Annotated in this window: 104 protein-coding genes and 1 pseudogene (1 of these 105 running past the window's edge); 79 read left to right on the plus strand and 26 right to left on the minus strand. The window is 59.2% G+C overall.

Annotated features, from left to right (window positions below):
- Positions 1-168: 168 nt before the first annotated feature.
- Both hglS and AO065_RS05250 read right to left on the minus strand, forming a co-directional pair.
- Positions 169-1551 carry a 2-oxoadipate dioxygenase/decarboxylase HglS gene (gene hglS, locus AO065_RS05245; RefSeq protein WP_004880633.1) on the minus strand — a complete coding sequence of 461 codons (1383 nt, stop codon included), beginning with the start codon at positions 1549-1551 and terminating at the stop codon, positions 169-171.
- A 45-nt stretch (positions 1552-1596) separates the two neighbouring features.
- Positions 1597-2844: a 2-aminoadipate transaminase gene (locus tag AO065_RS05250; RefSeq protein WP_004880635.1), complete on the minus strand. Its 1248-nt coding sequence runs from the start codon at positions 2842-2844 to the stop codon at positions 1597-1599.
- Between the two features lie 247 nt (positions 2845-3091).
- On the opposite strand from AO065_RS05250, the gene amaB reads away from it, so the two are divergent.
- Together amaB and amaA are read left to right on the plus strand one after the other, a co-directional pair.
- Positions 3092-4582 (plus strand): L-piperidine-6-carboxylate dehydrogenase, encoded by a 1491-nt coding sequence (amaB, locus tag AO065_RS05255; RefSeq protein WP_004880637.1) that lies wholly within the window; start codon positions 3092-3094, stop codon positions 4580-4582.
- 24 nt (positions 4583-4606) lie between these two features.
- Entirely contained in the window at positions 4607-5893 is a 1287-nt protein-coding gene (amaA, locus tag AO065_RS05260) for an L-pipecolate oxidase (protein WP_004880639.1), read from the plus strand.
- 9 nt (positions 5894-5902) lie between these two features.
- On the opposite strand, the gene AO065_RS05265 is transcribed toward amaA, so the two are convergent.
- The gene (locus AO065_RS05265; RefSeq protein ID WP_004880640.1) at positions 5903-7276 is read right to left on the minus strand and encodes a sensor histidine kinase; all 1374 of its coding nucleotides are present in this window, start codon (positions 7274-7276) and stop codon (positions 5903-5905) included.
- Positions 7273-7935, minus strand: a complete 663-nt coding sequence (locus AO065_RS05270; RefSeq protein WP_004880643.1) for a response regulator — start codon at positions 7933-7935, stop codon at positions 7273-7275. The genes AO065_RS05265 and AO065_RS05270 overlap by 4 nt, the downstream gene beginning before the upstream one ends.
- Before the next feature lie 170 nt (positions 7936-8105).
- Here AO065_RS05270 and AO065_RS05275 point away from each other — a divergent pair, with 170 nt between their 5' ends.
- From AO065_RS05275 to AO065_RS05315, 9 genes are all read left to right on the plus strand, one after another.
- Positions 8106-8372: a PepSY domain-containing protein gene (locus tag AO065_RS05275; RefSeq protein ID WP_004880644.1), complete on the plus strand. Its 267-nt coding sequence runs from the start codon at positions 8106-8108 to the stop codon at positions 8370-8372.
- Complete coding sequence (locus AO065_RS05280; RefSeq protein ID WP_004880645.1) at positions 8372-8917, plus strand: cytochrome b/b6 domain-containing protein; 546 nt, start codon at positions 8372-8374, stop codon at positions 8915-8917. The genes AO065_RS05275 and AO065_RS05280 overlap by 1 nt, the downstream gene beginning before the upstream one ends.
- 65 nt (positions 8918-8982) lie before the next feature.
- Positions 8983-10281: a sialidase family protein gene (locus AO065_RS05285; protein ID WP_004880647.1), complete on the plus strand. Its 1299-nt coding sequence runs from the start codon at positions 8983-8985 to the stop codon at positions 10279-10281.
- Positions 10278-10898, plus strand: coding sequence for a hypothetical protein (locus AO065_RS05290; protein WP_004880650.1), 621 nt, complete (start codon positions 10278-10280; stop codon positions 10896-10898). Before AO065_RS05285 ends, AO065_RS05290 begins: the two co-directional genes overlap by 4 nt.
- A gap of 10 nt (positions 10899-10908) precedes the next feature.
- The gene (locus AO065_RS05295) at positions 10909-12942 is read left to right on the plus strand and encodes an LTA synthase family protein (protein ID WP_004880652.1); all 2034 of its coding nucleotides are present in this window, start codon (positions 10909-10911) and stop codon (positions 12940-12942) included.
- A gap of 107 nt (positions 12943-13049) precedes the next feature.
- Positions 13050-13316 carry a metal/formaldehyde-sensitive transcriptional repressor gene (locus AO065_RS05300; protein ID WP_004880654.1) on the plus strand — a complete coding sequence of 89 codons (267 nt, stop codon included), beginning with the start codon at positions 13050-13052 and terminating at the stop codon, positions 13314-13316.
- A gap of 25 nt (positions 13317-13341) precedes the next feature.
- A complete protein-coding gene (dmeF, locus tag AO065_RS05305; protein ID WP_004880655.1) occupies positions 13342-14295 on the plus strand; it encodes a CDF family Co(II)/Ni(II) efflux transporter DmeF in 954 nt (317 codons plus the stop codon).
- A gap of 195 nt (positions 14296-14490) precedes the next feature.
- Positions 14491-15105: a biliverdin-producing heme oxygenase gene (locus AO065_RS05310; RefSeq protein WP_032650600.1), complete on the plus strand. Its 615-nt coding sequence runs from the start codon at positions 14491-14493 to the stop codon at positions 15103-15105.
- Positions 15102-17339, plus strand: coding sequence for an ATP-binding protein (locus tag AO065_RS05315; RefSeq protein ID WP_004880659.1), 2238 nt, complete (start codon positions 15102-15104; stop codon positions 17337-17339). Before AO065_RS05310 ends, AO065_RS05315 begins: the two co-directional genes overlap by 4 nt.
- A gap of 53 nt (positions 17340-17392) precedes the next feature.
- Here the strand turns inward: AO065_RS05315 and AO065_RS27160 are convergent, their stop codons facing one another.
- From AO065_RS27160 to pobA, 9 genes and pseudogenes are all read right to left on the minus strand, one after another.
- Positions 17393-18295, minus strand: coding sequence for a hypothetical protein (locus tag AO065_RS27160; protein ID WP_122419050.1), 903 nt, complete (start codon positions 18293-18295; stop codon positions 17393-17395).
- Between the two features lie 148 nt (positions 18296-18443).
- Positions 18444-22229 carry a hypothetical protein gene (locus AO065_RS05325; RefSeq protein WP_004880662.1) on the minus strand — a complete coding sequence of 1262 codons (3786 nt, stop codon included), beginning with the start codon at positions 22227-22229 and terminating at the stop codon, positions 18444-18446.
- Between the two features lie 248 nt (positions 22230-22477).
- A pseudogene (locus tag AO065_RS05330) lies at positions 22478-23023 on the minus strand (DUF4123 domain-containing protein); the annotation flags it as partial.
- The gene (locus tag AO065_RS05335) at positions 23020-25095 is read right to left on the minus strand and encodes a type VI secretion system Vgr family protein (protein ID WP_004880666.1); all 2076 of its coding nucleotides are present in this window, start codon (positions 25093-25095) and stop codon (positions 23020-23022) included. The gene AO065_RS05335 and the pseudogene AO065_RS05330, both read right to left, overlap by 4 nt.
- A 304-nt stretch (positions 25096-25399) precedes the next feature.
- Positions 25400-25894, minus strand: a complete 495-nt coding sequence (locus AO065_RS05340; protein WP_004880668.1) for a DUF6644 family protein — start codon at positions 25892-25894, stop codon at positions 25400-25402.
- Complete coding sequence (locus tag AO065_RS05345; RefSeq protein WP_004880669.1) at positions 25894-26244, minus strand: DUF6152 family protein; 351 nt, start codon at positions 26242-26244, stop codon at positions 25894-25896. The genes AO065_RS05340 and AO065_RS05345 overlap by 1 nt, the downstream gene beginning before the upstream one ends.
- Before the next feature lie 168 nt (positions 26245-26412).
- Complete coding sequence (locus tag AO065_RS05350) at positions 26413-27738, minus strand: MFS transporter (RefSeq protein ID WP_004880671.1); 1326 nt, start codon at positions 27736-27738, stop codon at positions 26413-26415.
- 12 nt (positions 27739-27750) lie between these two features.
- On the minus strand, positions 27751-27978 hold the full coding sequence (locus AO065_RS27000) for a hypothetical protein (protein WP_155500395.1): 228 nt from the start codon (positions 27976-27978) through the stop codon (positions 27751-27753).
- Positions 27979-28076: 98 nt separating this feature from the next.
- Entirely contained in the window at positions 28077-29261 is a 1185-nt protein-coding gene (gene pobA / locus AO065_RS05355) for a 4-hydroxybenzoate 3-monooxygenase (protein WP_004880672.1), read from the minus strand.
- A gap of 149 nt (positions 29262-29410) precedes the next feature.
- On the opposite strand from pobA, the gene AO065_RS05360 reads away from it, so the two are divergent.
- Positions 29411-30280: a helix-turn-helix domain-containing protein gene (locus AO065_RS05360; RefSeq protein WP_004880673.1), complete on the plus strand. Its 870-nt coding sequence runs from the start codon at positions 29411-29413 to the stop codon at positions 30278-30280.
- A 49-nt stretch (positions 30281-30329) separates the two neighbouring features.
- On the opposite strand, the gene ppnN is transcribed toward AO065_RS05360, so the two are convergent.
- Positions 30330-31703, minus strand: a complete 1374-nt coding sequence (gene ppnN / locus AO065_RS05365; RefSeq protein ID WP_004880675.1) for a nucleotide 5'-monophosphate nucleosidase PpnN — start codon at positions 31701-31703, stop codon at positions 30330-30332.
- 465 nt (positions 31704-32168) lie between these two features.
- Between ppnN and AO065_RS05370 the strand changes: the two genes are divergently transcribed.
- The 7 genes from AO065_RS05370 to AO065_RS05400 all read left to right on the plus strand — a co-directional run bounded on the left by AO065_RS05370 (position 32169) and on the right by AO065_RS05400 (position 38424).
- Complete coding sequence (locus AO065_RS05370; protein ID WP_004880677.1) at positions 32169-32843, plus strand: TIGR04211 family SH3 domain-containing protein; 675 nt, start codon at positions 32169-32171, stop codon at positions 32841-32843.
- 352 nt (positions 32844-33195) lie between these two features.
- The gene (locus AO065_RS05375) at positions 33196-34797 is read left to right on the plus strand and encodes a tetratricopeptide repeat-containing response regulator (protein WP_004880679.1); all 1602 of its coding nucleotides are present in this window, start codon (positions 33196-33198) and stop codon (positions 34795-34797) included.
- A complete protein-coding gene (locus AO065_RS05380; RefSeq protein ID WP_004880680.1) occupies positions 34794-35489 on the plus strand; it encodes a sensor histidine kinase in 696 nt (231 codons plus the stop codon). Before AO065_RS05375 ends, AO065_RS05380 begins: the two co-directional genes overlap by 4 nt.
- 251 nt (positions 35490-35740) lie before the next feature.
- Positions 35741-35950 (plus strand): acyl carrier protein, encoded by a 210-nt coding sequence (locus AO065_RS05385; protein ID WP_004880682.1) that lies wholly within the window; start codon positions 35741-35743, stop codon positions 35948-35950.
- 52 nt (positions 35951-36002) lie between these two features.
- Positions 36003-36764, plus strand: a complete 762-nt coding sequence (locus tag AO065_RS05390; RefSeq protein ID WP_032650607.1) for an SDR family NAD(P)-dependent oxidoreductase — start codon at positions 36003-36005, stop codon at positions 36762-36764.
- Positions 36761-37402 carry a dTDP-4-amino-4,6-dideoxy-D-glucose acetyltransferase VioB gene (gene vioB, locus AO065_RS05395; RefSeq protein ID WP_004880686.1) on the plus strand — a complete coding sequence of 214 codons (642 nt, stop codon included), beginning with the start codon at positions 36761-36763 and terminating at the stop codon, positions 37400-37402. The genes AO065_RS05390 and vioB overlap by 4 nt, the downstream gene beginning before the upstream one ends.
- The gene (locus AO065_RS05400; RefSeq protein ID WP_004880688.1) at positions 37402-38424 is read left to right on the plus strand and encodes a ketoacyl-ACP synthase III; all 1023 of its coding nucleotides are present in this window, start codon (positions 37402-37404) and stop codon (positions 38422-38424) included. Before vioB ends, AO065_RS05400 begins: the two co-directional genes overlap by 1 nt.
- Positions 38425-38513: 89 nt before the next feature.
- On the opposite strand, the gene AO065_RS05405 is transcribed toward AO065_RS05400, so the two are convergent.
- The 3 genes from AO065_RS05405 to vioA form a co-directional block, all read right to left on the minus strand.
- Positions 38514-42035: a glycosyltransferase gene (locus AO065_RS05405; protein WP_004880691.1), complete on the minus strand. Its 3522-nt coding sequence runs from the start codon at positions 42033-42035 to the stop codon at positions 38514-38516.
- 72 nt (positions 42036-42107) lie between these two features.
- Entirely contained in the window at positions 42108-42833 is a 726-nt protein-coding gene (locus AO065_RS05410; protein ID WP_029242784.1) for a methyltransferase domain-containing protein, read from the minus strand.
- Positions 42833-43951, minus strand: coding sequence for a dTDP-4-amino-4,6-dideoxy-D-glucose aminotransferase VioA (vioA, locus tag AO065_RS05415; RefSeq protein ID WP_004880695.1), 1119 nt, complete (start codon positions 43949-43951; stop codon positions 42833-42835). Before vioA ends, AO065_RS05410 begins: the two co-directional genes overlap by 1 nt.
- On the opposite strand from vioA, the gene AO065_RS27005 reads away from it, so the two are divergent.
- The 3 genes from AO065_RS27005 to AO065_RS05425 all read left to right on the plus strand — a co-directional run bounded on the left by AO065_RS27005 (position 43950) and on the right by AO065_RS05425 (position 47023).
- Complete coding sequence (locus tag AO065_RS27005) at positions 43950-44129, plus strand: hypothetical protein (protein WP_127133380.1); 180 nt, start codon at positions 43950-43952, stop codon at positions 44127-44129. The two genes, vioA and AO065_RS27005, sit on opposite strands and share 2 nt — an antisense overlap.
- A gap of 204 nt (positions 44130-44333) precedes the next feature.
- Entirely contained in the window at positions 44334-45575 is a 1242-nt protein-coding gene (locus AO065_RS05420; protein ID WP_163023853.1) for a glutamine synthetase family protein, read from the plus strand.
- 53 nt (positions 45576-45628) lie between these two features.
- Positions 45629-47023, plus strand: a complete 1395-nt coding sequence (locus tag AO065_RS05425; protein ID WP_032650627.1) for an MFS transporter — start codon at positions 45629-45631, stop codon at positions 47021-47023.
- Positions 47024-47118: 95 nt separating this feature from the next.
- Here the strand turns inward: AO065_RS05425 and AO065_RS05430 are convergent, their stop codons facing one another.
- From AO065_RS05430 to flgA, 4 genes are all read right to left on the minus strand, one after another.
- The gene (locus tag AO065_RS05430; protein ID WP_025995185.1) at positions 47119-47865 is read right to left on the minus strand and encodes a flagellar brake protein; all 747 of its coding nucleotides are present in this window, start codon (positions 47863-47865) and stop codon (positions 47119-47121) included.
- 82 nt (positions 47866-47947) lie between these two features.
- Positions 47948-48415, minus strand: coding sequence for a flagella synthesis protein FlgN (locus AO065_RS05435; protein WP_004880702.1), 468 nt, complete (start codon positions 48413-48415; stop codon positions 47948-47950).
- Between the two features lie 50 nt (positions 48416-48465).
- Positions 48466-48777, minus strand: coding sequence for a flagellar biosynthesis anti-sigma factor FlgM (flgM, locus tag AO065_RS05440; protein WP_004880704.1), 312 nt, complete (start codon positions 48775-48777; stop codon positions 48466-48468).
- Positions 48778-48937: 160 nt separating this feature from the next.
- Positions 48938-49696 (minus strand): flagellar basal body P-ring formation chaperone FlgA, encoded by a 759-nt coding sequence (gene flgA, locus AO065_RS05445; protein WP_025995188.1) that lies wholly within the window; start codon positions 49694-49696, stop codon positions 48938-48940.
- A 78-nt stretch (positions 49697-49774) separates the two neighbouring features.
- Here flgA and AO065_RS05450 point away from each other — a divergent pair, with 78 nt between their 5' ends.
- The 6 genes from AO065_RS05450 (at position 49775) to flgE (ending at position 54995) form a co-directional block, all read left to right on the plus strand.
- A complete protein-coding gene (locus tag AO065_RS05450) occupies positions 49775-50701 on the plus strand; it encodes a chemotaxis protein CheV (protein WP_004880707.1) in 927 nt (308 codons plus the stop codon).
- A 63-nt stretch (positions 50702-50764) separates the two neighbouring features.
- On the plus strand, positions 50765-51592 hold the full coding sequence (cheR, locus tag AO065_RS05455; protein ID WP_004880708.1) for a protein-glutamate O-methyltransferase CheR: 828 nt from the start codon (positions 50765-50767) through the stop codon (positions 51590-51592).
- A 501-nt stretch (positions 51593-52093) separates the two neighbouring features.
- On the plus strand, positions 52094-52501 hold the full coding sequence (gene flgB, locus AO065_RS05460; RefSeq protein WP_004880709.1) for a flagellar basal body rod protein FlgB: 408 nt from the start codon (positions 52094-52096) through the stop codon (positions 52499-52501).
- Between the two features lie 3 nt (positions 52502-52504).
- Positions 52505-52945, plus strand: coding sequence for a flagellar basal body rod protein FlgC (gene flgC, locus AO065_RS05465; protein WP_004880711.1), 441 nt, complete (start codon positions 52505-52507; stop codon positions 52943-52945).
- A gap of 15 nt (positions 52946-52960) precedes the next feature.
- Entirely contained in the window at positions 52961-53638 is a 678-nt protein-coding gene (locus tag AO065_RS05470) for a flagellar hook assembly protein FlgD (protein WP_004880713.1), read from the plus strand.
- Between the two features lie 28 nt (positions 53639-53666).
- A complete protein-coding gene (gene flgE / locus AO065_RS05475; protein WP_004880714.1) occupies positions 53667-54995 on the plus strand; it encodes a flagellar hook protein FlgE in 1329 nt (442 codons plus the stop codon).
- 91 nt (positions 54996-55086) lie between these two features.
- On the opposite strand, the gene AO065_RS05480 is transcribed toward flgE, so the two are convergent.
- The gene (locus tag AO065_RS05480; RefSeq protein ID WP_004880715.1) at positions 55087-55278 is read right to left on the minus strand and encodes a hypothetical protein; all 192 of its coding nucleotides are present in this window, start codon (positions 55276-55278) and stop codon (positions 55087-55089) included.
- 282 nt (positions 55279-55560) lie between these two features.
- On the opposite strand from AO065_RS05480, the gene AO065_RS05485 reads away from it, so the two are divergent.
- The 50 genes from AO065_RS05485 to AO065_RS05730 all read left to right on the plus strand — a co-directional run bounded on the left by AO065_RS05485 (position 55561) and on the right by AO065_RS05730 (position 110880).
- A complete protein-coding gene (locus AO065_RS05485) occupies positions 55561-56301 on the plus strand; it encodes a flagellar basal body rod protein FlgF (RefSeq protein WP_004880718.1) in 741 nt (246 codons plus the stop codon).
- A gap of 46 nt (positions 56302-56347) precedes the next feature.
- The gene (gene flgG, locus AO065_RS05490) at positions 56348-57136 is read left to right on the plus strand and encodes a flagellar basal-body rod protein FlgG (RefSeq protein ID WP_002554310.1); all 789 of its coding nucleotides are present in this window, start codon (positions 56348-56350) and stop codon (positions 57134-57136) included.
- Positions 57137-57217: 81 nt separating this feature from the next.
- Positions 57218-57934: a flagellar basal body L-ring protein FlgH gene (flgH, locus tag AO065_RS05495; protein WP_004880720.1), complete on the plus strand. Its 717-nt coding sequence runs from the start codon at positions 57218-57220 to the stop codon at positions 57932-57934.
- Positions 57935-57947: 13 nt separating this feature from the next.
- A complete protein-coding gene (locus AO065_RS05500) occupies positions 57948-59057 on the plus strand; it encodes a flagellar basal body P-ring protein FlgI (protein WP_004880722.1) in 1110 nt (369 codons plus the stop codon).
- A 10-nt stretch (positions 59058-59067) separates the two neighbouring features.
- Positions 59068-60309 (plus strand): flagellar assembly peptidoglycan hydrolase FlgJ, encoded by a 1242-nt coding sequence (gene flgJ / locus AO065_RS05505; protein ID WP_004880724.1) that lies wholly within the window; start codon positions 59068-59070, stop codon positions 60307-60309.
- 10 nt (positions 60310-60319) lie between these two features.
- Positions 60320-62380: a flagellar hook-associated protein FlgK gene (flgK, locus tag AO065_RS05510; protein WP_004880725.1), complete on the plus strand. Its 2061-nt coding sequence runs from the start codon at positions 60320-60322 to the stop codon at positions 62378-62380.
- A gap of 13 nt (positions 62381-62393) precedes the next feature.
- Positions 62394-63986: a flagellar hook-associated protein 3 gene (locus AO065_RS05515; RefSeq protein WP_004880727.1), complete on the plus strand. Its 1593-nt coding sequence runs from the start codon at positions 62394-62396 to the stop codon at positions 63984-63986.
- An 88-nt stretch (positions 63987-64074) separates the two neighbouring features.
- Complete coding sequence (locus AO065_RS05520; RefSeq protein ID WP_004880729.1) at positions 64075-67656, plus strand: glycosyltransferase; 3582 nt, start codon at positions 64075-64077, stop codon at positions 67654-67656.
- A gap of 141 nt (positions 67657-67797) precedes the next feature.
- Entirely contained in the window at positions 67798-70701 is a 2904-nt protein-coding gene (locus AO065_RS05525; protein ID WP_004880730.1) for a glycosyltransferase family 2 protein, read from the plus strand.
- Between the two features lie 296 nt (positions 70702-70997).
- Entirely contained in the window at positions 70998-71924 is a 927-nt protein-coding gene (locus tag AO065_RS05530) for a ketoacyl-ACP synthase III (protein WP_004880733.1), read from the plus strand.
- Between the two features lie 320 nt (positions 71925-72244).
- Positions 72245-73093 carry a flagellin domain-containing protein gene (locus tag AO065_RS05535; RefSeq protein ID WP_004880735.1) on the plus strand — a complete coding sequence of 283 codons (849 nt, stop codon included), beginning with the start codon at positions 72245-72247 and terminating at the stop codon, positions 73091-73093.
- Between the two features lie 72 nt (positions 73094-73165).
- A complete protein-coding gene (locus AO065_RS05540) occupies positions 73166-73558 on the plus strand; it encodes a flagellar protein FlaG (RefSeq protein WP_004880737.1) in 393 nt (130 codons plus the stop codon).
- A gap of 79 nt (positions 73559-73637) precedes the next feature.
- Entirely contained in the window at positions 73638-75098 is a 1461-nt protein-coding gene (fliD, locus tag AO065_RS05545) for a flagellar filament capping protein FliD (protein ID WP_004880739.1), read from the plus strand.
- Between the two features lie 129 nt (positions 75099-75227).
- Entirely contained in the window at positions 75228-75623 is a 396-nt protein-coding gene (gene fliS / locus AO065_RS05550; RefSeq protein WP_004880741.1) for a flagellar export chaperone FliS, read from the plus strand.
- A 28-nt stretch (positions 75624-75651) separates the two neighbouring features.
- Positions 75652-75948 (plus strand): flagellar protein FliT, encoded by a 297-nt coding sequence (gene fliT, locus AO065_RS05555; protein WP_004880742.1) that lies wholly within the window; start codon positions 75652-75654, stop codon positions 75946-75948.
- Positions 75949-76126: 178 nt separating this feature from the next.
- A complete protein-coding gene (gene fleQ / locus AO065_RS05560; protein ID WP_004880745.1) occupies positions 76127-77602 on the plus strand; it encodes a transcriptional regulator FleQ in 1476 nt (491 codons plus the stop codon).
- Positions 77603-77724: 122 nt separating this feature from the next.
- Positions 77725-78939 carry a sensor histidine kinase gene (locus AO065_RS05565; protein ID WP_004880747.1) on the plus strand — a complete coding sequence of 405 codons (1215 nt, stop codon included), beginning with the start codon at positions 77725-77727 and terminating at the stop codon, positions 78937-78939.
- Complete coding sequence (locus AO065_RS05570) at positions 78939-80354, plus strand: sigma-54-dependent transcriptional regulator (protein ID WP_004880748.1); 1416 nt, start codon at positions 78939-78941, stop codon at positions 80352-80354. The genes AO065_RS05565 and AO065_RS05570 overlap by 1 nt, the downstream gene beginning before the upstream one ends.
- A 253-nt stretch (positions 80355-80607) precedes the next feature.
- Positions 80608-80937: a flagellar hook-basal body complex protein FliE gene (gene fliE, locus AO065_RS05575; protein ID WP_004880750.1), complete on the plus strand. Its 330-nt coding sequence runs from the start codon at positions 80608-80610 to the stop codon at positions 80935-80937.
- A 15-nt stretch (positions 80938-80952) separates the two neighbouring features.
- Positions 80953-82734, plus strand: a complete 1782-nt coding sequence (gene fliF / locus AO065_RS05580) for a flagellar basal-body MS-ring/collar protein FliF (RefSeq protein WP_004880751.1) — start codon at positions 80953-80955, stop codon at positions 82732-82734.
- Complete coding sequence (gene fliG / locus AO065_RS05585) at positions 82727-83743, plus strand: flagellar motor switch protein FliG (protein ID WP_004880752.1); 1017 nt, start codon at positions 82727-82729, stop codon at positions 83741-83743. The genes fliF and fliG overlap by 8 nt, the downstream gene beginning before the upstream one ends.
- Positions 83744-83758: 15 nt before the next feature.
- Positions 83759-84577, plus strand: coding sequence for a flagellar assembly protein FliH (gene fliH / locus AO065_RS05590; protein ID WP_004880754.1), 819 nt, complete (start codon positions 83759-83761; stop codon positions 84575-84577).
- Entirely contained in the window at positions 84567-85925 is a 1359-nt protein-coding gene (fliI, locus tag AO065_RS05595; RefSeq protein ID WP_004880755.1) for a flagellar protein export ATPase FliI, read from the plus strand. The genes fliH and fliI overlap by 11 nt, the downstream gene beginning before the upstream one ends.
- Before the next feature lie 6 nt (positions 85926-85931).
- On the plus strand, positions 85932-86381 hold the full coding sequence (fliJ, locus tag AO065_RS05600) for a flagellar export protein FliJ (protein ID WP_004880757.1): 450 nt from the start codon (positions 85932-85934) through the stop codon (positions 86379-86381).
- A 79-nt stretch (positions 86382-86460) separates the two neighbouring features.
- Entirely contained in the window at positions 86461-86763 is a 303-nt protein-coding gene (locus tag AO065_RS05605; RefSeq protein WP_004880759.1) for an STAS domain-containing protein, read from the plus strand.
- 3 nt (positions 86764-86766) lie between these two features.
- The gene (locus AO065_RS05610; RefSeq protein WP_004880760.1) at positions 86767-88464 is read left to right on the plus strand and encodes a SpoIIE family protein phosphatase; all 1698 of its coding nucleotides are present in this window, start codon (positions 86767-86769) and stop codon (positions 88462-88464) included.
- Positions 88465-88507: 43 nt separating this feature from the next.
- Positions 88508-88864, plus strand: a complete 357-nt coding sequence (locus tag AO065_RS05615; protein WP_004880762.1) for an Hpt domain-containing protein — start codon at positions 88508-88510, stop codon at positions 88862-88864.
- A 90-nt stretch (positions 88865-88954) separates the two neighbouring features.
- A complete protein-coding gene (locus AO065_RS05620) occupies positions 88955-90379 on the plus strand; it encodes a flagellar hook-length control protein FliK (protein ID WP_004880764.1) in 1425 nt (474 codons plus the stop codon).
- A 414-nt stretch (positions 90380-90793) separates the two neighbouring features.
- A complete protein-coding gene (gene fliL / locus AO065_RS05625) occupies positions 90794-91294 on the plus strand; it encodes a flagellar basal body-associated protein FliL (protein WP_004880765.1) in 501 nt (166 codons plus the stop codon).
- A 9-nt stretch (positions 91295-91303) separates the two neighbouring features.
- Entirely contained in the window at positions 91304-92272 is a 969-nt protein-coding gene (gene fliM, locus AO065_RS05630; protein ID WP_004880767.1) for a flagellar motor switch protein FliM, read from the plus strand.
- A 62-nt stretch (positions 92273-92334) separates the two neighbouring features.
- Positions 92335-92796 carry a flagellar motor switch protein FliN gene (gene fliN, locus AO065_RS05635; protein WP_004880770.1) on the plus strand — a complete coding sequence of 154 codons (462 nt, stop codon included), beginning with the start codon at positions 92335-92337 and terminating at the stop codon, positions 92794-92796.
- Positions 92797-93234, plus strand: a complete 438-nt coding sequence (fliO, locus tag AO065_RS05640) for a flagellar biosynthetic protein FliO (protein ID WP_004880772.1) — start codon at positions 92797-92799, stop codon at positions 93232-93234. It begins immediately after the preceding gene.
- The gene (gene fliP, locus AO065_RS05645) at positions 93234-93986 is read left to right on the plus strand and encodes a flagellar type III secretion system pore protein FliP (RefSeq protein WP_004880774.1); all 753 of its coding nucleotides are present in this window, start codon (positions 93234-93236) and stop codon (positions 93984-93986) included. Before fliO ends, fliP begins: the two co-directional genes overlap by 1 nt.
- A gap of 25 nt (positions 93987-94011) precedes the next feature.
- Positions 94012-94281 carry a flagellar biosynthesis protein FliQ gene (fliQ, locus tag AO065_RS05650; protein WP_004880775.1) on the plus strand — a complete coding sequence of 90 codons (270 nt, stop codon included), beginning with the start codon at positions 94012-94014 and terminating at the stop codon, positions 94279-94281.
- A gap of 6 nt (positions 94282-94287) precedes the next feature.
- Positions 94288-95073 (plus strand): flagellar biosynthetic protein FliR, encoded by a 786-nt coding sequence (gene fliR, locus AO065_RS05655; RefSeq protein WP_032650615.1) that lies wholly within the window; start codon positions 94288-94290, stop codon positions 95071-95073.
- 1 nt (position 95074) lies between these two features.
- The gene (flhB, locus tag AO065_RS05660) at positions 95075-96211 is read left to right on the plus strand and encodes a flagellar biosynthesis protein FlhB (protein WP_004880779.1); all 1137 of its coding nucleotides are present in this window, start codon (positions 95075-95077) and stop codon (positions 96209-96211) included.
- A 198-nt stretch (positions 96212-96409) separates the two neighbouring features.
- On the plus strand, positions 96410-98539 hold the full coding sequence (gene flhA, locus AO065_RS05665) for a flagellar biosynthesis protein FlhA (RefSeq protein WP_004880782.1): 2130 nt from the start codon (positions 96410-96412) through the stop codon (positions 98537-98539).
- An 11-nt stretch (positions 98540-98550) separates the two neighbouring features.
- Entirely contained in the window at positions 98551-99879 is a 1329-nt protein-coding gene (flhF, locus tag AO065_RS05670) for a flagellar biosynthesis GTPase FlhF (RefSeq protein ID WP_004880785.1), read from the plus strand.
- A 115-nt stretch (positions 99880-99994) separates the two neighbouring features.
- Positions 99995-100828: a flagellar synthesis regulator FleN gene (gene fleN, locus AO065_RS05675; RefSeq protein WP_003412391.1), complete on the plus strand. Its 834-nt coding sequence runs from the start codon at positions 99995-99997 to the stop codon at positions 100826-100828.
- Positions 100825-101565, plus strand: a complete 741-nt coding sequence (fliA, locus tag AO065_RS05680; protein WP_002554271.1) for an RNA polymerase sigma factor FliA — start codon at positions 100825-100827, stop codon at positions 101563-101565. The genes fleN and fliA overlap by 4 nt, the downstream gene beginning before the upstream one ends.
- 255 nt (positions 101566-101820) lie before the next feature.
- The gene (locus tag AO065_RS05685) at positions 101821-102195 is read left to right on the plus strand and encodes a chemotaxis response regulator CheY (RefSeq protein WP_161627625.1); all 375 of its coding nucleotides are present in this window, start codon (positions 101821-101823) and stop codon (positions 102193-102195) included.
- A 19-nt stretch (positions 102196-102214) separates the two neighbouring features.
- Positions 102215-103000 (plus strand): protein phosphatase CheZ, encoded by a 786-nt coding sequence (locus AO065_RS05690; RefSeq protein ID WP_004880789.1) that lies wholly within the window; start codon positions 102215-102217, stop codon positions 102998-103000.
- A gap of 33 nt (positions 103001-103033) precedes the next feature.
- Positions 103034-105286 (plus strand): chemotaxis protein CheA, encoded by a 2253-nt coding sequence (locus AO065_RS05695; RefSeq protein WP_004880791.1) that lies wholly within the window; start codon positions 103034-103036, stop codon positions 105284-105286.
- Positions 105287-105337: 51 nt separating this feature from the next.
- Complete coding sequence (locus tag AO065_RS05700; protein ID WP_004880792.1) at positions 105338-106510, plus strand: protein-glutamate methylesterase/protein-glutamine glutaminase; 1173 nt, start codon at positions 105338-105340, stop codon at positions 106508-106510.
- The gene (locus AO065_RS05705) at positions 106510-107250 is read left to right on the plus strand and encodes a flagellar motor protein (RefSeq protein WP_004880794.1); all 741 of its coding nucleotides are present in this window, start codon (positions 106510-106512) and stop codon (positions 107248-107250) included. Before AO065_RS05700 ends, AO065_RS05705 begins: the two co-directional genes overlap by 1 nt.
- A 6-nt stretch (positions 107251-107256) precedes the next feature.
- Positions 107257-108144, plus strand: a complete 888-nt coding sequence (gene motD / locus AO065_RS05710; RefSeq protein WP_004880797.1) for a flagellar motor protein MotD — start codon at positions 107257-107259, stop codon at positions 108142-108144.
- 43 nt (positions 108145-108187) lie between these two features.
- Positions 108188-108976, plus strand: a complete 789-nt coding sequence (locus AO065_RS05715) for a ParA family protein (protein WP_004880799.1) — start codon at positions 108188-108190, stop codon at positions 108974-108976.
- Positions 108977-109078: 102 nt separating this feature from the next.
- Positions 109079-109942, plus strand: a complete 864-nt coding sequence (locus AO065_RS05720) for a CheW domain-containing protein (protein WP_004880801.1) — start codon at positions 109079-109081, stop codon at positions 109940-109942.
- Positions 109943-109998: 56 nt separating this feature from the next.
- Positions 109999-110478, plus strand: a complete 480-nt coding sequence (locus tag AO065_RS05725; RefSeq protein WP_002554262.1) for a chemotaxis protein CheW — start codon at positions 109999-110001, stop codon at positions 110476-110478.
- Complete coding sequence (locus tag AO065_RS05730; protein ID WP_004880805.1) at positions 110479-110880, plus strand: DUF2802 domain-containing protein; 402 nt, start codon at positions 110479-110481, stop codon at positions 110878-110880. It begins immediately after the preceding gene.
- A gap of 82 nt (positions 110881-110962) precedes the next feature.
- Here the strand turns inward: AO065_RS05730 and AO065_RS05735 are convergent, their stop codons facing one another.
- Both AO065_RS05735 and fnr read right to left on the minus strand, forming a co-directional pair.
- Positions 110963-111511: an adenine phosphoribosyltransferase gene (locus AO065_RS05735; RefSeq protein ID WP_004880806.1), complete on the minus strand. Its 549-nt coding sequence runs from the start codon at positions 111509-111511 to the stop codon at positions 110963-110965.
- Positions 111512-111574: 63 nt separating this feature from the next.
- A complete protein-coding gene (gene fnr, locus AO065_RS05740; protein WP_004880807.1) occupies positions 111575-112309 on the minus strand; it encodes a fumarate/nitrate reduction transcriptional regulator Fnr in 735 nt (244 codons plus the stop codon).
- A 151-nt stretch (positions 112310-112460) separates the two neighbouring features.
- Between fnr and AO065_RS05745 the strand changes: the two genes are divergently transcribed.
- Positions 112461-112928, plus strand: a complete 468-nt coding sequence (locus AO065_RS05745; RefSeq protein WP_004880809.1) for a FlxA-like family protein — start codon at positions 112461-112463, stop codon at positions 112926-112928.
- A 14-nt stretch (positions 112929-112942) separates the two neighbouring features.
- On the opposite strand, the gene hemN is transcribed toward AO065_RS05745, so the two are convergent.
- Together hemN and AO065_RS05755 are read right to left on the minus strand one after the other, a co-directional pair.
- Positions 112943-114325, minus strand: a complete 1383-nt coding sequence (gene hemN / locus AO065_RS05750; RefSeq protein WP_004880811.1) for an oxygen-independent coproporphyrinogen III oxidase — start codon at positions 114323-114325, stop codon at positions 112943-112945.
- 105 nt (positions 114326-114430) lie between these two features.
- On the minus strand, positions 114431-114474 hold the 3' end of the coding sequence (locus tag AO065_RS05755) for a sulfite exporter TauE/SafE family protein (protein WP_004880813.1). Its footprint extends 640 nt past the window's final position; only the last 44 of its 684 coding nucleotides appear in the window; the start codon falls outside the window, past its right edge — the gene reads right to left on this strand; the stop codon is at positions 114431-114433.

Raw genomic sequence — 114474 nt, forward strand, 5'->3', positions numbered from 1 at the left:
AGTGACCTGAGCCGGGCGCTCGGCTCATTGAATCCACAGTCTGTGCCATTTGTGACGCGGAGCGTCACGGGAGGCATGCCCACGCAGAGCGATGGGCACNCGTAATGCTCGTTCCCACGCTCTGCGTGGTAACGCCTCTCAGGACGCTCCGCGTCCGCTTTTGGCGGTCTAAAGCCCCAGCGCCTTCTTGCATTCTTCCAGCGACCTGCGCTCGGTCTCGGCATACAGCTTCAATTCATCGAGCGTCTGACGCCCCAGTGCCTGCTGGTAATCTTCCTGATTCGAACTGATCGCATAATGCGCTTGCGCGTTATCGCCCAGATTGGACTGGAAGATACCCGCCGCGCTGACCGGCAGAAAATCCTCGTACACCAGTGGCTCGAAGCGCACATGACCTTCCTGAATCAGTTGCTCAAGGTCCGCACCTGAATCGACACGTGCAGCAAGGCCCTGCTCGGTCGGGAAGTAACGAAAGTAAGCCAGCCCTTCGGCACGCATTTCGCTGTAGCTGTCCGGGAACGCTTCAAAAGCTTTTTCCATCAGCGCCGAATAGCGCAGGGCATTGGCTTCGTTGGGAAACTCGCCCAGCTCATCGCGTGCCGCGTTCAGCAACCGGTCGTACAGTGCGCGACCCTTGGGTGTCAGTGCCGCGCCGCGCTGTTCGATTTCGCCGAAGCGTGCCGAATGGCTGCCGGACGCCTGAGTGCCTTGACCGACAAAGGTGATCGGCTCTTCCAGTGCCTTGAAACTGGTCTGACGCAGCAGGATCGGGCAGCGGCGGCGGGGCGAGCCTTCGACCACGGCCTTGGGCGTGATGCCTTTGCCGGGCATGCCTGCCTGCACTGCGTCGATGTCCAGCGTGCGCGGCGTGAGGTGGTTGATGTGCGGACCCCGGAACGCCACCACATCAGCGATCAGGCGATGCTGCGCATTGAGCTGTTGATACTCTTCCAGTGAAACCGTGGCCGTGTTGTGCCAGCGAAAGGTTTCCAGTGCCTGCTGAATGAATTCGGCTGCGTCCGCTTCGTCCAGACCGCCGTTCTGCTCGTGCTTCTGTATGAGTTCGAGCGCCTTCGCCGTGAATATTTGGCGTCTGGCAAGCACCTGACAGGCGAACTCACGCAGGCTGTCGCTCTCGATCAACTCCAGACGCAGCAGCGAGGTAAACACGCGAAACGGGCTGACCTGCAACGCGCTTTCATGCACGGCGCGAAAGGCTGTGGAATGGACCGGCACGCCCGCAGGCGTCAGGTCGTAATAACCCACCGGTTCCATCCCCATCACTGCGAACAGACGGGCGAGGGTAGCCAGTTCCAGCGCAGTACCGACCCGGATCGCGCCGTGGCGCTCCATGTCCAGACGCTGGATTTCGCCTGTCTGCCTCAGGCTGTCCAGCACGCGGTGATCATGGCTTATGACCCGGTCGTTGACCTCGCTCACCAGCGCCATCAACGTGCCGTACAGCGGGACTTCTTCCTGGTACATCTGCGACATGGCGCGGGAAAAGCCAGCGCGGATGTCGTCAGGGTTGGCAAAGCGTGCGGTGCTCATCAGGGTTCTCTCTCCGTGCTCTTCCCGGTTTTATCGGTCATCAAGTCAGGCCAGCGCCGCCAGGCAGCACTCGAAAATATCCAGCCCTTCGTTCAACACCTCAGGCTCGATAGTCAGTGGAATCAACAGCCGAATGATGTGCCGCGCCTTGCCGCTGGGCATCAAGAGTAGCCCGGCTTCTCTGGCCGAGGTCAGCAGTTCGGCGAGTTGTCGGGTGGCCGGAGCGCCGTCTGGTGTCATCAGCTCGATGCCACGCATGCAGCCCACACCGGTCAGTCTGCCCAGATACGGCGACAGACTGTTCGCCTGCCAAGCGTTGTAGCGCGACACAATCGCGTTTTCCTGCTGCTCGCCCCAGGTCGACAGGTTCTCATCGGTCATCTGCGCCAGCGACGCCAGGCCCGCTGCGCAGCCAATCGGATTGCCGGAATAAGTGCCGCCCAGCCCGCCCTTGGGCAGATTGTCGAGCAGCGTCTTGCGCCCGACCACGGCGCCCAGCGGAATACCACCGGCGATGCTTTTGCCCAGCAGAATCAGGTCCGGTTCGATGCCCAGACGACTGAAGGCAAAGCGCTGCCCGGTGCGGCCGAAACCTGACTGGATTTCATCGGCGATCAGCACGATGCCTTTTTCGGTACAGAAGGCGCGCAATGCCTGAGCGAAGTCCGGCTCCATGGCTAGAAAGCCACCTTCACCCTGCACTGGTTCGAACATGAAACACGCCACGTCGTTGACGTCGATCTCGACGCTGAACAGGCGGTCCATGGCTTTGAGCGCCTGTTCGGTGGTGACGCCGTTGTCCTTGCTGGGAAACGGGATATGAAACACCGGCCCCGGCAACACACCGACTTTCTGTTTGTAGGGCGCGACCTTGCCATTGAGGTTCAGCGTGGCGAGTGTGCGGCCATGAAAGCCGCCGTCGAAAGCGATCACGGCCGTGCGGCCTGTCGCGCCGCGGACGATTTTCAACGCGTTTTCGGCCGCTTCCGCGCCACTGTTGGTGAGCATGCCGCTCAACGGATAACTCACCGGAACGAACTGCGTGAGTTGTTCCATGAACCGGAGGTAAGGCTCGTGCGGCGTGGCGTTGAAGCAATAGTGGGTCAGTTTTGTCGCCTGTTCCTGAATCGCCTTGACCACCTGCGGGTTGCAGTGCCCCAGGTTGAGTACGCCGATACCGCCGACGAAGTCGATGTAGCGCTTGCCGGTGGTGTCCCAGACTTCCGCGTTGCGGCCGTGGGACAGCGTCATGCTGTGGACAAAGGAAATGGATTCGCTGATGTGTTCGCTCATGGACAGGCTCTGCGACGATGGCGTGATGGTCTATCCAAACGCACAAGGCGTATGTGCCACAAACGAAATAAAATCACCGGGTCATTCCAATAATTCAGGAAGTTGACGCTTTTAATGTCTGGATCAGGCAGTAGTTCATTCCTGAAAGGAATCATATCGTTCGAAAACGTCGTTTGTGAGCAGCCCTTGAAGAGGTCGATACTGGGTCATCAGTGATTTCAACCCTTGTCATGACAGGAGAATCAGCATGGTTGCCGAGTTGTTAGCCAATCTGGGCGTGGCGAAAAGTGCCTACACCGACGGAAACTATCCCGTTCACACCCCTATCGATGGCAGTCAGATCGCTTCAGTCACGCTGGAAGGCAGCGCTCAGGTTCAGGCGCGGATCGACACTGCGCACGACGCCTTTCTGAAATGGCGCACTGTGCCGGCCCCACGCCGTGGTGAGCTGGTGCGGATCTTCGGCGAAGTGTTGCGCGAGCACAAAGCCCAACTGGGCGAGCTGGTATCGGTCGAGGCGGGCAAGATCACCCAGGAAGGTCTGGGTGAAGTGCAGGAAATGATCGACATCTGCGACTTCGCCGTCGGCCTGTCGCGCCAGTTGTATGGCCTGACCATCGCTTCCGAGCGTCCCGGTCACCACATGCGTGAAACCTGGCATCCGCTGGGCGTGGTCGGCGTGATCAGCGCGTTCAACTTCCCGGTTGCCGTCTGGGCCTGGAATACCACGCTGGCGCTGGTCTGCGGCAACCCGGTGATCTGGAAACCATCGGAGAAAACACCGTTGACCGCGATGGCCTGTCAGGCGCTGTTCGACAAGGCGCTGAAGATTTTTGGTGATGCGCCGCAAGGTCTTGCGCAACTGGTGATCGGTGATCGCGACGCGGGCGAAGCCTTGGTGGACGACCCGCGTGTGCCGTTGATCAGCGCCACCGGCAGCACCCGCATGGGCCGTGAAGTGGGTCCGCGTGTCGCGGCACGTTTCGGCCGCAGCATTCTGGAACTGGGCGGCAACAACGCCATGATCCTGGCCCCGAGTGCCGATCTGGATCTGGCTGTGCGCGGCATTCTGTTCAGCGCCGTGGGCACCGCCGGGCAGCGCTGCACCACCTTGCGCCGCCTGATCGTGCATCGCTCAATCAAGGACCAGGTGGTTGCGCGGGTCAAGGCCGCCTACGCCAAGGTGCGCGTCGGCGATCCACGCGAAGGCAATCTGATCGGTCCGCTGATCGACAAACAGGCATTCTCGGCCATGCAGGATGCGCTGACCAAGGCGCGTGACGAGGGCGGCCAGGTATTTGGCGGCGAGCGTCAACTGCAGGACAAATACCCGAACGGTTATTACGTCACCCCGGCCATCGCAGAAATGCCCGGCCAGAGTGACGTTGTGCGCCATGAAACCTTCGCGCCGATTCTCTACGTGATGGCCTACGACGATTTTGAAGAAGCGCTGCGTCTGAACAACGAAGTGCCACAAGGCCTGTCGTCGTGCATTTTCACCACCGACCTGCGTGAAGCCGAAGCTTTCCAGAGTGCGGCAGGCAGCGACTGCGGAATCGCCAACGTCAACATCGGCACCAGCGGTGCGGAAATCGGCGGGGCGTTCGGCGGAGAGAAGGAAACCGGTGGCGGTCGTGAATCGGGCTCCGATTCGTGGCGCGCCTACATGCGCAGGCAAACCAACACCGTCAACTACTCCCGCGAGCTGCCGTTGGCTCAGGGCATCGTCTTTGATTGATTCGGGCATGGCTGGAGTTGTTCGATGGCGCACTTGCGTGAAGGGTGTCTTTGGGAACAGGTGACGCCGCAGCGTCCGGTCAGCCCCGCGCTGTTCGGCGAGTGCAGCGCGGATGTGTGCATCATCGGTGCGGGGTTCACCGGACTCTCGGCTGCCCTGCAGTTGCTGGAGGGCGGCAAGTCGGTGTGCGTGGTCGAAGCCCATCAGGTCGGTCACGGCGGGTCCGGGCGTAACGTCGGTCTGGTGAATGCCGGGACCTGGGTTGCGCCCGACGAGCTGGAAAAGACGCTGGGCGCGGTCGAGGCCACGCGGCTCAACACTGCGCTGGGTGCGGCGCCTGCGCTGGTGTTCGCGACCATCGATAAGTACAACATCGATTGCCAGGACACCCGCACCGGCAACCTGCACATGGCTCATAACGCCAAAGGTCTTGCCGATTTGCGCAGTCGCGCCGAGCAGTGGCAGCGCCGGGGTGCCCATGTCGAGTTGCTGACCGGCAAGCCCTGCGAAGACGCCTGCGGTACGGACAAGGCCGCCGGAGCGCTGCTTGACCATCGTGCGGGCACCGTCAACCCGATGGCTTATGTCTCGGGCATGGCGCTCAACGTGGTGGCGCAGGGCGGGCAGTTGTTTGGCAGCTCGTCAGTCACCGGTCTGCAACGCACCTCCGATGGCTGGAAGGTATCGACCGCCGCCGGAAGCGTGCGCGCAGAAAAAGTGATCATCGCGTCCAATGCGTACACCGAAGGCGAGTGGACCGACATCAAGGATCACATCTTCGCCGGCTATTACTATCAGGTCGCCTCGCAGCCACTCTCCGGCGCCGAACAGGCCGAGGTTCTGCGCGGCGGACAGGGTTCGTGGGACACGCGCACTGTGCTCAGCAGCATCCGACGCGATGCGCAGGGGCGTCTGGTATTGGGCAGTCTGGGCAATGCGGGCAACTATCCGCTGTGGTTCATTCGTCGATGGGCCGACCGCATTCAGCAGCACTACTTTCCCCAGTTGGGCAAGGTCGAGTGGGAAAGTACCTGGACCGGACGTATCGGTTTCACGCCGGACCATCTGCTGCGATTGTTCGAGCCCGCGCCAGGGCTGCTGGCTGCGACGGGTTTCAACGGGCGCGGCGTGACCACCGGGACGCTGGTGGGCAAGTGCTTTGCCGACTACCTGCTGACCAACGACGCTCAGGCGCTGCCGGTGAGTTTCTCCAGCAGCGGGAAAGTCTCCGGCAGTTCGATAAGAACCCTGGCATACGACGCGGGATTCACGCTGTACCACGCAGGCCAGTGCCTGCGCGTGGTGCTCTGACGCGGCGTTTCAAGAGGTTCTGCTCTTGAGCCTCAGTTCCGCACACAGCCCGCCTTGCGCCGAGTTGCGCAAGTGCAGGCTGCTTTCCAGCTTGCGCACGATCATGTCGACAATCGCCAGACCCAGACCTGCGCCGTTGCTGTTGCCCTGACTGTAGAACCGTTCGAACAGACGCGCCTTCTGTTGCTCGTCGATGCCGGGACCCGCGTCCTCGACCGACAGGTACGCGCTGCCGTCCTGCTGCGGGTGCAGCGCAACGCGGATTTCGCTGGCGGGCGGTGCGAAGTTCAGCGCGTTGGTCAGCAGATTCTGCAAGGCAATGGTAATGGCCGCCGGGTCGCTGTGGATAACGCAGTCCTCGCCTGCTTCAAACACCAGATCGACCCGTTTTTCCAGGGCCAGCGGCGTCAGCTCGGCCATCTCTTCGCGCACCAGCGTATTCAATTCGAAACGGGTCAACTGGCTGTCGCTCGAACGTGGTTCAAGGCGCGCCATGGTCAGCAATTGACTGGCCAGACGTGCCGCGCGATCAACGCCGTGAACCAGGAAATCCAGCGCTTCGAGCCGCTGCTCCGGGGTTTCGGCCTGACGGGCGTTCTGCGCATGGATGCGCAGGATGGTCAGCGGTGTGCGCAGTTCATGGGCCGCATCGGCGATGAAGCGGCGCTCGCGTTCCAGCACGTTCTCGATCTGGGTCAGCAGGCTGTTGAGCGCGTGCTGCATGGGTTCCAGTTCCTTGGCCAGCGGCGAGACGTCGAGCGGCTCGAGGCTGTCGGCATCCCGTCGGCTGATCAGGCGCGCCATGCTTTGCAACGGGCGCAGCCCCCAGCCGATCGCCAGCCAAATGGCCACGATCAACAGCGGAACGCCAATCAGCGCGGGCCAGAGCGTGTGGCTGACAATCCGCTGGATCAGGTCCTGACGCACATCGTCGCGCTCGCCCACCCAGATCAGAAAACCCTGTTGCGGGTCTGCCAGCAGAAAGCCGCACCACTCGTGGCCATTTTCGATCAGGTCGTGGGAGCCTTCTTCGCTGGGCGGCGCAGCCAGTAACGGCGCTTCGGCCGAACGCACCAGCAGTTCGCCCGAGGTGCGCCACACCTGAAAGGTCAGTCGGGTTTCGTAGGGGTGCGCCACGCCACTGGTGCCGACCCGGCTCATGGCCTGATCGAAGGCCTGATAGAGCTTGTCCAGGTCCTGTTCGCCAGCCGCACGTTGACGCAGCACGCCCTGCAGCAGGCGAGCGCTCTGAGCGAGCTGCGCATCGTAGACCTCTTCGATTTCGTGATGGCTGTCGCGCAGGGCGAGCAGGCTGATGGTCAGATCGCCGAGCAGCAACAGCAGCAGGACCGGAACCAGGATGCGGGCGCGTACCGAGGTCATGCCTTGAGCTCCAGCAGGTAACCGACGCCGCGAACGGTGCGGATCAGTTCGGTGGACAGTTTCTTGCGCAGGTTATGGATCAGCACTTCCAGGGTGTTGCTTTCGACATTGTCCTGCCAGCCATATAACGTATTGGACAGGCGCTCGCGGGTCACGACCTTGCCGGGTCGGATCATCAATTGATGCAGCAACTGATACTCCATCGGCGTCATCGGCACTTCATTGCCCTGGTAGCTGACCTGCTGCGAGGCGGGGTCGAGGCTGATGCCTGCGTGTTCCAGCAGCGGTTGCGCACGTCCCTGGCTGCGGCGCAGCAACGCACGAACGCGGGCCTTCAACTCTTCGACATCGAAGGGCTTGATCAGGTAGTCATCGGCCCCGGCATCCAGTCCGGCGATGCGGTCGGCAGTGCCGTCGCGGGCGGTCATGATCAGCACCGGCAAGGTGATGTCTTCAGCGCGCAACTGGCGCAACAGGTCAAAACCGTCCATGCGCGGCAGACCAAGGTCGAGCAGCAACAGATCGAACGGCTCGCTGCGCAGGGCATGCAGCGCGCTCAGCCCGTCTTCGAGCCAGTCGAGCGTATAGCCCTCGGTGTTCAGGGCAACCCGAATACCCTGGCCGATGGCTCGATCATCCTCGACAAGAAGCAGACGCATAAGGTTTCGACCCGTGATTGTGGGGGGAGAAGGGCGCCATCATGCAGTGAGCGAGTGGTCTCGCGAAGCGCCGGGCGTGCGGGAAGATGTTACCAGCTGTTGCACATTAAGCTTTTCCTAAGACTCGTTTCGCACAGTGAGCGCTCCTTAACTGCCTGTGAGTATTTGCCATGCGTAAAGTCCTGCTGATTCCCCTGTTGTTGGCCAGCCCGTTGGCGCTGGCAGGTCCGCAATGCACCACGGCTGATAAGTCCCAGTGGCAGGACCAGGCCAAATTCCAGGAGCAGCTCAAGGCTCAGGGTTACGAGATCAGCAAGTTCAAGGTCACTGACGGCAACTGCTACGAGATATATGGCTTCGACAAGGACAAGCGCAAGGTCGAGATCTACCACGATCCGGTCACCGGCAAAGCCGTGAAGACCGAGATCAAGGGCTGATGAGTCAGGCGTCCCTGCGCCTCTGGGACCCGGTGGTCAGGCTGTTTCATGTCTCGATCGCGGGTGTCTTCATCGCCAACTACTTCTTCAATGAAGCCGGTGATGACTGGCACGTCTGGCTGGGCTACTACGCGGTGGCCTGGTTGGTGGTGCGAGTGGTGTGGGGATTCGTCGGGCCGGACAGTGCGCGCTGGCGTGATTTCTGGCCGACCCCGGCCCGGCTTCGAGCGCATGTGCACTCGCTGATCAGTCGCCAGCCCGTGCACCGACTCGGCCATTCGCCGCTCGGTGCGCTGGTCATGATTCTGATGATGGCGCTGATCTTAGGCATGGGCCTGACCGGATTCCTGATGCAGGAAGTCGATGCGCTCTGGGGTGCCGACTGGCCGCTGCAGATTCACGAAACGCTGGCCAATACGCTTTGCGCGCTGGTGGTGCTGCACATGGCGGCAGCCCTGTTCGAAAGCTTTCAGGTGCGGGACAACCTGCCGTTGTCGATGCTGACAGGGAAACGACGTCCACTGCCTGAAGATAGGCGTTCCTAAGCCAGCCAACCCTGAACCCAGACCAAACGATTACTTCCTTACCTTCACCACAGTGATACCCCTTCATGCGTGTAATTTCCCGAAACCTGGTCGCATGGAGCGCAGGCCTGATCGTTGTGTCGATCTTTATCAGTGCGTGGCTCAGCCATCCGCTGCACCGGATTTCCGGCTTTGCGGTCAGCACGCCGACCGTAAACACGGAAAGCGTTGCGCCCAAGGCTTCCTACAGCTCGCGCTTCGCCTCGTCCGATCTGGATGACTTCGTGCACTCCTCGGCGGTCACGGCGTTGCCCGGCGGCGACCTGATGTCGGTGTGGTTCGCCGGCTCGCGTGAAGGCGCTGGCGATGTCGAGATCCGTACCTCGCGCTTCGATGCCGCAACCGAGGAATGGGGGAGCGAGCACGTGCTGGCGACCCGCGAATCAACCCAGTCCGGCACCGGAAAATACATCCGCAAGCTGGGCAATCCGGTGATTGCGCTGGCCCCCGACAAGCGCCTCTGGCTGTTCTACGTGTCGGTATCAGTAGGCGGCTGGGCGGGCAGTACGGTCAATGCGATGGTCTCCAGCGACATGGGTGCCAGCTGGTCGCCGCCGCGTCAATTGGTGACCTCGCCTTTTCTGAATATCAGCACCCTGGTGCGCGCTGCGCCTGTGTTCCACGCCGACGGCTCGATCGGTCTGCCGGTGTACCACGAGTTTCTCGGCAAGTTTGCCGAGTACCTGTACCTGAGCCCGGACGGCGATGTGATCGACAAGTTTCGCATCAGCCGTGGCAAGAACTCGTTGCAGCCAACCGTTGTGCCGCTGGACGGGCAGCGCGCTGTGGCGCTGCTGCGTTATGCCGGTGAAACCCATCACCGCGTGCTGGCCAGCCGCACCGAAGACGGCGGGCAGACCTGGAGCGAGCCGCATCCGTTGTCGCCCAGCAATCCCAACTCGTCGCTGGCTGCCGTCGGCGTGCCCGGCAAGGGTTTGCTGGTGGCCTTGAACGACCTGCGGGAAGGGCGTTTCAAACTCAGCCTGTATGGCACCGACGAGCAGATGGACATCTGGCGGCCGGTGATCGATCTGGACAAGTCTCCCGATCCGCTGGGCACGCCGTTCTCGCTGGAAGCCTACAAAGAGGTGATCGGTGAAGGCTTCAGAAGCTCCAGCGGCGCACGTCGCCAGCCGATGGAAGCCGAGTTTCTGAGCAACCTCGACCAGCGCGTCTGCTCGCCGCAGGGCTGCGACTTCGAATACGAGTACCCGTACTTCATCCGCAGTCCCGAGGGCCTGTATCACCTGGTCTACTCGTGGAATAACACCTTCATCAAACATGTCAGCTTCAATGAGGCCTGGCTGGCGGAGCATCTCCTATGATCGCGCTTGGACTGGCTCATCTGGCGTTCGCGTGGACGCTGTTCATTCTGCTCGCACCCCTGACGTCATCGCTGTGGTGGCGGTGCGGTCTGCTGACCGCCACATCGCTGCTCAGCGTGATTTCGGTGAACGGCCTGACCATGGCGGCCTACGCCCGCAGCCTGACCGACGACCTGGCCATCAGCAGTCTGGTCGTGCTGGCCTGGCTGACACTGAACCGTCTGGGCGTCATCAAACCGATGGCCGCCTCGCACCGTCTGGTGGTGTTGCTGGTGTTCGCGGCGATGGCGCTGGCGCTGTATCCGGCCACGCTGGGGCTGACCTATTTCGATCCGTACCGCTGGGGCTACAACCCGAGGACCATGATCGTCATCGTGGCGGTGATTGCGCTGGGGCTGGTCTGCCTGCGCAACGTACTGGGCGTGGTGATGCTGAGCGTCGCCACGCTGGCGTTCACCTTCCGGATCAAGCCGTCGGAAAACTATTGGGACTACCTGATCGACCCGCTGCTGGCGCTGTATTGCTGCGTTGCGCTGGTGTGTCTGGCGGTTCGTTATGTCTATCGCAGGGCCATGGGGTGTAATCGCCCGACTGGCCTGTCTGCCAGTGCTGTCTAGAGGGAAGAGAATGAGTGGGTTGCAATCACGACGCCTGAGCTATTGGCTGGGCGCGATCGGGTTGGTGTTTGTGTTGCTGGCCGTGTTGCGGATGGTGTTCTTCTACGGTTTTTCGGGCGTGGAACCCGGCACACTGTTCACCAGCAGTGACGTGCTGCAGACGCTGGGCATCGGATTTCGCTTCGACCTGCGCCTGGCGCTGCTGTTGATGCTGCCGGTGGCGGTGCTGCTCTGGCTGCCACGCCTGAATCTGATCCGCATGCCCGCGCTGCGCTGGGTGGTGCGGGTCTATCTGGTACTGGCGCTGGCGATTCTGACCATGGTCTACATCGTCGATTTCGGTCACTACGCTTATCTCGGCGTGAGGCTTAACGCCAGTGTGCTGCGCTACCTGGAAGACGCACAGATCTCCCGCGACATGCTCTGGCAGACCTACCCGGTGCTCTGGATTACCTTCGGCTGGCTGCTGGTCGTTGCGCTGATGGGTTGGGCGCTGATCAGGCTTGAGCGGGTGACGCTGGCGCGCGCTGCCAGGCCGATGACGCGCTTATCGATTGCTGCAGTGTCGGCCGTGATGGTGTGTGCAACCTTCCTCGGGCTGTTGGGGCGGGTCGAAAACCTCAATCTGGAAAACCCTGTGCCGCTGCGCTGGAGCGATGCGTTCTTTTCCGGTAACAGTCAGGTGGCGGCGTTGGGGCTCAACCCGGCGCTGTTTCTGTACGACACGTTGAAAGTCGCTCAATCGCGCTATGACGAGAAACAGGTGCGCGAGCATTACGACGTCGTTGCTCGCTACCTGGGTGTGGACAAGCCTGATGTGAGCGTTCCGAACTTTACCCGTCAGCAACCGGTGCAGCCTTATCGCCTGCCGGGTGATCGACCGCCGAACGTGATGTTCGTGATGCTGGAATCGCTGGGCACCAGTGCCGTCGGCGCGTATGGCAATCCGCTGAATCCGACACCGAATCTGGACCATCTCGCGACCCAGAGCTGGTTCTTCAAACACTTTTATGTGCCTGTCACCGGCACGGCGAAAACAGTCTGGGCGAGCATTACCGGCGTTCCCGACGTCACCCGCCAGGAGACCGCCACGCGCCATCCGCTGATCACGCGGCAGAAGACGATCATCAACGACTTCAAGGGCTACGAGAAGCTGTACATGATTGGCGGCAACTCCGGCTGGGCCAACATGAACGCGTTGATCCGGCGCAGCATTGATGACGTGCGTCTGTACGATGAGCGCGACTGGAAATCACCTCAGGTGGACGTCTGGGGCATTTCCGATCTGGACCTGTTCAAGGAAAGCGACCGCATCCTGCGCGCCTTGCCCGCTGACAAACCGTTCTTCGCCTACGTGCAGACGGCGGGCAATCATCGGCCGTTCACCATTCCGAAAGACAACGACGGCTTCAAGGTCAGTGACAAGACCCTGGAGCAGGTTCAGGCCGCCGGCTCACGCAGCGTCGAGCAGTACAACGCGGTACGCCTGCTGGACTTCAACATTGGTCGGCTGATGGAGCTGGCCAAGGCCGGTGGTTATTACGAAAACACCATCTTCGTGCTGTTTGGCGATCACAACACCCGCATCAGTCAGATCCCGCACATGGCGCCTGCTTTCGAGCAACTGGGGCTGGAGAGCAATAACGTGCCGATGCTGATCCACGCGCCGGGCCTGCTCGGCACGCGGGTGATCAACGAAGCGGTGGGCCTTGCCGATCTGCTGCCGACACTTGCGGGCATGGCCGGGATGCCGTTCAGCAACGGCGCGATGGGGCGCGACATTCAACAGCCTGCACCGGAAGGCGAGCGGGTCGTGCCGCTGGTGCTGCGCGAAGGGACGTTCCCGTTGATCGGCGGTGTGACGCAGCATTACCTGCTGCAGATGGAACACGACGGCAGTTCCCCGACCCTTCACGACCTGGCGTCGCCTACGCCGCTGGACAACGTTGCCGAGCAGCACCCTGAAGAGTTCGAGCGTCTACGCGACCTGACCCGCGGGTTGCACGAGACCGCGCGGATGATGCTGTACCAGAACGTGCGTTGATCCTTGTTACGCCAGCCTTGTTCATTTGCAGGCTGGCGTTTGCCTCTCGCGTCCAATGCGCCTAACATTCTCGCTTATATAGGTAGGGGGGGTATGGTATGGCGCACATGATCGACGACAAAGCAGATCTGCTCAAACGTGTTCGGCGTATTGCCGGACAGGTGCAGGCCATCGAGCGCCATCTGGAAGGCGATGCCGATTGCGGCAAGACGTTGCACCTGGTGGCAGCCACCCGTGGTGCTCTCAACGGTTTGCTGGACCAGATCATCGAAGCCCATGCCCGCGAGCATGTGGCGCATCCCGATTTGAGTGACGAGGCACGGGCGCAAGGCCTGGAAGAATTGCTTGAAGCCATCCGTCGTTATTCCAAATGACATCCGTCGTGCAAGGAGCCTTGCGATGAGTAACGCACATCACGGCCACGCGGCCGCTCAACCCCATCACCACGTATTTCTAGGCGCTGCCCATGACCGCAACGCTCGCCGTACGCTGTGGGTCGTGGCCCTGACGTTTGCCATGATGGTGGTCGAGATTGTGGCGGGTTATATCACCGGTTCCATGGCGCTGCTTGCGGACGGCCTGCACATGGCGACCCATGCCGGAGCGCTGGGCATCGCAGCCGGGGCCTACGCTTTCGCGAAGCGTAATGCCCACAACCGCAGGTTCAGCTTCGGCACCGGTAAGGTTGGCGACCTTGCCGGGTTCGCATCAGCGCTCATTCTGGCCATGGTGTCGCTGGGCATCGGCATCGAGTCGCTGGTCCGGCTGTTTCAGCCGACCACCGTTGCCTTTGGCGAAGCTACCGTGATCGCTGTGATCGGTCTGGTGGTCAATGTGCTGAGTGCCGTTTTGCTGTCGGGCGGACATGGCCACGCGCATGGTCACCATGATCATGGGCGCTCTCAAGACCATGATCACGACCACCATCATGGCGACAACAATTTCCGTTCGGCCTATCTGCACGTCATGGCCGATGCCTTGACGTCAGTGCTTGCCATCGCGGCGCTGCTGGCCGGGCGTTATCTGGGCTGGGTCTGGCTGGATCCGCTGATGGGTATCGTCGGGGCGTGCGTTATCGCCAAGTGGGCGTATGGCCTGATCAAGGACAGTTCCCGTGTCCTGCTGGACGTGACTGACGAGCACGTGGCGAGTGAAATCCGCGAAATTGTGGAAGCCACCGGAGACGTGAGCATCATCGATCTGCATGTCTGGCGGGTCGGTCCCCAGGCCCATGCAGCGATTGTCAGCGTGCTCGCTGATATTAAAGTGCCTGCCGACGTGATCCGTGGCAGACTCAGCCACGTACACGAGATCTCGCATCTGACGATCGAATACCAGACCCCAAACGTCTGAGTTCCAACAGGCAATGCCTGCTGGTGTTACAAGTAACCGGCACGCATTGCCTTATGGTCGTCATTTAAAACTTTTGTATTTCATCGGCAATTCGGAAAAAAACTGTCCGCTTTCGCATTCAGTCTGTATTTTGTCCGTCAATTTTCGCTCGGACGCGTTTTTTCTGCCTTATCGAATCTTCGAGAGCCTTACTGGATGCCGGCAAAGTTTTCCTGCGCTACACCCTCGAAGTTGCTCGATGCACTTCGCTCTGAAACCAGTCAATTACACCGTCAACTTGAAAAACGCATGCCGTTTTTCTCTTCCAGTCTGGATGCCGCTCTTTACCTCCGTTTGCTGCAGGCCTATTACGGGTTTTATTTACCACTCGAGTCGGCGTTGCGAACCAGTGCGCTGGTTCCAGCAGAACTCGTCCCGCACGAAAGGGTCAAAACTCCCGTGTTGGTTGAAGACCTGCGGGCGCTGGGCATGACTGATCAGAACATCGAGCGCCTTGCGCTCTGTTCCCGGTTGCCCGCGATCAATTCTGCGGCAGCGTGTCTGGGCGTGCTGTATGTGCTCGAAGGTGCCACACTCGGTGGGCAGGTGTTGCGACGCGAGGTGGATAAACGCCTCGGGTTGAATGAGCAAAACGGCGCTGCATTTCTGAATGTTTATGGCGCCGACACCGGGCCGCGCTGGAAGGTGTTTCTGGATTATCTGGACACTGTGCCGAGCGATAGTGTTTTCAATGCAGCTGCAGCACAGGCGGCGCATTCCACATTTGCATGTTTCGAGCACTGGCTCGATGGTCAAGAGGTACTGTTATGAGCCAACTCGACAAGGACGCTTTTGAAGCGCTTCTGGCCAATTGTGCTGATGAACCCATCCAGTTCCCGGGCGCCATTCAGCCCCATGGTCTGTTGTTCACCCTGACAGAACCTGACCTGACCGTGCTTCAGGTAAGCGCCAACGTTCATACTGTACTGGGGCTTGAGCCGCAGCAGGTGATTGGCCAATCGCTGGAAAAAGCGCTGGGTGCCGGCTGGACGGATGTGATCAGAAGCGCCAGCGCCCATGAATCCTTCGTCGACGCGCCGCGCCTGCTCATCAACGTCAACGGCATCGAATTCGAAGCCATGATGCACCGCAGCCAAGACGCGCTGGTCCTGGAACTCGAAATCCAGGACAAGGACGCTCAGGCTGTCAGTTACCTTGAGCGTACGGGCAATCTGGGCCGCATGTTGCGCCAGTTGCACGCCGCTAGGGATTTGCAGACGCTCTACGAAATCAGCGTGCGTGAAGTGCAGAAAATGACCGGTTACGACCGCGTTCTGATCTATCGCTTCGAGGAAGAAGGACACGGTCAGGTGATCGCCGAAGCCTCTTCTCCGGCCATGGAGTTGTTCAATGGCCTGTTTTTCCCGGCTTCCGACATTCCCGAGCAGGCACGTGAACTGTACCGCCGCAACTGGCTGCGCATCATTCCTGATGCCGACTACACGCCGGTACCGCTGGTGCCGCAGCTGCGTCCTGACACCCATCAGCAACTCGACCTGAGCTTTTCGACGCTGCGTAGCGTTTCTCCGATTCACTGCCAGTACATGAAGAACATGGGCGTGCTGTCCTCCATGAGCGTCTCGCTGATCCAGGGTGACAAGCTGTGGGGCCTGATCAGTTGCGGTCACCGCACACCGCTGTACGTTTCCCACGAACTGCGCAGCGCCTGTCAGGCGCTCGGTCAGGTGTTGTCTCTGCAGATCAGTGCAATGGAAGCGCTCGACGTCAGCCGTCAGCGCGAGACCAAATTACTGACGCTTGGCCGTCTGCATCAGTCGATGGTCGCCGCCGAAGACAACGTGTTCGATGGCCTGGCTCAACAGCCGCAGCTGCTGATGGAGCTGGTCGACGCGACCGGTGTGGCAATCATCGAGGACCGTCAGATGCAGTGCTACGGGGTCTGTCCCGAGCCAGCGGATATCCGCGCGCTGCACAAGTGGATGATGTCCGGCAACGAGCCCGTGTTCTCCAGCCATCAACTGTCCAGTGTTTACCCGCCTGCCGAGGCCTATCAGGCCATCGCCAGCGGCGTGCTCGCCATGAGCCTGCCCAAGCCGGTGGACAACGGTGTGATCTGGTTCCGTCCCGAGGTCAAGGAAAGCATTCAATGGAGCGGCGACCCGGCCAAACCCCTGAATCTGGAAAGCTCTGACGTCGGTATGCACCTAAGGCCACGCACTTCGTTCGAGATCTGGAAAGTCGAAATGACCGGCATCGCGACCAAGTGGAGCCATGGCGATCTGTTTGCAGCCAACGACCTGCGTCGTTCGGCACTGGAAGACGATCTGGCCCGTCAGGTCACCCGTGAGCAGCAAGCCGTACGCGCCCGCGATGAACTGGTGGCCGTGGTATCCCACGACCTGCGCAACCCCATGACGGTGATCTCGATGCTGTGCGGCATGATGCAGAAGTCCTTCAGCTCCGACGGACCGCACACGTCACGTCGTATTTCCTCGGCCATCGACACCATGCAGCAGGCTGCCAGCCGCATGAACGTGCTGCTCGAGGATCTGCTCGATACGTCCAAAATCGAAGCGGGTCGCTACACCATCACGCCGCAGCCTCTGGAAGTCAGTCAGATCTTCGAGGAAGCCTATTCGCTGCTCGCGCCGCTGGCGATGGACAAGTCCATCGATATTTCTTTCAACGCCGAGCCGGAACTCAGGGTCAAGGCTGATCCCGAGCGCCTGTTCCAGGTGTTGTCGAACCTGATCGGCAACGCCATCAAGTTCACCCCCAAGCTGGGTCGGATCGGCGTTGCGGCGATGTCCAATGGTGAAGAAATCGTCTTTACCGTGCGCGACTCCGGCGAAGGCATCCCGCCCGACCAGTTGCCACACATCTTCGAACGCTACTGGACCGTCAAGGAAGGCAACCCGAGCGGCACCGGGCTAGGCCTCTACATCTCGCAGGGCATCATCAAGGCTCACGGCGGGGTGCTGGCGGCGCAAAGCGAAGTGGGCAAGGGCAGCGAGTTCCGGTTTACGGTGCCGCGGGCCGAGTAAGTGTGACGGGAGCGAGTAGTACTCGCTCCCGTCTTCTTGTGTGCTTATGCCTTTCAATCGTTGTAACTGACATAACGTTCCATCAGATTTGGCCGAGTAAACGTGTCGATGGCATACGCGCGCTGCCACATTGCATCGACCCGCTGCTTGAACGTGTCGTCGTCCATGTCGATCCAGTAGCGCGGGTTACGACCGTTTTCCTTGTCGTATTTTTCAGTGACAGGGTCCAGATGCCGGTAGGCTTCGAACAGCGGGATGTCCGGGATCGGGCGGCTGACGTCCATGTAGTTCTGCAGAAAATCCCACAGCGCGCAGGGACGATGTTTGAAGTCGTCAGGGCCAAGCAACGAATGAAAGTTTATCTGCCTGTCTTCATAACGATGGCGGAGCAGCAATCCGTAGTACGAGCCAAAACGATCACTGGTGGTAATCATGTAGGCATCGAACTCATAGAACGGTGCGATGAACTCGTCTATCACGCCTTCCTTTCGATGGCGTTTGTAGTCGAAGATCGTGACCAGACCTGTTCGGCGGTTCAGCTCCCAGAGTGGGCCCTTAGGAGGGCGGAACCAGATGCGGGGGCAGTGGTTGATGACGATGTGGCCGATGAGCCAGAAGAGTAGGGGAATGCCAAGCACTAATGGATACAGGCCGGTTAGTAGCTCAGTTGTAACTACCTGCCAAGAGTTGTCAGCAGCAATGATAACTGCGATGTGTGAAATCAAAGTGATGGGGGAAAGCATTATGAAACCCCATTTTCCAAAGTGAAGCATGAATAGCCATATCTGGGATTTAAGCGGCAGCTGTGCAAATCTAAAGCGTTCCTGGTCGTATTTTTGATGAAGTTCTACTCCTTCAAACATTTTTGGTATATAAGCTCCGTGTGATTTTTGTTTCTCTCGTTCTATTTCTGTCTCTTCCCAGAATCTCATGCTGGCGGGTGAGGATTGCTCCATGATTCCGTCTGATGTGACGTGCTGGGTCGAGCCCCAGGGTAGGCGTACTGAAGTCGAGCCGAATGATGCATGTCTTAAACAGGGTTTCTGTTTAGTTATGTTGTCGGGTCGATAAGATCTGCCGCTATAGTAAATTTGGCTTTCAGGTTTATTCATTGGAAGAGCCTTCGTGGACAACTTCATCAGCCCAAAAAGGTTGATTGATTTTAGTGAAGTCTGGCTTCGCTTGGGCAGAGCTGTATTGAGTCGGGTCCTTGAGCGCGGGTGCTGGAAAATATCGTATTTCGTTACCGCGCGTCAGAATGAATTGTGCCCTGACTGCCCATCGGAAATTATGAGTGTGCCTCGACCAATTGTCGGTATCCACTGTTTTAGGGGTTGAAAAGTAAAGTTCTAACGACTCAGTAGAGATTCGCTGACCCTTTGGCAGTTCAGCTAGATCACTCACTTCAGTACCTGTTTTGTAATACATTCCTTGTTTGTCCAGATTTCCGTTGATTCGGACAAGCCGACATTCTGCATTTATGCTTAAGCCGTCGAGACTGCCGATGAGTCCTGGTAGGCGACTTTCAATGCGAATTACTGTGTTTGCGCTCCTTATGGGTTGAGGTATTTCAGCTCTAAAATTGAATTTAGCTTGAGGCTCATAGACGGGGTTTTTACTGATGCTGATTCGGATGCCTGCTAGCAAACTTATCAGGCGATATAGGGCTTCCGTTGGGTCTTGTAAATGCTGATCAATAGTGTCCGCCTTGCCAAACGGTCCGCTTTTCAACCATGTCTCTAGGGGCGTTGCACTTAGGATTAAAACTAGCCCAATCCCGATGCTTAGCAATAATAACGCAAGCCAGCCAAGCGGGTTGAGCCCCATGAATATTGTCGCACCTCCGAATGCTGAGCCTGCTACAGATGCCAGTCCCCCTGCGGATATAATTAGGTAGCCGTACATGGCCGGATCGTCCCACTGCCATGCATGCCATGCATCATATAGGTTGACTCCGGCCAGAAGTGACCCTGAAAGCAGCTGTGCGCTAAGCCGAAGTGATAACTGTTTGGTCAGTGCACCTCCGAGCTTCGCTCCAAGCCATCTGCCTGCTACTTCGTCAGAGATTGTGTAGAAGATTTTTCTACTTAATATTTGTGTTGGTTGAGCACCTGTTAACTTAACCGCTAACGCTTCTCCTGCAATAGTTAAATCCGTAATTGCTGCAATCATCCCTACACCGGCACGCAGAGAGTTTTTCTCGCGTATGGTTTGTCTCAACGCATCTCCCTCCGAACTCACATTCCAAATCTCCAACATCAACACCGCCACACAAAACCGTGTCGATGCCAGAAACCGGTAAACAGGCCCGCTCTTCGTCGCATCCAGGTTTTCAATGGCCTGACTCAACCCGCTTCTCGCCCTAACATAGGCGTTCTCCGCCTTGCCAACCGCATGCCCGGCTTCCTGAGCCGCTTTCAGTTTGCGGTTGATGTCGCCGACCAGTCGTGCCGTTTTGTGTGTGCGCGGGATCACCAGTACGTGGTGTTCGCCGGAGGTCAGGGGGCCGTGTGGGTTGAACGGGGGGTCGATGTCGCGGAACGGGTTGCCGTTCGGGTCCAGGTATTCGCCGTAGCGTGCGTTGGGCATGGCGCTTCGGGTCGGCAGGTCTTCGAGGCCGAATACATAATGCTGCGGAGTGACCCGGTTTCGTTTCAACAGGAACGCCGCGCCGAAATGCTCCGGCATCATGCTGCGCAGTTGCTGCACGCCCCGGCCCTGACGGTGGATGTTGATTCTGCGTGCGTTGGACACAGGCTCGTCGTGGGCTTTGGCCAGTTGCTCAATGGCCGACTGGCTTTTGGTGTCAGCCTTGGCAGCAGCGACTTTACTGGAGGCAAGCGTCTGTTCGGCTCGCCCGACAGCGTTTTCGGCGGCATCGACTGCGCCTTGCAGGTTCTCGAAGATGCCGACCAGTGCAGCGGTTGTGGCTTTGCCGTTGTTGATAAGGAAGAAGTTCTGCAGGCTGTCACCCGCCAGCAGGTTGGCCAGCAGCGTTGCGTCCAGCGTGAGCTGAGTGGCGGGATCGGGTGCCGGAAAGTTCTCGAAACGTGCCAGTTCGGTTGCGCGAAAGCGACCGTCGCCCAGGTTCCTGTCTTCGTCGAGTGGCGCCTCATAAGGCCTGCAGACCGATTCCAGGTCGCTTTCGGGCCAGAGCATGAGGTGCAACGGATGCGTGCTGTCGTTGGTTATCTGCGACAGCAGTGTCTGACCCTGACTGACCTTGGCTTCCAGAAAACCGACTTGCGTGACCGCATCCACGATAGTGCCGCCAGGTGCCAGCGGATCCACGTTTGAAGGCATGAGTGCGAGTGTCGTCAGTGACCGGCTCAGGTCGTAGAGTGCTGACACATACTCGAAGCCATCCTGGCTCAAGTGATCGGCGACAGTCTGGAGGGTGATACGGCGTTGAAGGCTTTCAACCAACAGATTCTGAACGGCGATCATGTGACGCCACACCAGCGCTCGCTGGACGGTTGCGGTGCATTGGTTGACGGCTTGTCGGCCCGTGTCCGAGAGCGAGGTGATCACTTCATTCAGCGGGTTTTTCGCGCCTCCTACCGTTGGCGGAACGATCAACTGATGCACCAGCAGAGCACTGGCGTGATGAGGGTGCTGGATGGCGTAGCTGGCGCACACGCCGAGCAGGTGCTGATGGGTGTCGAGTCGCTGTCGCAAATGGCGTGTGCGGTGATAAGAGTCATCGAGCAGCACGCCGCAGACCTGACGCTGGCGTGCTTTGCTCAACACATCAGTGACACCTGGTTGAGCTTCCCAAAGAACAAGGTTATCGGTTGAATCGTCTTCACCGGCAGGCAAGCTGGCCTGCATGGCATCGGTAAGCGCCGACAGCTCCAGATAATGCGTGTCCCTGACCGCTCTGCCTTTGTCAGCTTCTGCAAGAAAGGCGTTTGCCTGTTCGAGCGCCCTGGCTGGAAACTGGCCTGACAGATCACACAGATAAAGAGCGGGGTGCTCCAGCAGCCGTTCGTAACCGGGCTGACGTGCGCGTTGTGGCGCTGCGAGGCTGACGGGAAATACTGACAGTTCAAGATTCAGACGTGCGGCGGTGATTGGCGCAAGTGTGAGCTGCTGAACCTTGTCAAGCATGTTGAAGCCTGAAAATGCCCTGAGCATGGCCTCGCCGTCGGGCCTGCCCTTGTACAGACGGTTGAAGCGCTCTTTCGAATAACTGAGGTCCGGTCTGCTGCAGCGCTGGGTTCTCAGCGCTGCATCCTGTTCCAGACGCTCCAGTCGGGACGCGCTGAGCTGTATTTCGGAAAAACACAGCTCCACATCCAGTACACGCCGGTTGTTCCACATTCCGGGCAACCAGATGTCCTCAAGCGCCACGCCGATGGCGGCCCGTTCGCCGCGTGTAAAGCCTTCGTCCTGACGAAAGCGGGCGACATCAATGTCATGGTAGGTCGTGCCGGTATCGCTGATCCGCACTTCCAGTTCACGCCATAGCCTTTGCCGATAGAACACGTACACGTAGCCTGCGCGGGCCAATACCGGCGTGCCAAGGTCGTATGGGCTTTTCGAGCCGGGCAGGGCGACAAAGGGCAGCACCGGGATGATCTGGTTGAATTGTGCATCGGCCTGTCGTGGAGTGACTTTCGTGTCACCGAGCAGTGGCAGACGTATCGGTTCGCCTTCGGTGGTCGCAATTTCGAGTTCCAGCTGCGTCTCGGCAACGTGATCCCAGACCTCGAGCCTGAAACTGTACGGCTCTCTTTCCAGCGTCTCGGGACGGGAAGGGTAGGTGCATCCGCCATCCTTGCTGCTCAGCAGCAGTTTCTGATGGGGCGCGTGATCCTTGCCCATGACCTGAACGATCAGTTTGCCTGTTTCACAGCACGGGCCTGAACTCAGGCTGCCTATGGTCATTGGACAGGTTCCTTGTGTTGCGCAGACTGCTGCAGCAGGCCTCGCAGTGTGTTCAAACGTTCTTCTCCGGTGCCGCCGTACTGACGTGGCGGAGATTCCTGCCCGGGGGTTTGTGCGCGCAGCGACAGGTAGCGATTCATGAGCGTCGGGTCTGTTGCGAAGCCGTGAGCCATGCCCTCGTCCAGGTAGTCGAGTGCCCTGGGAAAGTCAGTGCCGGTTTGTTTTTTCCACCAGTCATAGGCGAAGCGCTCACGCTCCTGACGGCGGAAGGCGTCTTCCTGGGCGTCGCTCAGTCTCGGTGTGGTTGGCTGGGCCGGTGGCGTCCAGCAGGAGACCTGAGGATTGTCGAGGCTCATCCAGCGCTGGTTGCCTTGCGCAAGGTCTGGCCAGGTTCCGCCATACCACGACAATCGGGAAATGGGTCCCAACCATGGCGCTTTCTCTTCGGCGGTGCCGGTTGTGAAGAAATAGCTGGCCGTTACGGGATTCGAATAACGCAGGACGCCTCGGCGGATTTCGTCAAAATTGACGATCAACAGATGTCTGAGATGCGCGAGCAGAATGTCGTGGTGAAACGGACTTTCGATGATCAGTCCAGGCCAGCTTTCCGGGGCATTGTGGACCGTCTGCAACAGGCGGTCGTCGTCGGTCGCGGCTACCCACAAGGGGCTCTTGTCCCGATAGGGTGCAAGTTCTGTCTTGTCGAACAGCATCCGAGGCTTGGGATCAGGCAGCAGTTGATAAAGTTTTTCCAGCAGGTGGTCGGTACGCTCCAGCAGTAGGCAGGTCTTCATGATCTGCCTCCTTCCTGCAGCGCTTTGCGACAACCGCAGTCGGGCAGCGGACAGTCAGCGGGTGTTCCGCCTTCAGGCTTTTGACAGAGCTGGGACAGCGGAACCGGCTCTGCCAGCCGCTGCGTCAACAACTCGCCTGCTGTTTCTGTCAGAACCATTTTGACAAGACCCGGCAGGTTCGGCATCGCGCCGCTGCCCGTCGCAGGCATGCCTCCCGAGTTCAGTTTCACCAACGGTCCGCTCACCGTTACCCCTCCCGAGTCGATCTTGATAAAGCTGCCACCCACTTTCAGGGTGATTACCATTCCTGCCTCGATCACCACCTGATCACCTGCCTTGATGTGAACTTCATGGCCGACGTCTGCCAGCAGTGCTTCGTCGACCTTGATGTGTTGCTTGCCGCTCACGGTCAGGTGATCGTCCGTGCGCACTTCAGTCAGGCGGCTGCCGTCGATCGTGCGATGTTCTTCGGCCTTGAATTCGCTGTAGCTGTTGGCCTCGACCCGGTCATGCCGTTCGTGGCCGACGCGGATTTTCTGGTCGTGCTGGATGTTCTGATCCCAGTCGCGCTGGGCATGAACGTAGATCTGCTCTTGACCGGCGCGGTCCTCGATGCGCAGTTCGTTGGAGCCTTTGCCGCCTGGGCTGCTCAGGGTCTTGAACACGCTGCGGGTCTGGTGGGCGGGCAGCGTGTAGGGCGGGGTGTGTTCAGCGTGGTACAGACAGCCGCTGATCAACGGACGGTCGGGATCGCCTTCGATGAAGGTCACCAGCACTTCCATGCCGACCCTTGGAATGACCATGCCGCCATAGCGGTCACCCGCCCAGCTCGAAGACACGCGCAGCCAGCAACTGCTCTGATCCGTGACCTGACCATCGCGATCCCAGTGGAACTGGACCTTGACGCGGCCATGCCTGTCGCAATGAATCTCTTCACCCGCCGGGCCAGTCACGACGGCTGTCTGGCTACCGGCAATGCGCGGTTTGGGATGGCGCAGGTGTGGCCGAAACGTGACTGATCCGGGTATGGCCCTGAAAGTGTTGCGGTAGCCCTGGCGCAACTCACCAGCGCCCGAGTGTTCGTTTGATGCTGCCGCTTCCAGCACTTGCGGCTGACGACCTTCATGCTGGATCTCGGTCAGCAGCCAGAGTGCGTTCCAGGCTGCCTGAGGATGCTCGCTCAGTGGCAGGAAATGCCCGCTCACCAGCCGTGGCTGATCACTGTGCCCTTCGGCAAGCCGGTAATCATGACGATGGCGCTCCAGAGCGCGGGCGGCCAGATGGCTGCCGCGGTCACGATGGGTAAAGAGGCCGGGGTAATCGTAGTCCTCAAGGTCCGGCCGGGCGTCGCCGGGTACTGCGCCTTGCATGGTCAGGCGCGGTTTTTCGAAATGGTAATCGCGGCGCGTGGTGCGGCTCGGTCGGGTTTCCAGACGCAGGTTGAAGCGCTGGATGACGGGCGTGTCGGCGACCATTGCGCTGTCTTGTCGATACACCACGGGCGCCAGTGTGGGAAACACTGCCTGATCTTCGCCGAACACCAGCAGATGGGCAGTCGGGCTGTGTTCGAAGTGGTAATGCAGGCCTTCTTCCTCGCAGAGGCGCTGAATGAAGTGCAGGTCCGATTCGTGGTACTGAACGCAGTACTCGCGCTCGGGATAGACGCTGGCGAGCTGGAAGCGGTAGGTGGTGGCGAGCAGGCCATGCTCTTCCAGTATTCGGGCAATGATCTGCGGCACCGTACGGTGCTGAAAGATCCGTTGGTTGGTGCGGTGGCCGAGGCGAGCCAGATGCGGACGGAGGGTGACCGAGTAACGGGTCAGGCGTTGCCCCGAATCGCCCTGGGCGACACGGTCGATCAGCCCGTGAATACCACTGTTGTCGGGTGCAAACTGCAGAAAGGCAGGTCTGTTCAGCAGGCTTTCCAGATCCAGTCCTGACGACTCGCTGACCAGCTCCAGCGTAAAGGCGAACGGCTGACTGATCGCTTCGTGGCCCTTGAAGGCGAGTACCTGAAAGCCATGATCGATGCCATCAAGGTTGAGCGTGAAACAAGTCTGGTGCGCAGACATCCCGAATCCCTCTGTACCAACAGGCAACCGCGCCCATCGAATACAGATGCCTATAACAAGATACGTGCCTGATTATTTTTAACCCATAAAAACAAAGGGATAGAGAGGTATTAAGGATGGTTTGATTGTTTTTTGATCTGTTTTTCGGTGATTTCCGCGCAAGATTTTGCGCACCTGCGCAAATGTCTGCAGAGCGGGCCAATCGCATTGGCCTGCATGGCTCGGAACAGGCCTTATCAGTCACGCCTGTGCAATAAGTTGCGCATCAGCGGATGAGCCCAAGGGGCCGACAAACGCGACACTTTCAGGTGTAAGCCAAGAGTCGTCCGCAGGTCACGACGCCGATCCAGAGTGCGATTGAAAGCACGGCATGAAATCTGGCGACACAGGGTGCGGCCAGCCGTGTGTTCCAGTGCGTCACCGAGCGGTAGACGCCCACATGAAAGAGCATGGCATTGGTGCCGGCCGCTGCGATCAGGCACAGTTTGAGGATGAACACACCGTTGTTGACGAACTCATCGGGGTGAGCGGCAAACATCATCACCCCGGCCGGCACGATCAGCAGCAGTGCCGCCAGCGCCCAGACCAGCAGATGGCGGGCGAGCGCGGTAATCGGGATGTCCTTCGAACACCCCAACACGCGCAGGTCGAACAGGATCACCGAGCCGACCAGCACGGTAAAACCGACGATGTGCACCACTTCCATGATTGGGTAAAGCCAGATCTCGTTACGCATGGCCTGACCGAGGGGTGACGCTTCCAGCCAGACCAGCCACGAGCCGTCGTTGACGACCGCCATCATCGAAGCTCGACAGTCTTGCCGTTGATGGTGATGCGCTCGGCTCTCACCTCTTCAGACCGGGTGCGATTCTGATAGCCGACGACAGTTGCCTGCGTATCGTTCGCCAGCATTTGCGGGGTCAGCCCGCGGTTTTCCATGCGCGAGGGCGGTGCCAGCACCACGGTCCAGGTCTTGTCGGCGGTTTTGAGATGAATGAAGCCATGAGGGTTGGCGTATCCGCTTTGCGAGATAGTGCCGCTCAGCTCAAGTGGCTTATCGGTGTCGTACTCGCTCCAGCCGTGGTGGGCGAAGGCGGCGGTCGCAACCATCAAAAGGGACACGCCGAGGCTCTTGTGCATGAGGTTCATGGCACGGTTTCTCCTGCAAGGACGATGGGATGACATCAAGTCGATGCAGACAAGTGAATCAGCTGAGACGAAAAGGGCGACGGGTACAGCTGTTTGTCCGACGGATGGAAATTCGAGACTTCCACGGTAGCCAGTTACCGTGGAAAGTCGTGATCGGTTGGAAGAGACTCAGGCCGTCGCGCCAACCTTCGCTGCCGACTGACGGCTGATGCGCAAGGCAACCAGGCTGCCGACGATGGTCAGCGCCGCCAAGGAATAGAGGGCCATGGTGGTCGAGCCGGTCTGGTCCTTGATCCAGCCCACCAGATAGGGGCTGAGGAAGCCCGCCATCTGCCCGATCGAGTTGATCAGGGCCAGGCCGCCCGCCGCAACGCTGGCGCTGAGCAGGGCGGTCGGCAGCGGCCAGAACATGGGCAGGCTAGTCAACGCGCCCATGGTAGCGATGGTCAGGCCGAGGATCGCCACGAGTGGCACGCTGGCAAAGTTGGCCGCGATGATCAGTCCTGTTGCACCCATCAACATCGGCACCACCAGATGCCAGCGGCGTTCGTTACGCAGGTCCGCGGAGCGGCCGACCAGCAGCATGAACACACCCGCCATCAGATAGGGCACCGCGCTGATCCAGCCGATCACCAGCGCATCGCTGAAACCCAGGTTCTTGATGATCGACGGCAGCCAGAAGTTGATCGCGTAGACGCCGCTCTGAATGCAGAAGTAGATGAAGCCCAGAATCCAGATGAAGGGCATGGTCAGTACCGACGCCACCGAGCTCTTGCCGTGTACCGGGCGATTGAGTTCGTCCTTAGTGATGTCGGTCTTGACCCGCTGCCGTTGCTCGGGCGTCAGCCAGTGTGCGTCTTCGACCTTGTCGCAGAGCAGGAAGAACGCCAGCACGCCCAGCGCAACGGTCGGCAGGCCTTGAATCAGGAACATCCACTGCCAGCCCGCCATGCCGCCCTGGCCTGCGGCGAAGTGGTTGAGGATCCAGCCGGAGAACGGTCCGCCCAGTAACCCGGACACCGGAATCGCCGACATGAACAAGGCCATGATCCGGCCGCGTCGCTGGTTCGGGTACCAGCGCGAAAGGTAGAGGACGATGCCGGGGAAGAAACCTGCTTCGGCCATGCCGGTCAGGAACCGCAGCACGTAGAACTCGACTGGCGTGGTGACGAACAGCAGGCAGGTGGAGAACATGCCCCAGGTGATCATCATCAGCCCGATCCAGCGCCTCGGGCCGAAGCGGTTGAGCGCCAGATTGCTGGGCAGCCCGCACAGTACGTAGCCGATGAAGAAGATACCGGCACCCAGGCCGTAGACCGTCTCGCTGAAACTCAGGGCGTCGAGCATCTGCAGCTTGGCGAAGCCGACGTTCACGCGGTCAAGGTAATTGAACAGGTAGCAGATGAAGATGAACGGGATAAGGCGCAGGGTGATGCGACGATAGACATGATTGCCGTCAGCGTCGCCAACCTCGCGAACCGGAGAGTTGGACATGGCGTCAGTTCCTCAGAGCTTGTTATTTTTATGCAGCTTGCCGGGGGCTTTCCGATCATAGGGAGCCTGCAGACAAAACGCTTTGGGGCTTTGCACGGCTGAGGTGGGCGGGTGTTGTGTGGTTGCACAAAAGACTGGGCAGTGCATGGCTTTTTGATTGCGCCGGTCTGCAGCCTGTGTGACGCGGAGCGTCACCGGCGGCATGCCCACGCGATGGGCACGATCAACTACCCAATGCATGATCGTTCCTCACGCGCGTGGGAATGCCGCTCAGGACGCTCCGCGTCCGGGATGCCTGTCTATGTGGAGAGCGGGCAGGTCATCAATTCGAAGTACCCTTACTCGATGGCCTCGTAAGGCAGCCCCACATAATTCTCGGCAATGGTCCTGCGTCCGGCCTCTGAGCCGACGTAGTAGTCCAGTTCGGTCTGCTGGATGCGCTGACTGAAGGCGTCGGTGTCGGGAAAGTTGTGCAGGACCGAGGTCATCCACCAGGAAAAGCGCTCGGCTTTCCAGATACGGCGCAAACAGATCTGCGAGTACTTTTCCAGCAGGTCGGTGCGGCCTTCCTGATAGACCTTGAGCAAGATGCGGTACAGCGTACTCACGTCGCTGGCGGCCAGGTTCAGGCCCTTGGCGCCGGTGGGCGGGACGATGTGCGCAGCGTCGCCGAGCAGGAACAGGCGGCCATACTGCATCGGCTCAACCACAAAACTGCGCAGCGGGGCGATGCTTTTCTCGATGGACGGACCCGTCACCAGACGCTCCGCCAGATGGGCAGGCAGGCGTGATTTGAGTTCGTCCCAGAAACGCTCGTCCGACCAGTCCTCGACGCGTTCATCTGCACTGACCTGAACGTAATAACGCGTACGAATCGCCGAACGCATGCTGCACAGCGCAAAGCCGCGCGGATGGTTGGCGTAGACCAGTTCGTCGTTGACCGGCAGGGTGTCGGCCAGCACGCCGAGCCAGCCGAACGGGTAGACGCGCTCGAATACCTTCAGTGCCTCGGCCGGGATCGCCTGCCGGGACACACCATGGAAGCCGTCGCATCCGGCAATGTAGTCACAGTCCAGACGCACGGTTTCGCCATTTTTGACGAACGTCAGGTAAGGTCGGTCGGTCTTGAGGTCATGGGGCTGGACGTCTTCGGCGTCATAGACCGTCATGGCACCGCACGCGGAGCGGGCCTGCATCAGGTCGCGGGTCACTTCGGTCTGGCCGTAGACCATCACGGTTCGGCCATTGGCCAGGCTTTTCAGGTCGATGCGTTCGCAGCGCCCGTCGAAGGCCAGCTCGAAACCGTCGTGAATCAGGCCTTCAGCGTCCATGCGCTCGCTGACGCCGGCTTCGCGCAGCAGATCGACCATGCCCTGCTCAAGCACGCCGGCACGAATGCGGGAAAGGATGTAGTCGGGGTTCTTGCGTTCAACGATGACGTTGTCGATACCGGCACGTTGCAGCAACTGGCCCAGCAGCAGCCCGGACGGGCCTGAGCCGATGATGGCGACTTGGGTTTTCATGGAGATGACCTTTCTGTGATCCCTGCCAGCCATGGCTTGCGGGATATGTTTGTTTTTGTCTCCTGCATTTTTAATGGATGCCAGCGGGATAAGAAGGCAATATCCAGCACATTACCTGGACTTTTCGAGGGTCTGGCGAGGATCGAACGATGCCCAGAACAGCGCCTGTTTCCGTTCCCGTTTTCAAGCTTTACGGCGAAACCACAGCGTGGCCGACGCCAGACCTGATCCACTGCGAATCGATTCCCGAGCGCAGCAAAATGCATGAATGGGAGATCAAGCCCCATCGCCATGGTGATCTGGTTCAGTTGCTGTACGTCCAGTCCGGCCGCGCTGTGCTGAAGGTCGAAGACGTGGTGCACCAGGTCGATACGCCGTCGCTGCAAGTGGTGCCCGCGCTCAGCGTGCACACCTTCAAGTTTGCCGAGGACATTCAAGGGCACATTCTCAGCCTGGCGCGGCCGTTGGTTGAACAACTGGAAGCGGCGCTGGATATTTCGGCCATCGGCACGGCGCGTTGTCATGTTCTGGGCGACGACAGCGTCTACGTGGACACGCTGTTCACCGCGATTGCCCGCGAGTATCGCCAGCGCAAGCCGGGTCGCGACCTGATGCTGCAGTCGTTGATCAACGTGCTGATGGTCTGGCTCAGCCGACGGGGCAGCGAGCAGCGGGGTGATGACAGTCAGGTGCTGGATCGCGGCCGCGAGCATTTGCAGGTGTTCATGCATCAACTGGAAGGAAGCTTCCGTGAACACTGGTCCATCGAGCAGCACGCGCAGCGCATGGGGCTCAGCGCGGCGCATTTGAATGCGCTGTGTCGGCGACTGTGCAACCAGTCGGCGTTACAGATCATCAACCAGCGTCTGCTGCTGGAAGCCAAGCGCAATCTGGTCTACACGACCATGACAGTGAATCAGGTATCCGACAGCCTGGGGTTTTCCGAACCGGCCTATTTTTCCCGATTCTTCAAGCGTGCCACCGGACAGTCACCCAGCCAGTTCCGCCAGCAGAAATGAAAACGGGGCGCTTCAGAGCGCCCCGTTGTCTGTCCGCCTTATCGAGCGGTCAGGTCACAACCTGGTAGCACGGCACATAGGCTGCGCCACCCGGCAGCTTCATGCGGTGCTGCTCGACGAACGCCTTAAGCAATTTGTCCAGCGGCTGCATGATCGATGGATCGCCGTGGATCTGGTACGGGCCGTGTTCTTCGATCAGGCGAATGCCCTTGTCCTTGACGTTGCCCGCCACAATGCCGGAGAACGCCCGACGCAGGTTGGCCGCCAGCTCATGAGACGGAATGTCGTGGTTGAGCTGCAATCTGGCCATGTTTTCGTGGGTCGGATCAAACGGGTGCTGGAAGCTCTCTTCGATCTTCAGCAGCCAGTTGAAGTGGAACGCATCGTTGCGCTCGCGACGGAACTGACGCACCTCTTTCAGGCCCTTGGCCATATGGCGCGCGACTTCTGCCGGGTTGTCGATGATGATCTGGTAGTGACGTTGCGCCTCTTCGCCCAGTGTGGCGCCGACGAACGCGTGCAGTTGTTGCAGGTAGGGTTCGGTGTTCTTCGGACCGGTCAGGACCACCGGGAACGGCACGTCCTTGTTGTCCGGGTGCATCAGGATGCCCAGCAGGTACAGGAACTCTTCGGCCGTGCCTGCGCCGCCCGGAAAGATGATGATGCCGTGGCCGACGCGCACGAAGGCTTCCAGGCGCTTTTCGATGTCAGGCAGGATCACCAGTTCGTTGACGATCGGGTTCGGCGCTTCGGCGGCGATGATGCCCGGCTCGGTCAGGCCCAGGTAGCGGCCACCGACGATCCGTTGCTTGGTGTGAGCGATGGTCGCGCCTTTCATCGGGCCTTTCATGACGCCGGGGCCGCAGCCGGTGCAGATGTCCAGACTGCGCAGGCCCAGCTCGTGGCCGACCTTCTTGGTGTATTTGTATTCTTCGGTGTTGATCGAGTGGCCGCCCCAGCACACCACCATTTTAGGTTCGACACCGGCGCGCAGGGTACGGGCGTTGCGCAGCAGGTGGAACACGTAATCGGTGATGCCCTGAGAGTTGCTCAGGTCGATGCGCTGGCTGTCCAGTTCGCTTTCGGTGTAGACGATGTCGCGCAGGGCGCTGAACAGCATTTCACGGGTGCTGGCGATCATCTCGCCATCGACGAAGGCATCGGCCGGAGCGTTGAGCAGCTCCAGGCGCACGCCACGGTCCTGCTGATGAATGCGGACCTCGAAGTTCTCGTAGGCCTCAAGAATGGTCTTGGCGTTATCGACATGGGCGCCAGTATTGAGAATGGCCAGGGCGCACTGGCGGAACAGGGTGTAGGTGCTGCCTGAGCCCGCAGCGCTGAGCTGCTGGACTTCACGTTGGGACAGGGTTTCAAGGCTGCCTTTTGGGCTTACCGTGGCGTTAATCACTTGTCTTGGGATCATTCTATTTTCCATTAGAGCGATGCAGTCGAGGCGGCAGGGCCTGCGCATCAGGATGGTGAGCATCGAAGACGTTCACGCCTGACGGTATTTTCTACAGCACTTGGGCGCGAATGCAAACGCCGGGCCTCGCCTGCTGCGTATTCGAGGGTGCAGGCGTCGTCTGAGGGACTGAAAGTCATATAAAGCAGGCACTTGATCGAAACGCCATGCGGCTGAATTTTGACGCACAAGCGGGCCAATAGTGAACCTGACCCATTTAACAGGGTCTGTTAGCTGATGGACTCTCTGGACAGCCTGTGGAAGTGGCTGCCGATATAAAGGATTGCAGGCGTTTTTCAACGCGCCTGATAGGCAGACAGCCCGTCCAGGCAGGAGTTGCAATTGATTTGCCGCTCGCCAGATCCATCGTTAGCCGGCCCGTACGTCGGGGCTTTATTTTCATTCCAGACAAAGATAATCATTGCCATGTCTCGTCATCTTTCAGCACTGCTTTCTCGTGCCCCTGGCCTGTTCACTGCTTCGCGTCATCTCCTCGGCACCGGTCTGCTGGGCGCCGTGCTTTGCGTTCTTACACCCATTACCGCTCAGGCGGCGGACAGCGAGCGCTGGGTGAGTGACAGCCTGACCACCTACGTGCGCAGCGGTCCGACTGACGGGCATCGCATTGTCGGCACGCTCAAGTCCGGGCAGAAAGTGGAACTGCTCAGCACCTCGGGCAATTTCAGCCAGGTGCGAGGCGAGGGGGGCAGCACCGTGTGGATCCCCAGCAGTGATCTGCAGGAAGTCCCTGGCCAGGCTGAGCGCGTGCCGCAGCTGACCCAGCAGGTCGCAGAACTCACCGAACAATTGAACGGCATCGACAACACCTGGAAAACCCGCGTGCAAGGCATGCAGGAAACCCTGGATGCGCGCAAGAAGCTGGTCGATGAACTGGAAGCGCGTACCAAGACCCTCAACGATCAACTGGCTGACTCACAGGCCGAGCTGCGTTCCACTCAGGCCCGCCTGGGTGACGAGAACAAGCAGGTGATGATGCGCTACATGGTCTACGGTGGCAGCATTGCTGGCGCTGGACTGCTGGTTGGTCTGATCCTGCCGGCACTGACACGGGGCCGCAAGAAGAACGACGGCTGGGTGTAACGCTCTATCCGCATGCCGCAGCCCTCGAGTATCGGGGCGCTGCGGTGCAGGGCAATCCTGCGATGTGACTCGCGTCTCCGTAATAGCCTTTGCGCTCCTGCTTTTTTGATCCGCCTCGCAAAAAATCCTGCCTGTCCTCGATGCAATCAGTCGCGAAGTCGATGTTCGCTCTATAGTTTCTGCCTGAGTGGTCGAAAAACTGGCTGTTGCCCTGAACTGAATCACGCGATAGAGCGATCAGGGCTGTATGTGGCATGTTGCCATTAGTTAACATGCGCATTGATGCTGGACCTGGAAAAGTCGTTCAGGCCTTGGGTCTTATATTTTCACCCTCTCCTGTGTAGGAATCCGGATGCTGGCGTACAACCAAAAAAGCTTTCTTATCGTTGATGACTTCTCCGACTTTCGCAGTTCGGTGCGGTCGATGCTGCGTGAGCTGGGCGTCAAGGAAGTGGACACCGCCGACTCCGGCGAGCAGGCCCTGCGCATGTGCTCGCAAAAGCGTTATGACTTTGTGCTGCATGATTTCAATCTGGGCGATGGCCGCAAAAACGGTCAACAGGTGCTCGAAGACCTGATGGTCGAGCGACTGCTGAGCTACGAAAGCGTTTTCATCATGGTCACCGCCGAGAACAGTCAGGCCATGGTCATGAGCGCCCTGGAGTGGGAGCCCGACGGCTACCTGACCAAACCGTTCAACCGCGCAGGCCTGGCCCAGCGCCTGGAAAAGCTGGTGCAGCGCAAGAACCTGCTCAAGCCGATTCTGCAGGCGCTGGACCGTCGCAAGCCCGCCGAAGTGCTGGTCGCGTGCAACAAACTGATCGAGCAGGATCCGCGCTATGCGCCGTTGTGCCTGCGCTACAAGGCCGATGCGCTGCGTGATCTGAAACAGAACGAGCCGCTGGAAGCGTTTCTCAGGACCATCCTGGCCGACCGTGCCACGCCCTGGGCGTATGCCGCGCTGGGCAGTCTGCTGCTCAAACGCGGCAAGGTCACCGAGGCGGAGGCCGTTTACGAACAGGCGATCAAGGCCTTTCCGACCATGCCTGCGTTGTACGATGGTCTCGCCGAGGTGCTAGTGACCCGCGGCGATGCCAAGCGTGCGCAAAGCGCCTTGGAGAACGCCGTGCGCCTGTCGCCATTGGCGGTACGTCGCCAGAAGATGCTGGGCAAGCTGGCGATGGGCAACGAAGATTTTGAGAGCGCTTCCAAGGCCTTTCGTCAGGCCGTTTCTCAAGGTGCACATTCACGTTTCAAGGACCCGGAAACCAACCTGGGTCTGGCTCATGCCCTGATCAGCAAGGGCGGCGACCAGGGGCTGGATGCGCGCACGCGTGTCGAGATCAACAACGCGCTGGGCGATGTGGCCAAGGAACACACCAACGACGAAGGTCTTCAAGTGCGCACGCGCCTTATGAAAGCCGCCAGTCTGCAGCACTCGGACCCGGAAACCGCCGCCAAGCTCACCGAGCAGGCGATGGCCAGGCTTGAAGGCATGGAGCAGTTCCTCAGTGCCGATGCAGCCCTGCTGGTGGCGTCGCAGCTCAAGCAATTGGGTCAGGAAGAAGCGGGCGCGGGTGTGCTGAAAAACTGCGCGGAAGTCTATGGGGATGACCCGGCCGTGATGAAAAGCGTGGCCAGCATGACCGACGATCCCGCCATTCTGGGTGCGAACAAGGCCGCCATCGATTTCAACCTGCAGGGCGTGCGCAGCTACAAGGCGGGCAACCTGCCGGAGGCGCAGGAGCATTTCCGTCGCGCCCTGGCCTTGCAGCCCAAGAACATCAGTATCGCGCTGAACATGGCGCAGTCGCTGCTGCATCCGGGGCAGAACCTCGGGCAGGCGGGACTCGAGGAATGCCGCGCCAGCCTGAAAATGGTCGGCATGATCCCGGACAGCGATTCACGTTATGAGCGTTATCAGAAACTCAGGGAAAGGGCGTTTGGCGCATGAGCGAAGAGCAGCAGCAGGGACTCGATTTTTCCATGGTGATTGCTTCCACCGTGCACGACATGAAGAACTCGCTGGCGACGCTCACCCAGGCGCACAGCGAGTGGCTGGCGAAGCTCACCGTCCAGCAACGCGACACCCCGGAGCATGGGGTGATCGAGTACGAGTTCGCCAACCTCAACGGCATGCTGGTGCAGTTGCTGGGCCTGTACAAACTCGGGGTCAACCAGCTGCCGTTGCGCCCTGATTATCACGAGCTGGACGATTTCATCGAAGCACAGTTGGCGCATCATCAGGAGGTGCTGGCCAGTCGCGGTATCGCCGCTCGGGTGGATATCACGGATGCAAGCCCACTGGGGTTTTTCGACCGCGAACTGGTCGGCTCGGTGGTGGGCAACATCATCGTCAACGCGATCGGTTTTGCCCGCGAGCAATTGGCGATCAGCGTCGCTGAACAAGACGGTCAGTTGAAAATCACCATCAATGACGACGGCCCCGGTTACCCGGCTTACCTGATCGAGCGCCAGACCGATTACGTGCAGGGCATCAATCAGGGCACGGGCAGCACCGGCCTGGGCCTTTACTTCGCCGCACACATTGCCCGCTTGCATGTGCGCAACGGCATCCAGGGACGGATAGAGATCGCCAACGGCGGCGTGCTGGGCGGAGCGATGTTCAGCATCTATCTGCCTTGAGCGAAAGAAGCAGTCACACCTCTTCATTATATTGACGCAGCACGCGGTGCCCGCGCCGAATCACCGAGGCCTTGAGCGTCATCTTTTTGGCTTTCAGGCCTCCGCGTATTGCCTCCTGCCTACTGAAACCCCGTATCCACGGCACCTTCATCTGTTCAACAGCTTGGTTCGATTATTGCTATATCGCTCTCAGGCGTCGGCTTTGGTCTTCGCAAAATCAATTCAATAGCGGGCTGTCCGGGAGCATAGAGATGGAAGACAAAGTACTCAGGCTGATCGAAGAAGCGATGGAAGCAGACGAAGGCAGTCTGAGCCGGGGCCAGAACCTTGACTGGGATTCCATTGCGGTCCTGACCTTCATGTCGCTGGCCGACGAACATCTGGGCAAGACCCTGGCGGCCAATCGTCTCAACGGCTGCAAGACGGTGGACGATGTGATCGATCTCGTCACAGAGAAGTAAATCTTCAGTCTCTTTTCAAATCGTATGAATCGGCCCTCAAGGGGAATGTTGGGTGGTGAGTAGTCCTTTTTCACTGAGCGGTAAAGTGGTGATGGTGACAGGTGCCTCTTCCGGCATCGGCAGTCAGGTTGCGATCTGGTTGAGTCAACAGGGCGCGCGCGTGGTGCTGGTGGCCAGAAATACCGAGCGCCTTGAGGCAACAAGGCACCAGCTCCATGGCGAAGGTCATGGGGTCGAGCCTTTCGATTTGCTGGACGGGGCTGCTGTTTCAGGCTGGATGCGCAACCTGGCCAAGACCTACGCGCCCTTTGACGGGCTGGTGCATGCCGCTGGCGTGCAGATGCCCATGCCGATTCGGGCATTGGGACTCGAGCAGTGGGAGACGGTATTAGCCACCAACGTGACCTCCGGCTTTTCGCTGGTCAAGGCCTTCAGGCAGAAAGGGGTGTTCGTTCAGGGTGCCAGCATCGTGCTGCTCTCGTCGGTGATGGCTCAGGCTGCCCAGCCTTCCCTGATGGCTTACTGCGCCAGCAAGGGTGCGGTTGAGTCAATGGTCCGCGCTGCGGCGCTGGAGCTGGCCCGCGACGGAATCAGGGTCAATGCGATTGCGCCGGGTGTGGTGAGAACCGAAATGACCCGCACGCTCGAGGATCTGGTGGGGGCCGACTCCATGAAGGCTGTGGAGCAGAAACACCCACTGGGTTTCGGTGAGCCGCTGGATATCGCCTACGCAGTCAATTACCTGCTGTCTCCGGCGGCTCGCTGGGTGACCGGCACGTCGATGGTCGTGGACGGGGGGTATCTGGCGCAATGAATGCTAAAAACCTGCTTATTGTCGGTGCCGGCGCTTTCGGGCGTGAAGTGCACGCGTGGCTGACGGACTGGGTCGCGTTGAATCCGGGCTGGCACATCGCTGGATTCATCAACGATGGACCCGGCTCCACCGAGCGTTTCGATCATTACCCGCCAGTCGTTTCAACCGTGGACGGCTACCAGCCGAAGCCTGACGAGTATCTGGTCTGCGCGATCGGCGCACCTCAGGGTAAGCGCACCGTGGTGGAAAAACTGCTCGCCAGGGGCAGCCGGTTTTTCACGCTGATCCATCCCTCGGTCATCATGGGCGAGAATGTCGTGGTGGGGCAGGGCACGGTCATCTGTCCCTCGACCGTGTTGACAGTCGACCTTCGGGTCGGTGCATTCGTGACCCTCAATATCGGCTGCCTGATCGGACACGACGCAGACATCGGTGATTTCTCCACCTTGAGCGGACATTGCGACATTACCGGTGGGGTGGTGCTGGAAGAGGGCGTTTTCATGGGCACACATGCCAGTGTCCTGCCCAGGGTCAGAATCGGCAAACAGGCTGTAGTCGGAGCGGGCAGTGTTGCAATACGCAATGTGGCCGCAGGCACTACAGTATTCGGTGTACCCGCCAAACGTATCTCGGGGTAATGCTCATGAAGTCTCATGCCAGAATCGTGGACATAGAATATGAACTGCCTGCTCATTCACTGGACAACGAAACGCTGGCCCGGGAATTTCCCGAGTGGGATGTCGAGAAAATCTTCGCCAAGACCGGTATCGGTGAACGGCATATCATCGACAAGGATGAAACCGCGTCCGACCTTGCCTTTCGTGCCTGCGAAAAGCTGTTCCTCAAAGGGGACATTCAGCGCAGCCAGATAGACGCGCTGATCTATTGCACGCAAAGTCCCGATTACGTGCTGCCCGCCACGGCCTGCATCCTGCAGCATCGCCTGCAGTTGCCCACCCAATGCGCCGCCTTCGATTTCAATCAGGGTTGCTCAGGGTTCATCTATGGGCTTGGCATTGCCAAGGGGTTGATCGAGTCAGGCCAATGCCGGAATGTATTGCTGGTAACGGCTGAAACCTACAGTCGCTACATTCATCCGCAGGACAAGAGTGTTCGTACCCTGTTCGGCGATGCTGCGGCCGTCACCCTGATCAGCGCCGCCGAGGGTGGGCCGTTTCTGGAGCGCTTTCGTTATGGCAGCGATGGCTCCGGGGCCGAGAACCTGATTGTGCCCATCGGCGGCGCACGCAGGCCTTCGGCGCAGAATCCGCAGCCTGAAACCCACGAGGACGACAACGGCAACGTGCGTACCGACGCCAATCTGTACATGAACGGCCCGGCGATCTTCGAGTTTTCCATGACGCGCGTACCGCAGTTGTTCGCTTCGTTGTTCGATGACGAACTGGCGGTGGCCGATATGGATCTGTTCGTGTTTCATCAGGCCAATCACTTCATGCTGGATGCCCTGCGTCGACGTCTGAAATTGCCTGTCGACAAGTTCGTGTCCGCCTTCCAGCACTGCGGCAATACGGTGTCCTGCACCATCCCCATTGCGCTGAAAGAGTCTTTGGACAAGGGTGCGCTCAAACCCGGTGATCGGGTTGCGGCAGTCGGCTTCGGAGTGGGCTATTCGTGGGGCGCGTGCGTCATACACTGGTAAGCGCTACAGATCGCACTCTGTGTTACGGCTGGCTCGAGGCTCTGCGTCATATCACTGACGCAGGGCCTTTTTAGTGAGCCGTTTGCCGATCAGCCGCCCACCCAGGCGTTGCGCCAGGCTTGCAGGTGATCAGCGTCAAGCATCCAGCGTTCAATGACAGCCTGCTTCAAGGCGTCGCCCCTTTGCGCGCAGGTATCCATCTGCTCGATGTGCTCTTCGATGGCACTTATCCAGGCTTGGGTCTCGTTGCCAACCTGCGTGACGGGCAGGTCCCCAGGAACATTCAGTACGTCGCTGCAAATGACCGGAAAGCCACAGGCGCCGAACTGCAGCAAGGCCGCCGGGCCTTTGCTCTGGTTGATCCGATTGGACTCGGCGGGCGCGAGTACAAGATCAAGGTTCAGACCGGCCAGCATCCCTGGGAGCAGCGCCCCTTCTACAGGCGAGCGCAGTTCGTGGATAAAAGGTCGTAGCCAGCGCGTACACGGCCCCATGACGACCCATTCCACGCGGTCCGCCAGCGCCTTGATGACCTCCGACAGGATCAACAGGTCGCTCAGTTCGCCCGCCGTGCCAACCCAGCCGACGCGAGGTTTCGGACGCGTCTGACGCTGGCTTTGCAGATTCAGCCATGAATCTGACGCCAGCCGGGTTTCGATGACCTGAACGTCGGGGTGCGAGTCGCCCAGCAGATCCGCCAGCGCTCTCGTGGGGACAGTGATCAGGTCTGCACGTCCCAGGCCGTGGCGCAGAGACGCTTCAATCGCAGCGAGAGGTGCTGCGGTCTTGTCGATCTCGGCGTACGCCGGGTACTGCGGCAGATCGTAGATGACTCGAGCGTGGGTGTGATCCTTGATCGCATTGATGCTGGCGACCAGGCCATCGTTGATCGGACCTTGCACAACGACGGTATCAGGGCTGAGTCTGGCGATCTCCACGAGCGGCAACGGTGTGTGGCTGAGGATGCCGTCCACTGCAAGCCCTGCACGCAGACTGTGAAGGACCGCGCCGACCCGATCGCCGGCGGTTCCACGATCACCGGGTTGCACGAGCACCACCGGCAGCGGGCGATGCGTCAACGGCCGCCAGCTCAATTCCGGATTGTTCTGGGTGAAAAAACGCTCTGTCAGGGACAGTTGGATGCTGTAGGCCGGGTCCCATGCCATGTAATGCAGCCAGCGATGGGCGAGGGCGCGTGTCGCGAAATCCATCGCTTCGGCGTCGGGCTGTGACTCGTCAGGACGCAGGGCAACAATGGCATGCGGCGTCCAGACGACCAGGTGTCCGGCGCTGCGAGCCCTCAGGCAGAGGTCTACATCACGGAAATGCAGAGGAAAAAGGTGTTCGTCCAGGCCTTCGATCTCGTCATGCACTGACTTGCGAATCATCAGGCAGGAACCGCTGACGGCACTGTAGTTTTGATCGGTTTCCAGACGTTGCGCGAAGCTCGCGCAAGTCGCCGCGTCTTCGGCGGTGATCGCACAAGCGGTACCATCGATCCCCACGATGATCCCGGCTTCCACCATTTTGCTGTCGGGTGAAATGATGTTGGCGCCCACGATGCCTACTTCAGGACGCAGCGCGTGATTGAGGAGTTGTTCGAGCCAGTCCGGCTGAACGATCAGGGTGTTGCTGTCGAGCATCAGCAAATAGTCGCCCCGAGCGTGGTTGGCGGCGGCATTGAACAGTGCCGATGGGCTCACCGTCTGCTCGTGGCGTAGGACGCGGATGCGCTCCGATTGCATCGACTCCAGTGTTGTCAGCCATTCGGTGGTCTGCGCCGACTGGCTGTTGTTGTCGCAGATCAGAATTTCGTAGAACGGGTACGTCGTGTGTTCCAGAATGCTTTCGACACAGGGCAGCAGCGTCTGCAGTTGGTCCTGAGAGGTGACGAGGATCGTGATCAGCGGCTGATCGGCGTGGCCATATTCGATCCGGTAGCATCCCGATTCAAGCGCATGCACCTGGCCGTCGGCATAGCCGCGCGCGAGCAAATGTCGTTGCAGCGTACGCGCTTCATCATAATTGTCCTGCGCTTGCCAGAGTGGCGAGATGGCAATCGGCTCGGCTATATGGACGAATTCGGTAAAGCTTGAGTCTTCGATCAGACGCAGTATCAGATCGAGCTCGGTAGCCTGAGCGTGGCCTGGATCGAAGCCGCCCACCGCCAGGGCTTTTTCGCGGTTGAACAGCCAGTTGCGGCTGGTGGCCGACGGACAGGCCAGCAGGTAATCCAGACTGAAACCTGGCTGAAAGACCAGATGAGCGCCTGTTTGAGCATGCAGGGTCACTTCGTCACCGAAGACCGCGCAGGCGTGGGGCGCTTCGATCATCTTCATGACGGCGCATAGCAGGCCGCTCGGGGTAAATGTGGTGCCTGCGTCTACCAGCATCCACCAGTCGTGATCATGTTCCTGCATCAGCTCGTTGATAACCGTGGCACGGTTTTCCAGGCTCGCCTCCCGCCAGGGCAACTGGGCCTGAAGCAGTGTCTGCTGCTCCCGGTCGTAGTCGGCCAGTACGAAAACCTTGAGCTTGTCGAGCAGAGGCGCATCGGACGCCATGCTTTGCAGCGTACTCAGCACTCGCTCGGCCTGCTGATCGAAATCGGAAACGACGATGGCAATCGACGGCCCACCGTTGTGCTGCTGCAAGTGTTCATGCAGGAGGGCATGCTGAGCGGGCGTGGGCCTGCGCTGCCCCAGCCAGCTGGCTACGCGGGTGTTGCGAACAGTGGCCTGGGACCTTCTGTCGAAGTAGCCCAGCAGGTCCATGTCCTGAACATTGTCGCGCTGGGTCAGTGGCGCAATCCTGACCTTGCCATTGAGTTCGTCGGGTCGGATCCAGCCCAGTTCGCCGGGAATTCGATGGAAGTTGGCGTGACCTTCGCGAGGCAGGGTAGGGTCTTTTCTGAACGCCTCGCTGCTCTGTTGTTCGGAGACGCGGAAATAGGACAGAGGGCGGGCGAGCATTGCCAGATTGCCCTGACGCAGCAGTTTGACGTACATCGCCAGGTCGCCCAGCCCCCAGATCAGCACCTGATTCAGGGACATGATGTCCTGCCCGAAGGCCAGCAGGTCTTCGCGGCGACACATGACCGCGCTCGGTTCACCCACGAAGTTGACGGGATACTGGGCCAGAAAGGACACCAGCTCCGGGCCGTTCAATACCACGTTCTTGCCGAATGGGTAAGCCGTGTACAGGTTATCGGCCAGCATCGCACCGCTGGCGTCGATTCGTTTTCGTGTTGCTGACACGATCTTGATATCAGGGCTGTCATGCATGACATCGAACATCAGGCGCACGCAGTCGGTGAGCAGGATGTCATCGTCGTAGAGAAATTTGATGTAATCGCCGCGTGCCAGTGACACGCCAAGCGCAATGTTGTGAGGCTCACCCAGCGGCGTGTCATTTTTGCTGTAGTGAATCGGCCAGCGACTCTGCGGCCTGAGTTTTTCGACAATGTCCCTGATGCCGTCGTCACGGCAGTCGTCAGTGACAATGATCTCGATGTCGTCGTGATTCTGGCGCAGCGCACTGGCAAGCGCCGCTTCGAAAAAAGCCGGTTTGTAAGCAGGAATGACAATACTGACCAGGCGTGAAGAACTCATCGCAATACCATGTGAAGAAGTGTTGAGAGCCCACCGGGCACGCCGGTCGACATCCATGATCGGCTGCTGTCGTCAGGCCTTGCGCCCCACATACAGAACCGACTGATCAGTAATGCCGTGCTGCCGGAATACGCCTTCGCCGAACGCTTCCGAACCCAGCGCATCGACCTTGAAACCGGACGCCTCCAGACGTGAGACGAAGTCATGCCTGGCGTACATCCGCACATGATCGTCCTGACCGAAGCGCGCCCAGCGCTCATCGACGCTGGACTCATCGGGGTCTTCTTCGGTGTCGGTCGCGGTCAGCAGAATTGGTACCATCAGGATCGCAGAGCCACCCTTGGCCAGAACCCGGTGCAGCTCGGACATGGCCTTGCGGTCATCAGGCACATGTTCCAGAACATGCGAACACACGATGAAATCAAAGGACTCGTCGGCATACAGGTGCATGTCCATGATGTCGACCACGTCATCAGCCAGCGGCGAAAACAGATCGGCAGAGCGATAGCGGGCGTTGGGCAGGCTGCGCAGGAATTTCGACAGCACAACGGCTGGCGCAATGTCGAGAATGCGCAAGGGTTGCCCCGGCGGATTATTCAGCAGGTGCATGGCAAACAACGCGTAAAGCCGGTCCCGGTCAGAGGCCTGGCATTCAGGGCAACTGTATTGACCGACGTTCAGGGTTTCGAAATCGTCCACGCTGTAGAACACGTTCAAACGGTGAAAAATTTCCAGATGACCTCTGTCCATCGGGTAGAAATTCGGAAATCGGCAGGAGCAGACCGGACACGTTCGCATTAGCGGTTCTCGTTACTGGCAGCGACGATGACATTGATGATGCTGTCGAAAGCTTCATCGGTCAGGCTGTCGTAAATAGGCAGGCACAGGATCTGATTCGACAGGCCGGTGGCGATCGGCAAGCGTTCCGGCTTGGCCGAATCCAGACCCCGGTACATCGGGAACGTCGAAATCAGTGGGTAGAAATAGCGGCGGGCCAGAATGTTCTGATCACGCATTCGCTGATACAGCGCGTCGCGTGACACGGCGAACGTCTCGCGTACCAGCACCGGAAAGTACGAGTAGTTATGTTTTTCGGCGCTCTGCCAGACGATATCGATACCGGGGATTGCCGCCAGCGCAGCACGATACAGCTCGTCGATACGCTGGCGCCTGATCAGTGCCTGATCGATGTGCTTGAGCTGAAGCAGGCCGAACGCTGCGTTGATCTCACTCATCTTGCCGTTGATGCCTGGCGCAACCACGGTGACTTCGTCGGCAAAGCCGAAGTTTTTCAGGTAGTCGATACGTTGTTTGGTCTTCAGGTCCGGGCTGACGATGGCGCCGCCTTCGAAGGTATTGAAGACCTTGGTGGCGTGGAAGCTCAGGATCGACAGGTCGCCATGTCTGAGCAGGCTTTCACCGCGATGCTGCACGCCGAAGGCATGGGCGGCATCGTAGATGACCTTCAGGCCATAGCGATCGGCGATCTGCTGGATACGGTCGACGTCACACGGGATGCCGTAGCAATGCACCGGCATGATGGCGGTGGTTGCCGGCGTAATGGCTTCTTCGATGCGGTCCGGATCCAGATTGTAGGTGCCTGGCTGGATATCGACGAACACTGGCGTCAGGCTGTTCCACAGCAACGAGTGCGCCGTCGCGACAAACGAATAGGGCGTGGTGATGACTTCGCCTTTGATCCGCAGCGCTTGAATGGCCGTCATCAAGGCCAGGGTACCGTTGGAAAACAGCGACAGGTGCTGGACGCCCAGATAGCTGGCCAGCTCTTTCTCGAGCTGTTGATGGAACGGGCCGCCGTTGGTGAGCTGGTGGCTGTCCCAGATCTGCTCGAGGTAGGGAATGAATTCCTCAAGGGGCGGCAGCAGGGGACGTGTGACGGGAATCGGTGCGCTCATGAAAAGCTCTCAACACGTGTCGCAGAAGATTGCCGTTCGACAGGTCATTTTTAAGGCGCATGGCGCGTCACGCACAGGCGATCGACATAAAAATGGCGGCCAAACTGTTTTGCCTTGGATAAAAGCAAAAAACCAGCCAAGAGTTCAGTTTGAGCCGTTTGAGGGGTTCGGTTTGTGAGCGGTCTCACGCTATGTTTCAGCGCTTGATATCCCGAATGCCCGTTGCGTATTTTGTAGGCACTGCCGCAGGACGGCCTTAACTCTCAACAAGGATTGAGCAATGAAGCGCAATGACGCCCGTTCGGTTGCCCAGCAACTGGCGGGCATTGATGAAGTGGAATGCGTGACGCCGGACCTCAATGGCGTGCCGCGTGGCAAAGTCATGACTGCCGAAGGCTTTCTGGAAGGGCGGCGGTTGCAGATGGCGCGTGGCGTGCTGTTGCAATGCATCATGGGCGGTTATCCACCGGCGCGTTTCTACGGCAGTGATGACGGTGACGTGGCGCTGGTCCCCGACCCTGCGCAGATGCATCGTCTGCCGTGGAGCGATCAGCCACGTGCACTGGCCATTTGCGACGCCGATGAATTGACCGGTACCAGCTGCGCGCTTTCGACACGCGGTCAGCTCAAGTCCGTCCTCGCGCGCTATGCCGAGTACGGCCTCACTCCGGTGGTAGCCACTGAACTCGAGTTCTTTGTGTTTGCCCCCAATCCGGATCCGCTTCAGGCGTTCGTGCCGCCTGTAGGGCTGGACGGTCGTCGCGAGCTGGGGCACTCGGCCTTCAGCATCAGTTCAAACAACGGGCTGCGGCCGTTCTTCACCGAGGTGTACGCCTGCATGGCGGCGCTGGGCCTGCCACGCGATACGTTCATGCACGAGATGGGCGTCAGTCAGTTTGAAATCAACCTGCTGCATGGCGATCCGTTGCTGCTGGCCGACCAGACCTTTCTGTTCAAACACCTGCTCAAGGAAGTGGCGCTCAAACATGGCGTCATTGTGGTCTGTATGGCCAAACCGCTGGCGAACACGCCCGGCAGTTCGATGCACTTGCATCAGAGCGTGGTGGATGCCGTCTCCGGCCGCAATGTATTCAGCGCCGAGGACGGCCAGTCGACGCCGACGTTCCGGCACTTCATCGGTGGGCTGCAGACCTGTATGGCAGACTTCACAGCCTTGTTCGCGCCGAACGTGAACTCTTACCAGCGCCTATTCCATCCGTTCGCTTCACCCAACAACGCCTGCTGGTCCTATGACAACCGCGCCGCCGGTCTGCGAATTCCCGCCAGTGCACCGTCGGCCAGGCGCGTCGAGAATCGTCTGCCGGGTGCCGATGCCAATCCTTATCTGGTCATCGCTGCCAGCCTCGCGGCGGGGCTGTACGGGATCGAGCGGGGCATCGAGCCGACACCTGCCGTGCAGGGCGAGATCCAGGTGCCGGAAGAATTGACGTTGCCGTGTACCTTGCAGGCCGCCCTTGAGCGTCTGAAATGCAGTCATCCTGCCAAGGAACTGTTTGGTCATGAATTCATCGAAGGCTACATTGCGTCGAAGACCCTGGAACTGACCAGCTTTCTCGATGAAATTACCCCCTGGGAACGGCGCGTACTGGCTGCCCAGATTTAAAGAACGTTGTTTCGGGCTCGCCTGTTCAGGCGACTCCGTATTTTGGAATGTCGATGCGCCAAATCTGGAAGTCCTTTCGAGCGCTGTATTTTGCCTCGTTGATGATGTTGATCGGCTCGGGTCTGCTGAGCACCTATCTGGCCCTGCGCCTGGCTGCCGATCAGGTGGACAGTCTGTGGGTCGGCGCCTTGATGGCGGCCAACTATTTCGGCCTGGTATTGGGCGGCAAGATCGGCCACCGGCTCATCGGCCGGGTCGGCCATATTCGGGCTTATGCGACCTGTGCGGGGATCGTCGGTGCGGCAGTGCTGGGGCATGGCCTGATCACCTGGCTGCCTGCCTGGCTGATTCTGCGGGTCATCGTCGGCCTGGGGATGATGTGTCAATACATGGTCATCGAAAGCTGGCTGAACGAGCAGGCCGCGGCCAAGCAGCGGGGCATGGTGTTCAGCGGATACATGATCGCGTCCTACCTGGGGCTGGTGCTGGGGCAGCTGGTGCTGGTGGTCCATCCGCAGTTGGGTCCTGAATTGCTGATGCTGGTGGCCCTGTGTTTTGCACTGTGTCTGGTGCCGGTTGCCATGACCCGCGCCATTCACCCTGCGCCATTGCATCCCGCGCCACTCGAACCACTGTTCTTCATGAAGCGGGTGCCACAGTCACTGACAGCCGTGCTGGGTGCCGGCCTGATCATCGGCTCCTTCTACGGTCTGGCGCCGGTCTACGCGGCGGAGCAGGGGCTGACGACCGAGCAGGTGGGTCTGTTCATGGGCTGCTGCATTCTGGCGGGGTTTCTGGTGCAGTGGCCGCTGGGCCTGCTGTCCGACCGTTATGATCGTTCGGTACTGATGCGGGTGTTCGCCGCAGCGCTGTTCGTGGCGTCGCTGCCCCTTGCCGTTTTCCCCAGCGTGCCCGTGGAAGTGCTGTTCGGTGTGGGCTTTCTGGCCTCGCTGATGCAGTTCTGTCTGTACCCACTGGCCGTGGCGTTCGCCAACGACCATGTGGAGGCGGAGCGGCGCGTATCGCTGACCGCCATGCTGCTGATGACCTACGGGATCGGCGCAAGCATCGGTCCGCTGGCGGCGGGTGTGATCATGAAAATGTTCGGCGGGCACATGCTGTACGTGTTCGTCTGCGGCGCTGGCGCCATACTGATGCTGCTGATTCGTCCCAAGGCCGTTACGCACCTGCACCAGGTCGAGAATGCGCCGCTGCACCACGTGGCCATGCCGGACAGCATGTCCAGTTCGCCTCTTGTCGTGGCACTTGACCCGCGTGTGGACGAACAGGTTGTACAAGATCAGATGCAAACCACTGTCGAGCCTGAGCCTGAGCCTGAGTCGGAACCGGTGGCCGAGCACGTTTCAGCGCCAGAAGGGCAGGTTGCCGAGACCGGGCAGGCAGCAGACGGCGAGCGGGAACGCGAAGAGGAAACCTGGAAGGCCTGATCGGTTTTTGAGACTGGGAAGGTTTGCAGGGGAATCAGGAGGGTGTTGCGTGATTGCGGTAGAGGTTACCGCAATCACTTCAGACGCACGTTCTGTCAGAAGTCGTCGTCTTTGTCGAAGCGCCGTGCTTCACGTTGCAGCTGGTACACGAAGCGTTCAACCTGACGTTGCACCAGCCCGCTCATGTTGTGGAAGCGCACGCCGGCAAAGGTGGTGTGAACCCTTTCCTCGAAATGCAGGTAACGCAGCTCCACCGGGGCGGTCATTGCGCCAAACGGCAGTCTGGCGATGAATCGCTCGTATACCTGACCCAGTTGCATGCGCTCGGAAAGGTCACCTTCGAAACGCAGCTTGCAGCCGGTTGCCGAAATGTCCAGCAGCTTGCCCTTGAGCGGCGACTTGAGTTTGTCGCCGCCGATTTCGATATCGACCAGTTGCGCAAGCTTGAGCGCGGCCCGGAAGGCGTTGCGACGCTGGTGATAGATGACTTCCTCTGGCAGCGGCCCGCGATACAGGCGCTGGCCGTCGTTGTCCACGATGTCCATCTGTTCCGAGCTTTCCCAGGCGATACGCACGCCGTCGTGAAAGCCTTCTACCCGGAAGGACTCGCCATTGGTGAGGAATCGTTCGCCGTCGCGAGGGATCATTTCGTCGAGCGCCAGGACGTTGGTCTCTCGGTCGACTTCGATAACGTAGCTCTGAAAGCGCTGGGCGCGCTCGTGGAAAGTAATGATCAGGGGATCATGACTTTCAAGGAGTAACCGCAGGTTAGCGGCGATTTCCAAAGGTGTATTCAAAACCTTCGGGGGCTGCGGAGCATCATCCGCGCTTGAGCCATTCACGTTCTTACATCTCCAGGCAAAATACTACGGCAACGCAACAGCGGGCATTCTGCCACTACGCACGAAACCTTTATACAGGAAGTTACGCCTGACTGAGGGGGCGTGGTCTTGCTCTTCCGGCAGTCGAACCGCGACTGTCATACAGGGTCGGCGTATCCCCTCCATTCAAAATGCGAAGCTGGTGGGCAGTGCTCACCTGTTGCATTTGAATAAGGCTGCCATTTCGCTCGTTGAGCGTCTGGCATTCAGCGATCAGCGCGTTCAGCTCGTCCGCGGCTGCAAGCAATTGCTCGCCGATGTCCGAATGGCTGGCCAGTTGCTCAAGTCCCTGCCTGTTAGAGGGTAACCCGAGTCCTGTCAGCACCTGACTGCGACGGCGGCCATGTTGTTCGAGCAGAATCACCAGCGCCTGTTTCTGCGCCAGTACATGTTCCATCTCGCCCATGTCGCGACCCTGAAGAATCAGTGACTCCGCCTGCAGCAGCTCATGCAGCTGTCTGGTCGGAACCATGTCGTCGGTGATCATCTGAAGCAAAGTAGTGTCTTGCATCGCATGCTCTGGTTTTTAAGCGTCCAGAATATCCAGCGCGAGCCTCGGGCTTAGCGTTGGGTTTCGAAATTGAGCAGCTTGCTGGCAACGCGGTTGCTGTCCACTGTGTAAGTACCGTCAGCGATGGCCTGCTTGAGTTCAGCAACGCGTGCGCTGTTGACGGTCGGCAGATCGGCGAGCTTGTCAGTGATTTTCTGCAACTGTTGAGCCTCGTTGCTCAGTGAAACGGTTTCCCCTGTACTTTTTACGCCTGCAGTGCTGCTGGCAGGTGCGGCTGATTCGGTCTTGCCTGCTTCTTTTACGGCGTTGGCGCGGGGTGTGGACTGCGCACCGTTGATACGGTTATTAAAGTCTATGACCATGATAAAAAACCTCTGGGTGTTTGGACGCTTGCCCTTTTTTCGGCCATCCCCGATAAAACTTTAGGCTCGTCGTGATAAAGCTTCTCAAATAGAGGCTTTCACCGTCGGAAAGTTACCGCAGTCTAGAAAAAACGCGTCTTCTATACCAGTGTCAATGTGTTCACATGGCCACTTCCACCTGTCCGGGACCGGTCACGTTCGCCTTGATGACCCGGCTGGAGTTGAGGTTTTTCACCCGTATCTGTTCGTTGAAACTGCCGTCGGACATGGCCTCGCCCGGCATGCGGACCGCCAGAGAGCCGCTGCGGGCGATGATCACCACCTGATCACCCTTGTGAATCATGCGCGGTTGCTCCAGCGCCACGGGTGTTACCACCTGATCGATGACCATTGGTCGGACAACCTTCTGCCCGACCGCCTGATCCAGCGAAGACAGAAAACCCAGGCCCACACTGCTGACGTCGCGCTCGCGCATTGCCACATCATCTTCGGTGACGATGGCGTCCCGTTTGAGAGGGCGCATCACGGTTACGACGTTACGAAACAGCTGCACCTGAGCGGGCACGAACACCGTCCAGGGCGATGAGCCTTCGCAGCGAACCCGCACGGTGACCCGGCCGACAGGGCGAGGGCTTTCCAGTGTGGCTGTCAAATCCTTGTCGCAGGCATTCATGCGCATACGCGGGTCGAGCTGCTTGACCTGGATGTCATGACGACCCTCAATCTGGTTGGTTGCCAAATAGTCTTCTACTGTGAACTCAAGAAACCCTTGGGTAACGCCGATAAGCTGTTCAGGCAGTGTGAAATTCTCCGCGCGACACAAGTTTGTCACGCTGAAAAGGCACAGCATGCCGATTGCGCACAGAAGCCTGCGGGTTTCTAATGCCAGGTGTCGAGAAATTGTCGTCTTTGGGTTCATGACGTATAAAAAGCAAAGCCCGTGCCGCTTATCAGTCTGGTGTGTGGATAACGGTTGCTTTGGTAAGAGGGGGTCGGCATGGCAGGTGTAATGGATTCGGTAAACCAGCGTACGCAGCTGGTGGGTCAGAATCGTCTGGAGTTGCTCTTGTTCCGTCTCGACGGCAAGCAGCTCTATGGCATTAACGTGTTCAAAGTTAAAGAAGTGCTGCAATGCCCGAAACTCACCATCATGCCCAAATCGAGTCCGATCGTGCGGGGCGTGGCGAGCATTCGCGGCGGCACCATTCCGATCATGGACCTGGCGATGGCAACCGGTTCGACAGGCATGATCTCGCTGGTCAACTCCTTCGTGATCATCACTGAATACAACACCAAGGTTCAGGGTTTTCTGGTGCACTCGGTCGAGCGCATCGTCAACATGAACTGGGAAGAGATTCATCCACCACCCAAGGGCACCGGCCGCGACCATTACCTGACCGCTGTCACACGGGTCGATAATCAGCTGGTTGAGATTATCGACGTCGAGAAAATTCTCGCCGAGGTAGCGCCGATTTCCGAAGAGGTGTCGGTGGGCGTCATCAATGAAGAGGTTCACCACAAAGCCATCTCGCTGCGAGTGCTGACCGTTGATGACTCATCGGTGGCGCGCAAGCAGGTCAGTCGTTGTCTGGAAACGGTCGGCGTGGAGGTGGTTGCGCTGAACGACGGTCGTCAGGCGCTGGACTACCTGCGCAAGATGGTCGAAGAGGGCAAGAAACCTCACGAAGAGTTTCTGATGATGATCTCCGACATTGAAATGCCGGAGATGGACGGCTATACCCTAACCGCGGCGATCCGCAACGATCCGCGCATGCAGAAAATGCACATCACCCTGCATACCTCGCTTTCCGGGGTGTTCAACCAGGCGATGGTCAAGAAAGTCGGTGCCGACGATTTCCTCGCGAAATTCCGGCCGGATGATCTGGCAGCCAGGGTCGTGGCGCGCATCAACGCAGCAGAATAAATAACGGAATAAACAGTCGGGGGCGTCGTCCTCGGTGATTCACCTGATTTGAGAGGCTGCACCTTGTCTACGGGTAATTTGGATTTTGATCAGTTCCGGGTATTTCTGGAAAAAGCCTGTGGCATCCTGCTTGGGGAAAACAAGCAGTACCTGGTGTCCAGCCGTCTCAACAAACTGATGGAACAGCAAAGCATCAAATCGCTTGGCGAATTGGTCCAGCGCATTCAGACCCAGCCGCGCAGTGGCTTGCGCGAGCAGGTGGTCGATGCGATGACGACCAACGAAACCCTGTGGTTTCGCGATACCTACCCCTTCGAAGTCTTGAAGAACAAGGTGCTTCCCGAGCAGATCAAGGCCAGTCCCGGCCAGCGACTGCGTATCTGGTCGGCGGCCTGTTCGTCGGGACAGGAACCGTATTCGCTGTCGATGTCCATCGATGAATTCGAGCGCGCCAACCCTGGCCAGCTCAAGTCTGGCGCGCAAATCGTTGCCACCGACCTGTCGGGTGCGATGCTCAACAACTGCAAGACTGGCGAGTACGACAGCCTGGCCATCGGCCGCGGCCTGTCGCCGGATCGCCTGCAGCGCTTTTTCGACGTCAAGAGTCCGGGCCGCTGGGTCGTCAAGACGCCGATCAAGAGCCGCGTGGAGTTCCGCTCCTTCAACCTGCTCGACAGCTACGCCGCGCTGGGCAAGTTCGACATCGTGTTCTGCCGCAACGTGCTGATCTACTTCTCTGCTGAGGTGAAGAAAGACATCCTGCTGCGCATCCACGGCACGCTCAAGCCGGGTGGCTACCTGTTCCTGGGGGCTTCCGAAGCGCTCAACGGTTTGCCTGATCACTACCAGATGGTTCAGTGCAGCCCGGGGATCATTTACAAGGCCAAGTGATTGGTTGTATCTGTAGCCAATAAAAAAGAGACCTGCGGGTCTCTTTTTTTTTGTGCTTGAGGTGAGTGTCGGCTGAAGCCGATCAGCTTCTGGGAGCGACGGCGTCGTGAACGGATATCGAGTCGTCACGCATCAGAAGGCTATCCATAAGACTTGGCCGCTGCCGTTCATGCCGAATGAGCTGACCAAGACAATTGTTCCTTTTATTAGGTCAGTCCTGCGCTCGCCCGAGGTTATTGACCGTGCGAAGAGTGTTTCCAGTCTCCAGAGCCCCGACTTCGATCTGGCACCTGCTGCGCAAGGTCGTGGCGAAATACTGGCAAAAAAACGGCACCCACCTTGCCGCTTTACCTCTTTACAGCGGAAATGCCTTGCCGCTTTTCTGGCATTGCCGCTTTGCCACCGCCTGCAAGCCCCGTAATCATTGCGTTTTGAGAAGTGGCACGCCGATTGCTTTGTCACTGACAACAGAATCAGGTCAACCGGCAAAGGTTTCCCGACATGAGCATCAGTTTCGATAAAGCGCTAGGCATTCACGAAAAGGCCCTCAACTTCCGGGCTCAGCGTGCAGAGGTGTTGGCTAACAACATTTCCAACGCTGACACTCCGAACTTCAAGGCGCGCGATCTCGACTTTTCGTCGGTGCTGGCTGCCGAGAACGACAAGGTCCAGAACGGCCATTTTGCGCTGAACAAGACCAACAGTCGCCACATCGAAGCCGAGGGCATGGGCAATCAGGATGGCACGCTGATGTACCGCACGCCGTCGCAGCCATCGCTTGACCAGAACACCGTCGATTCCCAGGTCGAGCAGGCCAGCTACACCGAGAACGCCATGGGCTTCCAGGCCAGCTTCACTTTGCTCAACAGCAAATTCAAAGGGCTGGTTGCAGCCCTTCGCGGAGAGTAATTCATGTCACTAGCCAATGTGTTCAACATTGCCGGTAGCGCCATGAGTGCCCAGACCACGCGTCTGAACACCACGGCCAGTAACATCGCCAACGCCGAGACCGTTTCCTCGAGCGCTGACGCCACCTACCGCGCCCGTCATCCGGTGTTCGCCACCGTGATGCAGGGTCAGCAGTCCACGGGTGGCTCGCTGTTCCAGGACCAGGGCGAAGCCGGGCAGGGCGTTCAGGTCAACGGCATCATCGAAGACAGTTCCAACCTCGAAGCGCGCTACGAGCCCAATCATCCTTCGGCTGACAAGAACGGGTATGTCTACTACCCCAACGTCAATGTCGTGGAAGAAATGGCCGACATGATTTCCGCCAGTCGTTCGTTCCAGACCAACGCTGAAATCATGAACACCGCAAAATCCATGATGCAGAAGGTTCTGACCCTCGGTCAGTGATAGAAGGCGAAAGATATGGCCGTTGAAAATAATGTATCGACGAGTTTTGTAAACTCGCTTCAGAACCCGACGCCGACGAAGACTGATTCGACGGGCACGCTGGGCAAGGATTCCTTCCTGCAGTTGCTGGTCACGCAGATGAAGAACCAGAACCCGCTGGATCCTCAGGACAACACTGAGTTTGTGGCGCAGCTGGCTCAGTTCAGCAGTGTGGAAAGCCTGCAGAACCTGACCTCTACTGTTGATTCGATTGCCGGCAGCTACCAGTCGTCCCAGGCGCTCCAGGCGTCGTCGCTGGTAGGTCGCTCGGTAATCATCAATGCCGGCTCCACAGCGGTTGACACCACCAAGGGCATGGTCGGCTCCATCGCAGTGCCAGCGACCAGCTCTGTGACGAGCGTCAAGATTTACGACGCCCAGTCGAACCTGGTCAATACCGTGGACCTCGGCACGCTGCCAGCCGGTTCGACCAGCTTTGCCTGGGATGGCAAGGCCAGCGACGGCACCGTGGCACCTGCCGGTACTTACAGCTTCACGGCTGCAGGTTCGGTTGACGGCAAGAACACCCAGTTCACGACTTACCTGCCTGCGATCGTCAACAGCGTCACGCTGGGCGTCAATGGTGCTGAAACAAAGCTCAACCTGGCCAGCGGCAGTGTTGCCTTGTCCAAAGTTCAAACGATCGGAATATAGAGCCGACTAGACGGCGCAGGAGTGGAATATGTCTTTCAATATCGGTCTTAGTGGGCTCTATGCTGCAAACAAGAGTCTTGACGTTACCGGCAACAACATTGCCAACGTAGCGACCACCGGCTTCAAATCGTCTCGTGCGGAATTCGCCGACCAGTATGCGCAATCGATTCGCGGTACGTCCGGCCAGACCAACGTGGGCAGCGGTGTTTCCACTGCAGCGGTTTCCCAGCAGTTCTCTCAGGGCAACCTGACCACGGGCACCGCCAACAGCCTTGACCTTGCCATCAACGGCAACGGTTTCTTCCAGCTCAGCAACAATGGCGAGAAGCTGTACACCCGTGCCGGTGCGTTCCACACCGACAAGGAAGGTTTTGTCGTCAACAGCGGCGGCATGAAACTGCAGGGTTACAACGTCGATGCCAATGGCAGCGTCGTCACCGGTGCACTGAGCGATCTGCGCGTTGATTCGTCGAACCTGGAGCCCAAGCCTACCAGTTCGATCACCAACGTCGCCAACCTGAACTCGGTGACACCATTGCCGAGTCTGTCGACCTTCGATGCCACAGATACCAAAAGCTACAACATGAAGTACAGCACGCCGACTTACGACTCTCAGGGTAATGCACACACCCTGGACCAGTACTTCGTCAAGACAGGCACCAACACATGGTCCATGTACTCGCTGATGGATGGCCGCAGCATCGCCAACCCGGCCACCACCACTGCCGACAAGAACGACCTGACCTTCAACTCGGCGGGTAATCTGGTTGTGACCGCGCCTGGCGCTGTACCTACCAACAGCCCGAACATCACGTTCAACACTGACGGCACCTTCAACGTCAACAATTGGGTGCCAGGCGTGCAGACCGGTTCCGGTACCACGACGACCTGGGCTGCCAACGGTGCTGCGGGTGCGGCCACGATCAAGCTGAACATGTCCGGCATCACCCAGACTGCTTCGGTATCGGGTCTGCTCACTCAGGATCAGGATGGTTACGCGACCGGCCAGTTGAGCGCGATGAGCGTGGATGCAACCGGCAACCTGTTCGCCACCTACACCAACGGCAAGTCGCAAGTGATCGGTCAGACCTCGCTGACCAACTTCGCCAACGTGCAGGGTCTGGCGCAGGCGGGCGGCACCAACTGGCGTGAAACCTTCGCGTCGGGCGTTCCGGTCAGCGGTACTCCACAGTCGGGCACTCTGGGCTACATCACCGGCCAGGCGCTGGAAGAGTCCAACGTTGACCTGACCATGGAACTGGTCAACCTGATCAAGGCGCAGAGCAACTATCAGGCGAACGCCAAGACCATCTCGACGCAAAGCACCATCATGCAGACCACCATTCAGATGACTTGATGAAGTCGGTTTTGCGATAAACAAAAAGCCCCTTCAAGGGGCTTTTTGTTTTCTCGACGATCAATCCGAAAACGACCTGTCGGGAGGCTGCTCAGATCGAGCAGTCGGATTTGACGAAGTGACCTTTCAATCGCGTCCAGCCCGGCCCCGGGCTGGTCTGTGCACAGACGATACGGCTGTCGCCCTGCCACTTGTAATAGTGGGCAGGCGCTGCGTGGGCGAGCAGGGCGAAGGTCGTCAGGCTGGCGGTGACGATGCCGATAATCCAGGTGCGAGCAGGCATGTCGATTCCCGATGTGCAGGGTGGTGAGCGCAAGATTATCACTGCCTGTCTACTGTGACGCGGGGGCAGTGAAGTTTTTTTGGCGGTGTGTCCTCCGTGTTGGCAGGCAGGCGGCAGTCTGCCGCCGCTATCGGATAGCCGTTTGCCACAGGTCATCTGTAGCGCGCCCGTTTTTGCTGGTAAATCAAGCGTTTGTATCGTGCGCAAAGAGTTGGTTCGAAAATTGCTTTCTCCCTGTCAGAACAGCTACAGGCGGCAAGCGTCTGTCGGAGGAGGAAGACTGTGGACAAGTTGCTTTACGTCGCAATGAGCGGTGCATCTGAAAACGCGATCGCGCAGAAGGCCCATGCCAACAACCTGGCAAACGTGTCGACCAACGGCTTCATGCGCGACCTGGAACAGGCCCGCTCAATGCCCGTGTATGGCGAGGTCATGCCTTCGCGCGCCTACGCCATGAGCGAGCGTCCAGGCACCGATTTTTCCGGCGGCGCGATGGTCGAGACCGGTCGTGAGCTGGACATCGCCATCAAGGGCAACGGCTGGATTGCGGTCCAGACACCCGATGGCGGCGAAGCCTATACCCGCAGTTCCGGCATGAACATCGATGCGTTGGGTGTGCTGCGCGACGGCAGCGGTTTGCCGGTAATGGGCAACGGCGGTCCGATTGCCGTGCCGCCTCAGCAGCAGATCGAAATCGGCGCCGACGGCACCATCAGTATTCGTTCGCTTGGCGAAAGCCCTCAGGTGATGGCGCAGGTCGACCGGATCAAGCTGGTCAACCCTGATCTGAAGACGATGGAGAAGGGCCCCGATGGTCTGATCCACACCAAGAGCGGCAGGCCTGCCGACGCGGATGCCAACGTTCAGGTCGAGTCCGGTTTCCTGCAGGCGAGCAACGTGAACGCCGTCGAGGAGATGACCTCGGTGCTGGCCCTGGCTCGTCAGTTCGAGCTGCACGTCAAGATGATGAAGACCGCCGAAGAAGACGACCAGTCGATGGCTCGCGTCTTGCAGATTGGCTAACTATTGACAGCTTGCGCCGACAAACCGGCGCTCGAGGAGAATCTACATGCTTCCTGCACTATACGTCGCCAAAACCGGCCTGGCCGCTCAGGACACCAACCTGACCACGATCTCCAACAACCTGGCGAACGTGTCGACCACAGGTTTCAAGAGCGATCGCGCCGAGTTTCAGGACCTGCTCTACCAGATCAAGCGTCAGCCAGGCGCCCAGTCCACTCAGGACAGCGAGCTGCCTTCCGGCCTGCAACTGGGTACCGGTGTGCGCATCGTCGGCACGCAGAAGAACTTCACCGCCGGCAGCCTGCAGACCACCAACAACCCGCTGGACCTGGCCGTCAACGGTCGTGGTTTCTTTCAGGTGACTCAACCGGACGGCACCGTAGCCTACAGCCGCGACGGTACCTTCCACCTGGACGCCAACGGCCAGATCGTGACCGCCAACGGTTATGCCCTCGAGCCTGCAATCGTGGTTCCGCAGAATGCCCAGACCTTCACGGTCGGTCAGGACGGTACGGTTTCGGTCACCTTGGCGGGCGCCACCGCGACGCCGCAGATCATCGGCAACATCCAGACCGCCGACTTCATCAACCCGGCCGGCCTGCAGGCCATCGGCGGCAACCTGTATCTGGAAACCGGTTCCAGCGGCGCGCCGCAGATCGGCACGCCAGGTCTGAACGGCCTCGGTCCTACCCTGCAGAACACCCTGGAAAACTCCAACGTGAGCACGGTTGAGGAACTGGTCAACATGATCACCACCCAGCGCGCCTACGAGATGAACTCCAAAGTGATCTCGACCGCCGACCAGATGCTGCAGAACCTGACTCAGAACCTGTAACACCTTGATCCGCCTGTTGCTCAAGCTCAATCCGATGCGGCGCCTGATAAGCGTCTGTTACACCGCGAGGTTTCAAGTGTCATGAAGCACCTAAGTGTTGTTCCGCGTTTTTCAGTGTTGATCGCTTCATTGTGCGGGATCGCTTTGCTGTCGGGCTGCGTGGCGCCGTCCGCCAAGCCCAATGACCCTTATTACGCGCCGGTGTTGCCGCGCACACCGATGTCGGCTGCGGCCAACAACGGTGCGATCTATCAGGCAGGCTTCGAGCAGAACCTTTATGGCGACCGCAAGGCGTTCCGGGTTGGCGACATCATCACCATCACGCTCTCTGAGCGTATGGCAGCAAGCAAGGCGGCCAGTTCGGCGCTGAAAAAAGACAGTACCAACAGCATTGGGCTGACTTCGTTGTTCGGCTCGGGCCTGACCACCAATAACCCGATCGGCAGCAACGATCTGAGCCTGAACGCCGGGTATAACGGCAAGCGTGCCACTGATGGCAGTGGTCAGGCTGCCCAGAGCAACAGCCTCACCGGTTCCGTGACCGTGACGGTGGCCGACGTGCTGCCCAACGGCATTCTGGCGGTACGTGGCGAGAAGTGGATGACGCTCAACACCGGTGACGAACTGGTGCGCATTGCCGGTCTGATTCGCGCTGACGATATTGCTACCGACAACACCGTTTCGTCCACACGCATTGCCGATGCACGCATCACCTATTCGGGGACAGGCGCCTTCGCCGATTCCAGCCAGCCAGGCTGGTTCGACCGGTTCTTCCTCAGCCCGTTGTTCCCTTTCTGATAGCGGGATAGACATGATCAAGCTCAAGCAACTGATAGCCGCGACCTTGTTGTTGACCACAGCGTTCGGCGCACACGCCGAACGTCTGAAGGACATCGCGAGCATCTCCGGCGTGCGTGCCAACCAATTGATCGGTTACGGTCTGGTGGTAGGGCTCAACGGTACGGGCGACCAGACCACCCAGACGCCATTCACGCTGCAGACCTTCAACAACATGCTGTCGCAGTTCGGTATCAAGGTGCCAGCCGGTTCCGGCACCGTGCAGTTGAAAAACGTTGCGGCGGTGGCGGTGTACGCCGACCTGCCTGCGTTCGCCAAGCCGGGCCAGACAGTCGACATCACCGTTTCTTCGATCGGTAACTCCAAGAGCCTGCGTGGCGGTGCCTTGTTGATGACGCCGATGAAAGGTGTCGACGGCAACGTCTACGCCATCGCTCAGGGCAACCTGGTGGTGGGTGGTTTTGACGCGGAAGGCCGTGACGGCTCAAAGATTACAGTCAACGTTCCGTCGTCGGGTCGTATCCCTGGCGGTGCGTCGGTCGAGCGCTCGGTGCCGAGCGGCTTCAATCAGGGCAACACCCTGACGCTGAACCTCAACCGTTCCGACTTCACCACCGCCAAGCGCATCGTCGACAAGATCAATGACCTGCTCGGCCCAGGCGTGGCTCAGGCGCTGGACGGCGGATCGGTTCGCGTGACCGCGCCTCTGGATCCGGGTCAGCGTGTCGATTACCTGTCGATTCTGGAAAACCTGGAAGTCGATCCGGGCCAGACGGCTGCCAAGGTCATCATCAATTCGCGGACCGGCACCATCGTGATCGGTCAGAACGTGAAAGTATCGCCAGCCGCCGTGACTCACGGCAGCCTGACCGTGACTATCACTGAAGACCCTATTGTCAGCCAGCCGGGCGCGTTGTCCGGTGGCCAGACGGCTGTAGTCCCTCGCTCGCGGGTCAATGCCCAGCAGGAACTGCACCCGATGTTCAAGTTCGGTCCAGGCACCACGCTTGACGAAATCGTCCGCGCGGTCAATCAGGTGGGCGCTGCGCCCGGTGACCTGATGGCCATCCTCGAAGCCTTGAAGCAGGCCGGCGCATTGCAAGCCGACCTGATCGTCATCTGAGGGCGCGTACATGGACATCAAGGGTGGAATTTCCACGCCGGTCGACTCGGGCGCCTATACCGACGTCAATCGTCTGGCATCGCTGAAGCATGGCGACAAGGACAGTGTGGCGAACCAGAAAAAGGTCGCCCAGGAGTTCGAGTCGCTGTTCGTCAGCCAGATGCTCAAGGCCATGCGTTCGGCCAACGAAGTGCTGGCCAAGGACAACCCGATGAACACCGCGGCGACGCGGCAGTATCAGGACATGTATGACCAGCAGCTGGCCGTGACATTGTCCACCCGTGGCAACGGTATTGGTCTGCAGGACGTACTGATGCGTCAGCTCTCGAAAGACAAGGGCATCAAGCACGCAGCGCCGACTGATCAGGCAGCAACAATTGCCGATCCGGCGGCGCCTTCCAAGACCGGTCTGGCGACCAGCGTCTATCAGCGTCCGCTGTGGGCCACCCGTTCGGTGGCTGCCGATCAGGCGGCTGCGGCTGCTTCGGCGTCCGGTGAAGGCCGCAACGACATGGCGCTGCTCAATGCGCGTCGTCTGTCGCTGCCGACCAAGCTGACTGACAGGTTGCTGGCGGGGATCGTGCCGTCGGCCACCGCCGCTGCCAACGTAGCCAACAGCCCGATGCCGTCACGCGCTGTAGCCAGCGCCAGCGGCCAGAACGGCGACTGGACTATGGATCCGAATCTGGCGCCTGCGCCGGAGTACGTGCGCACCATGGCCCAGCCACCGCTGGCACCGGCCAAGCGGGCGTTCAGCAATGCCGATCAGTTCGTCGAAACCATGTTGCCGCTCGCCAAAGAAGCCGCTGCGCGTATTGGCGTGGATCCGGTCATGTTGGTGGCACAGGCTGCACTGGAAACCGGCTGGGGCAAATCCATCATGCGTCAGCAGGATGGCAGCAGCAGTCACAACCTGTTCGGCATCAAGGCGGCCGGCAGCTGGAAAGGGCCGGAAGCGCGTGCGATCACCAGCGAGTTCCGCGACGGCAAGATGGTCAAGGAGACGGCAGACTTCCGTTCCTATACCTCCTATGCCGACAGCTTCCACGACCTGGTCAGTCTGCTGCAGAACAACAATCGATATAAAGAAGTGGTCAATTCGGCCGATAAACCAGAACAGTTTGTAAAAGAATTGCAGAAGGCCGGTTACGCAACAGATCCGGACTATGCCAGCAAGATTTCGCAGATTGCGAAGCAGATGAAGAGTTACCAGACGTACGCCGCTGCAACGGGCTCTTCCACGACTTTATAAGGTTTTAATCATGTCGCTGATTTCAATTGGGCTCTCAGGTATCAATGCCAGCAGTGCCGCGATCAACACCATCGGTAACAACACGGCCAACGTGGATACCGCCGGTTACTCGCGTCAGCAGGTGATGACCACGGCGTCGGCACAGATCAACATCGGTCTGGGTGTCGGCTACATCGGCACCGGCACCACGCTGTCCGACGTGCGTCGCATCTACAACAGCTACCTAGACAGCCAATTGCAATCCAGTACAGCGCTCAAGGCCGATGCCACGGCTTACTCCGGGCAGGCGACCAAAACCGATCAGCTGTTGTCCGACAGTACGACCGGCGTTGCCGCGCAAATGACAGATTTCTTCACCAAGTTGCAGAGCGTCGCCAGCAGCGCCACGCAGGCGTCCAGCCGCTCGGCGTTTTTGACCCAGGCAACCTCGGTCAGCGGGCGCTTCAACTCGGTGGCTGCACAGTTGACCTCGCAGAACGATAACGTCAACGCACAGCTCAATACCTTCACGCTTCAGGCCAACGAGCTGACCAAGCAGATCGCCGGTCTTAACAAGCAGATTACCCAGGCGTCGGCAGGCAATACCACGCCCAACTCGTTGCTGGACTCGCGCAACGAAGCCGTTCGCAAGCTCAACGAGCTGGTCGGCGTCAAAGTGGTCGAAAACAACGGCAACTACGATGTCTACACCGGCACCGGACAATCGCTGGTCAGTGGTGCGAACGCCTATACCATGAGTGCGTCGCCGAGCGCGGCCGATCCGTTGCAGTACAACCTGCAGATCACTTACGGTCAGACCAAGACAGACGTTACCTCGGTCGTGAGTGGTGGTTCGATTGGCGGTCTTCTGCGTTATCGCGCCGACATACTGGTTCCGGCTGCCAATGAGCTGGGGCGTGTGGCCATGGTGCTGGCCGATCAGATGAACAGCCAGATGAGCCAGGGCATCGACAGCAAGGGCAACTTCGGCTCAGGTCTGTACGCCAGCATCAACAGCGCTGATGCGATCCTTCAGCGCAGCACCGGCAACGTCAACAACAGCACCGGCTCCGGCAACTTGGGCGTCACCATCAAAGACACCAGCAAGCTGACCGCCGATGATTACGAAGTCACGTTCAGCGACACCAACAACTACACGATACGTCGCCTGCCCAACGGCGAAAGCGTGGGTACAGGTGCGTTGAGCGACAACCCGCCCAAGCAGTTCGAAGGCTTCAGCATGAGCCTGAGTGGCAATGCGGTGGCTGCCGGCGACATCTTCAAAGTGACGCCGACCCGCAACGGTGCCTCCGGTATCGCTGTGGCGTTGACTGATCCCAAGGACATTGCGGCAGCGGCGCCCCTGACCGCAACGGCGGGTACCAGCAACTCCGGTACCGGCGGCTTTACCCAGCCGGTGGTTGCCACCAAGTCCGATATCTACAACTCCGCGCAAACCGCCGATCTGCGCAATGCGCTGAAAACCACCACGCCCATGAAGCTGGTGATGGGTGCTGCCAGTGCTACAGGCGTTCAGAGCTATTCGCTGGTGGATGCAACCGGTGCCGCTGTGCTCGACCAGAATGGCAACGCTGTCGGTGGTTCGATCATTCAGGGCCAGAACAACCAGATCAAGCTCGCCGTCGGTTATACCGACACGACCACGACGCCCAATACCCGGACGGCGTTCGAGGTCGAGATGACCCTTTCCGGAACGCCGATTGTCAATGACACCTTCAGCATCGGTCTGACGGGCGCAGGTTCTTCCGATAACCGCAACGCGCTGGCGATGATCAACCTGCAGACCTCCAAATCGGTAGGCGTGACGGGTGGCAGTGTCGGCACCAGCCTTTCCGGTGCCTATGCAGACATCGTCTCGGTGGTCGGCACGCGAACCGCCCAGGCCAAGAGCGATGTGACGGCCAACGAGTCGGTCCTGGCAACGGCCAAGGCCGCACGGGACTCGGTGTCCGGTGTATCGCTGGACGAAGAAGCGGCCAACCTGATCAAGTATCAGCAGTACTACACCGCCTCCTCGCAGATCATCAAGGCGGCCCAAACCATTTTCAGCACGCTGATCAACAGTCTTTAAGGAATCGTGAGCCATGCGTATTTCAACCACCCAGATCTACGAATCCACGACCGCTAACTATCAGCGTAACTACTCGAACGTCATCAAGACGGGCGAGGAAGTCTCCAGCGGCATCAAGCTCAACACGGCGAGCGATGATCCGGTAGGGGCGGCGCGTGTTCTGCAGCTCACTCAGCAGAACGCGATGCTGACCCAGTATGAATCGAACATTGCCACGATCAGTACCAACGTAGACAACTCCGAAACGGCGATGAGCAACATCACCGACACCATGCAGTCGGCTCGAGAGGCGATTGTAAGGGCAGGCAACGGTACGTACACCGATGCGAGCCGTATCGCCATCGCCAATGAGCTGAAGCAGTATCAAAGCCAACTGTTGGGCCTGATGAACAGTCAGGACAGCAACGGGCAGTACATTTTCTCCGGTTCCAAGTCGTCGACGCCCGCGTATACCGAGTCTGCCGACGGCACTTACGTGTACAACGGCGACCAGACCAGCATGAACCTCTCTGTGGGTGATGGCCTGGTGTTGGCCAGCAATACCACTGGCTACGAGGCGTTCGAGCTGTCGATCAACTCGACGCGCACGTCCGCTACGCGGCTTTCCCCGGCAACGGAAGATGGCAAAGTTGTGCTGTCCGGCGGCCTGGTCACCTCCACCAGCGTCTACAACTCTGCCTATCAGGGTGGCGAGCCGTACACGCTGACGTTCTCCAGCAGTACGCAATTCAGGATTACCGACGGCACCGGCAAGGACGTCACTACAGACGCTTCGTCAGCAGGCAACTACACCAGCGGCGGCATTGGCGCTCAGACCTTCACATTCCGTGGTGTGGAAATGAACCTGAACGTCAACCTGTCTGCTGCGGAAAAGGCGACGACTGCCACCGCAGACGCCGCCATGACCAATCGAAGCTACAGCCTTGCGTCGACCCCGGACAACGTCAATGCAACCCGCAGTCCCGGCAACGCATCCAGCGCGACCGTGAGCAGTTCGGCTGTGGGCACAAGTGCTGCAGATCTGACTGCGTACAACAATACATTCCCTACCGGCGGCGCGATTCTCAGGTTCACCAGCGCCACTGATTACGAACTGTATGCTTCGCCCATTACCGGCAGCAGCACGCCAGTTTCTTCGGGGACGATGGCAGGGGGCAACGCCAAGGCTTCCGGGGTCAATTTCGCGATCAACGGCACACCGGCCGCAGGTGACCAGTTCGTCGTTCAGTCCGGTACCCGTCAGACTGAAAACGTGCTGAACACATTGACGGCTGCCATCAAGGCATTGAGTACTCCGGCTGATGGCGATCTGGTTGCAACGCAAAAGCTCAATGCATCGATGACGTCGGCGCTGGGTAACCTGAGCAGCAGCATCGAGCAGGTCTCTACCGCGAAGGCAGCAGGCGGTGCACGTCAGCTCGCTGCGATGGCGCAAGGGACGACGAATGATTTGCTCAAGGGCAACAACACGGTCGAGCAGGGCACTTATGTGAACGCTGACATCATTGAAGCCACGACACGCCTGACGTTGCAGAAGACCATGCTGGATGCCTCTCAGCAGGTGTTTGTCCAGTTGTCCAAGTTGAACCTGTTCAGCCAGCTGTAACCTTGGCGTTGAGCATCCGCCGTCTTTATTTCAGCGGTGAGGGGAGCCACTTGACCGGTCGCTTCCCGCCGCTCGCGAGTCTGCAATAGTGAATCCAGTCCCCCTCGTCAGTGTCGTCATTCCCGCCTTCAATCCACGCTTCTTCCGCCAGGCGCTGCAAAGTGCGCTGGATCAGGTCTACGACAATCTGGAAATCATTGTCTGCGATGATTGCCGGACTGACGAAATCAAGGCCATTTTCGACGAGTTGGCGTCTGCGCCTGACAGCCGGGCGCGTTACGTGCGCAACGCTCAGCGCCTTGGCTTTCAGCGCAACATTCTTCGCTGCCTGGAAGAAGCCAGCGGCGAATACATAAAGTTTCTGTGCGACGACGACAGGCTCTATGTCTACTGCGTGCTGAATCAGGCTCGGGTGCTCGAGGCGAATGCCGATGTAAAATTGGTGGTTGGCAGGCGTCATCTGGTGGACGCCGATAGTTACATATTGCCGGCACGTATGGAAAACGTCGGGCTTGTGCCTTACGACGCCTTGTACAAAGGCGATGACATGCTGGCCATCTTCGAGCGCACGCCGCGCAATTATCTGGGTGGATTCAGCGGTGCGCTGATGCGCAGGGCCGATGTTCTGGAGTTGCTGCCATCGATTGCGCAGCCCGGCGAGGGTTTTATCGCAACGCTGGATTTCACGCTGTTCATCTGCCTGTTGCGCCGCGGCAATCTTGTCACGCTGCACAGCATCGAAAATATAGAGCGTCTGCATCCGGGGCGTTTGAGTCGTCAGCCTGAAATGAATCAGTTGGCAGTGACTGAATGGGGCTGGATTTCCGAAATGCTCAAGGCCCGCAGTGGCGAGCAGGCACCAGCCCAGGGGTGGGTAAGGTTTCTGCCGCTGCGCAAGGCTTCGCAGGAGCCACGCGAAGAGTGGGACGAGGTTGGTATTTACGGCATCATGGCCAATCGGCAGGGCGTCATGCGAAGCCGGGTGGGCGCTGAAAGTCAGAGTTATGCCGAGCTTTACGAGGATTGGCTATCCTGCCGTCAGTTCAGCAAACCGCAGAAAAAGCTTCTTGAACAGCGCATTGCGAGCTGGCCGTGGCTGCCGCGTATCGTTCCGGTGATTATTGATGCCGAGGGCAGTGCCGAGCACCTGGACACTACGCTGCGCAGCATTGCCGAACAGGACTACGCGGCTGAAGCCGTTGTGGTGCTGACCACGGCAACGAGCATCAACGATCCGCAAGTGCTGCGCTTTGCCTTGCACCCTGATCAGGCGCAGCAGTTGAACGACGTGCTGCCGTTGCTGGAGCAGGCCGACTGGGTGTACCTGCTGCGTGCCGGTGACAGGCTGACATCCACTTCGCTGCTGGTGCTGGCCGAACGCATTGCGCACATCCCCGGCATGCTGTGCGCCTACAGTGACGAAGGTGCGATCATCGAGGACGAATCCGGCGAGCCTATTTTCAAGCCCGGATTCAACCTGGACCTGATGCGCGCCTATCCGTATGTCGGGCGCGCGCTCGCCTTCGAGCGACGCAACCTGCTGGCAATGGGCGGATTCGACTCTGCGCACGCAGAGCTGGCACCCCACGACGTGATCTGGCGTCTAGTGGAAGGCCCGGGGTTGCAGACCATCGAGCACATCGCGGAAGTTCAGGTCGAATCAGAGCTTGCGTTCGCTGACTGGCTGTCGCTGCCTGAAGTGATCATGAAGAGTGAGCCGCTGGTGTCGGCTCACCTGACACGCATTGGCCGAGAGCATCTGATCCATCATGACCAGTCGTCGCTGATCAATCGCATCGAATACCTGCACCCGGAGCGGCCGCTGGTATCGATCATTATCACGACGCACGACCAATTGGCGGCGCTGGAGCGTTGTGTCGACAGCCTGCTGAGCAACACGTCCTACCTGAATTACGAAGTGTTGATCGTTGATAAGGCCAGTGAAACCCCTGAAGCGCAAGCCTGGTTTGCCGCGATGGGGCAACTGGGCACCGAGAAGCTACGGATTTTCACATTGTCTGAAACCGGCAGCGAGGCCACCGCGCAGAACCTGGCGGCGCGCGAAGCGCGTGGCGACTATCTGGTCATGCTCAGCCCTCACTCGATCATCCATCAGGCCGACTGGCTGGAAACCCTGCTCAATCATGCTCAGCGTCCCGAGGTTGGTATCGTCGGCCCTCGAATCATCAACCCGCAAGGCAATGTGCTGTACGCAGGGATGGTGCTGGGGATGGAAGGCGTGGCTGGCAGACCATTCTTCAATTTCCACGCGGGCTCGAACAGCTATATGCAGCGGCTGCAAGTGACGCAGAACTGGAGTGCAGTCAGCGGTAATTGCCTGATGGTGCGCAAGGACATATTCCAGAGCGTTGATGGTTTGGAGGCGCCAACCTTCACCCAAGGCTTGCAGGATCTTGACCTGTGCATGCGCGTCGGACGCAGCGGCTACCTGATAGTCGGTACGCCCGATTCGACGGTCGTATTGGCCGAACCTGCTGCCGCTGTGCGTTCCGATACGTCGAAAAAAGCGCTTGAAGACGAGCAGAACGCTTTCTACCAGAAGTGGCTGCCGGCGATCGCCCGTGACCCGGCCTACAACCCCAATCTGAGTCTCCATGAAGCGCTATCCTTCGATCTGGAACCTGGTCTGCTGGATGGCTGGAACCCGTTCTGCGCTCGGCATCTGCCGACCATTCTGGGCATGATCGTCAATTCGTCAGCAGTGGGGCACTACCGGGTCAGCCAGCCTCTGATCGAATTGAAGGCCGCTGGACGCGTGCTGGGCAGTCTGGCGTATCACTCGCCGTCGATTGTCGAGGTCGAGCGCATGTCCCCGGATGTGGTGATCCTTCAAGGGCGTTACAGCGAGGCCAAGATTCCCGACATCATTCAGGTGAAGAATTTCTCGAATGCAATGCGCATTTTCGAGCTGGATGACTACATTGCCGACGTTCCGCTGCTTAACGAGCATCGGCGCAACATGCCTGACAACATTGGTCAGATGTTGCGCAAGGGCATTGGGCTGTGTGATCGCGTGGTGGTGTCGACTCATCCGCTGGCTCAGGCGCTGTCCAGCATGCACAGCGATATTCGCGTGGTGCCAAACATGCTGGCCCCGCATCTGTGGAACGGGCTGAAAAGCAAGCGTCGTACGTCTGGCAAGCCTCGCATCGGCTGGGGCGGCGGAACCAGTCATCGCGGTGATCTGGAGCTGATTGTCGATGTAGTGCGTGAATTGGCCGATGAAGTCGAATGGGTGCTCTTCGGCATGTGCCCCGACTTGCTCAGGCCCTATATCCATGAGTATCACCCAGGCGTCAGTCTGAGTACGTACCCGGCCAAGCTGGCCAGTCTTAATCTGGACCTGGCCCTGGCACCGCTGGAATTTCACATCTTCAATGACTGCAAGAGCAATTTGCGGCTATTGGAGTACGGCGCGTGCGGCTATCCAGTGATCTGTTCGGATACAGAAGCCTACCGTGGCCATTTACCGGCTACCCGCGTACTCACCAACAGCCCGGAAGAGTGGCTGCAGGCGATTCGCATGCATTTGTCCGACCCCAATGCCAGTTACCGTATGGGGGATGAGTTGCGCGAAACCGTGCTGCGTGACTTCATGTTGCGCGGGGACAACCTGCAATACTGGGCCAACGGCTGGCTGCCGGACTGACGCTTTATCTGTTGAGCTCGCGCACGGCTCGGAAACCGGACCGGAGTCGGTCCAGGGTGCTGAAGCTGCTATGTTCTGTTCTTGCTTCAATGCCGGCTCGGACCGGGTTGAAGGTGTTATCGGTTCGCTATAGGAAAGAGTATGCAAAGCCACTTCGGGAATGAAGCCACACCCTTGAATCAGCGTCTGACCCTACTGTTGCTGAATCAGGACCAGCCGGATTTCCTGCGTCGAGCGTTGAAGTACTACGGCAGTTTTCCGTGCAGCGTCGTCCTTGTGGATACCTCGCCGGAACCGGCTGCCGGAATCGCCGCGATTGCGGACCTGCACTACGTGCACGCTGCAGCGTTTGCCGAAAAAGGCTTGAACGCCGTTTTGGCCGAAGGCCTTCGGCACGTGACCACGCCGTTCGTGGTGTACGCCAGTGTCGACAGTTTTCTGTTGCCCGACGCCGTGGTCGAGGCGCTGAGCTTTCTGGAAAAAAACGACGCGTACGGCGCCTGTCAGGGCTACAGCCTGAGCTATCAGGCATTGGTCGGTCAGGTGGATTACATGCGCCGGGATCGCCGGATCGCCGAGGATTATGCCAGCGAGTCATCCGCAGAACGGTTATTGAGCTTTTTGGGGCAGGGGATCTCGTTGCTCAACGCCGTGACCCGTACCGAACTGGCTCGTCGCTGGTTTTCCACGGTGACAGAGCAGACCGAGTTGCACTGGCAGGAACTCGGCTACATGACTTATTTGGCGGCCGCCGCAAAACTGCGCATATTGCCGATCCCCTATGCGCTGCATCATGCGTTGGACAAGGACGCGCAGACACGTCTGGGCGGGGCCGTCTCGGGCGCGGTCAAGCATATCGACCCCAAGGCCCGCGCCGCGCGTGAAGCATTCGCCCACACCCTGATATCGGCAATGGACGAGGCGTCCGGTCTTGTAGGGGAACCAGGCGTTCAAACCGTTCTTGAGGGGCTTCAAGCCGCAGCGGACGGTCTTGAAACCCAGCCGTGGCAAGCGGATGAGAAACTGTTCAGCGCGCTATGGAGCGTCGGTCTTGCGTGCTCAGAAGCGCACTTCGAGCCTCGGCAGTTTGTCGATCTGCCGTTCTATAACCAGCCATTCTTTGACGAGTTGGCTCGAATCGAGTTTCTGATTCACGTCTTCCCGGCAGGTCGCCTGCAAATGGAAGGACTTGAAGCTGCGCTGCTCAAACAATTCGAGCTGTTGCGCCCGCAGAGCAACCCCGATACGGAGACGCGGATCAGTCGGTTGTGGCAGGCCTATGCCACGTACGCGTTCAGCATTGATGTCGTTCAGGCATTGGCGAAAGAACTTGCCGGCTCTGCAGACGATGACGGGGAAGCCGAGGACATCTCTGCCTGGGCGCAGCGTCTGCTCGCAGTTTCCAGTCACAGTAACAGCCGGCTGCTCGACCGCATGGAATCGGGGCGCCTGCTGAGCTGGCTGGACTCGCGCGATCCGAAGCCTGCGCAATTGAAAACGCTTATGGCCCGCCTTTCGAAACAGCCTGCCGGATCGCAGATCGGTATCCTGTTGCTGGATCTGGAGGCTGACGTCTTCAAGTTGCAGGCCACATTCGACAGCCTGATGAACGGCCATTACCGGTCGTTCAAGGTGATTGTGTTCACCACCGGCGAGCTGCCTGCAGCGACGACGCTGCAAAACACTCTGCATTTTGTGAAAGTCACCGAGAGCAACTACGTTGACAGAATCAATCAGGTCATCAAGCAGTCGCCCAGTGACTGGTTGATGCTGGCGCAGGCCGGTGACGAGTTCACCCGCAGCGGTCTGTTGCTGGCCAGCGCCCAATTGATCGATGCATCGCACTGTAGGGCTGTTGCCGTGGACGAGATTCAACGTCAGCCCAATGGCACGCTGGCGCCGCTGTTTCGTCCAGGCTTCAATCTTGATTTGCTGCAAAGTGTGCCAGCCCTCATGGCGCGTCACTGGCTGATTCGCCGCGACCTGCTGGTCGAGGTGGGCGGTTATGCCCGGGAATTTCCGAAAGCGCTGGAATTCGACCTGCTGCTGCGTCTGATCGAGCAGGGCGGCATGAGCGGTCTGGCTCATCTCAGCGAGCCGCTGTTGATCTGCGAGGCACCGGAGCTTGAAGACAACCCGGATGAGCAGAAGGCCTTGACTCGTCATCTGAGCCATCGCGGTTATCAGGCCGAAGTCGGTTCAGCGCTGCCTGGCACCTACAAGATCGACTATCGCCACAGTCACCGGCCAATGGTCTCGATCCTGTTGCACAGTCAGGACAACCTGCCCGAGCTGCAGCGATGCCTGCAAAGCATTTTGCAGCGCACCCGCTATCAGCGTTATGAAGTCCTGATCGCCGACAACCAGAGCTCGTCCTCCGAACTGACCGCCTGGCTTGATCAGCAGGAGAAGCTCTCCAGCCGTGTCCGCGTATTCAAGGCCGAACAGCGCGTGAGTATCTCGGCACTGCGCAATCTCGTCAGCCAGGAAGCCAAGGGCGAATACCTGATTCTGCTGGATGCCGAGAGTCAGATCGTCAATGTCGGCTGGATTGAGTCATTGCTCAACCAGGCCCAGCGCCCTGAGGTTGGCGTTGTCGGTGTCCGGCTTATTGAAAAGGACGGCACCATCACGCAGGCAGGTCTGGTTCTCGGGCTAAACGGTGCAGTGGGATCAGGCTTTGTGGGTGAATCGAAAAGATCCCGGGGTTACATGCAGCGTCTGGTCGTCGAGCAGAACTACTCGGCGGTTTCATCGGCCTGCCTGATGATTGGCAAGTCGCTGTTCGATGACGTCGGCGGTCTGGACGAAGGGCCGTTCGCCGAAGCGCTGGGTGACGTCGACCTGTGTCTGAAAGCAGGCCAGGCGGGGTATCTGACGGTCTGGACACCGCATGTTCAGGTTATCCATTCTGGAAGGATCGATGCCCCTGAGTCTGCGAGCGATGCGTTGATCGGCAAATGGTCAGCACAGTTCTCGCAGGATGAAGCCTACAACGCCAATCTGTCCTTGAAGGGCACAGCGTTTACCCTCGCGTCTCTCTAATCCCGTCTGTTTTTGAGGAAAATCCGGCTGCCAGTCAGCCGGATCGCTCCTTACACCACATCGCAAGGGCCTCCCGGCCCTGTTTTTTCCTCACCCAGAATCGCAAAGCAGTCACATTCAAGTGACCTGTGGGTCATAAAGTGCATCTCCACTGTAATGTTTTACAGCGAGTGACAGGCGCCTGACTTGCCTTAATGTGTCATGCGCCCTGAAAATGTCCGCAATTCGCCTCTATTCGGTAGCGCCCTGATTTCTTTGGGACGAACATTTACCTGTTTACTAATCGGGAAGCCATGATGATTGGCATAAAAAGCATAGCGAGTTACGTGCCCGCTGAAGGCGTCGATAACTACGCTCAAGGTGCCAGCTTCGGCAAGGATGAAGACTTCATCCTCGGGAAGATTGGCTCCACGTTCCTGCCGCGCAAGGCAGACGGTCAGGAAACCTCGGATCTGTGTGTCGAAGCGGCCAACAAGCTGTTTGCCAGCAATCCTCAGCTCAAGCGTGAAGAAGTCGATGTACTGATCGTCGTCACCCAGAACGGTGATGAAGAAGGGCTGCCGCACACTGCTGCCATCGTGCAGGACAAGCTGGGGCTTTCGACCAACGTCGCTGCGTTCGATATTTCGCTGGGCTGCTCCGGCTATGTCTACGGTATCTACGCGATCAAGGGCTTCATGGAAGCAGCCGGCCTGAAAAACGGTCTGCTGATCACGGCCGACCCTTACTCGAAGATTGTCGACCCTGAAGACCGCAACACCACCATGCTGTTCGGTGACGCGGCCACCGCCACCTGGATGGGTGAGGGCGCTGCGTGGCAACTGGGCAAGGCGAAGTTCGGTACGGACGGTTCCGGTGCGCCGCACCTGAAGGTCAGTAACGGCGTGTTCTTCATGAACGGTCGTCAGGTGTTCAACTTTGCACTGCTCAAAGTGCCTGCTCACCTGCACGAGCTGCTGGGCGAGTCCGGTCTGCAGCCTGATGACATCGATGCTTTCTGTATCCATCAGGGCAGCGCTGCCATCGTGGACGCCGTGGCGCGTCGTTTTGAAGACAAGCCCGAGAAGTTTCTCAAGGACATGGTCGAGACCGGTAATACCGTGTCGTCCAGTATTCCTCTGCTTATAGAAAAACACGTACTCGATTCTTCCTGGAGTCGTGTGGCGTTGAGCGGCTTTGGTGTCGGTTTGTCCTGGGGCTCGGCAATTATTTACAGGGCCTGATTGTCGGCGGTCTGAGATAAAACGCCTGGGACCTTAGTTGTGGGCGTTTTAGTCTGGATAAAACGGTTGCAAAAATCTGCTGTCACTGACTTTTGTCAATCCAAGAGCGCTGTTCCGGCCTGTTGAAGATCCTCTTTTCTGTGTTGTGCGCGCTTCAAACCCTTGTTTTATAAGGGGTGGCAGACTGCTAGCAAAATTTTTGAAAAAAACACTCAAGCAACCTGCCATCGCGACGATAACTATTACGAAGGTTCTCTAGGCATACCCGGCGCTTGCAGGGGCCGGAAGCCACGTAGTACACAACCCACGAGGAATTCATCATGGCTTTAACAGTAAATACCAACGTTACATCGTTGGCCGTTCAAAAGAACCTGAACCGCGCCTCTGACGCACTGTCCACTTCCATGTCCCGTCTGTCGTCGGGCCTGAAAGTACAGAACGCCCGTGACAACGTGGGTGTTTTGAGCACCATCGCTTCGATCAACTCGCAGGTTCGTGGTCAGACCGTAGCGATCCAGAACGCCAACGACGGTATGTCCCTGGCTCAGACCGCTGAAGGCGCTCTGCAAGAATCCGTATCGATCCTGCAGCGTATGCGTGAACTGGCAGTTCAGTCGCGTAACGACAGTAACAGCGCGGTCGACCGTACTGCCTTGAACAAAGAATTCACCGCGATGAGCGCTGAATTGACCCGTATCTCGGCCAGTACCAACCTGAACGGCAAGAACCTGCTTGACGGTTCCGCCAGCACCATGACCTTCCAGGTCGGCGCCAACACCGGTAGCTCCAACCAGATCACTCTGACCCTGAGCGCAAGCTTTGACGCAGAAACCCTGGGCGTTGGTTCGGCCATCAGCATCGTCGGTTCGGACAGTGCTGCTTCGGAAGCCGCCTTCTCTGCTGCAATCACTGCAATCGACTCCGCTCTGCAGACCATCTCGTCTAGCCGTGCTGATCTCGGTGCTGCACAAAACCGTCTGACCACCACCATCTCCAACCTGCAGAACATCAACGAAAACGCCAGTGCTGCACTGGGTCGTCTGCAAGACACCGACTTCGCTGCTGAAACTGCACAACTGACCAAGCAGCAGACTCTGCAACAGGCTTCGACTTCGATCCTGTCTCAGGCCAACCAGCTGCCATCCGCTGTACTGAAACTGCTTCAGTAATATCGGCATGAGTTTTGGCGGGGGAGTGCGTAATCGTGCTCTCTCGCTTTTTTGCTTTCGGAGGTGATGGTCATGGAGATGAGTGTAAAGCTGAACGTGTCCTATCCGGCCGTTCAACCGACGAGTCCGGCTCCGGCCATGGACAAGTCTGTTGATAAGCCTGCCGACGTCAAGTTGGTGGAGCGGGTTGCCGCTTCGGATGAAAGCAAAGACCTGGATCATAAGAAGGATGATGCTCAGGAGGAGACTAAAGTCAGGGCCGCGGCGGACGAAATCCAGAAATTTTTTCATTCGGTCAAACGCAATCTTGAGTTTTCGATCGATGAAGGTTCTGGCAAAGTCATCGTCAAAGTCATTGCAAGTGACTCTGGTGAAGTGATCCGGCAGATTCCGAATGCAGAAATCCTGAAACTGGCCGATAGCCTGAGTGACGCGAACAGTTTGTTGTTCCGCGCCAAGGCCTGACCACCGGTAAGGTTATTGTTGCAGGGTTTGGAGGGTCAAATGCCTCGAAGCCCGGTGACACACTAGAAGGAGAAGCGAAATGGCAAGTCCAATTACCTCGACAGTAGGCGTGGGTTCGGGTCTTAATATTGCTGAAATCGTCAAGGGGCTGGCGGGTGCCGAGAGACAGCCCAAGCAGACTCAGTTAGACAAGCAGACTTCCACTACCTCAGCCTCGCTGTCGGGTGTCGGTCAGCTGTCGTCTGCGCTGGCTGCGTTCCAGAAAACCATGGACACGCTCAACAGCACCACAACGCTTGCGTTCAATGGCTTCGCGGCGACCTCGGCCGACGAAAAGGTCTTGAAGGCGACGGCGGGTAACAACGCAGTCAATGGTACTTATGCGATCGCTGTCACCAAGTTGGCGACTCCGTCCAAGGTCGCGACTGCAGCATTGACCGCCGCACAGACCAGTGCCATTCCGAGTGGTACCCTGAAAATCACTCAAAATGGCGTTGCTCAGAATGTCGAGATCGATCCGGGCTCCACGCTTGAGCAGGCGCGTGACAAGATCAACTCCACGCTTCAAGGCAAGGGCATTACCGCGAACATCATCAACGACACCAGCGGTGCGCGTCTGGTGTTCAGTTCGACCACAACCGGCAGCGGCAGTGACATCTCGGTAGAGGGCAGTTCCGGTCTGGAAATGTTCAATATCGATGGCACAAAGAAAATGTCGGAGACCGCCACCACAGATGCCAACGGCAAAGTGATTGGAGGTGCGGGCGCGATTTCGGGTCTGGCGGGAGACGCAGAGTTCACCGTTGACGGTCTCAGTCTGACCAGTAAGACAAACAAGGTGAGCGGCGCGATTTCCGGCATCACGTTTGACCTGGTTGCGCCGAGTGCACCAGGCGCCACCACCACCGTTACCGTGGCAACCAACACGGATGGTCTGAAGGCTTCTCTGCAGAGCTTCGTGGATTCCTACAACACATTGGTCAAGCTTGTCGCGACGCTTACCAAGGGTTCGATGGGCAAAGATTCTGCCGGCAAGGATGTGTTTGTACCTGCTCCGCTGACCGGCGACGCAACGCCTCGCTCGCTACTGGCAGTGATCCGTACACAGATCGCCACCTCGACCTCGACCTCAGGCCTTGGCTCTCTCGCTCAGTTGGGTATCCAGACGCAGCAGACCGACGGCACATTGTCGCTGGACTCGGCCAAGTTCACGGCGGCGTTGAGTGACAAGAAGATGGGTAGCCAGATCCAGGCGCTATTCACCGGTGAAGGTGGTCTGCTGAGTCGTCTGGACAAGGCTGTCAAGCCTTACAATGACCCGGCCAAGGGCATTCTTCCGAGCAAGACGACCAGTCTGACGGCGATGCAGAAGCAACTGACCAAAGATCAGGCTGACCTGGACCGTCGTATCGACACCCTCACGGCGAACCTGACCAAGAAGTACAACGCGATGGACCTGGTGGTGGGGCAGCTCAAGGCGACCGCCAGCAGCATCACGTCGATCTTCGCCGCCATGAATGCGCAAAAGAACAATTCGTAGTTCCATTTGCCGATTATTGTGCTTGCCAACAACCCGACCCTGTGTCGGGTTGTTGTTTTTGGGCTAAAGTTTTTTCGCGCTGCGTCGATAGCTTGAATATGAGTAATCTGGATTATCACGAGGCCCCCTATGAATCCGATGTTAGCGTTGCGGCAGTATCAGAAGATTGGTTCCCAGGCACAGACCTCGGAAGCCAGCCCACACCGTCTGGTTCAGATGCTGATGGAGGGCGGTCTGGATCGCATTGCCCAGGCCAAGGGCGCGATGTCACGCAAGGAAATCGCTAACAAGGGCATCTTCATCAGCAAGGCCATCGGCATTGTAGGCGGCCTGCGTGATGGTCTGGATCTTGAAAAAGAGCCGACAGAGGCTCTGATCAGGCAGGACAAGCTGTATCACTACATGATGACGCGTCTCGCTGAAGCCAATGCGCACAACGATCAGAAAATGCTCGATGAAGTGGCAGGTCTGTTGATCACGGTCAAGGAAGGCTGGGACGCCATCGGCACCACGCAATCGCAATAAGGCCCGGCTGCCTTAGGAGAGAGACATCATGAGTGCTGCACTCAAGCGAATCGAAGAAACCCGTGAGGCCTTGGTCGGGGCGCTGGCTGAGCGCGACTGGGAGGCCATCGGCAAGCTTGACCTGGCGTGCCGTGAATGTGTCGATGCGGTGGTCGGCCATTCGCCTGATGACGAGCCCGCCCTGCGCAGCAACCTGGAAGAGCTTTTAGGGGTCTACAGGCAATTGATTGACGTCGCAACCGGCGAGCGTCAAGCAATCGTCGATGAAATGGCACAAATCCAGAATGCGAAAAACGCAACGAAGGTCTATCATCTCTTCGGCTAGCTTTTATTTGTCGTTTTAATTATCCGACAGGAAGTTCGCCATAAATTTGACTGTGTACGTTTTTTTGACTTAACTAGTGATGTTTACTATTTTCTGGCGTCTCATCGTTTATATCGGCTGAGCGGCCAAGCTGCCCCCCAATCATGGGCATTGAGTTGACTAGGGAAGTTGCTATTGCATGTGGCGTGAAATCAAGATTCTGCTAATCGATGACGATAGCCAGCGCCGCCGGGATCTGGCGGTTATCCTGAACTTCCTTGGCGAAGAAAATCTTTCCTGTTCCAGTCAAGACTGGCAGCAGGTCGTAGGCTCGTTAGGGTCTACGCGGGAAGTGCTTTGCGTGCTGATCGGCAACGTAAACGCCCCGGGCAGCCTTCAAGGACTGCTTAAGACCATCGCCGCATGGGATGAGTTCCTTCCTGTTTTGCTTTTGGGCGAAAGTTCTTCCGTCGAGCTTCCGGAAGACATGCGCAGGCGCGTGCTGTCTGCGCTGGAAATGCCGCCCAGCTACAGCAAACTGCTGGATTCCCTGCACCGTGCCCAGGTCTATCGTGAAATGTACGATCAGGCCCGTGAGCGTGGTCGTCATCGCGAACCGAACCTGTTCCGCAGCCTCGTCGGTACCAGTCGTGCGATCCAGCATGTGCGGCAGATGATGCAGCAGGTGGCCGACACCGACGCCAGTGTTCTGATTCTGGGCGAGTCCGGCACCGGCAAGGAAGTTGTTGCCCGTAACCTGCATTACCACTCCAAACGCCGCGACGCGCCTTTTGTGCCCGTCAACTGCGGTGCGATTCCGGCTGAATTGCTGGAAAGCGAATTGTTCGGTCACGAAAAGGGCGCTTTTACCGGGGCGATCACCAGTCGTGCCGGGCGCTTCGAGCTGGCCAATGGCGGCACTCTGTTTCTGGATGAGATCGGCGACATGCCGCTGCCGATGCAGGTCAAATTGCTACGAGTCCTGCAGGAACGCACCTTTGAGCGCGTTGGCAGTAACAAGACCCAGAGCATTGATGTGCGCATCATTGCCGCTACGCACAAGAATCTCGAAAACATGATCGAGATCGGCAGCTTTCGTGAAGACCTTTATTACCGTCTGAACGTGTTCCCGATCGAGATGGCGCCGCTGCGTGAGTGCGTCGAAGACATTCCGCTGCTGATGAACGAACTGATCTCGCGCATGGAACACGAAAAGCGCGGCTCTATCCGTTTCAATTCGGCGGCCATCATGTCGCTGTGCCGTCATGCCTGGCCGGGTAACGTTCGCGAGCTGGCCAGCCTGGTGGAGCGCATGGCGATCATGCACCCGTACGGTGTGATCGGTGTTGCCGAACTGCCGAAGAAGTTTCGCTATGTCGACGATGAAGACGAGCAGATGGTCGACAGCCTGCGCAGCGAGATCGAAGAGCGCGTCGCCATCAACGGTCATACGCCAAACTTCGCCTCCGGTGCGCTGTTGCCGCCTGAAGGGCTCGATCTGAAAGACTACCTGGGTGGTCTCGAGCAGGGGCTTATTCAGCAGGCGCTGGATGATGCCAACGGCATCGTTGCCCGTGCCGCCGAGCGTCTGCGGATACGTCGCACGACGCTGGTCGAGAAGATGCGCAAGTACGGCATGAGCCGTCGGGAAGGAGACGAACAGGCGGAGGATTGACGCCTGCTCGAAATGCCAAAAATCAAACCCCTGAATTTTCAGGGGTTTTTTTTCGGCACGAGGATTGCTAAGTCTCTCTCAACACACCGTTTACTGACGGTCCGCCACGCGAGAGATGATTTATGTCCAACGCCGCCCACATGACTTCCGAACTGTCTGCCCAGCCGTTTCCTGCCCTTGAGCTGGAAAGCCGTCACGGGCTGGAACAGGCGTTTTCGCTGTTCAACCAGATGTCGGCGCAATTGACCGATTCCTACGGACATCTGGAAGCACGCGTGACTGAACTCAAGGGTGAGCTGGCGCAGGCCGGTGTTCAGCGTCTTCAGGAGCTGGCAGAAAAAGAGCGCCTGGCCAACCGCCTGCAGAACCTGCTTGATTTGCTGCCGGGAGGCGTGATCGTCATCGACGGCATGGGGGTGGTCCGCGAGGCCAACCCTGCTGCAATCGATCTGCTGGGTCAGCCGTTGCTGGGCATGCTGTGGCGGCATGTGATCAGTCGCTGCTTCGCTCCGCGTGAAGATGACGGGCACGAGATATCGCTGAAGGACGGCCGTCGTCTGTCCATTTCCACTCGTTCACTGGATGCCGAGCCCGGTCAGTTGGTATTGCTTAACGACCTGACTGAAACCCGTCGCCTGCAGGAGCAGTTGGCCCGTCACGAACGTCTGTCTTCTCTGGGGCGAATGGTTGCCTCGCTGGCGCATCAGATTCGCACGCCGCTGTCGGCTGCGATGATCTATGCCAGTCATCTGACCGAGCAGGAGCTGCCGGTGGAAACCCAGCAGCGTTTTGCCGGCCGACTCAAGGAGCGTCTGCACGAACTCGAGCATCAGGTGCGTGACATGCTGGTGTTCGCCCGTGGCGAACTGCCGCTGACCGACCGGATCGCGCCGGGTGCGTTGTTCCAGGCGCTGCAAAACGCTGCGGCGACCCATTTGCAGGGTGTGGCGGTTCGCTGGCAGTGCGACAGCGTCGACGGTGAGTTGCTGTGCAATCGCGACACGCTGGTCGGTGCGCTGCTCAATCTGGTTGAAAACGCGGTGCAGGCCAGTGCAGGGCGCACGCGTCTCAAGGTGCACGTCTACAGTCGCGGCAATACGTTGCGGCTGTGCATCAGCGACAACGGCAGTGGCATGGATCAGGCGGCGCTGGCTCGCATCGGTGAGCCATTCTTCACCACCAAGACCACCGGCACCGGCCTGGGCCTTGCGGTGGTCACGGCAGTGACTCGCGCGCATCAGGGTGGCGTGCAATATCGCTCCCGTGTCGGACGTGGTACTTGCGCCATCGTCAGCCTGCCGTTGATTCCTGCATCCAGTTCAGTGAGTGCCAGCTGATGTCGATCAAGGTGCTGCTGGTCGAAGACGACCGTTCATTGCGCGAGGCGCTGGGGGAAACCCTGGAGCTGGCCGGATACGGCTACCGTGCGGTCGGTTCGGCTGAAGAAGCCTTGCTGGCGGTAGAGGCCGAGCCGTTCAGTCTGGTGATCAGTGACGTGAACATGCCTGGCATGGACGGTCATCAGTTGCTGGCGTTGCTGCGCAATCGTCATCCGCAACTGCCCGTGCTGCTGATGACGGCGCACGGCGCTGTCGAGCGTGCCGTCGATGCGATGCGCCAGGGCGCTGCGGATTACCTGGTCAAGCCTTTCGAACCCAAGGCGCTGCTGGCGCTGGTCGCACGCCATGCGCTGGGGCGTCTCGGTCCGGCCGAAGGCGAGGGGCCGATTGCCGTCGAGCCTGCAAGCATTCAACTGCTCAATCTGGCCAGCCGAGTGGCGAAAAGCGACTCCACCGTGCTGATTTCCGGCGAGTCCGGGACCGGCAAGGAAGTTCTGGCTCGATACATTCATCAAAATTCGCCACGTGCCGATAAGCCTTTCATTGCGATCAACTGCGCAGCGATTCCCGACAACATGCTCGAGGCCACGCTGTTCGGTCACGAGAAAGGCTCATTTACAGGGGCCATTGCGGCGCAGGCGGGCAAGTTCGAACAGGCCGATGGCGGCACGATCCTGCTCGACGAGATTTCCGAAATGCCCATGGGCCTGCAGGCCAAGTTGTTGCGCGTGCTTCAAGAGCGCGAGGTTGAGCGGGTCGGTGCGCGCAAGCCCATCATTCTTGATATTCGTGTGCTGGCGACCACCAACCGTGATTTGGCCGGAGAGGTGGCGGCGGGGCGCTTCCGTGAGGATCTGTTTTATCGGCTGTCGGTGTTTCCGCTGGCCTGGCAGGCATTGCGTCAAAGGACTGCCGATATTTTGCCGTTGGCCGAGCGTCTTCTGGCCAAGCACGTCAATAAAATGAAGCATGCGCCGGTTCGTCTTTCAGCTGAAGCGCAGGCTTGTCTGGTCAGTTATCCATGGCCGGGCAATGTGCGTGAGCTGGACAATGCCGTGCAGCGCGCGCTGATCCTGCAGCAGGGCGGCGTGATTCAGGCGCAGGATTTCTGTCTCGCCGGCCCGGTGGGCAGCGTTCCTGCTCCGGTGGTCCAGGCGCCCGCGCCACACATGCCTGTCACGTCATTGGCGGATACTGCAGTGGCCGCTGGCGGTTCAGAGTCCGCAGGTGCACTGGGGGATGACCTCAGGCGTCGAGAGTTTCAGATGATCATCGACACGCTGCGCGCCGAGCGCGGCCGTCGCAAGGAAGCTGCCGAGCGGCTGGGTATCAGCCCGCGAACGCTGCGTTACAAGCTGGCGCAGATGCGTGACGCCGGTATGGATGTGGAAGGTTATCTGTTTGCGACCTGACGGCCGCCGTCCAGCCAGCTGCAGACCAGTGGTCGTGATCTGGCGTATTTGATTCTTCGTATGACGGATGCAATACGGGAGGCCCGCAGGCCTTGTCCGGTGGGGCTTTGGTCGGTGATGGCGTCTGAATCGACACGATATTCAATGATGGTGTGGCATATTGCCGCCATCTAGCTGGCACCGTTGTTGCTAAGTCATCTGTATCCGCTGAATCAGTGTCAAAAATTTGCGGGCCTTACGAGAGAAAATGTCCATGAGCCAAGGTATTGAATTTAATCGCTTGATGTTGGATATGCGTGCCATGCAGATGGATGCAATGGCCGCACCCAAGCCTGTGTCCGGTCCTCAGGAAGCAGGTGCCAGCAGCTTTGCCGATATGCTTGGCCAGGCCGTCAACAAGGTTGCGTCGACTCAGCAGGCCTCGAGCCAGCTGGCCAACGCATTCGAAATCGGCAAGAGCGGTGTAGATCTGACTGACGTCATGATTTCCTCGCAGAAAGCCAGCGTGTCGTTTCAGGCCTTGACCCAGGTTCGCAACAAACTGGTTCAGGCTTATCAAGACATCATGCAGATGCCGGTTTAAGGGACGTACTGAGTCATGGCCGAAGCAACAGCCGATCCTGTTCCAGCAAGAGCGGGCGCCTCCGACAAGAAACCGTTGTTCGGGCTCTCTTTTCTGGAAAACCTTTCCGAAATGACCATGCTGCGTCAGATCGGCCTTATGGTCGGTCTGGCCGCGAGCGTGGCCATTGGCTTTGCCGTGGTGCTGTGGTCGCAGCAGCCTGACTATCGTCCGTTGTACGGCAGCCTTGCCGGTATGGACAGCAAGCAGATCATGGACACGCTGACTGCTGCGAACATCAATTACACCGTCGAGCCGAACTCCGGCGCTCTGCTGGTCAAGGCTGATGACGTGCAGCGTGCGCGTATCCAGCTGGCTCAGGCAGGCGTGGTGCAGAACGATGCCAACATCGGTTTCGAGATTCTGGACAAGGATCAGGGCCTGGGCACCAGCCAGTTCATGGAAGCCACGCGCTATCGCCGTGGTCTGGAAGGTGAACTGGCGCGTACCATTTCGGCGTTGAACAACGTCAAGGGTGCCCGCGTGCACTTGGCCATTCCGAAGAGTTCGGTTTTCGTCCGTGACGACCGCAAGCCAAGTGCCTCGGTACTGGTCGAGCTGTATGCAGGCCGCTCGCTTGAGCCGAGTCAGGTCCTGGCGATCATCAATCTGGTCGCCACCAGTGTTCCTGAGCTGACCAAGTCGCAGATCACCGTTGTCGACCAGAAAGGCACCCTGCTGTCCGATCAGGCCGAGAACTCGGAACTGACCATGGCGGGCAAGCAGTTCGATTACAGCCGTCGTATGGAAGGCATGCTGACGCAACGCGTGCAAAACATTCTGCAACCGATTCTGGGTTCTGACCGCTACAAGGCCGAAGTGTCGGCGGTGGTCGATTTCAGCGCCGTCGAATCGACTGCCGAAAGCTTCAACCCCGATCAGCCTGCCTTGCGCAGCGAGCAGTCGGTCAACGAACAGCGTTCCAGCAGCTCGGGTTCGCAAGGCGTTCCGGGTGCGTTGAGCAACCAGCCTCCAGGCCCTGCGACCGCGCCTCAGACCGCTGGTGGTGCTGGCGCTGCTGCAGCCGCTATCGCTCCGGGTCAGCCGCTGCTCGATGCCAATGGTCAACAGATCATGGATCCGGCCACCGGTCAGCCTGCGCTGGCGCCGTACCCGGCCGACAAGCGTGTGCAGTCCACCAAGAACTTCGAGCTGGACCGTTCCATCAGCCATACCAAACAACAGCAGGGTCGTCTGACGCGCCTGTCGGTTGCCGTGGTGGTCGATGACATGGTCAAGACCAATGCTGCCAACGGCGAGGTGACCCGCGCACCGTGGAGCGCCGCAGATCTGGCCCGCTTCACGCGTCTGGTCCAGGATGCCGTCGGTTTCGATGCCAGCCGTGGCGACAGCGTCAGCGTAATCAACGTACCGTTCTCCAGCGAGCGCGCCGAAGTGCTGCCCGAGGCTTCGTTCTACTCGCAGCCCTGGTTCTGGGACATCGTCAAGCAGGCGGTGGGCGTTATCTTCATCCTGATTCTGGTCTTCGGTGTGCTGCGTCCGGTGTTGAACAACATCACTACTGGCAAGAGCCGCGAACTGGCCGGTTTCGGTGGCGATGCCGAACTGGGTGGCATGGGCGGCCTGGATGGCGAGCTGTCCAACGACCGCGTCAGCCTGGGCGGTCCGCAGAGCATTCTGCTGCCTAGCCCGACCGAGGGTTACGATGCACAGCTCAATGCAATCAAGAGTCTGGTGGCTGAAGACCCGGGTCGTGTGGCCCAGGTCGTGAAAGAGTGGATTAACACTGATGAATGATCGAGCCCTCGTAGCCAAACTGAGCAAAGTCGAGAAGGCTGCCGTGCTGCTGCTTTCTCTGGGTGAAACCGATGCGGCGCAGGTATTGCGTCACATGGGGCCCAAGGAAGTCCAGAAAGTGGGCGTGGCCATGGCTCAGATGCGCAACGTGCATCGCGAGCAGGTCGAAGAAGTGATGAGCGAGTTCGTCGATATCGTCGGTGACCAGACCAGTCTGGGCGTCGGTTCCGATGGCTACATTCGCAAGATGCTCACCCAGGCGCTGGGCGAAGACAAGGCCAACGGCCTGATCGACCGGATCCTGCTTGGTGGCAACACCAGCGGTCTGGACAGCCTCAAATGGATGGAGCCGCGCGCGGTTGCCGACGTGATCCGCTTCGAACACCCGCAGATCCAGGCCATCGTGGTAGCGTATCTGGATGCCGACCAGGCCGGTGAAGTGCTCGGCCATTTCGACCACAAGGTGCGTCTGGACATTATCCTGCGCGTCTCGTCCCTGAACACTGTGCAACCGGCGGCATTGAAAGAGCTCAACCAGATTCTCGAGAAGCAGTTCTCCGGCAACGCGAACACGTCGCGTACTACCTTGGGTGGTATCAAGCGTGCGGCCGACATCATGAACTTCCTCGACAGCTCCATCGAAGGCGCGCTCATGGATTCGATCCGCGAGGTCGACGAAGACCTTTCCGTGCAGATCGAAGACCTCATGTTTGTCTTCAACAACCTCTCCGACGTGGACGACCGTGGTATCCAGGCGCTGTTGCGCGAAGTGTCTTCGGACGTGCTGGTGCTGGCGCTCAAGGGATCGGACGAGGCGATCAAGGAAAAAATCTTCAAGAACATGTCCAAGCGAGCCGCAGAACTGTTGCGCGACGACCTGGAAGCCAAGGGTCCGGTGCGCGTCAGCGATGTGGAAACTGCCCAGAAAGAAATCCTCACCATTGCGCGTCGTATGGCCGAAGCCGGCGAGATCGTGCTCGGTGGCAAGGGTGGCGAGGAAATGATCTAAGGATTCAGCCGACTCATGTCCAGTTCCAATAAAGAATCGGCCAGCGACCTCATTCGTGCCAAGGACGTCAGCGGTCTCGATCTCTGGGCATTGCCCAGTTTCGACCCGCATGTAGAGCCGGAGCCTGAGCCCGAGCCTGAATCGGTCGATGAACCGGCCGAGATGGAAGAGGTGCCGCTTGAAGAAGTCCAGCCGCTGACCCTGGAAGAGCTGGAAAGCATTCGCCAGGAAGCCTGGAACGAAGGCTTCGCCACCGGCGAAAAGGAAGGCTTTCACAGCACTCAGCTTAAGGTTCGGCAGGAGGCGGAAGTGGCGCTGGCTGGCAAGATTGCCAGCCTCGAGACGCTGATGGCCAGCCTGTTGAATCCGATTGCAGAGCAGGACACGCAGATCGAAAAAGCCGTTATTCATCTGGTCGAGCACATTGCCCGACAGGTGATTCAGCGCGAGCTGGCAACCGATTCCGGTCAGATCGCCAGCGTGTTGCGTGACGCGTTGAAGCTGCTGCCGATGGGTGCCAACAATCTGCGTATCTTCATCAATCCTCAGGACTTCGCATTGGTCAAAGCCATGCGCGAGCGTCATGAGGAGACATGGAAAATTCTTGAAGACGACACGTTACTGCCAGGCGGTTGCCGGATTGAAACCGAGCACAGCCGCATCGATGCCAGCATCGAAACGCGAATCGCCCTGGCGATCTCGAAAATGCACGATCAATTGCACGAACAAGTGACGCACCCCGCACCGGCCGATGTCAGCGTCGAGCTGGATGCAGCTCCCGTTCATGCGTCGAAAACTGTCGCACCCGACATGGACCCGCTCGATGCGCCTTGATCGCACCAGTTTCGGCAAGCGCCTGGGAGCTTACGCAGGCTCCATCAGTCTGCCTGCTCAGCCGGTGGTCGAAGGCCGCCTGCTGCGCATGGTCGGTCTGACACTGGAAGCCGAAGGCTTGCGTGCTGCCATGGGCAGCCGCTGCGTGGTGATCAACGATGACAGTCACCACCCGGTCGAAGTCGAGGCCGAGGTGATGGGCTTTTCCGGCGGCAAGGTGTTTCTGATGCCGGTCGGCAGCGTTGCAGGTATTGCGCCCGGTGCCCGTGTGGTGCCGTTGGCCGATGCCGGTCGCCTGCCGATGGGCATGACCATGCTGGGCCGGGTGCTGGACGGCGCAGGTCGCCCGCTGGACGGGCGTCCGCCAATCAAGGCCGAAGACTGGGTGCCGATGGACGGCCCGGCCATCAACCCGCTCAAGCGTGACCCCATCAGTCAGCCGCTGGACGTCGGCATCCGCTGCATCAACGGTTTGTTGACGGTCGGTCGCGGTCAGCGCCTCGGGCTGTTTGCCGGTACCGGCGTGGGCAAGAGTGTGCTGCTCGGCATGATGACGCGCTTCACCGAAGCGGACATCATCGTCGTCGGCCTGATCGGTGAGCGGGGCCGCGAGGTAAAGGAATTCATCGAGCACATTCTGGGTGAAGAAGGCCTTAAACGCTCGGTGGTGGTGGCTTCGCCTGCCGACGATGCGCCCCTGATGCGTCTGCGCGCTGCGATGTACTGCACGCGCATTGCCGAATATTTCCGTGATCAGGGCAAGAACGTCCTGTTGCTGATGGATTCCCTGACCCGTTTTGCCCAGGCCCAGCGGGAAATTGCGCTGGCCATTGGCGAACCGCCTGCGACCAAGGGTTATCCGCCTTCAGTATTTGCCCGTCTGCCCAAGCTGGTCGAGCGTGCCGGTAACGCCGAAGCGGGTGGCGGTTCGATCACCGCGTTCTATACCGTACTGTCCGAAGGCGATGACCAGCAGGACCCGATTGCCGACTCTGCGCGGGGTGTGCTCGACGGGCACATCGTGCTCTCGCGCCGACTGGCTGAAGAAGGGCATTACCCGGCCATCGATATCGAGGCCTCGATCAGCCGGGTCATGCCATCGGTGGTGACGCCTGAACACATGGCCCGAGCTCAGCATTTCAAGCAGTTGTGGTCGCGCTATCAGCAGACCCGCGACCTGATCAGCGTGGGTGCGTACGTGGCCGGTGGCGATCGGGAAACCGACATGGCCATCGCGCTACATCCGGTGCTGGTGCGCTACCAGCGTCAGGGCTTGCGCGACAACGAAAGCATGCAGGCCAGTGGCGAAGCGTTGGCTTCGGTATTTGGTCCGGCGCCGGGCGGCTGATAGGCCATGGCCCAGAGTCGAGCGGCGCGTCTGGCGCCTGTGGTCGAGATGGCGGAGGCGGCCGAGCGTTCGGCGGCGCAGCGTCTCGGGCACTTCCAGGGTCAGGTCAATCTGGCCAACAACAAGCTTCAGGAACTGGACCAGTTTCGCCACGACTATCAACAGCAATGGCTGCAGCGCGGCAGTTCAGGTGTATCCGGTCAGTGGTTGCTGGGTTATCAGCGTTTTCTGAGTCAGCTCGACGTTGCCGTTGCCCAGCAGTACAAGAGCCTGGAGTGGCACAAGGTCAATCTCGACAAGGCTCGCGGTGCCTGGCAGGAAGCCTATGCGCGTGTCGAGGGGCTGCGCAAACTGGTCCAGCGCTACATGGACGAGGCCCGCAAGCTTGAAGACAAGCGCGAGCAGAAGCTGCTGGATGAGTTGTCCCAGCGCCTGCCTCGTCACGAACAGTACTAACACCGATTTTTGACGAGTTGATCGCAAACTCTGGTCTACGCTCACAGTGTCTCGGTGTTGAAACACTTCAGGAATTCCTATGACAGTCACTTCCGAGCTTTCCCCGGACAGGCGCCAGCTGACGCTGTACATCGCAGGGCGTTTCGATTTCGCCACGCATCAGGCTTTTCGGGGTGCCTATGAGGGGCAACCGGGGGACCTGAGTTACGTCGTGGACCTGCGCGACACCCATTATCTGGACAGCTCCGCGCTGGGCATGCTGTTGCTGCTGCGCGACCACGCCGGTGGTGACCGGGCACAGGTGCGACTGATCAACTGCTCGGCCGATGTGTTCAAGATCCTCGCGATCTCCAATTTCTCGAAGCTGTTCCAGTTGAGCTGATCAGTGCAGGCGCTCTCGAAAGGCCTGTGCATCCTGATCGCCGACGACAGCGCCAGCGACCGTCTTCTGCTCGCGACCATCATCGCCCGCCAGGGGCACCGGGTTGTCAGCGCGGCCAACGGCCTGGAGGCCGTGGCGATCTTCAGTACCGAGCGCCCGCACCTGATTCTCATGGATGCGATGATGCCGCTGATGGACGGCTTCGAGGCCGCACGGCGCATAAAACTCATGGCTGGCGAGTCGCTGGTGCCGATCATCTTTCTGACGTCGCTCACCGAAGGCGAGGCGTTGGCGCGGTGCCTGGATGCTGGCGGTGATGACTTCGTCTCCAAGCCCTACAACACCCAGGTGCTGGCGGCCAAGATCAATGCCATGAACCGCCTGCGGCTGTTGCAGGAAACGGTTCTGCAGCAGCGGGACCTGATCAGTACCCACCATGAATACCTGCTCAACGAGCAACGCGTCGCCAAGGCCGTCTTCGATCAGGTCGCGCATTCCGGCTGCCTGGGCGCAGCAAATATTCGTTACCTGCAATCGCCTTATGCGCTGTTCAACGGTGACCTGATGCTGGCGGCCTATACGCCGGCCGGGCACATGCATGTGCTGCTGGGCGATTTCACCGGGCACGGTCTGCCGGCTGCCGTAGGGGCCATGCCGCTGGCGGAAGTGTTTTACGGCATGACGGCCAAGGGGTTTGGTCTGGTTGAAATCCTGCGTGAAATGAACGCCAAGCTGAAGCGCATTCTGCCGGTGGACATGTTCTGCTGTGCCACGCTGCTGTGCGTCAATCACAAGCAGCGGCAGGTCGAGGTCTGGAACGGCGGGCTGCCGGACGGTTATCTCCTGCGTGCTGACGGGGGTGATCCGGTCACGCTGGTCTCCCGCCATCTGCCATTGGGCGTGTTGAGTGTGGATGCGTTCGAGGTCAGGACTGACGTCTATCCGCTGGCGCTGGGCGACCGCATCTTTCTGCTGTCCGACGGTGTGCTCGATACCAGCGACAGCGATGATCAGCTCTTCGGTGTGCAGCGACTGCGTGACGTACTGGCTGCTAATGAACAGCCTGCGTTTCTGATCCAGGAAATCCTTCAGGCGCTCAACGACTTTGGCGGCAAGGCGCGTGATGACGTCAGCCTGTTGGAAATCACGGTGATTGACGAACCGCTCGATTCATTGCCGCTGCCGACATACTCCGACAGTGGTGCCTCAAGTCCTCTCGACTGGTCGGCCAGTTTCGAATTTCGCGGCTCCACCCTCAAACGCTTCAATCCCGTGCCCTATGTGTTGCAGTCGCTGCTCGAAGTGCATGGGCTGCGCAACCAGAGCGGTGCGCTGCATGCGGTGATGGGCGAGTTGTACAGCAACGCGCTTGAGCACGGTGTACTGGGGCTCGATTCGACGCTCAAGCATGATGCTGTCGGTTTCGCCCGCTACTATGAGCAGCGCGCCGAGCGTCTCGATAATCTTCGGGACGGATTTATCTGTATGACGCTGCGAATTGAACCTGTTGGGCAGGGCGGTCGTCTTACCTTGACCGTCGAAGACAGTGGCAGCGGTTTCGACGCGCAGCAGGTGATCGACCATGCACCTGCCATTGATGGGTTGTATGGGCGCGGTATAAGACTGGTATGTGAACTGAGTCGGCAGGCCCGATGGTCCACGGATGGCAGGATCGCCTGCGTGGAATTTTCCTGGGAGTGAGTGGCATAATCGCGCCCTGGAGTCTTGATCAAGGAGTGAGCAAGTGTCTGTTCATCTGGATTACAGCGTTTTGAGTACCCTGCAGGAAGTCATGGAAGACGAATATCCCACGTTGCTGGATGTGTTCTTCAAGGACTCCGAGCAGCGCCTGTCCCAGATGCGTCTGGCGCTCGAGCCTCACGGGCCTGATCTGGAAACATTGAGCCTGAATGCCCACAGCTTCAAAGGCAGCAGCAGTAACATGGGAGCGCTACGGCTCTCGGAGCTGTGCCGCGAGCTTGAGGATCGCGCCCGTCAACAGCAGAGCGCGGGCCTGGAAGAGCTGATCGGCAGGATCGCCAGCGAGTACGCGACCATCCGCCGATTGTTCGATGCGGAACGCCAGTTCTTCGTCAGTTAAGCGTCCGTAGATCAGGTTCAGGCCGCCTTTTCAGGGTTGGCCTGCATCTTGCTAATACTTCGGTAACCAGCTGCTCATGCGGAGACCGAAATGCCCCTCGCCACCAATGCGCTTTTACAGGCCAATGCCCCTGCGACCGCCCGGTCCGGCGCGGCAACCAATGCCGCCAAGCCTGCCGACGGCAGCAAAGACGAGGCTTCCAGCTTCTCCAATGTCTATGCCAAGCAGGCAAAAGACGTCGCTTCAGCGCGCGATGATGTGCCTGTCAAGTCGGCCAGGGACAAGACTTCGTCCGGTTCCGACAAGGTTGCGAGCGGCAAGGACAAGCCTTCCGCCGATCAGAACGCTGCCACGAATCCGTCAACCGTTGCCGATAGCGGCAACGGTTTGCCTGCCAGCGTGACCACCGCTACCACCGATGAAGATCAGGTCGCAGCCGACCAGGCCGCAGCAGATCAGGTACTGACCGATACGTTGGCCGAAGGCGATGCGGTACTGGTTACGGATCCGGCACTTGATCCGGCGCTGGACCCCGCATTGCAGGCAATGACCGTACAGGCTCCTGTTGCGCCTGCGATTGCTAAGCCTGCCGTCTCCGATACCAAGGCTGCGCCTGTGGTTGAAGTCACTGCCGGTGTCAAGGCACCGCCTCCTGCAGTCGTTGAGGCCGCTTTCGATCCTGAGGCGGATCCGCTCGATGGCCTTGAAGCAGTGCAACTGGCATTGGAAAACGCCAGCGCCAAAACGCAACTCGCGACGCAGAACGCTCACGCCGCCAGTAAGGCGACGCCTTCCAATGCCGAAGCGGACCCGGCACAGAATATCGCCAATAACCTGTCGCAATTGAGCGAGCAGCTGCCCACTGACGACAGCAGCACCGAAAGCAGCGACAAGTCGTTCAGCGGGTTGATCGGTGAAGGCCTGAAAGATGTGAAAAGCGCCGCAGGTGACACGCGGGTCGATAACTTTGCCGACCGTCTCGCAGCATTGAGTCAAGCTGCGCAGCCCGCCAGGGTCGCGGCAACGCCGACTGCAGCGCCTCTGATGAGTCAGCCCCTGGCGATGCATCAGAGTGGCTGGACCGAAGGTGTGGTGGACCGCGTCATGTACCTGTCGAGCCAGAACCTGAAGTCGGCTGAAATCAAGCTGGAACCGGCGGAGCTGGGGCGTCTCGATATCCGCGTCAATATGGCGCCGGATCAGCAGACCCAAGTGACGTTCATGAGCGCCCACGTTGGCGTGCGTGAAGCGCTCGAAAGCCAGATGTCCCGCCTGCGTGACTCGTTCAGCCAGCAGGGCCTGGGTCAAGTGGACGTGAACGTCTCGGACCAGTCGCAACAGCAGGCCCAGCAACAGGCTCAGGAGCAGGCCAGCCGGGCGCAGCGCGGCGGTCGCAATGGTGGGACGGGTTCGGGTGACAGTGCTGACGACGTGTCCATCGCCGATGCCGCTGTTCCCGTTAGCCAGCCTGCGGCGCGGGTGATCGGTACCAGCGAGATCGATTACTACGCCTGATTGGGGTGAGCTGCGGGGCGGGGTGTTGTCCTGCAGCAAACCCGGTCTTTAAAGATGCACTGACATCTGCTTCTGCCAGGAGGGAGTTGCAGCCTTCGGAGGTTGCGACGGCAGCGATGGACTGCGCAGCGGCCCTTGACCAAGTCTGATACACCGCGTGTGCAGGTTTGCTGCCGGTTCCCGGCAGATCGCCGGCAAGCCGCCTCCCACAGTTTGTTTTCTGTATCGAAGACGCCGTGAGCCTTGTGCAAAATCGCGTTGTTCAGCGGGCAGCATGCTTTTCGAGAGGGCGTGCTGCCTTTGCTTAAAAAACCGTTTAAGCCCGATCCGCCTCCTTTCTCGCAACTCTGGCATAACACTTGCTCTGCCCCTGTCACGTATTGAAGACCCCTTGAATAGTGACGGATTATTGGCATGGCGAAGAGCGAAGAAGTTAAAGACCCCGCTTCCAAAGGCAAACTCAAGCTCATTATCGTAGCGGTTGTGGCCTTGCTGCTCGCTGTAGGTCTGTCAGTGGGTGCGACCTGGTTCATCATGCACAAGGGTGAAAGCGCGCCCGACCCGGCAGTGGCTGCGGCTGCGGCCAACGCCAAGCCGGTGGCGGTTTTCGAACCGCTGACGCCTGCGTTCGTCGTCAACTTCAACGCCAATGGCCGTCAGCGCTACATGCAGGTCAGCATCACCATGCTGGGCCGCAATGCTGCAGACATGGAAGCTCTGAAAGTGCACATGCCGGTGATTCGCAACAATCTGGTCATGCTGTTCGCGGCCATCCCTTTCGAGTCGTTGGCCTCGCCGATCGGCCAGGAAATGCTGCGTCAGAAGGCAACCGCCAGCATTCAGGAAGTGGCGCAGAAAGAACTTGGCAAGACTGTGATCGAACAGCTGCTGTTCACTAATTTCGTATTGCAGTAGGACCTCGACATGGCTGTGCAAGACCTGCTGTCCCAGGATGAAATCGACGCGCTGCTGCATGGCGTTGACGATGGTATGGTCCAGACCGAAAGCCCCGGCGAGCCCGGAAGCGTCAAAAGTTATGACCTGACCAGTCAGGACCGGATCGTCCGGGGTCGTATGCCGACTCTGGAAATGATCAACGAACGATTCGCCCGCTACACCCGCATCAGCATGTTCAACCTGCTGCGCCGCTCTGCGGACGTAGCGGTGGGCGGTGTTCAGGTGATGAAGTTCGGTGAGTACGTGCATTCGCTGTACGTACCGACCAGCCTGAACCTGGCCAAGATCAAGCCGCTGCGCGGCACCGCGCTGTTCATTCTCGACGCCAAGCTGGTGTTCAAGCTGGTGGACAACTTTTTTGGTGGTGACGGCCGTCACGCGAAGATCGAAGGGCGTGAGTTCACGCCGACCGAGCTGCGTGTGGTGCGGATGGTGCTGGATCAGGCGTTCATCGACCTGAAGGAAGCCTGGCAGGCGATCATGGAAGTGAACTTCGAGTACATCAACTCGGAAGTGAACCCGGCCATGGCCAACATCGTCGGGCCGAGCGAAGCGGTGGTCATCTCCACGTTCCACATCGAACTCGATGGCGGTGGCGGCGATCTGCACGTGACCATGCCATATTCGATGATCGAGCCGATCCGGGAAATGCTCGACGCCGGTTTCCAGTCGGACCTGGACGATCAGGACGAGCGCTGGGTCAACGCGCTCAAGGAAGACGTGCTCGACGTCAACGTGCCGCTCAGTACCACCATCGCCCAGCGTCAGTTGCCGCTGCGCGACATCCTGCACATGCGTCCCGGTGATGTGATCCCGATCGAGCTGGCCGAGTCGCTGGTCCTGCGGGCCAACGGCGTGCCTTCGTTCAAGGTCAAGCTGGGCTCGCACAAGGGCAAGATGGCCCTGCAGGTAATTGAACCCATAGCGCGACGTTGACCTGTCAGGTCGACGTCGGAACATTGTTGCGTAATTGAATCACTGCTTGCAGAGGACTACCGATGGCTGATGAAAACGATATGACGTCTGCTGAAGATCAGGCGCTGGCCGATGAATGGGCTGCTGCACTGGGCGAGGCGGGCGAAGGTGGTCAGGACGATATCGACGCGCTGCTTGCCGCGGACGCGGGCAATGCGACCAATCGCATGACCATGGAAGAGTTCGGCAGCGTGCCGAAAAACAATGCGCCGGTCACCCTGGACGGCCCGAACCTGGACGTGATTCTGGATATTCCGGTGTCGATCTCCATGGAAGTGGGCAGCACCGACATCAACATTCGCAACCTGCTGCAACTCAACCAGGGGTCGGTCATCGAGCTGGATCGTCTGGCAGGCGAGCCGCTGGACGTGCTGGTCAACGGTACGTTGATTGCGCATGGCGAAGTGGTGGTGGTCAACGAAAAGTTCGGCATTCGCCTGACTGACGTGATCAGCCCGAGTGAACGCATCAAGAAGCTGCGTTAAGTGAAGCGCTTGCTGAGTGTTCTGCTGATGCTGCCCTCGCTGGCGCTGGCCGCCGAGCCCGCTGCGCAGGCAGCGCCCGCGGTGGCCAATACCGTATCCAGTGGCATGGGTGGTCAGGTGATGCAGCTATTGTTCGGGCTGCTGCTGGTGGTCGGCCTGATTTTCGCGCTGGCCTGGGTGATGCGGCGGGTTCAGCGGGTTGGGCCCAACAACAGCCAGATTATCGAACTGGTCAGCACGCGTGCCATCGGGCCGCGTGATCGTCTGGTGCTGGTCCAGGTGGGCAATGAACAGGTCCTGCTGGGCATCACGCCAGGCAATATCACCACCCTGCATGTGCTCAAGGAGCCTGTGCAGGTTCCGGTCCGGGAGCAGGCGACGCCCGAGTTCGCTCAGCGTCTGCTGGATTTGATGGGCAAGGATAAGGACAAGAAGTAATGGGCGCCTTGCGTTTCCTGGTACTGCTGTTGCTGGTCATGATTGCGCCGGTCGCGTTGGCTGCCGATCCGTTGTCGATTCCGGCCATCACCCTGTCCAACGGGGCTGACGGTCAGCAGGAGTATTCGGTCAGTCTGCAGATCCTGCTGATCATGACCGCGCTGAGCTTCATCCCGGCATTCGTGATGCTGATGACCAGCTTCACGCGGATCATCATCGTCTTCTCGATTTTGCGCCAGGCCCTGGGTCTGCAGCAGACGCCGTCGAACCAGATCCTGACCGGCATGGCGCTGTTTCTGACCATGTTCATCATGGCGCCTGTGTTCGACAAGGTGAATCAGGACGCCTTGCAGCCGTATCTGGCCGAGCAGCTTACGGCGCAGGATGCGGTCGCCAAGGCGCAGGTGCCGATCAAGGATTTCATGCTGGCGCAGACGCGCACCAGTGACCTTGAGCTGTTCATGCGCCTGTCCAAGCGTACCGACATTCCGACGCCGGACGCGGCACCGCTGAATATTCTGGTGCCGGCTTTTGTTATCTCCGAGCTCAAGACCGCGTTTCAGATTGGCTTCATGATCTTCATTCCGTTTCTGATCATCGACCTGGTCGTGGCCAGTGTCCTGATGGCGATGGGTATGATGATGCTGTCGCCGCTGATCATTTCCCTGCCATTCAAGATCATGCTGTTCGTGCTGGTGGATGGCTGGGCGCTGATCGTCGGCACGCTGGCCGGCAGTTTTGGTGGTGTATGAGCCGTTTCGCTGAGGAGTCTGCCCGATGACGCCGGAAGTAGCCGTCGATCTGTTTCGTGAAGCGCTGTGGCTGACCACCATGCTGGTTGCGATTCTGGTGGTGCCGAGTCTGATCTGTGGTCTGCTGGTGGCGATGTTTCAGGCTGCCACCCAGATCAACGAACAGACGCTCAGCTTTCTGCCGCGTCTGATCGTCATGTTGATCACGCTGATCGCGATCGGTCCCTGGCTGTTGAAAGTCTTCATGGAATACATGCTGTCGCTGTATACCAGCATTCCGACCGTGATCGGCTGACGCTGCATGCAGCCGATGCTCGCGCTGACCGACGCCCAGATCAGCACCTGGGTCGCCAGCTTCATGTTGCCGCTGTTTCGCATCATCGCTGTGTTGATGACGATGCCGATCATTGGTACGACGCTGGTTCCCCGGCGTGTGCGCCTGTATCTGGCGGTTGCCATGACCGTTGCAGTTGCGCCCGTGTTGCCTGCGATGCCCACAGTGCAGGCCCTCGATCTCAGTGCGCTGCTGTTGATTGGCGAGCAGATCATCATCGGCGCAGGGATGGGGCTCGCCTTACAGCTGTTTTTCCATATTTTCGTGGTGGCGGGGCAGATCATCTCGACGCAGATGGGCATGGGTTTCGCTTCGATGGTCGACCCTACCAACGGCGTTTCGTCGGCCACCATCGGGCAGTTTTTCACCATGCTGGTGACACTGCTGTTTCTGGCCATGAACGGTCACCTGGTGGTGCTGGAAATTCTCGTTGAAAGCTTCACGACCATGCCGGTGGGCAGCGGCTTGCTGGTCAACAATTTCTGGGAGCTGGCGACCGGGCTTGGCTGGGTCATGGGTTCGGCTCTCAGGCTGGTGCTGCCGGCGATCACCGCGCTGCTGGTCATCAACATCGCGTTTGGCGTGATGACACGTGCGGCGCCGCAGCTCAATATCTTTTCCATCGGTTTTCCACTGACACTGGTGCTGGGCATGGTCATTCTGTGGATGACCATGGGCGATATTCTCAATCAATATCAGCCGCTTGCCAGTCAGGCTCTGCAGGCACTGCGCGACATGGTGAGGGCTCGTTGAAATGGCTGAGAACGAGAATGGCCAGGACAAGACAGAAGAGCCCACGGAGAAAAAGGTCCGTGACTCCCGGGCCGATGGTCAGATTGCCCGCTCCAAGGAGCTGACCACCCTGGTGGTGATGCTGATGGGGTCGGGCGGGGCGCTGGTGTTTGGTGGCGGCATCGCACAGATGATGTTCGAGTTGATGCGCGACAACTTCACCATTACCCGTGAAACGCTGATGGACCAGGATTACATGGGCAAGGCACTGCTCAGTTCCGGTCTGCATGCCCTGGTTGTGGTGCTGCCGTTTCTGATTGCCATGCTTATGGCAGCGTTGGTAGGGCCGATCATGCTTGGTGGCTGGTTGTTCGCGACCAAATCGCTGGCTCCCAAGTTCAGCCGCATGAACCCGGCTGCGGGTCTCAAGCGCATGTTCTCGCCTCACGCGCTGGTTGAGCTGCTCAAGTCGCTCGCCAAATTCCTGATCATTCTGGCGGTAGCGCTGGTTGTGTTGAGCAAAGAGCGCAACGATCTTGTCGCCATCGCGCACGAGCCTCTGGAGCAGGCCATTATCCACAGTCTTCAGGTGGTGGGCTGGAGCAGTTTCTGGATGGCCTGCGGTTTGATGTTCGTCGCTGCCGCCGACGTTCCGTTCGTGTTGTGGGAGGCGCACAAGAAGCTGCTGATGACCAAGCAGGAAGTGCGCGACGAGCACAAGAACAGCGAGGGCAGTCCGGAGATCAAGCAGCGTATCCGTCAATTGCAGCGTGAGATGTCACAGCGCCGGATGATGGCCTCGATCCCCGAAGCCGACGTGATCATCACCAACCCGACTCACTTCGCCGTGGCGCTCAAATACGATCCCGAGAAGGGTGGCGCGCCAATGCTGCTGGCCAAGGGTACGGATCTGGTTGCGCTGAAAATTCGCGAGATCGCCGCGCACAATCAGATTCTCATTCTGGAGTCGCCCGGCCTGGCGCGCTCCATCTATTACAGCACCGAGCTGGAACAGGAGATTCCTGCAGGGCTTTACCTGGCCGTGGCTCAGGTGCTGGCCTACGTCTACCAGATCCGTCAGTACCACGCAGGACAGGGCAAGCGCCCGGATCCGCTGGGCGACGTGCCGATTCCGCCGGACCTGCAGCGCGATTCCTGACAATGCGGTTTGCCTGATCCACTGCATCGAATGCATCGCTAGCAAGCCACTTTCAGTTTTTCCTCGTTATTGCTACTTATTTGCCGTTTCACCCCCGCATTCACTGGCTTTTGAAAAGTTGGACAGCTTCTTGCAACAGGTCTGTTCAAGGACGCTGTCGGCGTCAAAGTTTTGATCCAGTGCGCAGGTAAAGAATCGGTGGAACGCTCTCAGATACTCAGTAGCGCACGCAGCAACCTTGCAGGCCTCGGCCGTGGCCAGTTGGGCGTGCCGCTGTTGTTGCTGATCATGCTGGCAATGATGATGTTGCCTATTCCGCCGTTTTTGCTGGACGTGCTGTTCACGTTCAACATTGCGCTGTCCATCGTCGTGCTGCTGGTGTGCGTTTACGCATTGCGGCCGCTGGACTTCTCGGTTTTCCCGACCATTCTGCTGGTCGCCACGCTGCTGCGTCTGGCCCTGAACGTGGCTTCGACCCGTGTGGTGATGCTGCACGGCCAGGACGGACACGCCGCCGCAGGTAAGGTGATCCAGGCCTTCGGTGAGGTGGTGATTGGCGGCAACTACGTGGTCGGTATCGTGGTGTTCGCGATTCTGATGATCATCAACTTCGTGGTGATCACCAAGGGTGCCGGGCGTATCTCCGAAGTGAGCGCACGTTTCACCCTCGACGCGATGCCAGGCAAACAGATGGCGATCGACGCCGACCTCAACGCCGGCCTCATCGACCAGCCTGAAGCCAAGCGCCGTCGTGCTGAAGTCGCCGGGGAAGCCGAGTTCTACGGCTCCATGGACGGTGCGAGCAAGTTCGTGCGCGGTGACGCCATTGCCGGCCTGCTGATTCTGTTCATCAACCTCATTGGCGGCATGCTGGTGGGTATCTTTCAGCACAACATGTCCTTCGCTGACGCAGGTCGCGTATACACCTTGTTGACCATCGGTGACGGTTTGGTGGCGCAATTGCCATCACTGCTGCTGTCCACCGCTGCCGCGATCATGGTGACCCGTGCTTCCGGTTCGGAAGAGATGGGCAAGCTGATCAATCGTCAGATGTTCTCTTCCTACAAGGCGCTGGGTGTATCGGCCGGCATCATGATCGTCATGGGTCTGGTGCCGGGCATGCCGCACTTCGCCTTCATCGGCCTTGGCCTTGTGGCAGCCGGTGGTGCCTACCTGTTGTGGAAGAAAGAGAATCAGGTGAAGTTCGAGGCGCTGGCCGAAGTTCAGCGTCAACAGGATCTGTTGCCATCACCGACCCGCGTTCAGGATTCCAAGGAACTGGGCTGGGACGACGTGACGCCTATCGACATCATCGGTCTGGAAGTGGGCTATCGCCTGATTCCGCTGGTGGATCGCAATCAGGGTGGTCAGTTGCTGGCGCGTATCAAGGGCGTGCGCAAGAAGCTCTCTCAGGAGCTTGGCTTCCTGATGCCGACCGTCCACATCCGCGACAACCTCGATCTGGCGCCCAGCGCCTATCGTCTGACGCTGATGGGCGTGATTCTGGCCGAGGCCGAGATCTATCCCGATCGCGAGCTGGCGATCAACCCCGGTCAGGTGTTCGGCACGCTGAACGGCATCACCGCCAGAGATCCGGCATTCGGTCTGGAAGCGGTGTGGATCGAAATCAGTCAGCGCAGTCAGGCTCAGTCTCTCGGCTACACGGTAGTGGACGCCAGTACGGTAGTGGCCACTCACCTCAACCAGATCCTGTACAAGCACTCGCATGAACTGATCGGCCATGAAGAGGTCCAGCAATTGATGCAATTGCTGGCCAAAAGCTCGCCGAAGCTGGCTGAGGAGCTGGTTCCGGGTGTGCTGTCGCTGTCGTCGTTGCTCAACGTGCTGCAGGCGCTCCTGGCCGAGCACGTACCGGTACGCGACATCCGCAGCATCGCAGAAGCCATCGCCAACAACGCCGGGAAGAGTCAAGATACCGCCGCGCTGGTAGCGGCGGTCCGCGTCGGTCTGAGCCGCGCAATCGTGCAAAGCATTGTAGGCGTTGAGCCGGAGCTGCCTGTTATCACTCTGGAACCAAGGTTGGAACAGATATTGCTCAATAGTTTGCAGAAGGCTGGTCAGGGTCAGGAAGAAGGCGTTCTGCTTGAACCGAGCATGGCTGAAAAGCTCCAGCGTTCGTTGATCGAGGCGGCCCAGCGTCAGGAAATGCAAGGGTTGCCGGTAATCCTTCTGGTAGCAGGTCCGATCCGGGCCATGCTGTCACGATTTGGACGATTGGCTGTACCGAGTATGCATGTTCTGGCGTATCAGGAAATTCCTGACAACAAGCAAGTAACCATCGTAGCGACTGTCGGGCCCAACGGCTGAGGTAGTGAGTCATGCAAGTTAAGCGATTTTTCGCCGCCGATATGCGTCAAGCCATGAAGCTGGTTCGCGATGAGCTGGGCGCTGAGGCGGCCATCATTGGCAACCGCCGCATCGCCGGTGGCGTCGAGTTGACCGCCGCTCTGGATTACAAGCTGTCTGCGCTGGCGCCACGCGTTCCCAACATGGAACTCGAAGACGAGCTGCGCAAGACCCAGTCGCGCATCGTCTCCGCCCAGGCTGAACTGAACAACCGCAGCGACAGCGATGCCTCGGTCAATCTTCAGTTGTTTTCCGGCAAGTCGATCAGCGCGACCGACACCCACATCGAACCGACACTCGAAGAGCCGCCACGTCCGTTTGCCTACGCACCGGCTCCTGCAGCCGAGCCTGCAGGCGGTCAACGTGCTTTCGAATCGATGCGCTCCGAATTGAACGGCCTGCGCGAGCTGCTGGAAGTCCAGCTCGGCTCCCTGGCCTGGACCCAGTTGCAGGGCAGCCGTCCGCAACAGGCCAACCTGTGGCGTCGCCTGCAACGCGTCGGCCTTTCCGGCCCGCTGTCGCGTGACTTGCTGTCGATGATTCCGGACATCGACGAGCCTCGTCAGGCCTGGCGCATGCTGTTGGCCCATCTGGCGCGCATGATTGCCGTGCCTGATGTCGAGCCACTGGAAGAGGGCGGTGTAATTGCCATGGTCGGTCCTGCCGGCATGGGCAAGACCACCACGCTGGCCAAGCTGGCCGCCCGTTATGTGCTGAAATACGGCGCGCAGAACATTGCGCTGGTCAGCATGGACAGTTTCCGCATCGGTGCCCAGGAGCAGCTCAAGACATTGGGCCGCATCCTCAACGTGCCGGTGACTCACGTCGATCCCGGTCAGTCACTGGCACAGGCCCTGGAGCCTCTGCTGCGCAAGCGTGTGGTCCTCATTGATACCGCCGGGCTGCAAGCCAGTGATCCTGCGTTGCGCATGCAACTGGAAAGCCTGGCGGGTCGCGGCATCAAGTCGCGTAACTACCTGGTACTGGCCACAACCAGCCAGAAGCAGGTACTGACGGCGGCTTATCACAGTTACAAGCGTTGTGGCCTGGCCGGATGCATTTTGACCAAGCTGGATGAAACCGCCAGCCTGGGTGAAGTTCTGAGCCTGGCAATCAGTCACGAATTGCCGGTGGCCTACCTCACGGACGGACCACGGATTCCTGACGATTTGCACATCCCGCGTCGCCACCAGTTGGTGAGCCGCGCGGTCAGCGTGCAAATGCAGGACGAGCCTAGCGAAGAAGCGATGGCTGATATGTTTGCCGACCTCTATCACTCACCTGGCAAAAGGGTAGGTTAAGTGATGGAGACTATTGGAATGTCCCTGCATCGATGGTCTGCCAGGCATTGTTCGTTCGCGAACGTGCAGCCCCCAATGTGGCTTCGGTCTACGCAAGACAAGGTAAAGAAATAACATGGGCAGCATGCATCCCGTACAGGTTATTGCGGTGACTGGCGGCAAAGGTGGCGTCGGTAAGACTAACGTGTCAGTGAACCTCTCACTGGCTCTGGCTGAGCTCGGTCGACGCGTCATGCTTCTTGACGCCGATCTGGGTCTGGCCAATGTCGATGTCCTGCTGGGGCTGACACCCAAACGCACGCTCGCCGATGTCATAGAAGGCCGTTGCGAGTTGCGCGACGTGCTTCTCCAGGGGCCGGGCGGCGTGCGCATCGTGCCTGCCGCTTCCGGCACCCAGAGCATGGTTCATCTGTCGCCTGCCCAGCATGCCGGTCTGATCCAGGCGTTCAGCGAGATTGGCGACAACCTCGATGTGCTGGTGATCGACACGGCAGCCGGCATCGGTGAATCGGTGGTCAGCTTCGTACGCGCCGCTCAGGAAGTCCTGCTGGTGGTCTGCGACGAGCCAACGTCCATCACCGATGCCTACGCACTGATCAAGTTGCTCAATCGCGACTACGGCATGAATCGTTTCCGGGTGCTGGCCAACATGGCCCAGAGCCCTCAGGAAGGCCGCAATCTGTTCGCCAAGCTGACCAAGGTCACGGACCGCTTTCTGGATGTTGCACTGCAGTATGTCGGGGCTGTGCCCTACGACGAATGCGTGCGCAAGGCCGTACAGAAACAGCGTGCCGTCTACGAAGCCTTCCCGCGCTCCAAATGCGCGCTGGCATTCAAGGCCATTGCCCAGAAGGTCGACACCTGGCCGTTGCCGGCCAACCCACGGGGTCACCTTGAATTCTTCGTCGAACGACTCGTTCACCAGACCAGTGCGGGGCCTGTCCAATGACAGCGAGCGGCTACCAGATGTACAGCAAGGCTTCCCGGAATTCGCAGTACGAGCTGATCGAGCGTTATGCGCCTCTGGTCAAACGTATCGCCTATCACCTGCTGGCTCGCCTGCCAGCCAGTGTGCAGGTCGAGGACCTGATTCAGGCCGGCATGATCGGGCTGCTCGAAGTCTCGACCAAATACGATTCCACCAAGGGTGCGAGTTTCGAGACCTATGCGGGTATCCGCATTCGTGGTGCCATGCTCGACGAAGTGCGCAAGGGTGACTGGGCGCCTCGCTCGGTCCACCGCAATACGCGCATGGTGAGCGACGCAATTCGCGCAATTGAAGCGAAAACCGGACGTGACGCTAAAGATCATGAGGTTGCTGCCGAACTCCAGTTGAGTCTCGATGATTATTACGGGATTTTGAATGACACCTTGGGCAGCCGCCTCTTCAGTTTCGACGACCTGCTTCAGGACGGCGACCATGAAGGGCTGCACGAGGACGGTGCCAGCGGTTCGCTTGAACCGTCACGGGACCTGGAAGACGAGCGCTTCCAGGCAGCCCTGGCCGATGCGATTGCCAATTTGCCGGAGCGTGAGCGTCTGGTCTTGGCGCTGTACTACGACGAAGAGCTGAACCTCAAGGAAATCGGAGAGGTCCTGGGGGTCAGCGAATCGCGGGTCAGTCAGTTACACAGCCAGTGCGCAGCTCGTTTGCGAGGGCGTTTGGGGGAGTGGCGAGCGCGTTGACAGTCAAGGTGCGGCCTGGTCCGCACATTGGCTTCATGCCGGCTGTGCAGAGCGTTACGTGGTAACAGGATAGACAAGGCAGGAGCCTGTCGGGCGGTGCCTCGATGGGCTGTTCGTTCAGGTCTGTACCTGTCGTTTTGCCAAGCCCGTCGTCGTTTCGTACAGCCGGGGGTGTGCTGTGCCAGTATTGAGTGAACAGCGTGTTCAGGTGCTGAACGCGTTAAAGACTGCTTGGAGGTCGAATTGGACAAGAACATGAAAATCCTCATCGTTGATGACTTCTCAACGATGAGGCGGATCATCAAGAACCTGTTGCGTGATCTGGGGTTCACCAACACATCGGAAGCGGACGACGGTCTGACCGCGCTGCCGATGTTGCAGAGCGGCGCCTTTGACTTTCTGGTGACGGACTGGAACATGCCTGGCATGTCCGGTATCGATCTGCTGCGCCAGGTCCGTCAGGACGAGCGCCTCAAGAGCCTTCCCGTGCTGATGGTCACCGCTGAAGCCAAGCGTGAGCAGATCATCGAAGCTGCACAGGCCGGGGTAAACGGTTACGTGGTCAAGCCATTCACGGCTCAAGCGCTGAAAGAGAAGATCGAAAAGATCTTTGAACGCGTCAATAGCTGATGCATGCCGCGAGGGCGCTATGGATAACAATGATTCGATGGCCGACTTTGAGTCGACCCTGAAAAGACACGCGCAGGAACTCGTCACCAGCCTTGAAAAAGGTCGTTTCGGCGAAGCTGTGCAACTGATCCATGAGCTCAACCAGACACGCGACCGCGGCCTTTATCAGGAAGTGGGCAAGCTGACTCGTGAGCTGCACAGTGCAATCGTCAACTTCCAGATCGATCCGCACATGCCTCAGGCCGAGGAGGTATCGCAGATCACGGATGCCACCGAACGTCTGGGTTACGTCGTGCGGCTGACCGAAAATGCGGCCAACCGCACCATGGATCTGGTCGAGGAAAGCACGCCAGTCATGAACGGTCTGAGCGCCGACGCCAAGGCGTTGAGCGAAGACTGGGGGCGCTTCATGCGCCGCGAAATCGGTGCCGAGGAATTTCGCGATCTCGCCAAGCGGGTCGATGGTTTTCTGACGCGTACCGAGAAGGAGACTCACGAGGTTTCCGCGCACCTCAATGACATTCTGCTCGCCCAGGATTACCAGGACCTCACCGGTCAGGTGATCAAGCGTGTCACGCAGTTGGTTACTGAAGTGGAAGGCAACTTGCTCAAACTGGTGCTCATGGCCAGCCATGTCGATCGCTTCGCAGGCATCGAACATGACGAAGAATCCATCCTTGCAGAAAAAGATCCTAAAAAACATCTCTCCAAGGGTGAAGGTCCGCAGATTCATGCCGATAAACGTGAAGACGTCGTATCCGGACAGGATGATGTAGACGATCTGCTATCGAGCCTCGGCTTCTAGGTCTGTTGACGGTTAATTTTAGGGAGCACCCCCATGAGCTTCGGCGCCGATGAAGAAATCCTTCAGGATTTTCTGGTAGAGGCCGGCGAAATTCTGGAGCAGTTGTCAGAGCAATTGGTCGAGCTGGAAAGCCGACCGGATGATGCTGATCTGCTCAATGCAATTTTTCGCGGTTTTCACACTGTAAAAGGGGGCGCCGGCTTCCTCCAGCTCCATGAGCTGGTGGAGTGCTGCCATATCGCCGAAAACGTGTTCGACATCCTTCGCAAGGGTGAGCGGCGCGTTGATTCCGAGCTCATGGACGTGGTCCTGGAAGCACTGGACACCGTCAACAGCATGTTCGGCCAGGTGCGCGAACGTACTGACCTGACGCCTGCGACGCCGGAACTGCTGGCGGCGCTGTCGCGTCTGGCTGAACCACAATCCAATGATGCGGTTGCCGAGCCTGTGGCTGAGGTGGCCGAAGTGGCTGCTCCGGTTGCCGAGGCGGCTGGCGGCGACGATATCACCGACCACGAATTCGAACAGTTGCTCGATTCGCTGCACGGCTCCAAGCCGATTGCAGCACCTGCTGCGGCCCCGGCCGCTCAGGCCTCGTCGAGCGACGAGATTACCGATCAGGAATTCGAATCCCTGCTCGATCAGTTGCACGGCAAGGGCAAGTTTGCCGCCGATGCCGCTCCGGCACCGGCCCCTGCGGCCAAGGCTGGCGGCAGCGCACCGGCCAGTGACGAGATCACTGACGACGAGTTCGAAGCATTGCTGGATCAGTTGCATGGCAAAGGGTCGTTCGATGCTGCTGTCGTCGCGCCGGTTGCTGCCGAGGCCGTTGCGGCCAAGGCTCCAGTGACAGCCAAGGCTGCAGCCTCGGACGAAATCACCGATCACGAATTCGAAAACCTGCTGGACGAGCTGCACGGCAAGGGCAAGTTCGAGCCTGAGGCCATCGTGGCCAAGGCACCCGCACCTGCTGCGGCCGCTGCCCCGGCTCCTGCTGCCAAGCCAGCTGCGGCGCCTGCACCTGCTGCGAAGGCCGAGCCTGCGCAAGCCAAGGCTGCTGCACCTGCTCCCGCCCGAGCTCCTGCCCCGACGGGCGAAAAGCCGGTCGCGACAGAAGCCGAAACCACGGTGCGCGTCGATACTGCGCGGCTGGACGAGATCATGAACATGGTCGGCGAACTGGTGCTGGTGCGTAACCGACTGGTTCGCCTGGGTCTGAACAGTGGCGACGAAGCCATGTCCAAGGCTGTTTCCAACCTGGACGTGGTAACCGCCGACCTGCAGACCGCGGTGATGAAAACCCGCATGCAGCCAATCAAGAAAGTCTTCGGCCGCTTCCCGCGTCTGGTTCGTGACCTGGCTCGCCAGCTCAAGAAAGAGATCATCCTGGAACTGGTGGGTGAAGAGACCGACCTGGACAAGAACCTTGTCGAGGCGCTGGCTGACCCGTTGGTCCACTTGGTGCGCAACGCGGTCGACCACGGTATCGAAACCCCGGAAGAACGCGAAGCCACCGGCAAGTCCCGCGGCGGCAAGGTGATTCTGGCGGCCGAGCAGGAAGGCGACCATATCCTGTTGTCCATCTCCGATGACGGCAAGGGTATGGACCCGAACGTGCTGCGCTCCATCGCCGTCAAGCGCGGTGTCATGGACAAGGATGCTGCGGACCGTCTCAGCGACACCGACTGCTACAACCTGATCTTTGCACCCGGCTTCTCGACCAAGACCGAGATTTCCGACGTCTCCGGTCGTGGTGTGGGCATGGACGTGGTGAAAACCAAGATTTCCCAGCTCAACGGTTCGATCAACATCTACTCGACCAAGGGTCAGGGTTCGAAGATCGTCATCAAGGTTCCGCTGACGCTTGCGATCATGCCGACCCTGATGGTCATGCTGGGCAATCAGGCCTTTGCCTTCCCGCTGGTCAACGTCAACGAAATCTTCCACCTGGACCTGTCGACCACCAACGTCGTCGATGGTCAGGAAGTGGTGATCGTGCGTGACAAGGCCTTGCCTCTGTTCTACCTCAAGCGCTGGCTGGTCAGTTCGGCAGCGCATGAAGAGCAGCGTGAAGGTCATGTGGTGATTCTGTCTGTCGGCACCCAGCGCATCGGCTTTGTCGTCGATCAACTGGTTGGTCAGGAAGAAGTGGTGATCAAACCGCTGGGCAAGATGCTGCAAGGTACGCCGGGCATGTCGGGCGCCACCATCACCGGTGACGGTCGCATTGCCTTGATTCTCGATGTACCGAGCATGCTCAAGCGTTACGCCGCACGGCGTATTTGATTCTGGGGTTGCGGGCAGCTTCGGCTGCCTGCGGCGCCTATTGGAGTGTTTATGGCAGTCAAGGTCCTGGTGGTGGATGATTCCGGTTTCTTCCGCCGCCGCGTTACGGAAATTCTTTCTTCGGACCCCAACATCCAGGTTGTCGGCACGGCAACCAACGGCAAGGAAGCGATCGAACAGGCGCTGGCCCTCAAGCCTGACGTGATCACCATGGACTACGAAATGCCGATGATGGATGGCATTACGGCAGTTCGTCACATCATGCAGCGTATCCCGACCCCGGTTCTGATGTTTTCCTCGCTGACGCACGAAGGTGCACGCGTCACGCTGGATGCGCTGGACGCCGGTGCCGTGGACTTTTTACCCAAGAATTTTGAAGACATCTCGCGCAACCCGCAGAAGGTCAAGCAGCTGCTGTGCGAGAAGATCAACAGCATCTCACGCAGTAACCGTCGTCTCAGCGGCGCGAGTTCTGCTTCTGCTGCTCCGGTTTCCTCATCCGCTGCGCCCGCTGCCCGTACCGCTGCGCCGGCACCTGCATCGACCACGCCTGCACGCACGATTGCGCCGCGCACTGCAGCGCCTGCGCCGCATGCAGCCCATACCCAGCCACAGACGCATGCGCCAGCCCATCCGACCACCTCTGGCACGCCGAAGCGCAAGGCCTACAAGCTGGTTGCCATCGGCACGTCGACCGGTGGTCCCGTGGCATTGCAACGTGTGCTGACGCAACTGCCTGCCGGTTTTCCGGCTCCGCTGGTGCTGATCCAGCACATGCCTGCTGCGTTCACCAAGGCCTTTGCCGAGCGTCTGGACAAGCTGTGCAAGATCAGCGTCAAGGAAGCCGAGGACGGTGACGTACTGCGTCCGGGCCTCGCACTGCTGGCACCCGGTGGCAAGCAGATGATGGTCGACAGCCGTGGCACGGTTAAGATTCTGCCCGGTGACGAACGCCTCAATTACAAGCCGTGCGTGGACATCACGTTCGGGTCGGCCGCCAAGTCCTATGGCGACAAGGTGCTTTCTGTCGTGCTCACCGGCATGGGGGCTGACGGTCGCGAAGGCGCTCGTCTGCTCAAACAGGCCGGCAGTACAGTCTGGGCGCAGGACGAGGCGAGCTGCGTGATTTATGGCATGCCTATGGCCATCGTCAAGGCCGAGCTGGCGGATGCAATCTATAGCCTGGACGATATCGGTCGTCACCTGGTCGAGGCGTGCCTCTGATGGATGTACTGAGTCTGATCGGCCTTATTCTGGCGTTCGTGGCGATCATCGGCGGCAACTTTCTCGAAGGCGGACACCTCAGTGCGCTGCTCAATGGTCCGGCCGCGCTGATCGTGATCGGCGGTACGCTGGGCGCCTCGCTGTTGCAGGCGCCCATGAGCGCTTTCATGCGCGCCATGAAAATCATTCGCTGGGTGCTGTTTCCGCCGCGTGTCGATCTGCCGGGTGGCGTCGACCGCGTGATCGGCTGGAGCATGACCGCCCGCAAGGAAGGCCTGCTGGGTCTGGAAACGGTTGCCGATGCCGAGCCTGACAGCTATGCCCGCAAAGGCCTGCAACTGCTGGTCGACGGTGCCGAGCCGGAAGCGATTCGCAGCATTCTGGAAGTCGATTTCATCACCCAGGAAACCCGTGACATTCAGGCCGCCAAGGTCTTTGAGAGCATGGGCGGCTATGCGCCGACCGTGGGTATCATCGGTGCGGTCATGGGGTTGATTCACGTGATGGGCAACCTGGCTGATCCGAGTCAGTTGGGCAGCGGCATTGCCGTGGCGTTCGTCGCGACCATCTACGGTGTTGCGACGGCCAACCTTATCCTGCTGCCGGTGGCCAACAAGCTCAAGGCGATTGCCCATCGTCAGGCGCGCTACCGCGAAATGCTGCTCGAAGGTCTGCTGTCCATTGCCGAGGGTGAGAACCCGCGCTCCATCGAACTCAAGCTGCAAGGCTTCATGGAGTAACACCTCATGGCTCGACGTCGTCAGCCCGAAGAACACGAAAATCATGAACGCTGGCTGGTGTCTTACGCCGACTTCATTACGCTGCTGTTTGCCTTCTTCGTGGTGATGTACTCGATCTCGTCGGTCAACGAAGGCAAGTACAAGATTCTGTCGCAGGCGCTGGTCGGCGTGTTCAACGACGCCGAGCGCACCATGAAGCCGATCCCCATCGGCGAGCAGCGTCCGGTGTCGGTCAAGCCGTCCGAGCCATTGCTCAAGGACAGCGAGGAAACCGACGCCGGTATCGCCTCGTCGGCCAGTGATCCGTTGCAGACCATTGCCCAGGATGTACGTGATGCGTTTGGCGATCTGATCCAGTCGGACCAGATGACCGTGCGCGGCAACGAACTGTGGATCGAGATCGAGCTCAACTCCAGCCTGCTGTTCGGCAGCGGTGATGCGATGCCCAGCGACAAGGCGTTCACGATCATTGAAAAGGTCGCCGGTATCGTCAAGCGCTTCGACAACCCGATCCATGTCGAAGGCTTCACCGATGACCAGCCGATCAGCACGGCGCAGTTTCCGACCAACTGGGAACTGTCGTCGGCACGTTCGGCCAGTATCGTCCGCATGCTGGCCATCGACGGTGTCAATCCGGCGCGTCTGGCATCCGTCGGATACGGCGAGTTTCAGCCGATTGCCCCCAACACCAGCGCTACCGGGCGTGCCAAGAACCGTCGTGTGGTGCTGGTCATCTCCCGTAACCTGGATGTGCGGCGCAGTCTGACCAGTACCGGCACTGCGAATGCGCAGCCGGACGCCGCATTGAAGCGTGCTGGCACACAAACTGCACCGGTGCCAGCAAAGCCGCCGGTACGTGCGAACACTGTCAATTCTCCGTCACCCGCACCTTAAAGCGTATTGGTACGGTCATCGCTGTACGGAAGGAAAATCATCAATGAGAGTCTGGGCAGTAGCCAACCAGAAAGGTGGAGTCGGAAAGACCACCACGACCATTGCCCTGGCCGGTCTGCTGGCCGATGCGGGCAAGCGCGTCGTCGTGGTCGATCTCGACCCTCACGGCTCCATGACCAGTTATTTCGGGCACAACCCGGACGAACTGGAGCACAGCGCTTTCGATCTGTTTCTGCACAAGGGCGTCGTTCCTGACGGACTTCCGGGGCAACTGCTGTTGCCGACCAGTGACCAGCGTATCTCGCTGATTCCGTCCAGTACCGCATTGGCGACGCTGGAACGACAGTCGCCGGGCCAGAGTGGCCTGGGGCTGGTGATTGCCAAGAGCCTCGCCCAGTTGTGGCAGGATTTTGACTATGCACTGATCGACAGCCCGCCGTTGCTCGGCGTGTTGATGGTCAACGCGCTGGCCGCCAGTCAACAGCTGGCGATTCCGGTGCAGACCGAATTTCTTGCCGTCAAAGGCCTGGAGCGCATGGTCAACACCCTTACGATGATCAACCGTTCTCGTAAGGTGCCGTTGCCTTACACCATCGTGCCGACGCTGTTCGACCGCCGCACCCAGGCCTCCATGGGCACCCTTAAACTTTTGCGCGACAGCTTTCCCGAGCATGTCTGGCAGGCCTATGTGCCGGTGGACACGCGTTTGCGCGATGCCAGCCGTGCCGGTCTTACGCCGTCGCAGAACGACAGCAAGAGCCGTGGCGTGATTGCGTACCGGGCATTGCTCAAGCATATGCTCGCCGAGCAACTCAATGCTCAGGTGGCCTGACATGCGCGCACATTCTTTCTCTGCTGTCAGCTCAAGTGATGCCTCAATGCGGCCGATAACTCTATCAGGCTGCACTCGCTCCATTTTTTGTTGGGCCCCGGTATGAACCGCCCTGTAGAAGTTGCAACACGACCCAAGCTGGCCCTGCAGTCCTATCTGGATGCGTTGCTTCAGGACGCGACCGAAGAACCGGAGGTTCCGGCCAGCAGCATCGACGAGTTTCAGGCGGCGGTGCTCGAAGAGCAGGCGTTCGATGCGCGCAGGCAGTCGCAGATAAAGCCGGTCGCAGTGGCTGTAGCCGCCCCTGCAGCCGTAGCGGTGCCTGTTGTCGTTGCGGCGCCGGTGGTGACGCCGGTGCTGGAAGTTGCGCCGGTGATCGTGGCCGAGGCCGTGGTTGAAGTCGAGGTTCCGGTGGTCGAGCTGGTCGAGCCGGTTGCCGAGCTGAGTACCATGGCGCCGCAGCGTACGCCCACGCCGCCGGCGACCAGCGATGGTCGTCCGGCCTGGGCTGCCGAGCCCTTCGAATGCCTGTTGTTCGATGTGGCGGGGCTGACACTGGCGGTGCCGTTGGTGTGCCTGGGGTCGATTTATCCTTTGGCAGGGCAGGAGCTGACGCCTCTGTTCGGTCAGCCGGACTGGTTTCTCGGGATCCTGCCTTCTCAGGCGGGGAACCTCAAAGTGCTGGATACCGCGCGCTGGATCATGCCTGATCGCTACCGCGACGATTTTCGCCAGGGCTTGCAGTATGTGATTTCGGTCCAGGGGTACGAGTGGGGGTTGGCGGTGCATCAGGTCAGTCGCTCTTTGCGGCTTGATCCGAACGAAATCAAGTGGCGCACACAGCGTGGTCAGCGGCCATGGCTGGCGGGCACAGTGATCGAACACATGTGTGCGTTGCTGGACGTTGCAGAGTTGGCCGAGTTGATAGCCAGTGGCGCGGTCAAGCAGTTGAACAAGTCGAAATAATCATGGGTCGTCGCCAGTCGCGTCGCCCGCAGAGTACACACGTGAGGGGTTAGGGTATGAATAAGTCGTCTGCACAGGGTTCCGAAGATCCTATCCTGCAATGGGTTACGTTCCGCCTGGACAATGAGTCCTATGGCATCAACGTGATGCAGGTCCAGGAAGTGCTGCGCTACACCGAAATCGCTCCGGTACCGGGTGCGCCAAGCTACGTGCTGGGCATCATCAACCTGCGCGGTAATGTCGTGACTGTGATCGACACCCGTCAGCGCTTCGGCCTGGCGCCGGTTGAAGTCAGCGACAACACGCGTATCGTGATCATCGAAGCCGACAAGCAAGTGGTCGGGATTCTGGTCGACAGCGTGGCAGAAGTGGTTTACTTGCGTCAGTCCGAAGTCGAAACCGCACCTAACGTCGGTAACGATGAATCGGCCAAGTTCATTCAGGGCGTCTGCAACAAGAACGGCGAGCTGTTGATTCTGGTCGAGCTGGACAAAATGATGTCCGAAGAAGAGTGGTCCGAGCTGGAGAGCATCTGATTGATTCTTGAGGTTGCAGTCGTCTTTCTGGGCATTCTCTGGGTAGTCACCCTGGGAATGTTCCTGACCCATACCAAGCGTCAGCGCAAGCTCGACGCCGAGCGTGACGAGGCGGCTGCCTTGCGTGATCAGCGTATCAAGGAGTTGGCCCGGCGCGTGGACAACTTCCAGAGCGGCACGGTACGCATGGGTGAGGCTCTGCACGAACTGCGCGCCATCGTTGCGCCGTTGCCCGACAAGCTCACGGCACTGGAACAGCGCGATCCCTCCACGCTGTCCTTTGCCCAGGCGGCGCGTCTGGTCGGCATGGGCGCCAGCATTGACGAGCTGACCCAGTCCTGCGGATTGACTCAGGCAGAAGCGCAACTGATGACCAAGCTTCACGGCAATCCGGCGGGCTGACTGCTGATAAGCCTGGTCCATTCGTGACCAGGCTTTTTCCTTCCCTTGATTTCCTTCCGGCTCGGTCCCGCTCCAGAGTGCCTTACTGTTCGTCCAGCGCGAATTCGGTCAGGCAGAAGGTGGGAATGGCCATGGCCTGCAGGCGTTTCGAACCGCCCAGTTCCGGCAGATCGATGATCGCAGCGGCTTCGTGAATCCGAGCGCCCATGCGGCGTATCAGGTTGGCGGCCGCGATCAGCGTTCCGCCCGTGGCGATCAGGTCATCGAACATCACGACCGAGTCGCCGTCGCACAGGCTGTCCGCATGGACTTCCAGATACGCTTCGCCGTATTCGGTCTGGTAACCCTCGGACAGCACGTCGGCCGGCAGCTTGCCCTGTTTGCGAAACAGCACCAGAGGCTTGTTCAACTCGTAGGCCACGACCGATCCGATCAGAAAGCCGCGTGCGTCCATGACGCCGATGTGGCTGAAGTCGGCTTCGATGTAGCGCTGCACGAAGCTGTCGATCACCTGGCGGGTGGCCTTGGGCGACTGGAAGAGTGGAGTGATGTCGCGGAAGACGACGCCAGGCTTGGGGAAGTCCACGACCGGGCGTATCAGGGATTTGAAGCTCAATTCATCGAAAATCATCAGAAAGTGATCCGGGGCAAGATTGGCCGACAGTTTAAGCCGACCGGCCCCGGATCGCACGCATCAGCTTTGGAAGGCGCCGCCAGCCAGTGCGCAGAGCTGGATCGGGTCGAGGATATGCACCTCTTTGCCTTCTGCGGTGATCAGCTCGTTTTGCTGAAAACGGGTGAACACCCGGGAAACGGTTTCGACCGCAAGCCCCAGGTAATTGCCGATTTCATTGCGCGACATACTCAGGCGAAACTGGTTGGCGGAAAAGCCTCGCGCCCGGAAGCGCGCCGACAGATTGACCAGAAAGGTTGCGATGCGCTCGTCGGCGGTCTTTTTTGACAGCAGCAGCATCATTTGTTGATCGTCGCGGATCTCGCGGCTCATGACGCGCATCAGTTGCCGACGCAATTGTGGTAATTGCACCGAAAGCTCATCCAGACGCTCGAACGGGATTTCGCACACTGATGTGGTTTCCAGCGCCTGCGCGGAGACCGGATACGCCTGGGCGTCCATCCCGGACATGCCGACCAGTTCGCTGGGCAGGTGAAAACCGGTGAGCTGTTCTTCACCGGCGTCACTGATACTGAAGGTTTTCAAGGCGCCGGAGCGAACGGCATAGACCGACTCGAAGGTATCGCCCTGACGAAACAGGAACTCGCCTTTTTTCAACGGGCGGCCGCGCTTGACGATCTGGTCAAGCGACTCCATGTCTTCGAGGTTCAGCGAGAGGGGCAGGCAGAGCGGGGCGAGACTGCAATCCTTGCAATGAGCCTGGGTTGAAGCACGTGACTTGGCGGGCTCGGACATCACTTAATTCCTTGTGGGAAAACACACATAAGTCGTAAGGGTAACTCACCCAAGGCAGGTAGGGCCAGTCTGCGAGTGGTCGCAGGTATCAAGGTTCGTCCCGGTCGGCCGATAGCGGTGTACTTATTCAATGACAGCGGGACGTCCCACCATGACCCTGACTACTTTGCCCGTAGGTGCCATCACACTGGCCGTCGCCACGCCAGCGGTGACTTCCCGTTCGCCTCAGGAGGTCAAGGTCGACGCCGCACCCGCTGCGTCAGAAGGGGTGAAAGTCGACCTGTCGGCTGCAGGACGGGCAGCCGCCTCTTCGTCGTCCAAGGATGCAGATATCGAACAGAGTGGTTTGCCGGCGTCGGTTCAGAAGCTGCTGAAGGCCATACGCGAACTGCAACGACAGATCGCCGAGCTGACCTTGCAGATCCAGCAGGCACTCAAGGATCCCAGCCTCACTGACGAGGAGCGCAAGAGCAAGGCGGCGGGTCTGCAGGCAGTGATGAGCATGCTACAGGCGCAGATCAGTACGTCCAGCGATGACCTTTCCACGCTGATGAACAGGCTCAAATCCAGCAATGACGACAAGGTCAAGGCCGGCATGCTGATCATGGCCAAAATGTAAGACGTCTGGCTGGCCTAGATCACCTTTGAAAAGGGTTGAGGGTGCTGCCGGGGCAGGTACGTATCAAACACCTTGCACACCGCGCGCACCAGCAGCCGTCCCGCAGGCAGCACGTCGAGTTTGTCGGTATCCAGAGCGATCAATCCGTCTTCGGCCATGACGTCGAGTTGCGGCCAGATATCACTGAAGTAGGATTTGAAATCGATTGCCAGAGCCTGCCCGGTTTTTACGAAATTCAGGTGGAAATGGCAGATCAATTGTTGAATCACTGCGCGTCTGATCCGGTCATCGTTGTTGCAGAACAGCCCCCGTCTGGTCGCCAGTTGATCGCTGGCGAGCAGGTTCTGGTAGTCGTTCAGATCGCTGCTGTTCTGGCTGTAAAGATTGCCCACCTGGCTGATTGCCGAAACCCCCAGCCCGAGCAGATCGCAGTGTCCGTGGGTGGTGTAACCCTGAAAGTTGCGATGCAGCGTGCGATCTTCCTGCGCGATCGCCAGGTCATCGTGAGGCAGGGCGAAGTGGTCCATGCCGATGTAGCGATAACCCGCCTGAGTCAGTTGCGAAACCGTACGCTCCAGCATCGACAGACGGGTTTCAGGACAGGGCAGATCGGCACTTTCGATACGCCGCTGAGGCATGAAGCGCTCGGGCAGATGCGCGTAGTTGAACACTGACAGGCGATCCGGCTGCAGCCTGATGACCTCGTCTACTGTGCAGGCAAAGCTGTTGAGGGTCTGTTTGGGCAGGCCGTAGATCAGGTCGATATTGACCGAGCGAAACTGCAGCGTGCGCGCGGCTTCGACCAGCGTCCGGGTTTCCTCCAGGCTTTGCAGGCGATTGATCGCACGCTGTACCGCAGGCTCCAGGTCCTGCACGCCCAGGCTGATGCGGTTGAAGCCCAGTTCACGCAGCAAGCCCATCGTCGCCCAGTCGGCTTCACGCGGATCGATCTCGATGCCGTAGTCTCCCGAGTCGTCCCGCAACAGATTGAAGTGCGCACGCAGGTGCGCCATGAGTTGCCGCAGCTGGTCATGGCTGAGAAACGTCGGCGTCCCACCGCCCAGATGTAACTGCTCGACGATCTGACCGGGGTCGAGATGGCAGGCGAGCATCTCTATTTCATGCATCAGGCGTTGCAGATAAGCCTGTGAACGACCGCGATCCTTGGTGATGACCTTGTTGCAGGCGCAGTAGTAACAAACGTTGGCGCAAAAAGGGATGTGCACATACAGCGACAAAGGCCGTAACGCCTTGCGACTGTCACGCAGCGCGTGCAACAGGTCGAAAGCGCCGATATCGGTCCTGAATTGCACGGCCGTCGGATACGAGGTGTAACGCGGGCCTGTGAGGTCGTAGCGACGGATCAGGTCTGAATCCCAAGGAGTGACGTCCAGCATGCGCATGTTTCCCGGATGGGGTGATGAGCGCCGGAGCATACGAGGGACGTGTTTATCGGGTGTTGACGTGGGTCAACCGGGCTGACAGCGAGCAGACTCGATCGCTCAATGCCCCATCAACCAGTGCTGATGAGGCCCCGGCAATGTCC

Source organism: Pseudomonas viridiflava (assembly GCF_001642795.1).
GTDB lineage: Bacteria > Pseudomonadota > Gammaproteobacteria > Pseudomonadales > Pseudomonadaceae > Aquipseudomonas > Aquipseudomonas viridiflava.

Excerpts from the sequence above, each read along its gene's own strand:
- AO065_RS05265 (WP_004880640.1), bottom strand. The coding sequence starts at position 7,276 with ATGACCTCGGTACGCGCCCGCATCCTGGTTCCGGTCCTGCTGCTGTTG.
- AO065_RS05340 (WP_004880668.1), bottom strand. The coding sequence starts at position 25,894 with ATGGCGGTCGTCAACGACGGCTCGTGGCTGGTCTGGCTGGAAGCGTCA.
- AO065_RS05375 (WP_004880679.1), top strand. The coding sequence starts at position 33,196 with ATGCTGGCGTACAACCAAAAAAGCTTTCTTATCGTTGATGACTTCTCC.
- flgC (WP_004880711.1), top strand. The coding sequence starts at position 52,505 with ATGTCACTAGCCAATGTGTTCAACATTGCCGGTAGCGCCATGAGTGCC.
- AO065_RS05275 (WP_004880644.1), top strand. The coding sequence starts at position 8,106 with ATGCGTAAAGTCCTGCTGATTCCCCTGTTGTTGGCCAGCCCGTTGGCG.
- fliG (WP_004880752.1), top strand. The coding sequence starts at position 82,727 with ATGAATGATCGAGCCCTCGTAGCCAAACTGAGCAAAGTCGAGAAGGCT.
- fliL (WP_004880765.1), top strand. The coding sequence starts at position 90,794 with ATGGCGAAGAGCGAAGAAGTTAAAGACCCCGCTTCCAAAGGCAAACTC.
- fliN (WP_004880770.1), top strand. The coding sequence starts at position 92,335 with ATGGCTGATGAAAACGATATGACGTCTGCTGAAGATCAGGCGCTGGCC.
- AO065_RS05385 (WP_004880682.1), top strand. The coding sequence starts at position 35,741 with ATGGAAGACAAAGTACTCAGGCTGATCGAAGAAGCGATGGAAGCAGAC.
- AO065_RS05450 (WP_004880707.1), top strand. The coding sequence starts at position 49,775 with ATGGCAGGTGTAATGGATTCGGTAAACCAGCGTACGCAGCTGGTGGGT.
- AO065_RS05685 (WP_161627625.1), top strand. The coding sequence starts at position 101,821 with ATGAAAATCCTCATCGTTGATGACTTCTCAACGATGAGGCGGATCATC.
- vioA (WP_004880695.1), bottom strand. The coding sequence starts at position 43,951 with ATGAGCGCACCGATTCCCGTCACACGTCCCCTGCTGCCGCCCCTTGAG.
- AO065_RS05515 (WP_004880727.1), top strand. The coding sequence starts at position 62,394 with ATGCGTATTTCAACCACCCAGATCTACGAATCCACGACCGCTAACTAT.
- flgM (WP_004880704.1), bottom strand. The coding sequence starts at position 48,777 with ATGGTCATAGACTTTAATAACCGTATCAACGGTGCGCAGTCCACACCC.
- fliJ (WP_004880757.1), top strand. The coding sequence starts at position 85,932 with ATGGCCCAGAGTCGAGCGGCGCGTCTGGCGCCTGTGGTCGAGATGGCG.
- AO065_RS05525 (WP_004880730.1), top strand. The coding sequence starts at position 67,798 with ATGCAAAGCCACTTCGGGAATGAAGCCACACCCTTGAATCAGCGTCTG.
- AO065_RS05480 (WP_004880715.1), bottom strand. The coding sequence starts at position 55,278 with ATGCCTGCTCGCACCTGGATTATCGGCATCGTCACCGCCAGCCTGACG.
- AO065_RS05735 (WP_004880806.1), bottom strand. The coding sequence starts at position 111,511 with ATGATTTTCGATGAATTGAGCTTCAAATCCCTGATACGCCCGGTCGTG.
- flgK (WP_004880725.1), top strand. The coding sequence starts at position 60,320 with ATGTCGCTGATTTCAATTGGGCTCTCAGGTATCAATGCCAGCAGTGCC.
- AO065_RS05400 (WP_004880688.1), top strand. The coding sequence starts at position 37,402 with ATGCTCATGAAGTCTCATGCCAGAATCGTGGACATAGAATATGAACTG.
- flgE (WP_004880714.1), top strand. The coding sequence starts at position 53,667 with ATGTCTTTCAATATCGGTCTTAGTGGGCTCTATGCTGCAAACAAGAGT.
- AO065_RS05270 (WP_004880643.1), bottom strand. The coding sequence starts at position 7,935 with ATGCGTCTGCTTCTTGTCGAGGATGATCGAGCCATCGGCCAGGGTATT.
- AO065_RS05705 (WP_004880794.1), top strand. The coding sequence starts at position 106,510 with ATGGATGTACTGAGTCTGATCGGCCTTATTCTGGCGTTCGTGGCGATC.
- ppnN (WP_004880675.1), bottom strand. The coding sequence starts at position 31,703 with ATGATCCCAAGACAAGTGATTAACGCCACGGTAAGCCCAAAAGGCAGC.
- AO065_RS05540 (WP_004880737.1), top strand. The coding sequence starts at position 73,166 with ATGGAGATGAGTGTAAAGCTGAACGTGTCCTATCCGGCCGTTCAACCG.
- AO065_RS05700 (WP_004880792.1), top strand. The coding sequence starts at position 105,338 with ATGGCAGTCAAGGTCCTGGTGGTGGATGATTCCGGTTTCTTCCGCCGC.
- flgA (WP_025995188.1), bottom strand. The coding sequence starts at position 49,696 with ATGAACCCAAAGACGACAATTTCTCGACACCTGGCATTAGAAACCCGC.
- flhF (WP_004880785.1), top strand. The coding sequence starts at position 98,551 with ATGCAAGTTAAGCGATTTTTCGCCGCCGATATGCGTCAAGCCATGAAG.
- amaA (WP_004880639.1), top strand. The coding sequence starts at position 4,607 with ATGGCGCACTTGCGTGAAGGGTGTCTTTGGGAACAGGTGACGCCGCAG.
- AO065_RS05295 (WP_004880652.1), top strand. The coding sequence starts at position 10,909 with ATGAGTGGGTTGCAATCACGACGCCTGAGCTATTGGCTGGGCGCGATC.
- fliH (WP_004880754.1), top strand. The coding sequence starts at position 83,759 with ATGTCCAGTTCCAATAAAGAATCGGCCAGCGACCTCATTCGTGCCAAG.
- AO065_RS05335 (WP_004880666.1), bottom strand. The coding sequence starts at position 25,095 with ATGTCTGCGCACCAGACTTGTTTCACGCTCAACCTTGATGGCATCGAT.
- flhB (WP_004880779.1), top strand. The coding sequence starts at position 95,075 with ATGGCTGAGAACGAGAATGGCCAGGACAAGACAGAAGAGCCCACGGAG.
- AO065_RS05425 (WP_032650627.1), top strand. The coding sequence starts at position 45,629 with ATGCGCCAAATCTGGAAGTCCTTTCGAGCGCTGTATTTTGCCTCGTTG.
- fleN (WP_003412391.1), top strand. The coding sequence starts at position 99,995 with ATGGGCAGCATGCATCCCGTACAGGTTATTGCGGTGACTGGCGGCAAA.
- vioB (WP_004880686.1), top strand. The coding sequence starts at position 36,761 with ATGAATGCTAAAAACCTGCTTATTGTCGGTGCCGGCGCTTTCGGGCGT.
- fliS (WP_004880741.1), top strand. The coding sequence starts at position 75,228 with ATGAATCCGATGTTAGCGTTGCGGCAGTATCAGAAGATTGGTTCCCAG.
- AO065_RS05280 (WP_004880645.1), top strand. The coding sequence starts at position 8,372 with ATGAGTCAGGCGTCCCTGCGCCTCTGGGACCCGGTGGTCAGGCTGTTT.
- AO065_RS05690 (WP_004880789.1), top strand. The coding sequence starts at position 102,215 with ATGGATAACAATGATTCGATGGCCGACTTTGAGTCGACCCTGAAAAGA.
- flgH (WP_004880720.1), top strand. The coding sequence starts at position 57,218 with ATGAAGCACCTAAGTGTTGTTCCGCGTTTTTCAGTGTTGATCGCTTCA.
- fliE (WP_004880750.1), top strand. The coding sequence starts at position 80,608 with ATGAGCCAAGGTATTGAATTTAATCGCTTGATGTTGGATATGCGTGCC.
- fliQ (WP_004880775.1), top strand. The coding sequence starts at position 94,012 with ATGACGCCGGAAGTAGCCGTCGATCTGTTTCGTGAAGCGCTGTGGCTG.
- fliP (WP_004880774.1), top strand. The coding sequence starts at position 93,234 with ATGGGCGCCTTGCGTTTCCTGGTACTGCTGTTGCTGGTCATGATTGCG.
- pobA (WP_004880672.1), bottom strand. The coding sequence starts at position 29,261 with ATGAAAACCCAAGTCGCCATCATCGGCTCAGGCCCGTCCGGGCTGCTG.
- hglS (WP_004880633.1), bottom strand. The coding sequence starts at position 1,551 with ATGAGCACCGCACGCTTTGCCAACCCTGACGACATCCGCGCTGGCTTT.
- AO065_RS05285 (WP_004880647.1), top strand. The coding sequence starts at position 8,983 with ATGCGTGTAATTTCCCGAAACCTGGTCGCATGGAGCGCAGGCCTGATC.
- AO065_RS05345 (WP_004880669.1), bottom strand. The coding sequence starts at position 26,244 with ATGAACCTCATGCACAAGAGCCTCGGCGTGTCCCTTTTGATGGTTGCG.
- fliD (WP_004880739.1), top strand. The coding sequence starts at position 73,638 with ATGGCAAGTCCAATTACCTCGACAGTAGGCGTGGGTTCGGGTCTTAAT.
- AO065_RS05535 (WP_004880735.1), top strand. The coding sequence starts at position 72,245 with ATGGCTTTAACAGTAAATACCAACGTTACATCGTTGGCCGTTCAAAAG.
- fliM (WP_004880767.1), top strand. The coding sequence starts at position 91,304 with ATGGCTGTGCAAGACCTGCTGTCCCAGGATGAAATCGACGCGCTGCTG.
- AO065_RS05370 (WP_004880677.1), top strand. The coding sequence starts at position 32,169 with ATGTCTCGTCATCTTTCAGCACTGCTTTCTCGTGCCCCTGGCCTGTTC.
- fliT (WP_004880742.1), top strand. The coding sequence starts at position 75,652 with ATGAGTGCTGCACTCAAGCGAATCGAAGAAACCCGTGAGGCCTTGGTC.
- AO065_RS05300 (WP_004880654.1), top strand. The coding sequence starts at position 13,050 with ATGATCGACGACAAAGCAGATCTGCTCAAACGTGTTCGGCGTATTGCC.
- AO065_RS05530 (WP_004880733.1), top strand. The coding sequence starts at position 70,998 with ATGATTGGCATAAAAAGCATAGCGAGTTACGTGCCCGCTGAAGGCGTC.
- AO065_RS05360 (WP_004880673.1), top strand. The coding sequence starts at position 29,411 with ATGCCCAGAACAGCGCCTGTTTCCGTTCCCGTTTTCAAGCTTTACGGC.
- AO065_RS27000 (WP_155500395.1), bottom strand. The coding sequence starts at position 27,978 with ATGCATTGGGTAGTTGATCGTGCCCATCGCGTGGGCATGCCGCCGGTG.
- AO065_RS05435 (WP_004880702.1), bottom strand. The coding sequence starts at position 48,415 with ATGCAAGACACTACTTTGCTTCAGATGATCACCGACGACATGGTTCCG.
- hemN (WP_004880811.1), bottom strand. The coding sequence starts at position 114,325 with ATGCTGGACGTCACTCCTTGGGATTCAGACCTGATCCGTCGCTACGAC.
- AO065_RS05620 (WP_004880764.1), top strand. The coding sequence starts at position 88,955 with ATGCCCCTCGCCACCAATGCGCTTTTACAGGCCAATGCCCCTGCGACC.
- AO065_RS05725 (WP_002554262.1), top strand. The coding sequence starts at position 109,999 with ATGAATAAGTCGTCTGCACAGGGTTCCGAAGATCCTATCCTGCAATGG.
- fliR (WP_032650615.1), top strand. The coding sequence starts at position 94,288 with ATGCAGCCGATGCTCGCGCTGACCGACGCCCAGATCAGCACCTGGGTC.
- AO065_RS05405 (WP_004880691.1), bottom strand. The coding sequence starts at position 42,035 with ATGAGTTCTTCACGCCTGGTCAGTATTGTCATTCCTGCTTACAAACCG.
- AO065_RS05470 (WP_004880713.1), top strand. The coding sequence starts at position 52,961 with ATGGCCGTTGAAAATAATGTATCGACGAGTTTTGTAAACTCGCTTCAG.
- AO065_RS05325 (WP_004880662.1), bottom strand. The coding sequence starts at position 22,229 with ATGACCATAGGCAGCCTGAGTTCAGGCCCGTGCTGTGAAACAGGCAAA.
- motD (WP_004880797.1), top strand. The coding sequence starts at position 107,257 with ATGGCTCGACGTCGTCAGCCCGAAGAACACGAAAATCATGAACGCTGG.
- AO065_RS05250 (WP_004880635.1), bottom strand. The coding sequence starts at position 2,844 with ATGAGCGAACACATCAGCGAATCCATTTCCTTTGTCCACAGCATGACG.
- AO065_RS05315 (WP_004880659.1), top strand. The coding sequence starts at position 15,102 with ATGAGCCAACTCGACAAGGACGCTTTTGAAGCGCTTCTGGCCAATTGT.
- AO065_RS05570 (WP_004880748.1), top strand. The coding sequence starts at position 78,939 with ATGTCGATCAAGGTGCTGCTGGTCGAAGACGACCGTTCATTGCGCGAG.
- dmeF (WP_004880655.1), top strand. The coding sequence starts at position 13,342 with ATGAGTAACGCACATCACGGCCACGCGGCCGCTCAACCCCATCACCAC.
- flgJ (WP_004880724.1), top strand. The coding sequence starts at position 59,068 with ATGGACATCAAGGGTGGAATTTCCACGCCGGTCGACTCGGGCGCCTAT.
- AO065_RS05715 (WP_004880799.1), top strand. The coding sequence starts at position 108,188 with ATGAGAGTCTGGGCAGTAGCCAACCAGAAAGGTGGAGTCGGAAAGACC.
- fliI (WP_004880755.1), top strand. The coding sequence starts at position 84,567 with ATGCGCCTTGATCGCACCAGTTTCGGCAAGCGCCTGGGAGCTTACGCA.
- fnr (WP_004880807.1), bottom strand. The coding sequence starts at position 112,309 with ATGTCCGAGCCCGCCAAGTCACGTGCTTCAACCCAGGCTCATTGCAAG.
- AO065_RS05605 (WP_004880759.1), top strand. The coding sequence starts at position 86,461 with ATGACAGTCACTTCCGAGCTTTCCCCGGACAGGCGCCAGCTGACGCTG.
- AO065_RS05380 (WP_004880680.1), top strand. The coding sequence starts at position 34,794 with ATGAGCGAAGAGCAGCAGCAGGGACTCGATTTTTCCATGGTGATTGCT.
- AO065_RS05720 (WP_004880801.1), top strand. The coding sequence starts at position 109,079 with ATGAACCGCCCTGTAGAAGTTGCAACACGACCCAAGCTGGCCCTGCAG.
- AO065_RS05500 (WP_004880722.1), top strand. The coding sequence starts at position 57,948 with ATGATCAAGCTCAAGCAACTGATAGCCGCGACCTTGTTGTTGACCACA.
- fleQ (WP_004880745.1), top strand. The coding sequence starts at position 76,127 with ATGTGGCGTGAAATCAAGATTCTGCTAATCGATGACGATAGCCAGCGC.
- AO065_RS05420 (WP_163023853.1), top strand. The coding sequence starts at position 44,334 with ATGACTGCCGAAGGCTTTCTGGAAGGGCGGCGGTTGCAGATGGCGCGT.
- AO065_RS05310 (WP_032650600.1), top strand. The coding sequence starts at position 14,491 with ATGCCGGCAAAGTTTTCCTGCGCTACACCCTCGAAGTTGCTCGATGCA.
- AO065_RS05695 (WP_004880791.1), top strand. The coding sequence starts at position 103,034 with ATGAGCTTCGGCGCCGATGAAGAAATCCTTCAGGATTTTCTGGTAGAG.
- fliF (WP_004880751.1), top strand. The coding sequence starts at position 80,953 with ATGGCCGAAGCAACAGCCGATCCTGTTCCAGCAAGAGCGGGCGCCTCC.
- flgG (WP_002554310.1), top strand. The coding sequence starts at position 56,348 with ATGCTTCCTGCACTATACGTCGCCAAAACCGGCCTGGCCGCTCAGGAC.
- AO065_RS05565 (WP_004880747.1), top strand. The coding sequence starts at position 77,725 with ATGTCCAACGCCGCCCACATGACTTCCGAACTGTCTGCCCAGCCGTTT.
- AO065_RS05745 (WP_004880809.1), top strand. The coding sequence starts at position 112,461 with ATGACCCTGACTACTTTGCCCGTAGGTGCCATCACACTGGCCGTCGCC.
- flgB (WP_004880709.1), top strand. The coding sequence starts at position 52,094 with ATGAGCATCAGTTTCGATAAAGCGCTAGGCATTCACGAAAAGGCCCTC.
- AO065_RS05410 (WP_029242784.1), bottom strand. The coding sequence starts at position 42,833 with ATGCGAACGTGTCCGGTCTGCTCCTGCCGATTTCCGAATTTCTACCCG.
- amaB (WP_004880637.1), top strand. The coding sequence starts at position 3,092 with ATGGTTGCCGAGTTGTTAGCCAATCTGGGCGTGGCGAAAAGTGCCTAC.
- AO065_RS27005 (WP_127133380.1), top strand. The coding sequence starts at position 43,950 with ATGAAAAGCTCTCAACACGTGTCGCAGAAGATTGCCGTTCGACAGGTC.
- AO065_RS05290 (WP_004880650.1), top strand. The coding sequence starts at position 10,278 with ATGATCGCGCTTGGACTGGCTCATCTGGCGTTCGCGTGGACGCTGTTC.
- AO065_RS05350 (WP_004880671.1), bottom strand. The coding sequence starts at position 27,738 with ATGTCCAACTCTCCGGTTCGCGAGGTTGGCGACGCTGACGGCAATCAT.
- fliA (WP_002554271.1), top strand. The coding sequence starts at position 100,825 with ATGACAGCGAGCGGCTACCAGATGTACAGCAAGGCTTCCCGGAATTCG.
- AO065_RS27160 (WP_122419050.1), bottom strand. The coding sequence starts at position 18,295 with ATGGAGCAATCCTCACCCGCCAGCATGAGATTCTGGGAAGAGACAGAA.